124 protein-coding genes, 3 tRNA genes and 1 pseudogene (2 of these 128 only partly in view) are annotated in these 115,343 nt (G+C 41.5%); 54 read left to right on the plus strand and 74 right to left on the minus strand.

Going from position 1 to position 115,343, the window contains the following annotated elements:
* Positions 1-369: the 3' portion of a V-type ATPase subunit gene (locus IC007_RS06825; protein WP_149528538.1), read on the plus strand. 600 nt of this gene lie to the left of the window's left edge; 369 of the gene's 969 nt are visible here — the last part of the coding sequence; the start codon falls outside the window, past its left edge; the stop codon is at positions 367-369.
* On the opposite strand, the gene ubp is transcribed toward IC007_RS06825, so the two are convergent.
* Positions 331-687 (minus strand): UBP family nucleoid-associated protein, encoded by a 357-nt coding sequence (ubp, locus tag IC007_RS06830; RefSeq protein WP_173569901.1) that lies wholly within the window; start codon positions 685-687, stop codon positions 331-333. The genes IC007_RS06825 and ubp overlap by 39 nt on opposite strands.
* A gap of 47 nt (positions 688-734) precedes the next feature.
* Between ubp and IC007_RS06835 the strand changes: the two genes are divergently transcribed.
* Entirely contained in the window at positions 735-1,712 is a 978-nt protein-coding gene (locus IC007_RS06835; protein WP_054845104.1) for an aldo/keto reductase, read from the plus strand.
* Here the strand turns inward: IC007_RS06835 and IC007_RS06840 are convergent.
* Genes IC007_RS06840 through IC007_RS06865 form a run of 6 tightly spaced genes read right to left on the minus strand, consistent with a single transcriptional unit; the run spans position 1,696 to position 5,244 of the window.
* Positions 1,696-2,256, minus strand: a complete 561-nt coding sequence (locus IC007_RS06840; protein WP_054845103.1) for an XTP/dITP diphosphatase — start codon at positions 2,254-2,256, stop codon at positions 1,696-1,698. The genes IC007_RS06835 and IC007_RS06840 overlap by 17 nt on opposite strands.
* Positions 2,243-2,905, minus strand: a complete 663-nt coding sequence (locus IC007_RS06845; RefSeq protein WP_054845102.1) for a Kae1-associated kinase Bud32 — start codon at positions 2,903-2,905, stop codon at positions 2,243-2,245. Before IC007_RS06845 ends, IC007_RS06840 begins: the two co-directional genes overlap by 14 nt.
* Positions 2,893-3,888, minus strand: a complete 996-nt coding sequence (gene kae1, locus IC007_RS06850; protein ID WP_054845101.1) for a KEOPS complex N(6)-L-threonylcarbamoyladenine synthase Kae1 — start codon at positions 3,886-3,888, stop codon at positions 2,893-2,895. The genes IC007_RS06845 and kae1 overlap by 13 nt, the downstream gene beginning before the upstream one ends.
* Positions 3,888-4,079 (minus strand): 30S ribosomal protein S27ae, encoded by a 192-nt coding sequence (locus tag IC007_RS06855; protein WP_054845100.1) that lies wholly within the window; start codon positions 4,077-4,079, stop codon positions 3,888-3,890. The genes kae1 and IC007_RS06855 overlap by 1 nt, the downstream gene beginning before the upstream one ends.
* A complete protein-coding gene (locus IC007_RS06860) occupies positions 4,072-4,407 on the minus strand; it encodes an eS24 family ribosomal protein (RefSeq protein ID WP_232049049.1) in 336 nt (111 codons plus the stop codon). The genes IC007_RS06855 and IC007_RS06860 overlap by 8 nt, the downstream gene beginning before the upstream one ends.
* A 48-nt stretch (positions 4,408-4,455) precedes the next feature.
* A complete protein-coding gene (locus IC007_RS06865; RefSeq protein WP_054845098.1) occupies positions 4,456-5,244 on the minus strand; it encodes a sulfide-dependent adenosine diphosphate thiazole synthase in 789 nt (262 codons plus the stop codon).
* A gap of 229 nt (positions 5,245-5,473) precedes the next feature.
* Between IC007_RS06865 and IC007_RS06875 the strand changes: the two genes are divergently transcribed.
* Positions 5,474-6,100 carry a UbiX family flavin prenyltransferase gene (locus IC007_RS06875; protein ID WP_054845097.1) on the plus strand — a complete coding sequence of 209 codons (627 nt, stop codon included), beginning with the start codon at positions 5,474-5,476 and terminating at the stop codon, positions 6,098-6,100.
* Here the strand turns inward: IC007_RS06875 and IC007_RS06880 are convergent.
* From IC007_RS06880 to glyS, 6 genes are read right to left on the minus strand one after another with little or no spacing between them, the layout of a single operon-like run.
* Complete coding sequence (locus IC007_RS06880) at positions 6,095-6,484, minus strand: hypothetical protein (protein ID WP_054845096.1); 390 nt, start codon at positions 6,482-6,484, stop codon at positions 6,095-6,097. The two genes, IC007_RS06875 and IC007_RS06880, sit on opposite strands and share 6 nt — an antisense overlap.
* Before the next feature lie 33 nt (positions 6,485-6,517).
* Positions 6,518-7,063 carry a tRNA-intron lyase gene (gene endA, locus IC007_RS06885; RefSeq protein ID WP_054845095.1) on the minus strand — a complete coding sequence of 182 codons (546 nt, stop codon included), beginning with the start codon at positions 7,061-7,063 and terminating at the stop codon, positions 6,518-6,520.
* Complete coding sequence (locus IC007_RS06890) at positions 7,064-7,708, minus strand: hypothetical protein (protein WP_054845094.1); 645 nt, start codon at positions 7,706-7,708, stop codon at positions 7,064-7,066.
* A 23-nt stretch (positions 7,709-7,731) separates the two neighbouring features.
* Positions 7,732-8,130 (minus strand): hypothetical protein, encoded by a 399-nt coding sequence (locus IC007_RS06895; protein WP_149528540.1) that lies wholly within the window; start codon positions 8,128-8,130, stop codon positions 7,732-7,734.
* Positions 8,127-8,474, minus strand: coding sequence for a hypothetical protein (locus IC007_RS06900; protein WP_149528541.1), 348 nt, complete (start codon positions 8,472-8,474; stop codon positions 8,127-8,129). Before IC007_RS06900 ends, IC007_RS06895 begins: the two co-directional genes overlap by 4 nt.
* Positions 8,467-10,182, minus strand: a complete 1,716-nt coding sequence (gene glyS, locus IC007_RS06905) for a glycine--tRNA ligase (protein ID WP_149528542.1) — start codon at positions 10,180-10,182, stop codon at positions 8,467-8,469. Before glyS ends, IC007_RS06900 begins: the two co-directional genes overlap by 8 nt.
* Before the next feature lie 50 nt (positions 10,183-10,232).
* Here glyS and speB point away from each other — a divergent pair, with 50 nt between their 5' ends.
* Positions 10,233-11,135 carry an agmatinase gene (gene speB / locus IC007_RS06910; RefSeq protein WP_054845091.1) on the plus strand — a complete coding sequence of 301 codons (903 nt, stop codon included), beginning with the start codon at positions 10,233-10,235 and terminating at the stop codon, positions 11,133-11,135.
* A 166-nt stretch (positions 11,136-11,301) separates the two neighbouring features.
* Here the strand turns inward: speB and IC007_RS06915 are convergent, their stop codons facing one another.
* Positions 11,302-11,448, minus strand: coding sequence for a DNA-directed RNA polymerase subunit P (locus IC007_RS06915; protein ID WP_084739582.1), 147 nt, complete (start codon positions 11,446-11,448; stop codon positions 11,302-11,304).
* A gap of 95 nt (positions 11,449-11,543) precedes the next feature.
* Here IC007_RS06915 and IC007_RS06920 point away from each other — a divergent pair, with 95 nt between their 5' ends.
* A complete protein-coding gene (locus tag IC007_RS06920; protein ID WP_054845090.1) occupies positions 11,544-11,846 on the plus strand; it encodes a translation initiation factor in 303 nt (100 codons plus the stop codon).
* Positions 11,847-12,032: 186 nt separating this feature from the next.
* On the opposite strand, the gene IC007_RS06925 is transcribed toward IC007_RS06920, so the two are convergent.
* Positions 12,033-12,965 carry a transcription initiation factor IIB gene (locus IC007_RS06925; RefSeq protein WP_149528543.1) on the minus strand — a complete coding sequence of 311 codons (933 nt, stop codon included), beginning with the start codon at positions 12,963-12,965 and terminating at the stop codon, positions 12,033-12,035.
* Positions 12,966-13,151: 186 nt separating this feature from the next.
* Here IC007_RS06925 and IC007_RS06930 point away from each other — a divergent pair.
* A tRNA-Gln gene (locus IC007_RS06930) sits at positions 13,152-13,224 on the plus strand.
* A gap of 394 nt (positions 13,225-13,618) precedes the next feature.
* Here the strand turns inward: IC007_RS06930 and IC007_RS06935 are convergent.
* The 11 genes from IC007_RS06935 to IC007_RS06985 form a co-directional block, all read right to left on the minus strand.
* Positions 13,619-13,696: transfer RNA gene (locus tag IC007_RS06935), tRNA-Arg, on the minus strand.
* Positions 13,697-13,729: 33 nt separating this feature from the next.
* Positions 13,730-14,062, minus strand: coding sequence for a transcription factor S (locus tag IC007_RS06940; RefSeq protein ID WP_054845203.1), 333 nt, complete (start codon positions 14,060-14,062; stop codon positions 13,730-13,732).
* Between the two features lie 24 nt (positions 14,063-14,086).
* Positions 14,087-14,344 (minus strand): hypothetical protein, encoded by a 258-nt coding sequence (locus IC007_RS06945; RefSeq protein ID WP_149528544.1) that lies wholly within the window; start codon positions 14,342-14,344, stop codon positions 14,087-14,089.
* The gene (locus tag IC007_RS06950) at positions 14,341-14,616 is read right to left on the minus strand and encodes a DNA-directed RNA polymerase subunit L (RefSeq protein ID WP_054845088.1); all 276 of its coding nucleotides are present in this window, start codon (positions 14,614-14,616) and stop codon (positions 14,341-14,343) included. The genes IC007_RS06945 and IC007_RS06950 overlap by 4 nt, the downstream gene beginning before the upstream one ends.
* Positions 14,588-15,175 carry an exosome complex RNA-binding protein Csl4 gene (locus IC007_RS06955; RefSeq protein WP_149528545.1) on the minus strand — a complete coding sequence of 196 codons (588 nt, stop codon included), beginning with the start codon at positions 15,173-15,175 and terminating at the stop codon, positions 14,588-14,590. Before IC007_RS06955 ends, IC007_RS06950 begins: the two co-directional genes overlap by 29 nt.
* A gap of 1 nt (position 15,176) precedes the next feature.
* The gene (gene dph2 / locus IC007_RS06960) at positions 15,177-16,181 is read right to left on the minus strand and encodes a diphthamide biosynthesis enzyme Dph2 (protein ID WP_149528546.1); all 1,005 of its coding nucleotides are present in this window, start codon (positions 16,179-16,181) and stop codon (positions 15,177-15,179) included.
* A gap of 14 nt (positions 16,182-16,195) precedes the next feature.
* On the minus strand, positions 16,196-16,711 hold the full coding sequence (locus IC007_RS06965) for a 50S ribosomal protein L16 (protein WP_054845087.1): 516 nt from the start codon (positions 16,709-16,711) through the stop codon (positions 16,196-16,198).
* Between the two features lie 29 nt (positions 16,712-16,740).
* A complete protein-coding gene (locus IC007_RS06970) occupies positions 16,741-16,989 on the minus strand; it encodes a KEOPS complex subunit Pcc1 (protein WP_054845086.1) in 249 nt (82 codons plus the stop codon).
* Positions 16,976-17,998: an SSO0295 family DNA-binding domain-containing protein gene (locus IC007_RS06975; RefSeq protein WP_149528547.1), complete on the minus strand. Its 1,023-nt coding sequence runs from the start codon at positions 17,996-17,998 to the stop codon at positions 16,976-16,978. Before IC007_RS06975 ends, IC007_RS06970 begins: the two co-directional genes overlap by 14 nt.
* Positions 17,979-18,908: a lysylphosphatidylglycerol synthase domain-containing protein gene (locus IC007_RS06980; RefSeq protein ID WP_054845083.1), complete on the minus strand. Its 930-nt coding sequence runs from the start codon at positions 18,906-18,908 to the stop codon at positions 17,979-17,981. Before IC007_RS06980 ends, IC007_RS06975 begins: the two co-directional genes overlap by 20 nt.
* 10 nt (positions 18,909-18,918) lie before the next feature.
* Positions 18,919-19,767: a HesA/MoeB/ThiF family protein gene (locus tag IC007_RS06985; protein ID WP_054845082.1), complete on the minus strand. Its 849-nt coding sequence runs from the start codon at positions 19,765-19,767 to the stop codon at positions 18,919-18,921.
* Positions 19,768-19,834: 67 nt separating this feature from the next.
* On the opposite strand from IC007_RS06985, the gene IC007_RS06990 reads away from it, so the two are divergent.
* The 11 genes from IC007_RS06990 (at position 19,835) to IC007_RS07040 (ending at position 30,543) form a co-directional block, all read left to right on the plus strand.
* On the plus strand, positions 19,835-20,659 hold the full coding sequence (locus IC007_RS06990) for a transketolase (protein ID WP_149528921.1): 825 nt from the start codon (positions 19,835-19,837) through the stop codon (positions 20,657-20,659).
* A complete protein-coding gene (locus tag IC007_RS06995; protein ID WP_054845081.1) occupies positions 20,628-21,566 on the plus strand; it encodes a transketolase family protein in 939 nt (312 codons plus the stop codon). The genes IC007_RS06990 and IC007_RS06995 overlap by 32 nt, the downstream gene beginning before the upstream one ends.
* Positions 21,567-22,610 (plus strand): chorismate mutase, encoded by a 1,044-nt coding sequence (locus IC007_RS07000; protein ID WP_149528548.1) that lies wholly within the window; start codon positions 21,567-21,569, stop codon positions 22,608-22,610.
* An 8-nt stretch (positions 22,611-22,618) separates the two neighbouring features.
* The gene (aroF, locus tag IC007_RS07005) at positions 22,619-23,611 is read left to right on the plus strand and encodes a 3-deoxy-7-phosphoheptulonate synthase (protein ID WP_054845202.1); all 993 of its coding nucleotides are present in this window, start codon (positions 22,619-22,621) and stop codon (positions 23,609-23,611) included.
* Complete coding sequence (gene aroB / locus IC007_RS07010; RefSeq protein WP_054845080.1) at positions 23,608-24,666, plus strand: 3-dehydroquinate synthase; 1,059 nt, start codon at positions 23,608-23,610, stop codon at positions 24,664-24,666. The genes aroF and aroB overlap by 4 nt, the downstream gene beginning before the upstream one ends.
* Positions 24,663-25,445 (plus strand): shikimate dehydrogenase family protein, encoded by a 783-nt coding sequence (locus IC007_RS07015; RefSeq protein WP_054845079.1) that lies wholly within the window; start codon positions 24,663-24,665, stop codon positions 25,443-25,445. Before aroB ends, IC007_RS07015 begins: the two co-directional genes overlap by 4 nt.
* Positions 25,423-26,592, plus strand: coding sequence for a chorismate synthase (gene aroC, locus IC007_RS07020; protein WP_149528550.1), 1,170 nt, complete (start codon positions 25,423-25,425; stop codon positions 26,590-26,592). Before IC007_RS07015 ends, aroC begins: the two co-directional genes overlap by 23 nt.
* A complete protein-coding gene (locus tag IC007_RS07025) occupies positions 26,565-27,356 on the plus strand; it encodes a shikimate kinase (RefSeq protein ID WP_054845078.1) in 792 nt (263 codons plus the stop codon). Before aroC ends, IC007_RS07025 begins: the two co-directional genes overlap by 28 nt.
* Complete coding sequence (gene aroA, locus IC007_RS07030; protein WP_054845077.1) at positions 27,340-28,587, plus strand: 3-phosphoshikimate 1-carboxyvinyltransferase; 1,248 nt, start codon at positions 27,340-27,342, stop codon at positions 28,585-28,587. The genes IC007_RS07025 and aroA overlap by 17 nt, the downstream gene beginning before the upstream one ends.
* On the plus strand, positions 28,580-29,212 hold the full coding sequence (locus IC007_RS07035; protein ID WP_149528551.1) for a type I 3-dehydroquinate dehydratase: 633 nt from the start codon (positions 28,580-28,582) through the stop codon (positions 29,210-29,212). Before aroA ends, IC007_RS07035 begins: the two co-directional genes overlap by 8 nt.
* 101 nt (positions 29,213-29,313) lie before the next feature.
* On the plus strand, positions 29,314-30,543 hold the full coding sequence (locus IC007_RS07040; protein WP_054845074.1) for a hypothetical protein: 1,230 nt from the start codon (positions 29,314-29,316) through the stop codon (positions 30,541-30,543).
* An 87-nt stretch (positions 30,544-30,630) separates the two neighbouring features.
* On the opposite strand, the gene IC007_RS07045 is transcribed toward IC007_RS07040, so the two are convergent.
* From IC007_RS07045 to IC007_RS07105, 13 genes are all read right to left on the minus strand, one after another.
* Positions 30,631-30,843, minus strand: coding sequence for an SWIM zinc finger family protein (locus tag IC007_RS07045; RefSeq protein WP_054845073.1), 213 nt, complete (start codon positions 30,841-30,843; stop codon positions 30,631-30,633).
* Between the two features lie 161 nt (positions 30,844-31,004).
* Positions 31,005-32,054 carry an inositol-3-phosphate synthase gene (locus tag IC007_RS07050; protein ID WP_054845072.1) on the minus strand — a complete coding sequence of 350 codons (1,050 nt, stop codon included), beginning with the start codon at positions 32,052-32,054 and terminating at the stop codon, positions 31,005-31,007.
* Positions 32,047-33,444 carry an NADH-quinone oxidoreductase subunit NuoN gene (nuoN, locus tag IC007_RS07055; RefSeq protein ID WP_054845201.1) on the minus strand — a complete coding sequence of 466 codons (1,398 nt, stop codon included), beginning with the start codon at positions 33,442-33,444 and terminating at the stop codon, positions 32,047-32,049. The genes IC007_RS07050 and nuoN overlap by 8 nt, the downstream gene beginning before the upstream one ends.
* On the minus strand, positions 33,444-36,836 hold the full coding sequence (locus IC007_RS07060) for a proton-conducting transporter transmembrane domain-containing protein (protein ID WP_149528552.1): 3,393 nt from the start codon (positions 36,834-36,836) through the stop codon (positions 33,444-33,446). The genes nuoN and IC007_RS07060 overlap by 1 nt, the downstream gene beginning before the upstream one ends.
* Before the next feature lie 4 nt (positions 36,837-36,840).
* On the minus strand, positions 36,841-37,128 hold the full coding sequence (locus IC007_RS07065; RefSeq protein ID WP_054845071.1) for an NADH-quinone oxidoreductase subunit NuoK: 288 nt from the start codon (positions 37,126-37,128) through the stop codon (positions 36,841-36,843).
* A gap of 1 nt (position 37,129) precedes the next feature.
* Positions 37,130-37,630, minus strand: a complete 501-nt coding sequence (locus IC007_RS07070; protein WP_054845070.1) for an NADH-quinone oxidoreductase subunit J — start codon at positions 37,628-37,630, stop codon at positions 37,130-37,132.
* Entirely contained in the window at positions 37,614-38,057 is a 444-nt protein-coding gene (gene nuoI / locus IC007_RS07075) for an NADH-quinone oxidoreductase subunit NuoI (RefSeq protein WP_054845200.1), read from the minus strand. Before nuoI ends, IC007_RS07070 begins: the two co-directional genes overlap by 17 nt.
* Positions 38,058-38,317: 260 nt before the next feature.
* Positions 38,318-39,382 carry an NADH-quinone oxidoreductase subunit NuoH gene (gene nuoH / locus IC007_RS07080; RefSeq protein WP_054845199.1) on the minus strand — a complete coding sequence of 355 codons (1,065 nt, stop codon included), beginning with the start codon at positions 39,380-39,382 and terminating at the stop codon, positions 38,318-38,320.
* A gap of 5 nt (positions 39,383-39,387) precedes the next feature.
* On the minus strand, positions 39,388-40,566 hold the full coding sequence (locus IC007_RS07085) for an NADH-quinone oxidoreductase subunit D (protein ID WP_173569899.1): 1,179 nt from the start codon (positions 40,564-40,566) through the stop codon (positions 39,388-39,390).
* Positions 40,567-40,594: 28 nt separating this feature from the next.
* Complete coding sequence (locus IC007_RS07090; RefSeq protein WP_054845068.1) at positions 40,595-41,074, minus strand: NADH-quinone oxidoreductase subunit C; 480 nt, start codon at positions 41,072-41,074, stop codon at positions 40,595-40,597.
* Complete coding sequence (locus tag IC007_RS07095; RefSeq protein WP_149528553.1) at positions 41,071-41,460, minus strand: NADH dehydrogenase subunit 3; 390 nt, start codon at positions 41,458-41,460, stop codon at positions 41,071-41,073. Before IC007_RS07095 ends, IC007_RS07090 begins: the two co-directional genes overlap by 4 nt.
* A 93-nt stretch (positions 41,461-41,553) precedes the next feature.
* Complete coding sequence (gene thyX, locus IC007_RS07100; protein WP_054845066.1) at positions 41,554-42,315, minus strand: FAD-dependent thymidylate synthase; 762 nt, start codon at positions 42,313-42,315, stop codon at positions 41,554-41,556.
* Positions 42,316-42,509: 194 nt separating this feature from the next.
* A complete protein-coding gene (locus tag IC007_RS07105) occupies positions 42,510-42,842 on the minus strand; it encodes a DUF2175 family protein (RefSeq protein WP_054845065.1) in 333 nt (110 codons plus the stop codon).
* A gap of 46 nt (positions 42,843-42,888) precedes the next feature.
* On the opposite strand from IC007_RS07105, the gene IC007_RS07110 reads away from it, so the two are divergent.
* A complete protein-coding gene (locus tag IC007_RS07110; RefSeq protein WP_054845064.1) occupies positions 42,889-44,031 on the plus strand; it encodes a hypothetical protein in 1,143 nt (380 codons plus the stop codon).
* Here IC007_RS07110 and IC007_RS07115 read toward each other — a convergent pair.
* From IC007_RS07115 to IC007_RS07125, 3 genes are read right to left on the minus strand one after another with little or no spacing between them, the layout of a single operon-like run.
* On the minus strand, positions 44,018-44,701 hold the full coding sequence (locus IC007_RS07115; RefSeq protein WP_054845063.1) for a Rossmann-like domain-containing protein: 684 nt from the start codon (positions 44,699-44,701) through the stop codon (positions 44,018-44,020). The two genes, IC007_RS07110 and IC007_RS07115, sit on opposite strands and share 14 nt — an antisense overlap.
* Positions 44,698-45,786 (minus strand): nucleotidyltransferase family protein, encoded by a 1,089-nt coding sequence (locus IC007_RS07120; protein WP_054845062.1) that lies wholly within the window; start codon positions 45,784-45,786, stop codon positions 44,698-44,700. Before IC007_RS07120 ends, IC007_RS07115 begins: the two co-directional genes overlap by 4 nt.
* A gap of 32 nt (positions 45,787-45,818) precedes the next feature.
* The gene (locus IC007_RS07125; protein WP_054845061.1) at positions 45,819-46,454 is read right to left on the minus strand and encodes a superoxide dismutase; all 636 of its coding nucleotides are present in this window, start codon (positions 46,452-46,454) and stop codon (positions 45,819-45,821) included.
* A gap of 167 nt (positions 46,455-46,621) precedes the next feature.
* On the opposite strand from IC007_RS07125, the gene IC007_RS07130 reads away from it, so the two are divergent.
* Positions 46,622-48,526: a hypothetical protein gene (locus tag IC007_RS07130; RefSeq protein ID WP_149564843.1), complete on the plus strand. Its 1,905-nt coding sequence runs from the start codon at positions 46,622-46,624 to the stop codon at positions 48,524-48,526.
* Positions 48,527-48,573: 47 nt separating this feature from the next.
* Here IC007_RS07130 and IC007_RS07135 read toward each other — a convergent pair whose 3' ends face one another.
* The 4 genes from IC007_RS07135 to IC007_RS07150 form a co-directional block, all read right to left on the minus strand.
* Complete coding sequence (locus IC007_RS07135) at positions 48,574-48,792, minus strand: sulfurtransferase TusA family protein (protein ID WP_084739578.1); 219 nt, start codon at positions 48,790-48,792, stop codon at positions 48,574-48,576.
* A gap of 107 nt (positions 48,793-48,899) precedes the next feature.
* Positions 48,900-49,664, minus strand: a complete 765-nt coding sequence (locus tag IC007_RS07140) for a thioredoxin family protein (RefSeq protein WP_149528554.1) — start codon at positions 49,662-49,664, stop codon at positions 48,900-48,902.
* Position 49,665: 1 nt separating this feature from the next.
* Complete coding sequence (locus IC007_RS07145) at positions 49,666-51,318, minus strand: helicase C-terminal domain-containing protein (protein WP_084739576.1); 1,653 nt, start codon at positions 51,316-51,318, stop codon at positions 49,666-49,668.
* Between the two features lies 1 nt (position 51,319).
* Positions 51,320-51,610, minus strand: a complete 291-nt coding sequence (locus tag IC007_RS07150; RefSeq protein ID WP_054845058.1) for a hypothetical protein — start codon at positions 51,608-51,610, stop codon at positions 51,320-51,322.
* 118 nt (positions 51,611-51,728) lie between these two features.
* Between IC007_RS07150 and thiC the strand changes: the two genes are divergently transcribed.
* The 3 genes from thiC (at position 51,729) to IC007_RS07165 (ending at position 54,119) form a co-directional block, all read left to right on the plus strand.
* The gene (gene thiC, locus IC007_RS07155) at positions 51,729-53,045 is read left to right on the plus strand and encodes a phosphomethylpyrimidine synthase ThiC (protein ID WP_149528555.1); all 1,317 of its coding nucleotides are present in this window, start codon (positions 51,729-51,731) and stop codon (positions 53,043-53,045) included.
* Positions 53,026-53,331 carry a Rieske (2Fe-2S) protein gene (locus tag IC007_RS07160; RefSeq protein WP_054845057.1) on the plus strand — a complete coding sequence of 102 codons (306 nt, stop codon included), beginning with the start codon at positions 53,026-53,028 and terminating at the stop codon, positions 53,329-53,331. Before thiC ends, IC007_RS07160 begins: the two co-directional genes overlap by 20 nt.
* Before the next feature lie 77 nt (positions 53,332-53,408).
* Positions 53,409-54,119 (plus strand): HAD family hydrolase, encoded by a 711-nt coding sequence (locus tag IC007_RS07165; protein WP_054845056.1) that lies wholly within the window; start codon positions 53,409-53,411, stop codon positions 54,117-54,119.
* A gap of 24 nt (positions 54,120-54,143) precedes the next feature.
* On the opposite strand, the gene IC007_RS07170 is transcribed toward IC007_RS07165, so the two are convergent.
* From IC007_RS07170 to IC007_RS07180, 3 genes are all read right to left on the minus strand, one after another.
* Positions 54,144-54,305 carry an AbrB/MazE/SpoVT family DNA-binding domain-containing protein gene (locus tag IC007_RS07170; RefSeq protein WP_054845055.1) on the minus strand — a complete coding sequence of 54 codons (162 nt, stop codon included), beginning with the start codon at positions 54,303-54,305 and terminating at the stop codon, positions 54,144-54,146.
* Positions 54,306-54,424: 119 nt separating this feature from the next.
* Positions 54,425-54,808 carry an OsmC family protein gene (locus IC007_RS07175; RefSeq protein ID WP_149528556.1) on the minus strand — a complete coding sequence of 128 codons (384 nt, stop codon included), beginning with the start codon at positions 54,806-54,808 and terminating at the stop codon, positions 54,425-54,427.
* Positions 54,809-54,900: 92 nt separating this feature from the next.
* On the minus strand, positions 54,901-56,082 hold the full coding sequence (locus IC007_RS07180; protein WP_054845052.1) for an MFS transporter: 1,182 nt from the start codon (positions 56,080-56,082) through the stop codon (positions 54,901-54,903).
* Positions 56,083-56,211: 129 nt separating this feature from the next.
* On the opposite strand from IC007_RS07180, the gene IC007_RS07185 reads away from it, so the two are divergent.
* The 7 genes from IC007_RS07185 to IC007_RS07215 all read left to right on the plus strand — a co-directional run bounded on the left by IC007_RS07185 (position 56,212) and on the right by IC007_RS07215 (position 63,978).
* A complete protein-coding gene (locus IC007_RS07185) occupies positions 56,212-57,099 on the plus strand; it encodes a Rieske 2Fe-2S domain-containing protein (protein WP_054845051.1) in 888 nt (295 codons plus the stop codon).
* Between the two features lie 70 nt (positions 57,100-57,169).
* A complete protein-coding gene (locus tag IC007_RS07190) occupies positions 57,170-57,724 on the plus strand; it encodes a hypothetical protein (protein ID WP_054845050.1) in 555 nt (184 codons plus the stop codon).
* A gap of 223 nt (positions 57,725-57,947) precedes the next feature.
* A complete protein-coding gene (locus IC007_RS07195; protein ID WP_149528557.1) occupies positions 57,948-58,283 on the plus strand; it encodes a hypothetical protein in 336 nt (111 codons plus the stop codon).
* 108 nt (positions 58,284-58,391) lie between these two features.
* Complete coding sequence (locus IC007_RS07200; RefSeq protein ID WP_149528558.1) at positions 58,392-61,460, plus strand: S41 family peptidase; 3,069 nt, start codon at positions 58,392-58,394, stop codon at positions 61,458-61,460.
* Positions 61,461-61,601: 141 nt separating this feature from the next.
* Complete coding sequence (locus tag IC007_RS07205; protein WP_054845046.1) at positions 61,602-61,808, plus strand: hypothetical protein; 207 nt, start codon at positions 61,602-61,604, stop codon at positions 61,806-61,808.
* Positions 61,805-63,442, plus strand: coding sequence for a DNA polymerase domain-containing protein (locus tag IC007_RS07210; protein WP_054845045.1), 1,638 nt, complete (start codon positions 61,805-61,807; stop codon positions 63,440-63,442). The genes IC007_RS07205 and IC007_RS07210 overlap by 4 nt, the downstream gene beginning before the upstream one ends.
* A complete protein-coding gene (locus tag IC007_RS07215; protein WP_149528559.1) occupies positions 63,430-63,978 on the plus strand; it encodes a hypothetical protein in 549 nt (182 codons plus the stop codon). Before IC007_RS07210 ends, IC007_RS07215 begins: the two co-directional genes overlap by 13 nt.
* On the opposite strand, the gene IC007_RS07220 is transcribed toward IC007_RS07215, so the two are convergent.
* Positions 63,961-65,061, minus strand: coding sequence for an MFS transporter (locus IC007_RS07220; protein WP_084739573.1), 1,101 nt, complete (start codon positions 65,059-65,061; stop codon positions 63,961-63,963). The two genes, IC007_RS07215 and IC007_RS07220, sit on opposite strands and share 18 nt — an antisense overlap.
* 166 nt (positions 65,062-65,227) lie before the next feature.
* Positions 65,228-65,569 (minus strand): DUF2173 family protein, encoded by a 342-nt coding sequence (locus IC007_RS07225; protein WP_054845041.1) that lies wholly within the window; start codon positions 65,567-65,569, stop codon positions 65,228-65,230.
* 286 nt (positions 65,570-65,855) lie between these two features.
* On the opposite strand from IC007_RS07225, the gene IC007_RS07230 reads away from it, so the two are divergent.
* Complete coding sequence (locus IC007_RS07230) at positions 65,856-69,731, plus strand: S53 family peptidase (RefSeq protein ID WP_054845040.1); 3,876 nt, start codon at positions 65,856-65,858, stop codon at positions 69,729-69,731.
* 178 nt (positions 69,732-69,909) lie between these two features.
* Here the strand turns inward: IC007_RS07230 and IC007_RS07235 are convergent, their stop codons facing one another.
* The 4 genes from IC007_RS07235 to IC007_RS07250 are packed head-to-tail and all read right to left on the minus strand — an operon-like array spanning position 69,910 to position 73,180.
* On the minus strand, positions 69,910-70,575 hold the full coding sequence (locus IC007_RS07235; protein ID WP_054845039.1) for a DUF47 domain-containing protein: 666 nt from the start codon (positions 70,573-70,575) through the stop codon (positions 69,910-69,912).
* A gap of 26 nt (positions 70,576-70,601) precedes the next feature.
* Positions 70,602-71,729: a citrate synthase/methylcitrate synthase gene (locus IC007_RS07240; RefSeq protein WP_232048871.1), complete on the minus strand. Its 1,128-nt coding sequence runs from the start codon at positions 71,727-71,729 to the stop codon at positions 70,602-70,604.
* Positions 71,707-72,831, minus strand: coding sequence for a DUF763 domain-containing protein (locus tag IC007_RS07245; protein WP_149528923.1), 1,125 nt, complete (start codon positions 72,829-72,831; stop codon positions 71,707-71,709). The genes IC007_RS07240 and IC007_RS07245 overlap by 23 nt, the downstream gene beginning before the upstream one ends.
* A 40-nt stretch (positions 72,832-72,871) precedes the next feature.
* Positions 72,872-73,180, minus strand: coding sequence for a hypothetical protein (locus IC007_RS07250; protein WP_054845038.1), 309 nt, complete (start codon positions 73,178-73,180; stop codon positions 72,872-72,874).
* An 814-nt stretch (positions 73,181-73,994) separates the two neighbouring features.
* Between IC007_RS07250 and IC007_RS14195 the strand changes: the two are divergent.
* Positions 73,995-74,150, plus strand: a pseudogene (locus tag IC007_RS14195) (putative integrase); the annotation flags it as partial.
* Between the two features lie 33 nt (positions 74,151-74,183).
* Here IC007_RS14195 and IC007_RS07260 read toward each other — a convergent pair.
* Positions 74,184-74,258: transfer RNA gene (locus IC007_RS07260), tRNA-Thr, on the minus strand.
* A gap of 192 nt (positions 74,259-74,450) precedes the next feature.
* Here IC007_RS07260 and IC007_RS07265 point away from each other — a divergent pair.
* Entirely contained in the window at positions 74,451-74,666 is a 216-nt protein-coding gene (locus IC007_RS07265; protein WP_149528561.1) for a hypothetical protein, read from the plus strand.
* Here the strand turns inward: IC007_RS07265 and IC007_RS07270 are convergent.
* Together IC007_RS07270 and IC007_RS07275 are read right to left on the minus strand one after the other, a co-directional pair.
* Positions 74,654-75,580, minus strand: coding sequence for a S1C family serine protease (locus IC007_RS07270; protein ID WP_149528562.1), 927 nt, complete (start codon positions 75,578-75,580; stop codon positions 74,654-74,656). The genes IC007_RS07265 and IC007_RS07270 overlap by 13 nt on opposite strands.
* A 301-nt stretch (positions 75,581-75,881) precedes the next feature.
* On the minus strand, positions 75,882-77,303 hold the full coding sequence (locus tag IC007_RS07275) for an ABC transporter substrate-binding protein (RefSeq protein WP_149528563.1): 1,422 nt from the start codon (positions 77,301-77,303) through the stop codon (positions 75,882-75,884).
* Between the two features lie 189 nt (positions 77,304-77,492).
* On the opposite strand from IC007_RS07275, the gene IC007_RS07280 reads away from it, so the two are divergent.
* The 5 genes from IC007_RS07280 (at position 77,493) to IC007_RS07300 (ending at position 85,293) form a co-directional block, all read left to right on the plus strand.
* A complete protein-coding gene (locus IC007_RS07280) occupies positions 77,493-78,443 on the plus strand; it encodes an ABC transporter ATP-binding protein (protein WP_054845198.1) in 951 nt (316 codons plus the stop codon).
* A 5-nt stretch (positions 78,444-78,448) separates the two neighbouring features.
* Positions 78,449-80,098, plus strand: coding sequence for an ABC transporter permease (locus IC007_RS07285; protein WP_054845197.1), 1,650 nt, complete (start codon positions 78,449-78,451; stop codon positions 80,096-80,098).
* Positions 80,099-80,138: 40 nt separating this feature from the next.
* Complete coding sequence (locus IC007_RS07290; protein WP_054845035.1) at positions 80,139-80,723, plus strand: cyclase family protein; 585 nt, start codon at positions 80,139-80,141, stop codon at positions 80,721-80,723.
* A 482-nt stretch (positions 80,724-81,205) separates the two neighbouring features.
* Positions 81,206-83,062, plus strand: a complete 1,857-nt coding sequence (locus tag IC007_RS07295) for an APC family permease (RefSeq protein WP_054845034.1) — start codon at positions 81,206-81,208, stop codon at positions 83,060-83,062.
* Between the two features lie 203 nt (positions 83,063-83,265).
* On the plus strand, positions 83,266-85,293 hold the full coding sequence (locus tag IC007_RS07300) for a xanthine dehydrogenase family protein molybdopterin-binding subunit (RefSeq protein ID WP_054845033.1): 2,028 nt from the start codon (positions 83,266-83,268) through the stop codon (positions 85,291-85,293).
* A gap of 95 nt (positions 85,294-85,388) precedes the next feature.
* Here the strand turns inward: IC007_RS07300 and IC007_RS07305 are convergent, their stop codons facing one another.
* Complete coding sequence (locus IC007_RS07305) at positions 85,389-86,666, minus strand: ArsB/NhaD family transporter (protein WP_054845032.1); 1,278 nt, start codon at positions 86,664-86,666, stop codon at positions 85,389-85,391.
* 642 nt (positions 86,667-87,308) lie between these two features.
* Positions 87,309-88,148: a DMT family transporter gene (locus IC007_RS07310; protein ID WP_054845031.1), complete on the minus strand. Its 840-nt coding sequence runs from the start codon at positions 88,146-88,148 to the stop codon at positions 87,309-87,311.
* Positions 88,149-88,233: 85 nt separating this feature from the next.
* Here IC007_RS07310 and IC007_RS07315 point away from each other — a divergent pair, with 85 nt between their 5' ends.
* The 11 genes from IC007_RS07315 to IC007_RS07365 all read left to right on the plus strand — a co-directional run bounded on the left by IC007_RS07315 (position 88,234) and on the right by IC007_RS07365 (position 98,252).
* Positions 88,234-89,247 carry a precorrin-8X methylmutase gene (locus IC007_RS07315; RefSeq protein WP_149528564.1) on the plus strand — a complete coding sequence of 338 codons (1,014 nt, stop codon included), beginning with the start codon at positions 88,234-88,236 and terminating at the stop codon, positions 89,245-89,247.
* Complete coding sequence (locus IC007_RS07320; protein ID WP_149528565.1) at positions 89,237-89,986, plus strand: precorrin-3B C(17)-methyltransferase; 750 nt, start codon at positions 89,237-89,239, stop codon at positions 89,984-89,986. The genes IC007_RS07315 and IC007_RS07320 overlap by 11 nt, the downstream gene beginning before the upstream one ends.
* A 6-nt stretch (positions 89,987-89,992) precedes the next feature.
* Positions 89,993-91,042: a cobalt-precorrin-5B (C(1))-methyltransferase CbiD gene (gene cbiD / locus IC007_RS07325; protein WP_149528924.1), complete on the plus strand. Its 1,050-nt coding sequence runs from the start codon at positions 89,993-89,995 to the stop codon at positions 91,040-91,042.
* Entirely contained in the window at positions 91,008-91,607 is a 600-nt protein-coding gene (gene cbiT / locus IC007_RS07330) for a precorrin-6Y C5,15-methyltransferase (decarboxylating) subunit CbiT (RefSeq protein WP_054845030.1), read from the plus strand. Before cbiD ends, cbiT begins: the two co-directional genes overlap by 35 nt.
* Entirely contained in the window at positions 91,597-92,241 is a 645-nt protein-coding gene (locus IC007_RS07335; protein WP_054845029.1) for a cobalt-factor II C(20)-methyltransferase, read from the plus strand. The genes cbiT and IC007_RS07335 overlap by 11 nt, the downstream gene beginning before the upstream one ends.
* A 5-nt stretch (positions 92,242-92,246) precedes the next feature.
* The gene (gene cobM, locus IC007_RS07340) at positions 92,247-93,047 is read left to right on the plus strand and encodes a precorrin-4 C(11)-methyltransferase (RefSeq protein WP_054845028.1); all 801 of its coding nucleotides are present in this window, start codon (positions 92,247-92,249) and stop codon (positions 93,045-93,047) included.
* Entirely contained in the window at positions 93,048-94,016 is a 969-nt protein-coding gene (cbiG, locus tag IC007_RS07345) for a cobalt-precorrin 5A hydrolase (protein ID WP_054845027.1), read from the plus strand.
* Positions 94,013-94,660 (plus strand): cobalt-precorrin-7 (C(5))-methyltransferase, encoded by a 648-nt coding sequence (locus tag IC007_RS07350; protein ID WP_054845026.1) that lies wholly within the window; start codon positions 94,013-94,015, stop codon positions 94,658-94,660. Before cbiG ends, IC007_RS07350 begins: the two co-directional genes overlap by 4 nt.
* Positions 94,657-95,355: a transglutaminase-like domain-containing protein gene (locus tag IC007_RS07355; protein WP_054845025.1), complete on the plus strand. Its 699-nt coding sequence runs from the start codon at positions 94,657-94,659 to the stop codon at positions 95,353-95,355. Before IC007_RS07350 ends, IC007_RS07355 begins: the two co-directional genes overlap by 4 nt.
* 140 nt (positions 95,356-95,495) lie before the next feature.
* Entirely contained in the window at positions 95,496-96,896 is a 1,401-nt protein-coding gene (locus tag IC007_RS07360) for an MFS transporter (protein WP_054845024.1), read from the plus strand.
* 516 nt (positions 96,897-97,412) lie between these two features.
* Positions 97,413-98,252, plus strand: coding sequence for an undecaprenyl-diphosphate phosphatase (locus IC007_RS07365; protein WP_149528566.1), 840 nt, complete (start codon positions 97,413-97,415; stop codon positions 98,250-98,252).
* Between the two features lie 15 nt (positions 98,253-98,267).
* Here IC007_RS07365 and IC007_RS07370 read toward each other — a convergent pair whose 3' ends face one another.
* Both IC007_RS07370 and IC007_RS07375 read right to left on the minus strand, forming a co-directional pair.
* On the minus strand, positions 98,268-98,822 hold the full coding sequence (locus IC007_RS07370; RefSeq protein WP_054845023.1) for a hypothetical protein: 555 nt from the start codon (positions 98,820-98,822) through the stop codon (positions 98,268-98,270).
* Positions 98,823-98,878: 56 nt separating this feature from the next.
* Positions 98,879-99,226 carry a helix-turn-helix domain-containing protein gene (locus IC007_RS07375; protein ID WP_054845022.1) on the minus strand — a complete coding sequence of 116 codons (348 nt, stop codon included), beginning with the start codon at positions 99,224-99,226 and terminating at the stop codon, positions 98,879-98,881.
* Positions 99,227-99,322: 96 nt separating this feature from the next.
* Between IC007_RS07375 and IC007_RS07380 the strand changes: the two genes are divergently transcribed.
* Entirely contained in the window at positions 99,323-99,535 is a 213-nt protein-coding gene (locus IC007_RS07380; RefSeq protein ID WP_054845021.1) for a hypothetical protein, read from the plus strand.
* On the opposite strand, the gene IC007_RS07385 is transcribed toward IC007_RS07380, so the two are convergent.
* The 7 genes from IC007_RS07385 to IC007_RS07410 form a co-directional block, all read right to left on the minus strand.
* On the minus strand, positions 99,510-100,400 hold the full coding sequence (locus IC007_RS07385) for an Mrp/NBP35 family ATP-binding protein (RefSeq protein ID WP_054845020.1): 891 nt from the start codon (positions 100,398-100,400) through the stop codon (positions 99,510-99,512). The two genes, IC007_RS07380 and IC007_RS07385, sit on opposite strands and share 26 nt — an antisense overlap.
* A 5-nt stretch (positions 100,401-100,405) precedes the next feature.
* Positions 100,406-100,960 carry an adenylate kinase family protein gene (locus IC007_RS07390; protein WP_054845019.1) on the minus strand — a complete coding sequence of 185 codons (555 nt, stop codon included), beginning with the start codon at positions 100,958-100,960 and terminating at the stop codon, positions 100,406-100,408.
* A 52-nt stretch (positions 100,961-101,012) separates the two neighbouring features.
* The gene (locus IC007_RS13470; protein ID WP_167747985.1) at positions 101,013-101,174 is read right to left on the minus strand and encodes a hypothetical protein; all 162 of its coding nucleotides are present in this window, start codon (positions 101,172-101,174) and stop codon (positions 101,013-101,015) included.
* Between the two features lie 4 nt (positions 101,175-101,178).
* Positions 101,179-101,727, minus strand: a complete 549-nt coding sequence (locus IC007_RS07395; protein ID WP_054845018.1) for a rhomboid family intramembrane serine protease — start codon at positions 101,725-101,727, stop codon at positions 101,179-101,181.
* 1 nt (position 101,728) lies between these two features.
* Positions 101,729-102,412: a zinc metalloprotease gene (locus IC007_RS07400; protein ID WP_054845017.1), complete on the minus strand. Its 684-nt coding sequence runs from the start codon at positions 102,410-102,412 to the stop codon at positions 101,729-101,731.
* A 17-nt stretch (positions 102,413-102,429) separates the two neighbouring features.
* Complete coding sequence (locus IC007_RS07405; protein WP_054845016.1) at positions 102,430-103,059, minus strand: hypothetical protein; 630 nt, start codon at positions 103,057-103,059, stop codon at positions 102,430-102,432.
* Between the two features lie 63 nt (positions 103,060-103,122).
* On the minus strand, positions 103,123-103,686 hold the full coding sequence (locus IC007_RS07410; protein WP_054845015.1) for a LysE family transporter: 564 nt from the start codon (positions 103,684-103,686) through the stop codon (positions 103,123-103,125).
* A 160-nt stretch (positions 103,687-103,846) separates the two neighbouring features.
* On the opposite strand from IC007_RS07410, the gene cbp1 reads away from it, so the two are divergent.
* Positions 103,847-104,296 (plus strand): CRISPR DNA repeat-binding protein Cbp1, encoded by a 450-nt coding sequence (gene cbp1, locus IC007_RS07415; protein ID WP_054845014.1) that lies wholly within the window; start codon positions 103,847-103,849, stop codon positions 104,294-104,296.
* Here cbp1 and IC007_RS07420 read toward each other — a convergent pair.
* Together IC007_RS07420 and cdvB1/B2 are read right to left on the minus strand one after the other, a co-directional pair.
* Positions 104,271-105,410: a tryptophan--tRNA ligase gene (locus IC007_RS07420; RefSeq protein ID WP_149528567.1), complete on the minus strand. Its 1,140-nt coding sequence runs from the start codon at positions 105,408-105,410 to the stop codon at positions 104,271-104,273. The two genes, cbp1 and IC007_RS07420, sit on opposite strands and share 26 nt — an antisense overlap.
* Before the next feature lie 71 nt (positions 105,411-105,481).
* Positions 105,482-106,123 carry a cell division protein CdvB1/B2 gene (gene cdvB1/B2 / locus IC007_RS07425; protein WP_054845013.1) on the minus strand — a complete coding sequence of 214 codons (642 nt, stop codon included), beginning with the start codon at positions 106,121-106,123 and terminating at the stop codon, positions 105,482-105,484.
* A 116-nt stretch (positions 106,124-106,239) separates the two neighbouring features.
* On the opposite strand from cdvB1/B2, the gene IC007_RS07430 reads away from it, so the two are divergent.
* A complete protein-coding gene (locus IC007_RS07430) occupies positions 106,240-106,524 on the plus strand; it encodes a hypothetical protein (RefSeq protein WP_054845012.1) in 285 nt (94 codons plus the stop codon).
* A gap of 213 nt (positions 106,525-106,737) precedes the next feature.
* Here the strand turns inward: IC007_RS07430 and IC007_RS07435 are convergent, their stop codons facing one another.
* On the minus strand, positions 106,738-108,378 hold the full coding sequence (locus IC007_RS07435; RefSeq protein WP_149528568.1) for a cbb3-type cytochrome c oxidase subunit I: 1,641 nt from the start codon (positions 108,376-108,378) through the stop codon (positions 106,738-106,740).
* Between the two features lie 102 nt (positions 108,379-108,480).
* Entirely contained in the window at positions 108,481-110,442 is a 1,962-nt protein-coding gene (locus IC007_RS07440) for a 4Fe-4S binding protein (RefSeq protein ID WP_054845008.1), read from the minus strand.
* Positions 110,443-110,746: 304 nt separating this feature from the next.
* On the opposite strand from IC007_RS07440, the gene IC007_RS07445 reads away from it, so the two are divergent.
* Positions 110,747-112,072: an FAD-binding oxidoreductase gene (locus IC007_RS07445; RefSeq protein ID WP_149528569.1), complete on the plus strand. Its 1,326-nt coding sequence runs from the start codon at positions 110,747-110,749 to the stop codon at positions 112,070-112,072.
* A 1-nt stretch (position 112,073) separates the two neighbouring features.
* Positions 112,074-112,292: a hypothetical protein gene (locus IC007_RS07450; RefSeq protein ID WP_054845006.1), complete on the plus strand. Its 219-nt coding sequence runs from the start codon at positions 112,074-112,076 to the stop codon at positions 112,290-112,292.
* Here IC007_RS07450 and IC007_RS07455 read toward each other — a convergent pair.
* A complete protein-coding gene (locus tag IC007_RS07455) occupies positions 112,270-112,668 on the minus strand; it encodes a hypothetical protein (RefSeq protein WP_054845005.1) in 399 nt (132 codons plus the stop codon). The genes IC007_RS07450 and IC007_RS07455 overlap by 23 nt on opposite strands.
* Before the next feature lie 28 nt (positions 112,669-112,696).
* Here IC007_RS07455 and leuS point away from each other — a divergent pair, with 28 nt between their 5' ends.
* Positions 112,697-115,343: the 5' portion of a leucine--tRNA ligase gene (gene leuS / locus IC007_RS07460; protein WP_054845004.1), read on the plus strand. It continues 191 nt past the right edge of the window; the window shows 2,647 of its 2,838 coding nt (coding positions 1-2,647); it begins with the start codon at positions 112,697-112,699; its stop codon lies off the right edge, out of view.

Genomic DNA, 115,343 nt, shown 5'->3' on the forward strand with positions numbered 1-115,343 from the left:
AGTGTGGCTGTGTATCAAGGAATCACGGCTAAACACCTATGTCAAGCCAAGGAAGATCTCATCAAGGACATAACAAGCGCGGACTATAATGAAAAAGGTGAAGCGCTAAAGAGATTCGAGCCAGCCAAGTCGATTCCCTCCAAGTCTCCTCCAGAGATCCTATCTAAACTTTGGAACCAAGCCAGAAAGGAGGCAAGAAAGAATTCTTTGAACGTCTTCATGGGTCAGACCTTCAGCCCCATAATTGTCATGGCCACCAGTGAGATGTTGAGGCTTGACCTAGGTGATATTCTATCCATCGTAAATGGAAAAAGGCTGAAGATGGATAATTCATCCATACAGGAGATGATCTCTTACGATCTGGTCTAACATTTTTTCATCTACTATATAATTGTCCCCTTCCATCATTATCGTGAAGTTGGCCAAGGCTGGAGGATCAGGCATCTCATCTAAGGGCTTTTTCCTACCTAGGTAAATCCACTTTAATTTCCCATTTACCTTGGTCACTTTATACCAGTACTTCCCGATATAGATGTACTTCTTTTCATTTTTGTAAACTATATGATACGGCTTAAGGTATACTTCATACTCCTTTATCTTGGAGTTATACCCATATACCTTCGCTCTCAGCTTCTCCAGAAATCCTTCTACGTTTTCCTTTGGTACCTTAACTAGCATAGTGAATATGCTTTTTTTATTTTTCTAAGCATAATGTTAATCAAGAGTGGTATTACATGAACTTCAGGAAGTTAAGTCATACCGATGATACTGTGTCTGAGATAGGTATCGGAGTATGGAGCTTGATAACCGACTGGTGGGGAGCTGACGTCTCCAAGGCAGAAAACGTGTTACTGAAGGCTTTCAACGAAGGAGTGAACTTCTTCAATACCGCTGACATGTACGGTTATGGAAAAGGGGAGGAGATTTTAGGTAAATTGTTCGAGACCAAGAGAGATAGGATAGTGATAGCTACAAAGATAGGTTACGATTTTTATCACAAGAAAGATTCGTTGAAACAGAGTTTCGAAGTCGATTACCTTCAATTCGCATTGAAGAAATCCCTCGAGAGGTTGAAAACTGACTACGTCGATGTTCTTATGATACATAACCCCAAGATGAACGTGATACTAAACGACGACGTCCTAGAGTTCATGAAAGGGGCGAAGGAGGACGGATTAGCGAAGAGTGTAGGCGTAGCACTGGGTCCTACTCTAGGGTGGGGGGAAGAAGGTATGAAAGCGATAGACAGAGGATATGAAAGTCTAGAGTACATATACAACTTAATTGAGCGGGAACCCGGTGAGACTTTCCTAAAAAATGGTGAAATAAATCACCTAATTAGGGTTCCTCACGCTACGGATGTACTCAATGAAATGAAGTGGCCTCTTTCTACCTCAGAGAAAATGCACAGATCCTTAAAGGATAACCAGTGGGTTCTGAAGGCACATGAGAGAACTAAAAATTTGATGAAGTTCTGTGAGTCAAAAGGAATAACGCTGTCTCAACTTGCCCTCTTATTCATTTTACACGAGAGAAAAGTGACCTCTGTTTTCCCTAATGTGTCCAGCGAGGAAGAACTCAAAACCTTCCTTCAGGTCGAGGAGATAGAACCTTTAAACGACGACGATATGAAGTTCCTTTCAGATTATTACAAGAGAAACTATAAGGACCTTAACGTGGAAAGTATAGGAGAGACTATCCGTTATAAGTGAGGAAGAAGTCTAAGAACTTGAGGAAAGCCCTGGCTCTATGCGAATATTTATTCTTCTCTGAAATTTCCATTTCAGCGAAGGTTTTATCTGAGCCGTTAGGTATGAAAATTGGATCGAAACCGAATCCTCTTACGCCCTTAGCTTCCTCACTTATTTTGCCCTCCACATCGCCGTGAAACGTGAGAGTTTTTTTACCATCTGTAAAAGTTATTACGGTCTCAAAATTAGCTTCCCTTCTTTTCACGTTAGAGAGTAACCTCAGCATACCTTCTATGCCTATAGTTTTACGCACAAACTTGGTATAAGGTCCAGGAAATCCATTCAAGGCGTCCACGAAAAGACCACTGTCGTCAACTATCAAAGGAGACCTGAAACTTAAGAAGGAGTCTATTGCAGAGTGGAGGGATATCTCCTCTATGGTATCTGCTTGAACCTCGACTTTAGGACAGTTTATCCACTCCAGTTTCACGCCTTTCCCTTCGGCTATTTCATTCATTTCCTTGAACTTGCCCTCGTTCCCCGTGATCAGCTTAATCGTCTTCATAGTCAAACACGTATTTCTTTCTTTCCTCTCTACTTACATATCTTCCCCTCGATCTTATCCTCCTAGCGGCGTCAAGAACAGAGAAGGCCCTCTCCTTCCCCGCCACGTCAGAGTATCCTTCCATGAACGTGGAGATCAGTTTGTCCCTTACATCGGGTTTCATCGTCTCAAGTGAACGATAGAAAACTTCTATGTCGGTCCCGAAGTCCTCTATATCGTCTGTTCTTTTCGCTAACCCGAAATCAATCAGAAACAGCTCTCCTTTCTCATTCACAATGAAATTATTGGGATTTACGTCACCGTGAGCTATGCCATGCATGTGGAGTAATGCTATATATTCTCCCATTTTCCTGGTTACCTCATCTTTACAATCGGTTTCTCTTACCGTGACTCCGTCTATGTATTCCAACACTAGGGTATTGCTCTCCTTGTCTATATAGAAAATTGCAGGTGTATTAACTCCTATCTTTAAGGCATTGTAGATGAAATGTGCTTCCATCATGGTTCTCTCTGTGTTAATTTTCTTGTCCAAGGATGGATCTCTGTAAGGTTTAGATCTTCTCTCCTTAAATATAGCTCTGTAACCTAGGAAATACCCTTCATAAATGATGGATTCTGCACCTCTCTTCAACACTTTCAGCTTCTCCATTTAGCCTCTACCTCGTCTACCCTCCATCTGGGCCTGACCTGGGACTTATCCACATCAACTGTGATTCCGGCCTTAGCTTCTAACATTCCCGCGTAAGCTATCATGGCCCCATTGTCGCCTGAGAACTCCGAAGGGACAACTTTTATCTCCACTCCCCAGTCCTTCCCTAAAGCTTCAAACTTGTTCCTTAAGCTTCCACTAGCAGCGACTCCTCCAACTATCAGGATCTCCCTCTTTCCAGATAAGGCTAGGGCCCTCTCAGTGGCTTCCAATAGCATATCGAAAGCAACTTCCCTTAACGTTAAACAAACATCTCCTATATCGTTGTTCTTCAAGGCGTTCTCTGCGGCAGTCAGAAGCCCTGAATAAGACATGTCCTGTCCCTTGACAACGTAGGGGAAATCTATTATCTTGTTCCCTTTCTCAGCGCATAGATCTATAACATGTCTTCCGTTTATTATGTAAGGAGGAGCTAGGCCTGCGTCCCTAGAGAAGGTATCCATGAGATTTCCCAAAGCTATGTCTAGAGTCTCACCGAAAACCCTGAATCTGCCCTTGTAAAGGGTTATTATCTGGGTGTTACCTCCTGACAAGTAAAGAACCAGGGGGTCCTTCACTTTCGTAGTAAGGAAACCTATCTCTATATGTCCTATTCCATGGTTGACAGGAACTAACGGCTTACCATAACGCAATGACAATGCCCTAGCCACGGTAGCTCCAACCCTGAGTGCTGGACCTATACCGGGTCCCATAGAGAACGCGATGTAATCTACGTCATTCATGCTTATGGATGCCTTCCTCAAAGCAGACCTCATGACTGACGGGGCTACAGAAGCATGATGGGAGAGAAGGTCTGTAGGTTTCATCCCACCTTCTTTAGGTACGTAAGTGTCCCTTTCATTAGCTAGGATATAAGGGTCTTCATCCCTTACTATTCCTACTCCAAAAGTATGAGCTGTGGACTCAATGCCTAAAACTAGCATTACTTACCTTTCCTTCCTACGAATTCTGTGTATTTACACTTTCCGCAAGACCACCTTTCTACTGGCTTGATGTGGTGTGCCATTATGCTTCCGCATCTAGGACATTTCTTGTTCTTTAATTTTATCTGTTCTCCTTGAACCTCGTAATAGAGCCTTACGACGGCCTTAGTACCTCCTTCCTTCTTAGGCATTGCTCTTTCCACCCTTCTTGCTCTTAGTTCCGGCGTCCCTATCAAGTATGTGCTTCCTTTCCATCTTCTTCATTATGTCCTCTGAGTTATACACGTGAACTCTAGCAAGACTATACCCTGCACCGTAAGGAGTATCAACTCTCCTTACTACAACTAGGTTCTCTTTAGTTTGCAGAAGTGACGCAACAGCGTTCTTAAGCTCCTTCCTTGATGGAGTGGAGCTACCTATATGATATATCCTAAGCGTTAGCTCTTCTCTTCCTACTACGTCGTTCTTCACTCTCTTTTCGACTACACCTTCAGCTTTTTCTGACAACTTGACCTTCATTTCAGACAAGGCAATCAACATCTCTAATATCTTGTGTGAATTTTAAGACTAACGGATGTCGTGGATAATGTCTTCTGCCACTTTCCTTCCGGAGAGTAACATAGCACCGAATATCGGCCCCATCCTTGGAAGGCCCCTAACTTCTGCCGTTGCCATTCCAGATGAATAAAGCCCCTCTGCCACCTTCCCTGAGTTCATTACAACAAGCTCTTCAGCTATCTCGCTGTACGCTGACTTCTCACCTGGGATCTGTATGTTGAGTTCTGGTAATTTCCTTGCTGCTACTGAAATAATTTCTGAGTCATGACCAGTTGCGTCCAACACTGCTTTAGCTGAAATGAACAGCGGGTCAACGTGAAGACCTGACATCTGGGTTGAGGTCCACTCGACTGCAACCCCTGCCACTCTCAGAGGATCCTCCCTGAATATTACGTCGTCTACAGTCACTCCGTGTATTATCTTAGCTCCAGCATCTACTACTGCAGCCCCCAACTTAGCCATGAACTCAGCCGTGTCTACCACGAAGACACCTTCCTCTACTTCCTTCATCTTTACGCCTACTTCCTCCATTATCTCGTTTGCGGGAGTCTCTATGACTACCTTATGAAAGTTCATTGCTCCTCCACCTATTCCACCACCGAAACTTAGTCTCCTTTCGAAAATAACCGTCTTCTTGCCTGCCTTCGCCAAGTAATACGCAGCGGTCATCCCCGAAGGACCGGCTCCTACTATTACTACGTCTGAATCGACAATACTCATCCAATCTTCCATTGTGTACTTTATGATGTATTGACTTATCTTTTTCTCATCAACCTGCTTTATCCTAATCTGTTCCATAAGGAGAAGTCTTCATAACTAAGTTATAAAGTAACTTATAAAAAAGTAATCATTAATTAGTTTATTAATTACAATTACGAGTTATCTGCATGCCGTTAAGTATAGATTACGAAGCCAAATCAATAAAGTGCGACTGGTGTAAAAACGTAATTAAAGGAAAACCTTTAACTGTAAAGACGTGTTGCAACAATAAACCGTGGGTTTTCTGTAGTGAAAGGTGCTATAGACAATGGATGACGGAATGGCTAAAGAGACAGGAACAAATAAAGGGAGGGAGAAAGGCAACGAAGTTACTGTAGCTATAACGGGAGCTAGCGGAATAATATATGGTCTGAGAACAGTAGAGGAGCTTGTAAAGTTAGGATACAGGCCCATGGTAATTTTATCGAGGGAAGCAGAGAAGGTGGCTAGAATAGAGAACGGTTTCGATTTGAGGCAGAAAATAGGTGAACTCGCTTCCTTCTTCATGGAGGAAGAGATTGACGCACCCATGTCGAGCTCAAGCTACACTGTCTGGACTTTAGGGATGGCTATAATACCCTGTAGCGTTAAAAGCATGGCTGAGATAGCGAACGGAATAGCATCAAACTTGGTCTCCCGTGCTGCTCTAAATTACGTAAGGACAGGAGGAAAGCTAGTTCTAGTAGTTAGGGAGACGCCCCTCGGTGCGATAGAGCTTGAAAATGCACTGAAGCTCGCCAGACTCGGCGTGATTTTCTTACCTGCTTCACCGGGTTTTTACACCATGCCTAAGAGCATTGATGACATGGTCAACTTCGTTGTAGGAAAAACTTTAGATATGTTAGGAATAAAACATGAAATTTATAATAAATGGAAAGGAACAAGAGTTTTATAAAATGTCTATGTCCTTCTTTCCGAACTTCTTAGAGATTATGTCCTTGACTTTGTCTACCTCATCGTCTCCGGTTAAGTCTTTCTCTATGTCGTCATCAGTCTTCCTTGCGTTAGCATAGGCGCAACGATTTCCAGGGAGAAGTGCTCTCTTCTCACAGTAAGCGTATTGGCAGTCTCCTGTGATACAAGTATCTCCTACCCACCTGCACCAGCCAACTTTTTGAGGATTTCCCTTATTGTATTTCTGCTGTATTAGTAGGGCTTTCTTGTTACACCTAAAATAGGGACATAGATAGTTACACTTTCCGCCTAACGGTAGAGGTTTTGGCTCTCCCTGAAGGGAAGCCTTATCATTAAAGCGAACTTTATTTGGCTGATCTCTCAAGTAGACTAACCCCCGTTTAACCTTTATATCAAGTTACATTTTTACCCATTTAAACATTGTGTACTTTATGAGTTCCTTTTTGAGATCTACCATAGCTAGAACCAAGGTCTTCCTAGTGCTATGAGATACCCTGCCGAAACTCATGAGTTCTAAAGGAGATATCTCGTTGTTTATATCCAACGCTATGACTACGAAAGGAGCATGCTCTATGCCCGGACCCATCGTGTAAACAGCGAAGTCTGCTCCGAACTTGATTCCAGACCTAACGATGAACTTCTTTTTCCTTAAATCCGAGTACACAGCGTAAAGCACATTGAACCTATCTACAGTAGCCAAAGCATGTTTAGTCAGCTCATCCTTAGTCACTTTCTTCCCATCTAAGTTGACTATCTCTAACCCAAAGTTTTCCATTAGGTATAAGGATTCCACAAAGGATAACTCTAAAGGCCTGTCGACCTCCTCAGGTCCCTTTGGCTTAGGAACTCCCAGAGGCTTACCGAAGAAACCTTTCTTATAAATCTCTCTTGCATCTTCTATGTTAACTACCACAACTCTGTTCTCCAGCAATATACCTTGCATTCAGCTCCTCTCAAAGGCCAGATACGTCAAAGTGTCAGACGATACCTTTAACAAGTCCTCCGAGTCTTCTAACCTATCCGCAACGTCCTTAGCTAACATGATATAGACCAGATCATTTCCGCTCTTCTCATACAGCTTAAGCTCGAAGCTTCTATAAAGCTCGTCTACTTCCTCTTCCATCTTCACTATCGCCTTAGAGCTCTCCAAGCTTTTGGAAGGATTTACCGACAATAGCCTAATGGATTCACTAAGCTGAGTTATGCTAGCCATCAACTTCTCCACCATGACTACAAGCAATCTATAAGTCACTCCGTCCATCTTGTTCCCTCTTGAGAGGATAACACTGTATCTGTATCCTGCTGCATCTATGTTCTGAGCGCTCTTCTCAAGGTTATTGAGAATCTCCAAGTAAAGATCTCCGTCCTGAATTGCTTCCCTTACTCTTATGATATATTCACCGAGCTTATACTTAGAAATCTCTACGTCGTCTTTCACGCTACTTATCTTTGAGTAAACTTGGAGAGGATTAACGCTTAAGTTTTCGTTTGTCATCAGCTCGTAAAGAATTCTCATCTCATCGAGTACCTTAGTGCATATCTGTTGCAGTTGTTCCTCTATTGTGAGGTTAGCTAATCCACTACCCATCGCTATAATTCGTGATAAAGGGTTTAAAAACTAAATCTTGAAATGCTGTTTAAAATTCTTTGTAATTGATCTAAATCTTTTTCCAAATCGTTAGTTATTCCCCTCCTGTTCATGTTCTCCTTCAATTGATTTATTGTATCTTTTTCCTCCTTAAGTCCAACTACCATCAGGTAGTTAAGTATTCCCAAAGCTTCCTCCTTAGTCTGCTTCTCGTTCATAAAATCAACGTTCTGAGTTATCACTGTGATACCCCTCTCAAGGTCCCTTCTGAGCCTTCGCATCCTCTTTATTACCCTCTCAGCTTTATCTACATCGAAGTCAGGTATGCTGACCATGTTCTCCAGTTCCTCGAGATAGAAGGAATGATCCTTTATTATGGTCTCGAACTCAAAGAGGACTCTGCTGACCTTAATGTCGCTCATTGAGCTGCCCTCACTGTCACCGTGCTGTTATCCACCAGCCCTAGCTCTATCATATCGGGAGAACTCGCCCATATCTCATAGTCGACTATTCCGTCTTGAACCACTGCCTTGAATTTCTCCCTCCTTCCTTTGACAGATATTTCCAACTCTCCCTTTATTGAAAGCTCATTAGCCAGCTTGGTAGATAAGAGTATAGTTCCCTTTCCCACATCTGCCCTCTTTCTAATTTTAACTCTCTTCTCTTTCGGACCTTGCTTGGTGTTTCCTTTCAACGCTGATGCAGGAGGTATCACGTTCACGAGAGACTTGACGTCTACCTTCTTCTCCTCTTTGTCCTCACTCATTACTACTCGCCTTTTCCCCTAACGTACTTAGCTCTATTCCGTTAAATAGCTTTTCTAAAGAGTCGACCAAGGAGTCCATTTTAACTCTGACTTGATCCCAGGAGTCCCTGTCACGTATCGTGACTGTTGAGTCATCTATTGATTGAGGGTCCACTGTGATGTCGAAGGGAACCCCTATCTCGTCTGCCCTAGCATATCTCTTACCTATGCTTCCACCCTCGTCGTAAAGTACATCGAATCTCTTGGAAAGGTTAAGGTATATGTCCTTTGCCTTGTTCACTATCTCTCCTTTCTCTAGGAGGGGAAAGACAGCTACGTCGTACGGAGCGAGGTCTTTAGGTAATGACAGTATCACCCTATCCTTCCTTTCCCTGTAGGAATTGACCACGACTAGATAAAGGGATCTCTCGACTCCAAATGAGGGTTCCACCACATGAGGGAAGAACTTCTCCCCGCTAACTTTCTCCTCTCTTTCTATTATGGAGACTACCGATGAAATGGGTACCGACCCAACTGTTACGTTCTTCTTGAGCATCTCCTCTACCTCTTCCACTGTAGCGTTGCTTATCCTCTTCATGATATCTTTTGCCTCAGGCAAGGAAGAAATCTTCTGTCTGTTCACTATGACGCTCTTCTTCTTCACAACCATTGGCTTATCATATTTCTTGAACACGGAAAGATCCTGTCCGCTTACCCTTGAATGACCAGAAAGGTCGTAGTCTCCCCTGTAAGCATGACCCGATATCTCCACCTTCTCACCTCCTACTATAGCTATCTGATCGAAAGTTTGCTTCGAATAGTGAGCTCTTTCTTGAGGTAATTTCTCTTCAAAGTAGAACTCGTTTATACCTAGATCACTCACGAATTGGGACGCTCTGGCCATCCAATATGCCATCCAAGGGTGAATTACTATCTTCTCGTCCACAAGTTCCCTTATCGTGAAGGAGTCCAGATCTTGTCTTCCCTGCTCCTTGGTTTGAGCTTTCAGTACGTTTACCTTAACGTTCTCTATGCCTTCTAATGGTACGCTCTCGTCTTTAGGGTCCATAAAGAACTCTACTTCCATGATGGAGAATTCCCTCATTCTCACGAGACCTTGCCTCGGTGATATTTCGTTCCTAGCGACCCGTCCTATTTGCGCTATCCCTACGGGTAACCTCTGTCTGTAACTTTCATATACTCTCTTGAAGGCTGTGAACATTCCTTGGGCCGTCTCAGGTCTCAAGAAGCCCCTTTCTCCTGTGTATGGACCTATAGTAGTCTCGAACAGGAGGTTGAAGTACCTCACGTCTCCGAGATCTCCACTACAACTGGGACATTTGATCCCGTTTTCCTTAATTACCGAATTGAGTTGGTCTGCAGTGAAAGACTCAAAGCTCTTGTGTAGTATCTCCTCAACTAGGTGATCTGCACGGTAAACTTTGTGACACTTATTGCATTGAACTACTGGATCAGTGAAGTTCTTCAGGTGTCCGCTAGCCTCAAATACCTTCTCTGGAGTGATCATAGGAGTTTCAACTTCGACTACCATTCCCGCAGTAGAGCCTATGAAGTGCTTCCTCCATAGCTTAACTATCTTGTTCTTTATTATTGTACCGACAGGACCTATGTCGTAAAGCCCTGCTATACCCCCATATATCTCATAAGAGGGCCAGAAAATTCCTCGCCTTTTTGCAAGTTCTACCGCTTTATTGTATACGTCACTCACAAGAGTTAGACCTACAGAGAGTTTATAAAGTTCCTTCATTAAAACCTTCTATGAGCGATTCTAGGCTTCTTTACCTAAATGAGAACGCTAGAAAGTTTGCCGGGTTCGAGAAGAGAGACTCTAGGTTTGTGATCCTTGGACTACCAATGGACATCACAAGTAGCTATAGACCTGGAAGTAGATTCGCCCCGTCTTATATAAGGGAAGCTACCCAATACATAGAGTTCTTCTCGCTCAGGTCTAACGTCGACATGGGAGAAATAGGATTTTACGATGCGGGAGACGTGATAATGCATCCGTCCTCTGTGGAAGAGAACATAAAGAGGATCTCGGAAGTCGTAAGTTACTATCAATCGCAGGGTAGAATCACTGTTTCGATCGGAGGAGAACACACGGTAACTGCAGGGATAATGAAGGGCGTTGTCAAGGAAAAGAGGAGCGGGATTTGCGTACTGAGCTTCGACGCTCATCTGGACTTGAGAGACGATTACATGGGATATAAATACGATCACGCCTGCGTAATGAGGAGAGTATCCGAAATGGGAGTGAAGATTATTGAAGTTGCAAATAGAGCAGTAAGTAGGGAAGAAATTGAATATGCTAACAAAGAAGGCATACCTTTCATAACCTCCAAAGAGGTCAAATTGCTAGGTTATAGGGAGGTAGCAAAGAAGGTAAGCAAGTCCCTCGAGGAATGCTCTGCTATATACATCTCATACGACATGGATGGAATAGATCCGAGCTTTGCCCCTGGAGTCGCAACACCTGAGCCTGAAGGAATAGATCCTACAACTGTAATGGACATAATGTCACTAGTGGTAGACGATAGGGTAGTAGGATATGACGTTGTAGAAGTTTCACCTCCTTTCGATCCATCTGGAATAACATCTGTACTTGGATCAAAACTCATACTAGAGACTGCAGCAGCGATAGTTAAGGCTTCTAAAAAATGACTTATCTTTCCCTATTAGGAGAAGTTGAGCCAATGATGCATAAGAGAAATTAAGAGAAAAGAAAGAGAGAAAATTTTTGTTAGTTGGGATCTTAAAGGCTCTATGTTAAGTGCGAGACCAAAATGATCGTCTTTTAGAGGACTTAAAGAATGAAGAAGAAAAATGTCTAGATTGCCTTCACAGTTTTTATGCCAGACTTTCTTACCATGTAAATTATCTTGTAACCACAGTAAGGGCACCTGATACCAGGCAGGACTTTAAGCTGGTCGTCACCAAAGGTCTTCCAACACTTCCCACATCTATAAGTTGCCATGGGGTAAAGAGTAGAACGTCTATATTTTTAAGCTTTTCATCTGATCAGGAACGGAAAAGTTAAAAATAGAGGATCACTTAACTTCATATTTGAGAATGGCAGATAATCTGTGCGGAGGTTTACCCGCAGATATATGTGAACAACTAAATAAAGAAGAACAATTTATAAAAATTAAATTAGAGAAAAGAAGGTATGGAAAAGAAGTTACTATAATAGAAGGTCTAGCTGATTCTGAAGACGAACTTAGAAAGAAAGCATCCGAGCTTAAATCTAAGTTGGCTGCTGGAGGAACAGTTAAAGACGGAAAGATAATAATTCAAGGGGATCACAGGGATAAGGCAAGAGAGATTCTAATAAAAATGGGGTATCCTGAATCTAATATTCTAACGATAGAGTAGATAATTTTGGTATATTATTAATGATTACTAGTTTATCATCAAAGATAATGTTTCTTTAAATATATCTCGTGATATCACTTAGCTTCTTTTTTCATCCAAGCCCGTGAAGGAGGGATAAAGAAACAGAAAGAACTGAGAGTAAAATTTTCTTATAAAGAAAAATAGTAATAGAAAAAAAAGAAATATTTATTGAGTGGGAATTTGTATCTTTAGTTCATTAATTAACTCCTTATATCTATTCCTTACTGTCACTTCCGTAACTCCAGCGACTTGAGCTATTTCCTTCTGTGTCCTTCTATCGTCGTTCTGAAGTGCAGCTATGTAGATTGCGGCTGCAGCCAGACCTGCAGGGTCCTTCCCTGCAGTGAGTCCTACGTTTTTAGCCTTATCAAGAATTTCAGCCGCAGTCTTCATTACAGCTCCGCTCAATCTAAGAAGTGAGCCTATCCTAGTGACATAATCTTTTGAATCGCTTACAGGAACTTCAACGTCAAGTTCTCTCAATAGCAGCCTATAGCACCTTGCTACTTCCTTCCTATTTGCCTTAGTAAATTGAGATATCTCATCTAGTGTTCTGGCTATCTTCATTCTTCTGCATGCAGCATAGATAGCTGCTGCAACAACGCTCTCTATGCTCCTTCCTCTTACTAAACCCTTCTCTACTGCCTTCCTGTAAATCAGTGCAGCCTCGTCCTTAACTGATTTAGGTAAATTGAGAAGATTTCCAATACGCTCTAGCTCATTCATTGCTTGGGCTAAGTTACGATCTATTGAGCTCTGAATCCTAGCCCTTATCTGCCATTTTCTCCATCTAAGAGCTTCAAGTCTCCTACGTGGGTCTAAAGTCCTACCCATTGCGTCCTTATCCTTCCAATCTATTAGGGTTGAAAGACCCCTATCATGTATAGTTTGATTTAAAGGACCTCCAACTCTGCTTCTCTTCTCTTTCTCTTCTGGAGTGAAAGCCCTCCACTCTGGGCCTTGATCTATAGCCCTCTCTTCTATTACCTCGCCCGTTTCAGTACATATATATTCTCCCCTTTCCGCATCGAAAACTATTTTATCTTGAGGACAAATAGAGGAAGCAGACTGAGAATCCTTTTCTGAATCTTGAGACATGTGTTGACCACCTAGAGGATTGCGGAACACCCGCAAACCTTTTAAACTTATGTATTCATAATATTTAAAGGTTTCGGTATTCATTTATATTGTTCTTTATGCTGTCACTTCACGTTAACTTGACGTAATTTAGGACATAACAAATTGAGAAAAAGTTTTAAATGTTGTTACAGCGAGTATCAGTTTAGCCGGGTAGTCTAGCGGCCAAGGATCTAGGGCTTTGGCCCCTGGGACCAGGGTTCGAATCCCTGCCCGGCTATTATGTCCCGCGAGGATCCCTCGCCTTGGCCTCTATTTTTAAGGTAGGTCTCTATAATCTTCTCTAAGGGTTCTCCTTAATGGTACCTCCGCTTACCGCTAGACATATTCTGTGTAATGTAAACATGATAACGCCCTTAACCTCTTTAACATAGAATTTAGAATCGATATAGATAGGCATTTCAGACGTGTTAATTTACGCAAGTTTTTATGCTTGTTGTAATAGAACCCTCACAATATATTAAATCAAATAGATATATGACTCTTTGAGTTATTTCAATTTGAAATAAAGATATCTACATATTGCATAAAATTAAATGAGAGCGAATGATAATTCAAATGGAGAAGCATAGAAAAGGACGGCTGAAGTGTATCACGGGAAATGAGCCAGGGTGTGGCGGACCCGGGGGGATTCGGACCCCCGACCACTGACTTAGAAGGCCAGCGCTCTATCCTGGCTGAGCTACGGGTCCACAGTAAGATAAGATTTACTTCGCTAATAAGATTTACTCGTATTCCCTCCAGACCTTACCGCACTTAGTACACTTATAAAATCTAGTTGCAGGTTCATCTGCGCTTCTAGTTTGTAGCATCCAGAAATACGCTTCATTGTTACCACACGCGGGACAAGAGACACCTTTCATTAATTGGGCACCCTCAGGCTTCTCCCCATCCTCAAGCACAAGAGTCTTTTCCTTTACGGAGTGTTTAACCTTATTAGTTATTATCACACTTTGCTTCATCTCCTCCTCATACCCGCACTTAGGACATTTGTACACGCTTTTACCTTGAGATTTCCTGGGTGACATCATAGAGTTGCATTTAGGACAGAACTTCAAAACGACCACCAGAATAGAGACCATTTATTGTTTTATAGTATTTAACTTTTCTGATATCCTAGAAACAATCGTAAGACACACACGTTCTAAACTTCCCTCATAAGGACTTCCATATCCGAAATTTGATTCCACAACTTCTTCCTTTACGGAATCAGCAAGAAATTTTGATACCACGTCTCCTTTGCTTAACATGAGGTCTTCTAGAAAGCTCCCTCTAAACACACATATTCCTTCAAGAAACTTGTGCCTTACCTTGATTGCAACTCTTCTCTCTTCCTTCATGATAATGACTTTATCTCCTTTAAATACTGCTCACTGTATTCTTTTCCTATCTTAATCGCTTCCTTTAATGCCTCAATTGGGGTTAAAGATCCATCAGTCATTATCTTTATGATTATCTTGTCCACTAAAGGATGAGGTTTATAGTACGACGCGAACGTGACCCCCTTTACTCTTTGGAGCATTCCAGCTATCAAATTGCCTAGAGTATGCTCCTCTCCCTGAATCTCTAATTCCATGTAATTATCATTCTTTTTGAGAAGTCTTACGTCCATTCTTCTTCACCGCATATAGTCCTATTTTTCTAGTTTCTATGTTATTGCAATAAGGACACCTTAAATGTTCTTCGTCCTCCCTTGTCATCAAAGTTCCGCAGATAGAGCACTTCGCTAAAATCACACCGCAATCGTTCGGTTTCGTAGTGAGGGAGATTGGTATCCTTGAAGTTATCGGCTTAGCCCTTATTATGTCTCCTGGTTTCAAGTAAGAGGAAATTGAGCTTATCCTCTTGTTGGCTATCTGTGACACATGGAGGATAGCAGATATCGAATCGCCTACGTTCTTCTCCTCCACAGCGTAAACTGATACCCTAGCGTTCTCGCCAGTTATTGAGTCCACAACCCCTATCATGTACTTTGCTTTCCTCAGGTTTATCAAAGGGGATTTCTTCACAACTATTACGTTGCTCTTTCTATTTAACATATCGTAAAATATCTTGCCCGTTATTGCTGACCTTATTTTACCTTCGTCCTCGTATGTTCCATCACCTGGCATAAACTCCTCTATTACAGCCAACTCTTCCCCGGGCAAGGCGAGCTCTCCTTGTTTTCTCATTTTACCACGGGAAAATGTAAGGGTCTAGCTTATTATTAATAACCATTTTAGCCTCCCCTGGAGTCAACACTGGCTTCTCGTAACCGTAAAGGTCATCCGTGGGAAGTCTGGGACAAGATGTAACTATGAAAGCGTCTATGCTAGGTCTGTCTAAGTTTCTGAGGACTTCCACGTTAAGCACTCTAGAGGAAACTATCATAACTTCAAATCCCTTTCTCTTCAACTCTGAGTTCAGGAACTTCACCATCATTGGTCTGTCCTGCCCCGTCATTGTACCACGAATTATAACCCAACTTTTAGCAGACATAGCCTGCATTATCTTCCCGTACCTGATTTTGAGGAACTTGTACACCTCCTTTGTTATGTCCTCAGCTGAATCACTGTAAGGGTCGGCTTTTATGACGGGTTTCCCAGTTGCCAAGCCTAGACCCAAGGAATGGAAGAGCCCTCCAGAAATATTAACGTAAAGGTCTGCATCAACGTTTAGCCCTGCTTTGTAGTCACAGCCTAGTACCTGACCATCATGCATGAATGGGTTAGAAGGCTTTCCGACCTCTACTTGGAATCCCTCTTTCTCAAGCCTCTCTTTAACGTAAGGTATGGATGACACATGCTGAACCGTAGCTGTAAGTCCGACTTTCCTCGGCTTATATTTTAAGAGGAGGTCTAAGGTCTCCTTGATCAACTTTTCTCCTAAAGAGAGAGTACTCTTGGTCTCCACAAATATCGTAGGGAACTTTGGATAATACCAAGTATATGGTGAATGACCATAATGGACTATTAAGTCAGCCCCTAGTTGTCTAGCCTCATGTTCCGCTACATCACATGCGCCCCAGCTTGAGTCTCCAGAGACTATGATTTCAACATTAGGTAGGGCGCTACTTATATCCTTCACTATATCACTCGAAAAATATCTTAGACCCTCTGGGAATTGAAGAAGAATTCTTTTAGCTCCGCGCTTCTTTATTTCCTGAATCACATAATTTTCCTGAAAATCATATGGCAAAAGAAAATAACCTCTCACTTCTTTAATGGAGAGTACTCTACCCTAACATCTAGGGGGACCTTTGATGAGGCTATCCTCAACGCTTCCTTGGCGAACTCCAAGTGGTCCTTTTTGACTTTCAGCAGCATTATAGGCTCTCCCAGTTTCTCTATTCTCGCTGCAGTACCTATTGGCTTACCAAAGGATAGGCGCATCCCATCCTGAAGCCTATCTGCTCCTGCGAAGGCCATCATTTTGTTCTCTCTGATTACGTGATGGGGGTATTTCAAGACCCATAAATAGAACCCAGTTTCGGAACCTAATTTCTTGGTCATATACTTCAACGCCATCTGCCTAGCTGCTTCGAGAGCATTATGACGAATCTGGCCCGTCTGCGTGGCGACTAGCTTTACCTCGAAGTCATAGTCGGCCTTAGCGTCACCCATAGTGAACTTCGTGATCTTTGGCATCGGAATTCCGGGTATGTATTCCTTCCTAGTATACGCTGGTCCAGAGAACTCTCTGTAACACCTTCCTGGTCTTAGTCCCATTTTTATCAGATACCTTTCTCTTGTTAACCCTATATATTTAACCCTCTCATAGTCCTGACTACGACATCCACATGACGCATTATCTCGTCTGCTGTATTCCTCATAGTCATAAGCTCCTTAGGTTCCTTGACGTCCATTTCGATCATGATAATCGCCTTGTTTGCGTCCTCCTTAGATGAGATTCTCATGCCCTCAGGAACGTCTACGTTATCCACCTCAATGGATCTTACTATCTCCTCTGGCTTATCGTAATCCACTTCTATCTTAATCGATACCATCAACTTGAATCAACCCTTTCCCATCCAGTTTTGGAAAGAAAAACTTGCTAGAGAAATTTTTATTATCTTGAACTATGACGACTGGTTTGCTCTTCATTTTCTGTTGAAGGATAACTAAATGTGCTAGCTGAGGAGATGTGAGGGAAGTTTCTACCTTATACACGTTCTTTCCCTCCTTGATGTTGAAAGAGAATCCCCTTATTGCGTTAGATCTAAACTCGTCGATCATGACCTCGACGAAGGAAGGGTTAAAGACCATTTCTACGATCCTGTCTGCGCCATGAACGTCTAGCTCGTAAAGAGAAACGAAAGCCATCTCCAGGAGGTCGTATTCCATGTAAAATATTCTACTAGCTATGACATCATCCCTTGTAGCTTGGCTGTATTTAGACATGGAACCTATAATCCTGAACAATAGAGTATTCAGTTGGGTCTCATTCAGTTCCTCCAACTTTAACGTTTCACCGCCACCCAGTTCCTTGACTAATTTCATAGCGTTCACCCTGTTCCCTGTTATCTCAGGAAGGTAAGGGTCAAGAGAAAGCATTAATGAAATTGAAAGGGGGAGTTGCTTGTAGTTAGGTATCTTGAGATTGTTCTCTATGGTGACTCCTAAGGACTGTGAGTTCATAACCAAGTTTTTCTCTATCTCTGAAAGTTGCCTTCTCTCCTGCACAGCTGACGTCATAATCCCCGTAAGAATAGAGAGGATATCGTTCACGGATAGAGAGAAGAACGAGGAAAACGACGTCTTCCCTATGAAGTACTTCTTCGACTGGACTTCTATCCACCTTCCTGCAGTCTCGTTCCTGAGAAACAGATCGCATTGCTCTGATGGCGAGAAAGAAATGAACGCATAACCTGAGGAGTATTTCATGATTAGGGACGAAAGAATCAACGAGTCAACATCGAAGGAGTTAGCACATATCAATGTATTTTCTTTCTGGGTTAAAGCAATAATACCGTTCCTTATCTCGTTATAGTCAGGCTCACTCAAGAAGTTTTCCATCTTTCTCCTTAGTTACTAGTGCTATGCCATTTTTAACTTCCTTGAAGCTCACATCACGTGAAAGAAGGAAACCTACAGCGTTGGAAACCAAGTAGGACATCCTGGTTATTACAACGTTTTGAGGCGATAGGAATAAGGACAGAATTAGTTCTCCTATTCCAGCCTCTGATGGAATTGGGATGAGTGCTCCTACCATGTATATCCCGATCAGAAACGAGGAAACAAGAAGGTTGTGGGTTATCAAGAAAAAGAACAAGCCCTGAACCCAGAAACTCAAGAAAGATATTCCAAAGAGGAGAGGGAACTTTCCCTCTATTCCGACCCTCATATAGGACTTGAACTCTCTGTATTTCTCGGTGAAACTTTTCAACCTTAACAAGTTTATTAATGAGTTCTCTATCCTGCCCACTCTATCGTGGGTATAATAAACGAAGGAGATCCCGGCACCCCATCCTAGAATGTTACCTAGGGCTACAAACACGAAGAAGATCTGGACAGGGGAAAAGAAGAAAGGCAAGAAAACCAAGTACAGCGAACATATAGCTATCGTGTCTATGAAACCCTCCACTATGGAAAACCCTAAACCCTTCTTCATGTTATCTAATTTAGGGTTGTATACCAGCGCCCTAACTAGCTCTTGTCCCATCCACCCGGGGAGAATAAGACCGTATGCGTTTCCCGTTAGCCTAGCCTTCAAGACCGTGAGGTATGGTAGTCCCGTAAGGAGTTTATCCCTCACCGCATCTATACCGTTTTGAATCACATAGAAAACGAAGAAAGCCAGGAAAAGGAGGGGGTCTGAGACGAACAGTTTGAACGGATTAACGTGATAAAGGAAGGAGTATATCCCTATTACTATTATAGGCAGAAGTCCGTAAAGTAACGTCTTCAGGGATTTCGTTATTTTCATTAAATGAGATTCAACCTTTCAGCTTCTTAAAGCATTTCCCATTTTCATGGCATATAATTGTCTCTGAATTTCCTAAAACGGTAAAATTCCCGTCTCCTTTCTCACTTATTCTTACAATCCCACAGGTAGGGGTGAACTTATGCTTGAGATAAGGGAATTCCCTCTTGGAGCAGGTGGGGCAGTCTGCCCTCCTCTCTATCTTGAAAGCTTTCACTTGAAGGTCTTTCCCATCCACGTAGAACAAACGGTCGTCAGGACTCTCCAGAGCTTTCAACATTAGACCTACTTGAATCGAAGTGACCATTGAAACTATTATACCTAGAGTACCGGTAACTTCACAAACGTCCTCTTGAGATTCCGAGTTCATGAAACAGGAAAGGCAGGATCCAGAACTCGTTACCAGCTTAGCGGAACCATACCACGAGTTCACCCCTCCATAGATCATTGGTATTCCCAGCTTAACACATGCGTCGTTCAGGATTAGCCTATACAGAGGTGAGTCTAGCGCATCGAATACGAAGTCCGACCCCTTTATCATTTCCTCTACGTTTCCTTGGTCTATAACGTCGAGAACGTAATCCAAGTTAATTTGTTTGTTTATCTTTTTAGCCTTCTCGACGCATACCTTAGCCTTCGGTTTTCCAACGTCGTCCTCGTCGAAGAGCGATACCCTATGCAAGTTGGAAAGTTCAACTATGTCAGCGTCAATCACCTTGACGTTTCCTACTCCTAAGCGGACTAGCTCTTCCACCAGCTTACTTCCTAAAGCCCCGCAGCCAACTACAGTAACTTTCAAAGTTGATAACTTCTCTTGAACTCCAAACCCTAACACTAGTAGTTGTCTAGAAAACCTCTCCATGATTTCATTAATAAAAATACTTAAAAATAAGTGTTAGTTAGATCTAGTGGGGTCTGATATTGCTCCAATGGGAATAAAAGGTGAGCGTGATGGAATTCCAATATCAATAGATGAAATAAACAAGCTACGTAAGGTAGCTTCTAAGGCAAGAAATAATGTAATCAAGATGCAGTTCTATGACCATTCAATCCACGTGGGATCTTCTCTAAGTAGTATTGAAATCTTAACTGCTCTGATATTCAGATATCTTAGAGATTCAGAGTCCAAATACGATAAAGACTGGCTGATATTGAGCAAAGGTCACGCTGCTCCAGGTCTTTATGCAGTCCTAGCTGAGAAGGGTTTGATTCCAGAAGAGGAACTATGGAAAATTCAAGATATAAGCGGGCTTCTACAAGGCCATCCTGAGATTTTCATCCCTGGGATCGATATGTCAACCGGAAGCTTAGGTCAAGGATTGAGCTTCGGAATAGGTGTAGCAACAGGAATAAGGATGCAAGGAGGGAAAGGAAAGGTCTACGTCATAATGGGAGATGGCGAACAGGATGAAGGTGAAATATGGGAAGCTATGACACATGCAGTGACAAGGAAGTTGGATAACTTGATTTCATTCATAGAAATAAACAACTATCAGCTTGATGGTTCAGTAGATGACATTAAACCGAAGCACTTCCTTCCAGACGTTTGGAAAGCTGTGGGATGGAGAACTCTCTTCTGTGATGGTCATGACTTCGCCAGCTTAATTGACACGATAGAGGAAGCCCATAAAATAAGGGAACCAGTCGTAATCTTCGCGAAGACCTTGAGAGGAAAGGGTTTCCCAGTAATTGAAAACACAAAAGTACAGAGGGCGAGTCCTGATGATGCAAGGAAGTACCTTATCAATGCGTGATACACTGGCTCAAGTCCTTGTTGAGCTAGGAGAGAAAGACAAGGACTTAGTAGTCATGACAGCTGACGTTGGTGACTCAACCAGAGCTTCCAAATTTAAAGAGAAGTTTAATGACAGGTATTTCAATGTAGGGATATCCGAACAAGATCTAGTCAACTTCGCCGCTGGACTGTCAGCAGTAGGAAAGAAGCCAGTAGTGGTCAACTTCGCCATGTTTCTCATGAGGGCTTGGGAACAGATAAGGAACTCCATCTCTAGGATGAACTTAGACGTCAAGTTGATAGTTACACATTCAGGCTACAGCGACAGCGGCGATGGTTCGAGCCATCAGGCTCTTGAAGACATAGCGTTAATGCGAACTTTGCCTAACTTCTCCGTTGTCATACCTGCAGACTCAGCTGACATAAAAAGAGGGCTACCCAAGATAATCAGTCATAAAGGTCCAGTCTACTACAGAGTCGGAAGGGAATATTCTCCGCAAATTACTGATAAAATGGATTATGAATTCGAGATAGGCAAGTCCTACGTCCTGAAGGAGGGGTCAGATTTGACTATCATAGGTGCCGGAGTCCTCCTCTGGGACGCCATGAAGGCAGCTGAGGAGTTAGAAAGGAAAGGCATAAGCGCAGCGGTAATAAACCTCTCCTCCGTCAAACCGATAGACGAACAGACCATAGAGTATTATGCTAGGAAAACCGGTAGGATAGTCACTATAGAGGAGCACAGCGTATACGGAGGAGTAGGTTCGGCTGTAGCAGAAGTGGTAGTCAGAAAGTACCCAGTTCCTATGAGGTTCGTAGGTGCTACAACTTTCGGAAGATCCGCAAGGAGTCAAAGAGATCTGATAGATTACTACAAGGTGAACTATGAAACTGTAATTAAGGAGTCTTTAGAATTGATGAAGTGAATGACCGACATTTCTTCCTTAAGATCGGAAATTGATAAGGTAGATGAACAGATTTTATCTCTTCTTTCTTTAAGGTTTAAATTAGTTAAGGAAGTAGGAAAGTTAAAGCGAAAGGATGGGAAACCTCTGACGGACAAGTCTAGGGAAGAAGAAGTAGTAGAGAAATGGGTGGCTAGATCTAGGTCTCTCGGAATTCCCGAGTCCTTCATTAGGTCAATCCTTCCCTTGTTTTTCTCATATTCTAAGATGCTTGAACTTAACCCTGACGAAAAAAGGAGAGTAGTGATAATAGGATACGGAGGTATGTCTAGGAGCCTCACGTCCCTTCTTTCCCTGGTCGGACATGAAGTAGTGATAACTGGAAGGAACCTGAGCAAGGCTTCATCCCTTGCGTCCGAGTTCAGGGCAGTAACCATGAAGATGAATGAGGCAATAAAGTGGGGAGAGATTATAATAATTACAATACCTCCAGATCCGATAGAGTCCGGATTTATAGATGAAACTTTCCCCATGATGAAGGAAAAGACAGTGATGGACATAACCTCGTCCAAGGCCAGGGTTTTCACTTACTTAGAAAGGAAGTCTATTGAACATTCATTTAGGTTCGTTTCCACCCATCCGTTGTTTGGTCCTTTCCTCTTTCCCGTGGGCGAGAAAATAGCTATCATGAGATCACGAACGTCAGGAGACATAGACGATTTAGTCAGTTTTTGGAGTAAGGCCGGATTATCACCTGTATTGACTGATCCAGAAACACACGAGAAGGCTATGTCGATAGTCCAAGTTCTAGTACATTTCTACATGATGGGCATGGACGAATCAATAAGAGAAGCATCGTCAATCATGGGGATTAATCCTAATCTGTTTGAGACGACTAACTTCAGGGAAATATCGAAGTCGTTAGAGAGAGTTAGGTCTCTCTCCAGCGTGATACTGGAGATACAGAGCAATAACCCATATGCAGAGGAGATCAGAGAGATATCCATTAATGCTCTTAAGAAAGTACATGAAGAGTTATTGTCTGACAAGAAAATGAATAGGTGAGAAAAGAAATGTACATGTTCGTACTGAAAAGCGGAGCAGATACTTCCACTCTCATGGAGAAACTTAAGTCAAGCTCTGCATCGTATAAGACGGTCGATATTTACGGAAAGAAAGTGGTCATAGTGTGGCCTGACTCTGAGGCTGAAAAGATAAATGACGACTCAATAGAGATTTCAACTAAGGTGAAGAGACCTTTCCCGCTGGCTAGCAACGAATGGAAGAAAGAACCCACTAAGATCAAAGTTAAGGACGTGGAAATAGGAGGAGAGAAAGTAGTCGTAGCTGCTGGCCCGTGCGCTGTAGAGAACGAGGAACAAACCCTTACAGTAGCGAAAGCTGTGAAAAGGGCGGGAGCGTCACTTTTGAGAGGGGGAGCGTATAAACCTAGGACCAACCCTTACTCATTCCAGGGGTTAGGAGAGCAAGGAGTAAAGATACTGAAGAAAGCAAGCGATGAAACTGGAATGCCAGTAGTGACTGAAATCATGGATACAAGAGACATAGACGTTTTTAAAACAGTGGACATGGTTCAGATAGGAGCTAGGAACGCACAGAACTTCAATCTCCTCAGGGAAGTGGGTAAATTAGGTAAACCAGTTCTCTTGAAGAGGGGAATGGCTAACACTGTGGAAGAGTGGCTTCAAGCTTCAGAGTACATCCTTTCGGAGAGTAACGGAAATGTTGTCCTCTGCGAGAGGGGAATAAGGACTTTCGAAAAGTCTACTAGGTTCACCCTTGATATAGGAGGAATGATAGCAGCTAAGACTATGACTCACCTTCCCGTCTGTGCCGATCCCAGTCACCCGGCGGGGAAGAGGGAACTGGTTCATTCCCTAGCCCTTGCGTCAGTAGCTGCAGGAGCTGACATGCTTATAATAGAAGTACATCCTCACCCCGAGGTTGCCTTGAGCGACTCTGAACAGCAATTAACTCCTGAGTCGTTCGAGGTGTTGATGAACAGGATCAAGGCTGTTGTCAGTGCTTTAGGTAGAAAAGTATGAAAGAGTTCCTAACTGAGATAGGAGGTAAAGAAGTTAGAACTATAGTGGGAAAAGGGATACTCGGCGAAGCTCTCTCCTCTTTGAAAGGGAAGACTCTCCTTGTGTACCCTACGTCGTTGAAGGACAAAGTGAAAGGAGTAAACAACGAGTTCTTGAGATACGAAATTCAAGACGGTGAACAAGCCAAGGATTTGGAGAGAGCAATGGAGATAGTGGATTTCATGTTCTCTCAGGGTTTCGACAGAGGAGATAATGTGGTAGCGATAGGAGGAGGGACTATATCAGATGTAGTAGGATTCATTTCTTCAATTTACATGAGGGGATTGAACTTAGTGATAGCACCTACCACTCTCCTGGGCATGGTAGATGCGGCAATAGGAGGAAAGAACGGGGTCAACTTCAAGAACGTTAAGAACGTATTGGGGACTTTCTACCAGCCTTCCTTGATCGTGGCTGACACGGATTTCCTCTCAACTTTACCGCAACAGGAAATAACGAGAGGAATGGCAGAAGTCATAAAATATTCCATCGTGCTCGATAAGGAATTCTATGACTTTCTCGCGATGAACCAGGAGGAAATACTCAAAGAGAGAAACCACGGGGTAATTGAGGAAGTAATTACCAGATCCATCAGGGACAAGCTGAACGTGGTCTCTCAAGACGAAAGAGAAACTAAAGGAATAAGAATAGTGTTGAACTTTGGTCACACTATAGGACACGCAATAGAAGCCGGATCTTCTTTCTCCGTCCATCACGGTCTTGCCATTTCCGTAGGTATGACCTGTGAGGCAAAGATATCAGAGGAAATGGGGTACTCGGAGGAAGGAATTGTGGAGGACGTCACTTGGATCCTCTCGAGTTATGGATTACCCATCTCTTCGGAGAAACTCGAAACTAAAATAGACATAGAGAAAGCTGTAGCGTCACTTTCTAAGGATAAGAAAGTGAGATCTAACTACGTTATGATGCCATTGCCTACTAGGTTAGGAGAATGGAGAAGAGTAGACATGCCTTTAGAAACTCTTAATGGCTTTACAAGACAGTGTCTCTCATGATAGACCAGCAAACTAAGTTACTAGGAGTGGTAGGCCAGAACATAGGGTATACCTTATCCCCTGCAATACACAACTTCTCTTTCTCATCCATAAACATTAACGCGGTTTACCTCTCGTTTGATATAAAAGAAGACAAGTTTAAGAAGGCTATAGATGGCCTTCTCGAAGTGTCTTTAGGGCTAAACTTCACTATCCCTTACAAGGAAAGGATCATAGAGTTCTTGGACAGCATAGACGACAGAGCGGAGAAGCTGGGGGCCGTGAACACTACAGTAGGGAGAAGAGGATTTAACACAGACTTCGAAGCCGTCAAGACATTGGTGAAGGAAAGAATAGACAGCTTGGAAGGAAGGAAATGTCTCATATACGGTGCAGGAGGAGCTGCAAGAGCAGCCTCGTTTGCGTTGGCTGAATTAGGTTGCACGATCCTCCTCGTCAACAGAACTAAGGAGAGAGCTGAAGAACTGGCTGACAGAATCAGAGGTTACGGTTACGAGGCGAAGGTGACAGAAGACTGTCACGAAGCTGACGTTACTGTGAACACTACACCAGACCCTGAGAAGTTACCTTGTCACGGATCTAAGTTAGTTATAGAATTCGTCTATAGACCAGTAGAGACAACTCTGATAAAATCAGCAAAAAGTCTAGGAATAGACTCCATCAATGGAATTCAAATACTGGTTAGACAAGCTCTTTACGCTGAAAGACTATGGTTTAATAACTCAGTTCCAGACATGAAAGTGTTGGAGTATCTCTATGCCAGGAAGCTCGTTTGGTAAGGCTTTCAAGGTAACAACTTTCGGTGAAAGCCACGGCCCTGCAGTGGGAGTCGTAATTGACGGAGTCCCCGCTGGGATACCTCTATCTAAAGAGGACATAGAATTCGAGCTGTCTTTCAGGAGACCCGGAAGACTTTTCGTCTCCGGAAGGAGAGAGAAAGATGAACCAGAGATCCTTAGCGGAGTGTTTAATGGTAGAACTACCGGTTCGCCTGTAGCCATCCTTGTGAGGAACACAGACGTGATATCTTCCCTTTATGAGGAAATAAGAGTAAACCCAAGACCTGGACATGCGGACCTGCCCTTCATTTTCAAGTACGGCTATGAGAATTGGGATTATAGAGGAGGAGGAAGATCTAGCGCGAGAGAGACCGTAGGCAGAGTTGCGGCTGGAGCTATAGCGAAGAAATTAATCATGCATCAAGGGACCGTGATCGCGGGATATTTGAAATCTCTAGGCCCAGTCTTCAGTGAAACGAAGGACTTTCGTTCTGCTCTATGCTCAAAGTATAGCCCCGTGAGGGCCCCAGACAAGGAGACTGAGGAAGCTTACGAGAAGCTAGTTAAGGAGGCTACAGTTGAGGGAGATAGTTACGGAGGTATCGCAGAGGTCATCGTGGAGAACGTTCCTAAAGGACTTGGAGAACCGGTTTTCGACAAGATCAAGGCGGATCTAGCTAAAGCTATAATGTCCATTCCAGCGACAATGGGTTTCGAGTACGGCCTAGGGTTCCGTGCATCCTCGATGAAGGGGAGCGAAACCAATGACGAAATAATCAAAAGTGACGGTAAAGTAAGGTGGGCTAAGAACTTGGCAGGCGGAATTTTAGGAGGGATAACGAACGGTGAGAGAATAGTTTTTAGATGTGCCTTTAAACCGACTAGTTCGATCAGAAAACCTCAAAATACAATAAACGTGAAGACGGGTGAGAAAAGCACTGTTTCCGTCAAGGGTAGACATGACCCGGCAGTAGCTATAAGAGGAGTCACTGTGGCTGAGTCCATGACTGCTATAGTACTAGCTGATCATATGTTGAGGAACGGAAACATCAACCCTGCCAAGATAAGTCAGGAAGAAGCCGATACGATACAGAAGAACTGGGAGAGGTACTTGAGGGAATGCACGCGTATGCAGGAATCTCAATAGTAAATGCCATCCCCTCATGGTATGGGTCCTCTGGGGCTGTAGGCCTTAAGGTGAAAGCTGAAATCGAGGAAACAAAGGAGAGAGAGAAAGAGAAAGAGTCGTCACTCATCAGAGAAATCCTAGACTTCTTCGAATCTAAATGGGATATCCCCCACCTTAGGGTAAACGTTGAGAGTGAGGTTCCCCAAGGAAGCGGTCTCAAGAGTAGTAGCGCGGTTTCTGTTGCTATCATCGAAGAGATATACAGAAGGTATAACATAGAGTACTTAGACCCTCCCAAGCTCTCAGCAATCCTCTCCATAAAAGCAGGTGTCTCGTTCACCGGAGCTTTAGACGATGCTTCCTCGTCTTATTATGGAGGGATTTCTTTCACCAACAACAAGAGGTTCGAGATCATCGAAATGAGGGAACCGCCAGATGGAGTGTCTATTGTAATACTCCGCAAGGGTAATAGAACCAACGTTAACTTGAAATTACTGACTAAGTTCTCTTTGACATTCAGCGAGATATTTAAAATAGCCAGGTCTTGTCCATTGAAGGCTATGAGCCTGAACGGTTTCCTAGTAGCCGAAGTCCTTGGCTACCCTAAGGAACCGATAGAAATGGCTATGAAGAAAGGAGCACTGGCAGCGGGAATAAGTGGAAATGGACCGTCTTACTTTGCCGTGACCAAGGAAGGTGATGAAGGACCTATCTATGACTTATTTAAAAAATTTGGAGAACCTATAATAACAAGGTTTGTGAAGGTTGAAGGCCATAATTGAGAGGTCCAGGGTACAAGGAGAAACTAATGCGCCCCCTTCAAAAAGCCAATCGATTAGACTAATATTTGCGTCCCTGAAGACCCCCATTGAGCTGATCGAACTTCCTCAATCTGACGATATAATGGATGCCATTGACGCCGTTACTCTCCTAGGCGTGAGGAGAGAGAGGAAGGAAAGGGAAAGATTACTTCCTCCTGAGAAGATGGAGCTGAAGGATAACTTCATCAAGTTCAGAGGATCTGCTACCACTCTTAGGTTTTTCATTCCTATTGTAGCCTCGATTGGAGGCAAGATCACAATTGACGCAGACCCTCCGTTGAAGTATAGACCAATAAGAAGGATAGTGGAGTCCCTTTCAGATAAGGGGGTACGCTTCTCTTCTTCTACTCTTCCTACAGAAATCGAAGGTAAACTATCCGTTGATGAGGTCGAAATCTCAGGAGACGAAAGTAGCCAATACATTTCTGGCCTGATCTATGGTATGCTATTGCGAGGGGGAGGAAAGATTAAGGTCAAACCACCAACTTCTTCTTTATCATATATAAAAATGACAATTTCCTTGATGAATAGATTGGGAGCAAAAGCAGAGATGAAGGGTAACGTAATCGAAGTTAATGAGAGCGGAGAACTTTCTCCCTTTGTTGGTAAAGTCCCTGGCGATTACGCTTTATCATCTTTTCTAGCTGCAGCGTCTATAATCTCTGGAGGTACCTTGGTTGTACATGATCTAGATAGACCCGAGGAGTACTTCGGTGATCACTCAATAGTCAACTTGTTTAGGGACATGGGTGCAGAAAGCAGATGGGTGAATAACACATGGGAAGTTAAATCTGGTGAAATTAGAGGGATAACAGTCGACGTTAACGATGCGCCAGACCTAGCAGTTTCCATATCTACGTTAGCTATGGCGTCAGACAAGGAAACTATCATTACCGGAGTTGAAAGGTTGAAGATAAAGGAAAGCGATAGAATTAAGACTATAACAGATACAGTCTCCGCATTCGGTGGAGAGGCAGACTATGAGAATAATAAATTAGTTATAAGAGGAGGGAAGATAAAGAGAGGGAAGATTTCATGTCCTTCGGATCACAGAATTGCTATGATGGCTGCAGCCCTGTCCTCAGTTGATGGAGGTGAGATAGATGACGCCTGCTGTGTAAACAAGAGCAACCCTAAGTTCTGGGAGCAATATTCATCCATAGGAGGAAAGGTGAGGATAGTCAATGGTTAAAGTTGTTGCTTCCTTACCTATCAAGGGAAAACAAGATCTTTCTAAAGTTAAAGACATAAGTTCCGATATGATGGAACTTAGGTTGGACTACGTTGAAGACCCATCGTTCATACTTGAGGAGCTTGACTACCTACGTTCCTTTAGAGATAGAGTAATATTCACTATAAGGAGTATACAGGAAGGAGGAGTGAAACACGTAAACGAAGAGGTGAAAGCGAAAATCTATGAACACCTTCATGACTTGAATTTCATCGTAGACGTTGAGGCTGAATTTGCATCTAGACATAAAACGCATGTGGACGAGAACACTATAGTTTCATGTCACTACTTTAACAGAATTCCAGATGTAAAGGAGATAATTCAAAAATTCTCACCTTTTGAGCCTAGTAACCCTTTATTCAAGGTAGCGGTGATCGGAAAACAAGGTTACAAAGGTTTACTCTCTTCCCTTCTCGACATTTATCCTAAGATAGCTGTAATGCCGATGGGAGTAAACCCAATGGAAAGGATAGCTTTCTCGATCTTGGGCTCACAGCTCATTTACTCTTCAGTTGACGAACCAACAGCCCCAGGACAGATGAAATACATAGAGGTTCGTCACATACTTAACTGTATGGGGTTATAGAGAACTCCCTTTAATCGCTATCACCCTTAGTTGAGACTCTGAATTTTTAAATTTGGAAAAAAGCTTATAAATAGAGGACAAACATAAAGCTCAGGTAAAATATGGCTGATGTAAAAACTATAGGCTTAGGAGTTGTAATTCTAATTCTAGTGATAATAGCCGCGGTAGGATTTTTTGAGTATAATTCAATAAACTCTAATTACATGTCACTAAATTCGTCTTATTCTTCTATATCATCCTCATATTCTAACATCTCCGCTAAATATGCCAGCCTAAACGCGAGCTATAATAGCCTTGAGAAGAATTATACCACTCTACAATCAGAGATTAAACCTAAGGTACCAATGTTCATTGAGAGCGGTATTGACACGGTTACGGTCAACTCTTCGTCCGCAACACCTTACATACTTAAGGTAGGATCTATAGAGGTTACAGTTAGGCCTGGAACGATGGTACAGTTCCAGAACGGGACAGTATCGAGACAGTTCAGTTTCTCATTGGTCACTTTCAGCATCAGCGGAGTGTCCTCGCCTTCTAAGGGATTAACTCCCACTTATGCGTTCGCTTTCATGATAAATGGACAAATAGGGACTTTCGCTACGTTGGTACACAATATAAGTGGAAAGATGGTTCCTTATGCTCCTATAACTGTAGTTAAGACAAGCGATAACACCACTTCATGGACGTGGATAGGAGGAAAGCTATACAGCAACGGAACCTACGTTGGAGGGAAATATGCATTTGCCGACAAATGGATCTACGGAGATAACATGATCGCCAACGTACAGTTTGTCAAACCCGTAATCTGGGTATTCGAAACAACTAATTCAGCGGGACAAGCACCTAAGATGGTGAACTTAACTCAGAGCACAGCCTTCGGCTTGACTCCAATAACTTCCTATACATACCAGGTGAACGGAACTACCGGAGCTTTAGTCAGCGCTGGGAACATCGTAGTCTTGATACAGCCTAACACTGAAATAGACACTGGTACCTCGAATCTCACAACATTCGACTTCTCTGTAGTGTATTATGCAGTGTATAATGTAACTGAACCAGGAAACGGATACGTACCCTTTGAAGTGTTCGCCTTCGCTATTAACGGCAACGTATCTTTCAATTATGAAAGCATCAACCAAGCTACAGGAAAGCCTCAGCCATTCCTCACTATAATGAATGTGCCAACATCTAGTCCCGTGGAAATGCTTACTTGGGGTGGTCCAGCTGGAAATTACCATTACGTTCTCCATGATCCGATAGCCGTATACGATGGTACTTTAGTGAACTTCTCTTTCGTGAAACCTGTCCCTTGGGTTGTAGCAATAGAGTGAGACCAATCAATTTTTCGTGTTTTCTTTTTTATGTAACATAACTGTAATTTTTCATGTGTTCTATATATACTTCACAGTCCGTGTTACTCACGACTTTAATACACCCTCTCCCTTTAGCCTCATGAATCTAAGGTATAACTTTACAGCATGTTTACACATTTTCTCTCCACATTCACATTCCGATTGAACTATCTTTCCATTGTCTATTTTTATCTTCACTCTGTAGTAACCCATTGCACACTTCGAAGCTACTTCCCCCTCTACTTCTTGTTTATCTAACTTCAGAATTCTAACACTCATAACTTACTTTCTCCAAGTTATGAGTTAAATATTCTTTAGAAGAGTCGGGGATCAAGACTTCTGGATAGGAATTCAGAGGAAAGATGAAAAAAGATGAAAAAGCAAAAAGTAAAAGAGAATTAAAAGGAATGTAAATTCAGCACTCACACGAAAGGCATCATTCATTCAGTCCGGGGTTCTCTCATCAATTTCGTGAAATTATCCAGTGCTAATCTAGCTTCTTCAAAGGAATTATATTTGTCGGTAGTGTTCTTGAAGTAATAACTGCACACTTCTTTCGTAGCACCGCCCATTTTCTTATCCTTAAGCAACTTAGCATATCTAATTAGGTCCACTAGCGGAGATACAGCGTTTGGTGCATCCATAGTCTTCAATGAAATGTCAACCCTAATTGGGATTCCCACTGAATATGTCCCCTCTATTACCATATAGCTAACCCTCCTATCCCTAAGGAACTCAACGTAATCAGAAGTACCTGCTACCACATCTGCGTCTGAATGAGACGATAGGAATGACGATTTAATGCCCTTCTTCAGGTCCTTCCTCTTATCCTCTAGGGTAACCATGGCCTCTGTAGTACCTGCTATGTCTATTTGGTAAGACCTATTTACCTTAACCCCCCTTGACTTAAGGAAATCTATGAGACCCGCATGAAAGGCCGTCCCTCCTATTTGGCTAAGGAGGTCATCGCCGAAAACTGGAATTCCTGATTCTGCGAATTTATCCCCGAGTAACCTGGTTACCGGAGAGGGAGTCGCATTAATGAATGAACAGCCTGCCTCTAGAGAGGCCCTAGCGTAATATAAAGACGCCTTGTCCGCTCCAGTGGGAAGCAGGTTTAGCACTACTTCAGCGTTAGAGCTCCTCAACTCATCCCTAACTTCTACGGGTTTAGCATCGGATTCCTCTATTATTTCTTCTAGAACGCCCTCCCTTCCATCTAGAGTGGGACCTCTCATGACCGTCACGTCAAAGCCCTCTATTTCTGTCATGGGCTCTACAACGTTAGGTCTTTCAAATATGGCTTTTGATAAAGGCATTCCCACTTTCCTTTTGTCTATGTCGAACGCAGAAACTATCTCTATCTCAGAAGGGGAGATGTGTAAGTCCTCCCTGATACCCTGTATGGTATGCCCTTTTCTCACCATAGATAGGCCTTGAACTAACGCTGAAGCTACGTTTCCCACTCCTACTATCGCAACTTTAACCAAGCTGTGACACCAATACTCCAAATAGCACTGGAGCTAAAATTCCCAACGCTATGCTAAGGAAGGCGGAAGATATAACTGTATCCCTAGATGCAGACTTCACTAGTGAGAACTCCCCCTCTCTGAACATTTCCCTGATTATTGGAATGTAATAACCAGCAGATATCGCACTATTTATGACAGCGATTATAGTCAACCATGGGTACGCGAATGAAGACTCGAAAATGAATAGCTTCCCCCAAAATCCTACTATAGGAGGGATACCTAGAAGACTAAGAACCAGTATGGTCGCTGCAAAGGCGAACCACTTATCTCCTTTAGCTATTCCCCTAAGTCCTGATAGGTCAGGAGTACCTGAGACCCTCTCGAAATGATCTACGAAATGGAACAGACCAGCTTGTGCTATAACGTAAGCTAGGGACTGTATAAGGATAGCCACTATTGCAACGTTCAGGTCAGAGAACAACATGGCGAACGCAACTAAGAAGAATCCCATCTGAGATACAGAGGAGAAAGCGAGTATCGAGGAGACGTCTTGCCTTGAGAAGGCTATGAAGTTACCCACGAATAGGCTTGCTATTGCTAACAGGGAATAGATTACGAGCTCGTAACCGTTAGGGTCACTGTAAATCAGGACCTTTGTGAGAGGAACTATACCTATAAGCTTGCCTACGCTTGATATAATCGAAATTGAAGTCCTATCCGACATGGAGTATACATCAGGTAACCAAGCCTGGAAAGGGAATGATCCTATCTTGAACAGAAATGAAACTGAAAGAAGTGCAATTGAAAGAAGGAATAGAGGCTCATAGATTACATGTTGAGTGAAAAACAGGGAGCCCGTTGATGAAACGTAGAGAGCGAAACCCATGATCATTAGAGATGAGGATATCAGACCCATGACTAGATACTTTATTCCAGCCTTTGTAGATCTGAAGTCCTTTCTCGCCATCGCTATGACATATGTTGCAGCAGAAGACACAGCCCATGAAACTAAAATCATGATAACGCTGAAAGAGAAAGACATGAATAGCAGTCCAAGGACTAAAAGCATGGTAAGAGATACTAGAGACGCCCTAGCCTTCCAATTTACTACATTATCATATCCACCCAAGAGGCCTATTATTCCCCCGACCAGAGATGCGATCGAGAAGAGGTATCCCTCCACGTCCATGTAGACATTCTTGGAGAACAGATAGTACCCGTAATAACCTAGAGTCCAAAATATAATCTCAACAGCCAGAGAGAGCAACATAGATAAAACGGCAAGATTGAAAGCTATGTTAAACCTGCCTTTCGATCCGTTATCTATGTAAAGGACAGCTATTGACGAGAATACTAGGATCACTGATGGAATTACTATAGGGAGGTAAACAGCGAAATCTGCCGACATCATCCTACCACCCCTAGATAAAGAAGAAGTAAAACTAAAAGCACTGCTATTCCCCAAGTGTATAATGAAACATAGTTTGATAGTACACCGTTCTGAACTCCCTTATACACTCTAGATCCAAGGCCTACAACAAGAGATGGAATCATCTCATTTATGCCTCTATCGAGTACTCCCTTCTCTACGTATCTATAAACTCCGCTGGCGAAGGAGGAATATCCATATCCTATCAAGTCAAAAATTGGGTAAACCATCCAGCCATAGTATGCGAAGTCTATTAGGGGAGAGATAAATCTAGTAGAGAACTCCCTTACGTAAACAGTTGACAATGCTATTCCCAACAAAGAGATTCCCAGACCTATAAAATCTATGTAGGTATAGCTCTGAACGTTGGTTACACTACTGAAGTAAGACACAACGTTGGAAACTCCGAGACCTAGGATTATTGAACCTAAGACTAGGAATGCTGGAGCTATTATCATTAGGGAGTTAACCTTATGACCATGAGCTTCGTGTTCAGAACCCTTCCAGAAGAACGTCTTTATAATGTACCTAAGTATATACAATGAGCCTAGGAATTCTATAATAACGTAAAATCCAAAGAAGGTAGAGCTTGACGCCAGATTACCTATGAAGTCATGTGCCCAGAACCCTGCCAAAGGAGGAATGTTAGCTAAGTTGAGGGCAGCTATTAACTGGAGCACGAAGACTGGGGTAAGTACCTTATACAGCTGTGGATAAGATTGTATGTATCTGTTCTCTGTGAAATGAATAACAGATCCAGCGTTCATGAATAGTGAAGCCTTATAGAGACCGTGAGCGAACATCTGAATTAGGCCTACCACTATCCCCACTGTTGGGACTCCTAATACGACTCCAACAGAAGATGAGAACAACATCAAGGAAATCTGGTCTGCAGTTGAGTTAGCTAGTATCACTTTCTGTTCCCTGCTAACCAATGCATTCACACTGGTGTATATCGCAGTGAAGATGGCTAGAGATGCCACTATGTAAAAGAAAGGCGAAGAGTAAACCGTAAACTTCATGTAAGGAAATAGCAGGAAGGAGAGTATTGCTCCTAAATTTACCATGGTAGCAGCATGGATGAGCGAGCTCACTGGCGTTGGACCTGTCATTGCGGTAAGGAGCCACTGCGTGAACGGAAACTGTGCGCTCTTTGAGAGACCTCCTAGGAACAGAACAAGGAATATCACCCATACGTAGGGCATTGACGAGATGGTTGTTATGGCTTCGGTTATACTCCTCCCGTCAAAGGAATTGAAAAGAAGGGAAATTCCTCCGTTCTGATTCCCTGTGGCAACGTACATTAGGTAACCCAAGCCCATCAGGAAGCCTACGTCTGCAGCCCTAGTAAATATGAGAGCTCTAATTCCGCTCACCGTAGGACGGGAAAGGAAGGGTATGCCTAAAACCTTCCTTCCGAAGTCGCCCACTACGTTCTTGTCGTTATCGTCTAGCCAATAGCTTATTAGCCCATACGATGCAAGGCTCGTACCTTCCCATCCTGCTACAAGCGTGAACACGTTATCAGATAGAACTGCCATTAACATGAACGATACGAATATGCCGAAGAAACCCCAGTATCTCCTTAGAACCGAATCTTCCTTCATGTAACCTACACTGTATATTGAAATGAAGAAAGACAGTCCAGCCACAAAGATAGCGAGGATAGATTGCAGAAGCGTTGTACTGAATTGAAGGTATCCTAAAGAGAATGTGAATGATGGTGAGTAGAACAGAGGGTTTCCAAGGTTACGGACTAGGAAGTAAAGTGAAAACACCATTGAGAGACCTATGGTAACGACGTTTATTGCTCCTCTAATGTCCTGGTTCAAAGACCTTGGCGTTGAAAGAGCTATCAGTGAACCTAACGCTGGCATGAAAACTACAAGAGGCAAAAGAACGGAGTTGGATCCTATCCCTTGAATAAAGTTATAGAATGAAAGGTCTGTCAGCTGTGGGAAGAAGAACAGTAAAACGCTTATGAAAGCTATAACGAACATAGGTATGGAATACTCCTTCGCTCCATCTATCTCCTTAGCGCGTTTGATCCCTGAGTAGACTTTTTTGAACAATAATCCTCCGTACGCAGACGATATTGCAATTGCTATGAAAAGAAGTAAGAGAAGGGTCACGAACCAACCCACTCCTATCACGTTGTAAGTCTCCCCAGCTGCAAATATGAGGAGGGCTTCACTAATGAGCCCTACAGAAGGAGGAAGCCCTAGGATGTTGAGTATCCCTATGAAAGACAGTGTAGTATGCAGAGGAGAAGTCTTGAACAGCCCTCCGAGTTCATTAATGTTCCTATTCTCTATCTCAGTGATTGAAGCGCCCGCACTCATGAAGAGGAGAGCCTTTCCTAATCCATGTGATACGTAGATCAGTACAGACGCTAAAATTCCTATTGGAAGGAAGGAGACATTGTTGGACAATCCTAACAAGAAAGAAATCGACGCACCCAGTAACATGTAACCCATCTGAGATACGCTAGAGTAAGCCAGAAACCTCTTGAAGTCTGATTGAGAAATTGCGTTAATCCCACCGTAAATCATTGTTATTAAAGCCCATCCTATGAAGACTGGCGCAAGAAGTGACATGGAAGGGAAGAGGTAGTAATAAATTATTACGACGAATACGCCTAATCCTACCATATTGGGGCTTAACAAGACAGACACGGGTGTAGGGGCCTCGCCGTGAGCGTACGGTAACCATACGTTGAAGCCGGCCATGGCTCCCTTCACGAACATTCCTACTACAGCTATCACGAATAAGAGGTACGCGAAATTCACAGACGAGTAGCTATAGAGCGTGTCATAAGAAGAGTATATGTCCATCCTCCCGCTCTCCAGTCCAATTATGATTATAGATGCAAGAAGGAGGATCGTTCCCACATGCGTCCAGATGAAGTACATCAAGCTTATTCTCTTCCTGTCGCCGTACCCGTAAACCGCTATTAAGACGAAGGAAGTAACTAGAGCCACTTCAAGGAAGATATACAGTTCCAATAAGTTAGTCGATAACACTACGTAAAGCATTGATACCGCGAATAGAGTGAACATGCCGTAATAGAGTCCCCAACTTTCACTCCCTTCGAACTTGTGCTTCATGTACCTTAGAGAGTAAGGTACGGTAGCTAGGGTAACTACCAGGATTGTGACTATGAAGGGAAAGTTGAGGTCGTTCACTACTAGTCCAAAATTTCCTATGTAAGAACCCACGGAGAAGGTCTCAAATAGACCGTACTTGAAAAGGAAATACACGTTTAACGCTATTGATACTCCCGATACTATTGAGGCTATTTTCTTGTCTTTGACTAAGAGGATCGAAGAAGCCAACACGAGACTTATAATTAAAATGATAAATCCTAACATTTTTTCAATCCACCTCGAGAGAACCCTTTTGTCTATAATAGAGGATTATGGCCGCGAAAGCGACCACTACTTCTGTTAATGCCATCCCAATGGCAAATATAGAAAAAATTATAGGCTTATAAAGCAAACCTACAATGAGAGAAACTGAAAAAAGAAACAGGAGTGATGCATTTAATATAATCTCAGAAGATAACAAAACTCTAATCACGTTCTTGCTGACTATTATCCCGTATAGACCTACAGCCACCAGGACTATTGAGAGAGATAAACTCATGTATCCTATCAGTATCATTTTAATCCCTCCTGGCTAAAGTTATGGCTTCTATCAGGGTTGTAAGCAGAGCTATCACTAACACCACTGCGGGAAACCAAAAGCCACTTAGAAGGTCGTCTGCAAGCTGTTGGAGAGAGACTGGAGATATTTCAGGGCTCGAAGACGATGATAGACCTAATATAACAGAAAGGAATAGGACTACAGCGGAAACTGCGACAGCAATTCCAGAAGGAGTTACTTGCTCCTGTTTGGCGTATAAATCCTTGAATATGACCATGGATACCGACAAGAAGACTACTGTAGCTCCAACGTAAAGGAGTATATGGAAAGCTGAATAGATGGAGTAAGACGCAGGAGCTAGATCAGCTATTAAAACTGCTATGGATATGCCTAAGAAGGCTAACGCTACTGCAGAATAGAATACATTCTTAGAGTTTAATATAAATATAGCAGAAATAATAGACACTATAGAGAATATTCCAAATATCACAACCTGAAGTATATCACTCGTCAGGAACATATTTTATCCCCTTCTTCTCATCTATTACAGTTTTCATCTTCTTAACAGGTCTTTCTAGTGAAAGAGGCTGGTCGAAGTTTCTATTGAATTTGTCAGGCGAGAACACTAGATCTCTCCTATTGGAGAAAGCAGCGTCGTGAACCCTGGTCTCCTTTAAAGCGTCAACAGGACATACATCGACACAGAACCCACAAAAGACACATCTACCATAGTTTATAATTGGAATCTTCTTTCCTTCATCAGTGGTCATCTTCATCGCATCAGCAGGACATATGAGAGCACACAAAGTACATCCTATGCATACGTCCTTATAGAGTCTGATCATTCCGCGGTATCCCGTTGGAAGGGAAAGGGCTTCCTCAGGGTAGAACAGGGTTATTCTCTGTGGCTTCACCAAGTATTTCATCCCAGTACCTATGCTTTTCACATGATCTGCGAATAGTTTAGCCGGATTAGTTCTGGAATATTCCTTGAAAACCGGTTGAACCTTGCCTTGCTTTTGCGTCTTTGTAGCAGGCGCGCCGGGCTGATTTCCTTGCTTTTGTGCCTGCCCTACAGGAGCATTCTGATTTCCAGGAGCGCTAGCAGGAGGTTTGCTGGCCGCTTGAGGTTGATTGCCCTGCTGTTGGCTTCCCTGATTCTGATTTCCCTGTGAACTTTTATTTTCCTTCTTTTCCTCATCCTTCTTTACAGCCATAAGTAACCCACCACCATTCCTATTACGAGAGAAAATAACGAAAGGGGAAATAAATACTTCCAGCCACCCCTTAAAGCTTGATCTATTCTGTACCTAGCGTAAACTGACCTGAGAAACACCGCAAAAAGCACAACTAATGCTGCTTTGAACACAGTGAATACCAGACCAGGAAAGCCAGAGAATGGTAACCATCCACCCAAGAATAGATCTACAAATAAAAGTGCATACACTAGGTTCACTATATAGGAACCCGCCATATTAAGGACGAATAGGAACCCGCTGTATTCTGTATAAGGACCTATCACCACTTCTGTCTCGGCCTCAACTATATCGAAGGGGAACCTAGAGCTTCCTATTAACATTGCAACAAGGAAGACGAACGCTGCCACTGGATTCGCTACGAACCCTGGAATACCGCTTTCAACTATCCTTGCTATGTCCAGAGTGTGATATTCAAGAGCTAAGGACAGAGTAGACATAAGAATAAGGACGTCATAAGATACCGAGAGAAACGTCTCCCTAAGTGCTCCGACTATTGCAAACCTATTGTTAGTTACCCATCCAAGGAAAACTACGAAAACTGGGTAAATTGCTTCAAGACCGAGGATAATTATCAGATTATACGAAGTGAAATAGCCAGCTACAACTCCTAGATCAAGCCTTTTGTCGAGGAAAGAGAAATAGTAAGGCGAGAAGATGGATCCAGTCCTAGGTATTACTGAAACTGGTATTAACACTATCGGGAGGAACGAAACTACTAGGACTAGGATAGGACTGAGTATGTAAAGAGTTTTATTGACCGTATTTGGTATTATCATTTCAGAGAACACGAACTTAAGAGCGTCGGCAAAGAGCTGAAGGAAACCTCCTATTCTCTTCGAGGCGTAGTAAGGACCGACCCTCATCTGAACCCTCGCTGCTGCCTTTCTTTCGAACCAGATTACAAAGAGTAGGAAGACTAACGCGAAGATTGCCCCTGGGAATATAACTGTAACAAAAAACGAAGGATAGAATATGTAAAATTTGAGGATAGATAAAATTGATAAGAAGTTCACGTCTTTCACCTGTCTGCCTCTGGCGGGAAGTAATCGAAGCTTCCATAGACCGAGACCAAGTCTGCGAACCTTGAGCCTTTAAGCAGCTGCTTGAAAGCGTATATCATCCTATAGGAGGGAGTTATCATCCTCAGCCTGAATGGTTTTGGAGAACCGTCACTTACCAAGTAGTAGAATAGCTCACCGCGTGCAGCTTCTACCCTTGAGGAAGCCTCTCCCTTCGGTGGCCTAAAAGACGCATAATACCCAGGCAGGACTATCCTGTGCTGTCCTTCCCAGTACTTCTTGAGCCTTATCGGGGGTATTTGCTTGAAGAACCTGTCCGACAAGATGTTCCCCTCTGGTAAGTCCTTCATTATCTGCTCAAGGATCCTCATGCTCTGTTCCATTTCGTCTAGCCTCACTAAACCTCTGGCTAACCCGTCACCTTCCTTATATACTGGAATTTCGAAATCCAGGCTTGAGTATGCCGCATAAGGCTCATCCTTTCTAACGTCAAAAGGTACTCCTGAGGCTCTAAGGTTAGGTCCTACAGCCCCCCACTCTATAGCTTTCTCCTTAGTCATTACACCAACATTCTCTAGCCTAGCTCTTATCGTAGGATTATAGAAGAATATCTTTCTCCAGTCCTCCAGTTTCCTTCTTGTGTAATCTATAGCTTTCTTGGTCATCTCCATTATCGCAGGCGATATATCCCTTCTGACGCCTCCTGGTATTATATATGAATTAGTTACTCTAGCTCCAGTTAACGCCTCGAGGATAGTGACCCATACCTCCCTATCTCCGAAACCCCACATGAATGCTGTTGAATGTCCTAGAAAGATCCCAAGAATACCTAAACCGTAGAGGTGGCTCGCTATCCTGTTAACTTCAGCTGCGAAGCTTCTCAGGTACTGCGCCCTTTCTGGAACGTCAGTCGCTATTATTTTCTCGACTGCCATGACGTAGCCTAAATTCATGTGAATCGAATCAAGGATAGCAGGCCTTTCTACTAAAGGTATTAAGTGCATATAATTTCTGTTCTCTGAAAGTTTCTCAACGGCTCTATGGACATATCCCACGTCGAGCTCAGCATCTTCAATTATGTCACCGTTGAGCTTCACGTAGATCCTCATGTGCCCAGAGCCAGGGTGTTGGGGCCCTACATTAAGTTCACCCTCTACTGGAACTATATCTATTTCCATCCCAGAGGAGGAAAGTATTTTATCCATATCAGACTGGCTTGTCAACGAAAACACCTTCTAACTTAATCTTGAATGATTTCCTCAAGGGGTAGACTCCCTCGAAGTCTTCCGGGAGGAACATCCTCCTCATGTCCGGGTTTCCTTCAAAAAATATTCCTAACATTTCGTAAGTTTCTCTTTCTCCAGTCCAAGCACTCTCATACACTGAATAAAGTGAAGGTATCTGTGGGTCTTCGTATTTCGTGGAAGTCCTCAGAGCCACGATAGCGCTCGTTAAGTCCTTGTCTGAATAAGAGGACAAGTGATAAACGACCTCAAATCTGGATTCCTCTGCATAATCCATTCCCGTCACTGATATGACGTGATCTAGTCCCTTGCTTTTCAAAATAGATGCTACTTCCCTCAGTTTCTCCTTTTCCACAGTAATTCCGAGTCTGTTCTGTGATTCCATCTTTACCTGAATTTTTGAGGCTTGAATTTCTTTCATTAAATCGTTTAGGTTAGTCATCTTCTCAACTCCCAGTTGACTATGATGTTTATCTGCTTTATGGCGTAATTAAGCATTGGATAGAGAACTACTATGAAGGTCCCAACTATAGCCGTGAGATCCCTGAACAATATCAAGTTGGAAGTGTAAGCAGCTGAAGCTACCAAGAACAGAAACACTATCAATGGCTCAAGGGTAGTGTAAATCAGCAAGTATCCATAGTATTGAAGAGGAAACCATAGCCTACCTTCTCCTGTAGGTATGTTTCCAGCCTCGAATCTACTCACTTTCACCGGATTAGGCTCGGAAGGCACTATGAGGGATATTATCCTGTACCCCCCATATCCCGCTCCGAAGAATATCAGTATAGGAAGACCGAAGGCTAGAAACGCCTGCGTTAGAGCCATAGCTCTTCTACTACACGTTAAAGAAGAAAAAAAGAGTGTGTTTCAAAAGTTTGTTTAAAAAGTTTAGATACCTACAAACATGTATCGGTGTAACTAGAAGTGTTTCGAATTTGAAATGCACTTTACTATACCGTCTCTAGGCACGCCTTCAATACAACGTTGAGATATAAACTCTTGTTCAACACTTAAGTTGTCTAGTGTGACTGGGGTATTTCTAATGAAATTTTCGTGGATGATACAGGACGGACCAGCATACTTGAAGAGACGTGGGTGGACTCTCTTGACCTCTTCGAGCATAGACCACGCTATCTTCCTGATCTCCCATTGCGCCCGTGAACAGAGACGGAGGGAGAAGAAGTTGTAAAGTTCGCGTGCATTCATGGTTATCACGATGTTAGTGTTGACCCCGTTTGGCAGAACGTATCTGGCGTCTTCCTCCGGGACACCTTGAGAAAGGAGAGAGTAGTATTCCTTATAAACCTCTCTGTACGCCTCGTCATATGCCTTCCTTACGTTCTCTCTCTTCTCTGCAGATGGCGGCATCACAGGATCATAGTACTCATCAACGGGCTTAGCGAAGCGGTGTGACATCTGAGTGTAAGACGCTACACGATGCCTAACAAGCTGGTGAGAGGCTACACGTGAAATACCCTCTACGGAGAACGTATAAACGCTATGCTCTAGGGGAGACCAGTAGCCGTGCAGGACGGCGTCCTCAATCCAAGTGTCAACTTCCTCATCTGTCATGCTCTTCTCGTGATGCTCCCATCCTTTTCTGCTCCTACTCATCTTTGACGCTATCGCAACTACCCGTTCCCCGTCTTGAGTATAAGATACGAGTTTTACAAAGAACATTTTATACAGATATGAAATTTGATGAGTTAGGGCTTTAAGGTATTTTGCTTCTAAACGAGTACTCTTCTTCCTCTAAACGATAATGATTGCGTTAAATAAGTGTCGTTTTCATATAGGAGGATATAACCTTAAAAACAGGATTGTGCTACATTCCTTTCTGTTTTATCATAGTAAAATAGAGCAAAATAAAAAAATTACTCTTCAATTTGACTTAAATTAGAGGCTAATCTGGTGAGAACGCCTGACTGCTTCTCAGCGTCCTTTTCTATTTGATCTAAGCTCTTCTTTATTTCCTCATTTGCGATTGACGACATGGTCTTCTTGTATTCGGTAATCCTCAGCAATTCCTTCTCTAGCATATCTAGAACGACCTTCATTTCCTCTGGAGGAACCTTTGAGGTCTTTATCGCTCTATCCCTGAAACATGTGTAATGGACGACCCCACTTTTCATGAAGGTAAAAAGTTCGTCCCAGTATATCGTATTCCCACAAAACGCGCAAGCCCACTTTGTTGCTGGTCTGGACATCAGAAGAAGTAGAAATTAAATACAAATAAGTGTTACGCTTTACCTAATGATAAACAGTAAGATTTTAGAGGACTCTAAGTTTTACGATAAACTGATTGCAGTCGAGTTTGAAACTGACCGAAATGAAAAGGTAGACGAAGCCATTGACTCCTTCAATGATAAACTGATAAAAGTCAAGATTGATGCCGGGGAATATCTTCAGTATGCTTTGAGACTGACCGGAGGAAGATACCCCACTATAGCTATACTGTCGCCTGAGATGAACGTCATTTCAATAATAGATAAAATAGAAGACGACTTAACCAGAATAATAAGGAACAGCATAGATGCGTATAAGTTCAAGGGTTATAAGGGTATACCACTCACGGATTTCGTACCAATTCCCGTGGATCCAGACCCGTCACTTTTCTTCAACTCGATAAACGCTATGCTGAGGGGGTACAAGGTAGACTTGAGGGGAATGGAAGTATTCAATACCTATTGTAATGTCTACCCAGAATATAACAAAATGAAGGAAAAAATTAATGTCGATTCAGACGTTATGGTACTCCTCGGGAAAGGAGATCTAAAGGAATCACCGTACACCGCGCAATTGTCTTTACAAGTCTACTACGGACTGAGGAAAGTAGACGATATACTGGATCTGATAAGTCCTGACGGTGAGGTTTTCAGGAGCAAAAGGAAGGAAAACAAGGGACTCCTAATAGATGAAGCGTACGCAGGCAATGCGCTCATTAACGAATATGAAAGAACGGGCAGGGAAGAGTTCCTCAACAAGTCCCTGAAAATAGAGAATTTCATCATGAGTAACCTCAGACATGAGAAAGGCTTCATGGACGTCGTCAAATCGGATAAGATCACCGAGCACGTAGTTCTAGAGCCTTTAGCAAACGCAGAGGCTTCGATCTTCTTCGCTAAGCTTTTCAACGTATTAGGGGATCAGAAGTACGCAGAGGCTTCAAGACTCTCCATGGCTTGTGCTAACGGAGGTGCGCCAAATAGCGTAGAAGTGCAGGAAAGGATAATGTCAGCCTACATGAAGTTGAATGAAGGAATCAAGAGCAACGACCCCTCTTTGCTAGGAAAGGATTGCAGAATAGAGATACCCAAAGAGAAACCCGATTGCAGACTTAAACAAGACGATAAGTGCTACGATGACCTGTCATCGATTCCTTTCAAATCCTTTTAAAATAACTCTTGATTAACGCCCCCAACTCCGACCTTCCGCCTTCACATACCAGCCTTATCCCTTTCCTGGGATCAGTTATTTTAGTTATGCCCAAGATATTGACGCCATGGCTTCTTAAAGAGTGAGGGGCATTTATTGACGAGACCCCAGTCACTGCTACGTTATCAGCTGATACCATAGAAAGGATTTTGTCGATGCTCCCGTTAACGATCGCAGACCCGTAGATTATCGCGTTAGCACACCTATCTCCCTTGAACGAGGAGAAGCTTCTCCTCTTCTCTGCAAGGTTTTCTACATTATAGAAATCGTAAATAACGTAATCCCCTCTTGAGAAAATAGGAGAATATCCAAAGACGCAAGTCTTACCTTCGTCCAAGGTATCTTCTATTTTGCCTTCCTGGAATCCGTCTACCGAGTTCAAGGCTGTCATTATCGACACCGACAAAGAACGTTGAAGAGGTTCTTCTAAGTTCTTTGATACCACGTCCATAGCACTAGCACCTACCAGAGACCCCACACCGTTTACCTTTCCTTCGGCTATAGTGTGAGAAATCCCCACTTCTCCATTATCCAACATTGTTGAAGTGAAAGAGTGACCCACACAGACGTTGAGTATACTTCTCTTTTTAAGTTCCGGCTTTAACTCCTCTACGATCTCCTCAACTATCATAGAATTATCTTCCCCTTCTCGGTTACAGCTTCTGAAACTTCCTTGTACGGGAGAATTATAGTCTTTAAGTTCAACATGACCCCGTCCTTTGTGGTCACTTCCTCTCCCAGAATTGAGCCGTCCATGATTCTGTTCCATCTCCCTATCCTGCTATTGTCTGCAACGATAGTGTTGGTCATGTAACTGTAATCTCCGACTCTCACTCCCTCCATGAGCAGGACTTCTTGTAAATACACGCCCTCTCCTATCTTGCTTTTCTTTCCAATTACGGTGTTGGGGTTCACATACGTCCCTCCCCTTATGGAAACGTCGTCTCCGATGTAATAGGGAGGATTTAACGTAGCGTTTTCGCTTACTTTAGCTGAAGGTGAAATATAGCCCTTTGGATACCTTCTGACCAGAAGCTCAAAGTTCAACTTCAAGTAGTCCGATGGAAGACCTATGTCAGCCCATATTCCATTATACTGATAGACTGATACACAACACTTTTTAAGAACTTTAGGCATAAAATCTTTACTTATAGAATAAGGGAACTTACTTATCTCCTTGAATAGATCTTTTCTAAACACGTACATACCTGCATTGATCAGGTTGGAGATAGGGTTCTTGGGTTTCTCTATCAGTTCTACCAATTTATCGTTCTCCTGATACAATACACCGTATCTCCTTGGGTCGTTAACCTTGGTTCCAACTATAGTTGCACTACATCCTTTATTTACATGAAAGGAAATTAGGTCCTTGAAGTCCATCTCACTGAATATATCACCATATATAACTACAACGTCGTCGTCTAGTTCAAAGTTATCCACAATGTACTTCAAAGGACCTCCATCTCCTAGAGGCTCCTTCTCAATCACCGGCTTCACGAATGAATTAGCTCCACTGGACTCCAGATAGCTGATTAACTTATCAGCCATGACCCTCAGGGAAAGATATGCGTTTGTGACCTTTGCCTTCTCCAAGGATTCCAAAGTATATTCTAGAATGGGTTTGTCCAAGAGAGGAAAAAGGGATTTGGGTTTAGTGAGGCTAAGCGGTCTCAGTCTTGTTGCATATCCTCCTGCCAATACTATAGCGGAAACCATAAATTATTATAAAAGAACTAGTAGAAAAAGTTTTAGCTCTTTAGATATTTTTGCAACTTCTTCTCAGCTTCGTCCCAGTTAGCTAGGTTCCACCAAGCGTTTATGTAATCTGTTCTCTTGTTCTTGTATTGTAGATAGTAGGCGTGTTCGAACTCATCAACTATCATTACAATCGGGAGTTCAGCTATGTGGTTCTGGAAGTGATTCTCGAATGTCATGATTTGTAGGTTGCTATTCTCCTGATCATAATAAAGCACAGTCCAACCAGTTCCGGGTAAGGAATTAGCAGCATCATTGAACACTTGCTTAAACTTGTCAAAGCTACCGTATTGCTTATCGATCAAGTCTGCCAATGCTCCTCCAGGCTTTCCTCCTCCTTTTCCGTTAGGAGCCATCATCTGCCAGTACATTGCGTGCAGCTTGTGACCGTTTATGTTGAACACTAGTCCTCTCATCAGACCCATCATGTCGTATTGTCCGGCGGCCAGTTCACCTTTTACTAACTTATTCATCCTATCCAAGAACGAGTTAGCACCGTTAACATACCCCTTATGATGACCGTTATAATGAACATCTATTATATCTTTACTAATGTATGGTTCTAATGCATCTAGCTTGTATGGAAGTGGAGGTAATTCGTATTTTTTGAACTCTACTTGAACAGCCATGATTTCAATGGGGCTCTATCATTTATATCTTTTATGTTAATAGAGTTTATGTACGAAGTAAATTAATATAAACATGAAAGTAAGATACCGTCGTGAGTTTCTTATGTAAACTCTATATTTATGAGACAGTAAAGTCTATTTATTAGTCTTTGCAAATGAAAGATGTAATGACTATTAGATTCCCAACTATAGATAAATTATATAACTATATTGACAGAGTAATAATTGGAATATTAACAGGTTTCATTTCCTTCAATTTATTGAAAGGAATTTCCTTGCCTTATGGTGTTAATTATTTTGTTACTGCGTTGATAGTTGTCGCATCTGTACTGCTGGCAGGGCTAATGCCAGCATTATTAATGATTGGAGCAGTTACCTTAGAGTTTCTAAAGACCTACTCTATTCTAGGCACAGATCTGTTTGGGAAACCTGATATAGAGTTTTTAGCCTTATCTTCTGTATCTTTAATATTATTAATAATAATTCCTATTATAAGCTATGCAAAATACCTCGATTTGAGCTCTTATGTAATTTCCTTAGCCATAATATCGTCGTTGATAGGTCCTACAGTCAATTACTTGTTATTGGATATCCCTTTATTAATTATTGCAGGTTTCTTTGCAATTACACAAAAGAAAACTGATATTGGAGCTTCAATACTTTCGCCTCTTCCCTTCTTCTCTGTTTTCTTACTAAACTTTACTTCTGCAGATAAAGCACTTTTACTGATTGCTGCTATCCTTATCGAAATATCAAGCATACTATCTTTCTATTTAAAGAACGGAATAGCGATCGTAGCTGGGGTTCCTCCAATTATCTCTTCGATTATACTATCAGTCTCTCTTCCGTCCGTGAATAAGGAAATCATACTGCTATCATCCATAATGTCCTTGGCGGGCATTTCAACGTATGTAGGGTATTCCTATTTAGTCTCAGTTTCAGTTTACAAAAACGAAATAACGCTTAAGAAGAAAAGTCTGACAGAAGACCTACAGGAGGCAATAAAGGGTCTCAAGGATCTAGATGCAATGAAGAGCGAGAATTTCCCAGTAACCAATAGCGTACAGCTTGCCCTAATGAAAATGGATGAAATAAACAAGAAAATAGGGGAGTGTAACTCTCCAAAATGTTTGGATCAACTGAGGGAAGAAATGGAGGCTGCATTATCAAGTGTCTCTAGGTATGTTAATGACATCATATTTGAAAAAATAATCACTTTCAATAACGTGATAGATGAGCTAAAGAACAAGGGACTAGTAATAGACAAAATAGAAATACCTAAAGATGAGCTTAAAATAGATTCCAATACTTCCTATACGATTGCTAGGATACTTTCTAAGATAGAAAGTGAGTACACACTTGCCACGCAGACTGTGTTAAAGATTGCCGATAAACTCAATGAAACCACAGGAATAGAGCTCACACATGACGTAAGAGTAATACCAGACATAGAGAAGTTGCCTTCCTTCTATGACAAGCTAGTTGATCCTGTAATAATGGAAAAGATAAACAATTGCCTTGACAATCTCCTTTTGTTATTACAAAACATAAATGAGATGAAAGAAGAAAAAGATAGAAATGTGGAGATATTTAAATCTATAATAGATGCCAAACAGTTGAAAGGAATAAACAAGATTGATTATTCCTATGATACGATAAAAAGAGGATTAAATTACGTCTATAACTTCGTCAATGGTCTAATAGATGAGAGCTCTGCTATTATATCAGTATATCCTTTTCTGACTAACATAACAAAATTGGATGTCCTTCAGAGAATAAAACAAACATTGACAAGCGAAGGCGTTCCTATGTGTAGGAAAATAAATGTCCTATCGTCTTCCGTAAAAATGCTAGAAGACACTTCATCAGTCCTGAAATATAAGGACTATCTGAAGGACATTGACAGCATAGTTTTAGGCATAAAAGGAGAATTACAGTCAGATGGAAAACAGTGTATATCTTTAGAGGAGCTCGGGATTAAGAAGGATTTAGTTCCTTTCATTGATGCTAAGATAAAAGACGAGAAGGACGGAATATTGATAATAGATGGCAACTTATGTAGAAGTAACTAACACTATTTCTTTCCTTATTCCCTAATTTGTTATGGTCATTATCTAGTTTATCTCATTCTCTTTATTGTTATTTCTGCATGGTCCTCTATTGTATCAGCCTTGAAAATGAAACGCGGAGCGTTTCTAAGTAACTGATGTGTGCATATTATTCTGTCTTGATCGGTTATTACTTTTAAGCTTTCCCCTACTTTTAGATTTACTAGGTACTTTGAGATTTCAAGTATAAATTCCTCACATGGTTTTCCGCGTAAATCTAACGATTCCATAGAGGAAACAAGTAATTGACAGTTTTATATTTATCCTATTAACTCAATAAAAAAGATAATAGTTATTTATATAAAATGAAAGCTAGAATTTTAGGTTGATAGAGAAATCAGGAAGTTAGGTTTTCTAATTTTCTCTGCTCTTTAACAACTTTTTCCCATAGAGAATCATAGTTATTAAATAAATATAAATAAGCTTCTGATATCCTACTAATTACTGTTTTATCACTCAAAGGATAGATTCTAAGGCCAACTCTTCCAACTGCTCCTCCTCTAACCATTAACCAGTGAGAGAATACCTCCAGAGGATATGTTTTAGCGATGTCCTCTTTGTCCAATTTGCGCTCATAAAGCCAATAGAGTTCCCTGACGAAGTTAGAAGCTATGTTTCTCATCATTCTTTCCTTCCACTCCTCCAATAGCATGTCTTCTTTTTCCTTGACATCTTTTAGAATCCTAAGGTAGAGCTGTTCTCTTCTATCATCTATAGCTATTCCAGTTACTGCCATGACGAAGTCCTTCTGCTCAACGAATAGCGAAAGGTCTCTATTCACGTAAATCCATGCAGTGGCAGCGAAGGAATCTACAATACCTTCCATCAGTTTCTCTAGAAGCTGATCTTCTAGAATAGCAGATTCAACCTTATTCCCCTTTAGTATGTCGTCCAACTTATCGAAATCGACCTTTCCTGCAAAAATTAGATTTCCATCTACAAAAACTGAAGGAGTAGATATAACTCCTCTCTCGAAAGCTAGAAACGGGTATTTCTCTGTATCTATTATCTCTACTTTCTCGATTAGTCCCTTTTCCTTTAGGTAGTCGAGAAGAATATGGCACTCAGTGCAGTTCCTGTGAGTAAAGACCTCTATCTTCATCCTAGAGACGGATTACTTTAGGGTTGAAGCATTTAATATTTTTCTTCCACCATAGATTGTTAAACCTTCTGTCAAGTAACCAAACATTGCTTTTGTCTTCTGGACTTCTTATACTCCTCCCTATAGCTTGCCTTACGGAAATGTAAGCTGGCATTTGCATCAGCTCCTCCAAGTAATTCTTTTTAGAAATCTTGGATACCTCTTCAGCTCTTGCCTTCATGTAGTCGTCCAAAGGAGGATAAGGAACCCCGACTATTGCGACATCACTTATCAAGCTCCTTCCGTCCTCGGATACCTCCACTCCTTCCGAAAGTTTACCCCTAGCAGTTGCCATTATCAATACCTTAGGCGTATGCTTTACATGCTCAATAAGGTCGTCTATTTTAGTCCTCGGCGTTTCAGGAAAAGTGTTTATTGACCTTATGAATGAGGAGATCTTCTCTATCATCTCGTAACTGGGGAAAACTGATAAAACGTGCCTAGCAGACTGATAATATATTCTCAGGAGATATGACGCATATCGCTTGCTCATCTCCTCTCCCCTCAACGCGTAAGATGAAGTAACGTCAAGCGCAATGAAACACTCGTATTGACCACCTACTCTTCCTACTTCCTTCTCCACATCAACATATACTGCGTCTTTTCTCAGCCCTAAAACAGAGGAAAAGTATTCTTTGCTTTGCAGTGTGCCGGACATAAATATTCCCTTCACGTCATCGTCATTGAAGAATTCTAAGTATTTCATAGACGAGACCGGTTTAGCCACAAGATTATTATTTGACGAGAAAACCTTAATTTCGCTGTCTTCTAATGACTCGAAGAACTTAACTATAGAAAGAAGGTGATTAGCTGTTATCTTCCTCTGAGCTATCATCTTTTGAGAGAGATGAGAAGCTTCATCCGCTATCACGGATAGCTCTTCCTTCTCTAAGAGGGAGCTTACACGACCTTTATCTAATAGTATATACTTCTTTTCATTGAAAACTAAGCTCGTCATTTTTGATCTGAGTTTGTCTAAAATTAGTCTGGTCTCTTCGTTTTCAGCTTGCTTTAAGGCAAGATTTATCGAAGCCTGAGAGATCCGCCTTTCCTCCAGATCTAGAAGACTGTCCAAGTTGTGGGCTTCATCTACAACTACTGTATAGTCGCTCAAAGATATGCCTAAGGAGTCCCTAAGCGACGGTATGAAGAGGTAAGGATATGTAATTAAAACAACGTCAGCCTCCTCCACCGAATTCATTATTGAATGATATGGACAGAAACCCTCTCTTTTTCCCTCTTCTTTGAGCTTAGCAAGGTACTCGAAAGGTGAACCTTGGAAGACGACATCCCTCCAAGAAAGATAAACGCAACCAGAGCAAGATATGTCCTCAGGTTTTGCCTTCTCGTCTGCCAATAAGCAGGAATTTGTTCTACCTACAACGGAAACGTACCTTTTGTCTTGGAAATGCGTCTTTATTTCCCTGTAAAAGGGATAAAACTCATTATGAGTCCGTACGGTAATCAATACCTTGTTTGACACTGAGAAAGCAACATCCAATGCAAAGAAAGTCTTGCCACTTCCAGTTGGAGCTTGTAAAAGAACTACTTTATCCCGCTTTAAACTAAAAATTACTTTATCCCTTAACGATCTTTGCCATTCCCTATATTTCAATTCAATACTCAGCCAATGTGTTTATCACTATTTCCTCTAACATTATGTACTTCACATAGTCCTTCTGTGCTAAGGAAGCGACATCTTTAGCTTTCCCTTCAATTTTTATTACAGACATAAAATTATAAACCTTATTAACCTTAGCGGAGGAAGATACGTCCTTAACTACGTCCTCTGACGGAGGAACTTTAGTTAAGACTATAGCCTTTACATCTGTCGAAGGTGAACTCTTTGCTACTTCTACTATCCTATAGTCCACCTTGGACCTTATAGCGTCCTCTAAACTTATCATTTCTCTCTACCTCTTAATTGCTTATATAGAGTTCTGACATTATAAATTAAACCCCCAAACACTCTTTAAGAAGGAACCTATATAATTAAGTTATAAAGTAAGTTATACTAGGAGAGAAATGCCCACACAGATGGAGCTTGCTAGAAGGGGTCAAGTAACCGAAGAAATGAAGGTTATAGCTCAGAAGGAAGGGGTCGACCCTGTTTTCTTGAGGGATAAAGTGGCCTCAGGCAAGGCAGTTATCTTCAGGAACTTGACCAGAAGTAACATAACCCGTTTCACTGCTATCGGAGAAGGACTTTCAACTAAAGTAAACGTGAACATAGGAGCTTCCACTGATCGCTATAACGTGGAGGAAGAAATGGAGAAAGTTAAAATAGCTAATGAGTATGGCGCAGATACGATCATGGACCTAACCGATGGCGGAGACATAGACTACATGAGAAGACAAGTAATCACAAACGCTGTGATGCCCGTAGGTACTGTTCCGATATATCAAGTATACTACGAGATGGTCGCAAGGAGGAAATACGTCATAGACTTCACGGAGGATGACGTTTTCAGAGTCATCGAGAAGCAGTTCAAAGACGGAGTAGACTACGTAACAGTTCACACTGGAGTTACGTTGGAATTAGCCAAGAGAATACCAAAGGTGAAGAGACTTGCAGGAGTTGTGAGCAGAGGAGGTACAGTAATGGCTGCTTGGTCACTTTACAACGAGAAGGAGAACCCGCTATACAGCAATTTCGACTACTTAATGGAGCTAGCTAAGGAGTACGATGTGACTTTGAGCCTAGGCGATGCGTTAAGGCCTGGGGGAACAGCGGACGCCCACGACGAACTTCACGTGGGAGAACTGATGGTTAACTCGAGACTAGCTAAGAGATGCGTAGAGAAAGGAGTTCAGGTAATGATAGAAGGTCCTGGGCACATGCCTCTTGATCAGATAGAAATGGACGTTAGGCTAGAGAAGGAACTCTCAGGAGGAGTACCCTACTACGTCCTCGGAATACTAGTAACCGACATAGCTGCAGGATACGATCATATAGCGGGAGCCATAGGAGGAGCTATTGCGGCATCAGCTGGTGCGGACATGTTGTGTTACCTCACTCCCGCAGAACATCTCTCTCTTCCTACTCCAGAGCAAGTTAAAGATGGGCTCATTGCGTTCAAGATAGCTGCTCATGCGGGCGACATGGTAAAGCTAGGGGAAAGAGCTAGGGAAATAGACAACAAGATGAGTAAAGCTAGGGGAACTCTTGACTGGAAGACTATGTTCAGCTTAACTTTAGACCCTGGTAGAGCTAAGAGCATTTATAGACAGTACAAGTCCATAGAGGCTGGGTCTTGCACTATGTGTGGAGATCTATGCGTTTATTTAGTACTTCCAAGAGCAATTAAAAATAAGAGCTCTAATGTCTCTCAGGATAAATAAATCTGAGTTCAAAACAGGGGAGAAGAAAGTAGTCAAAAACGGAGACACAGAAATTCTGGTAATTTACCTAGGAGGAAGCAGTTTTTATGCGGTAAATAACAAGTGCCCACACCTTGGGTGCAAGTTGGACAAGACAGGAGTAGTCATAAGAGAGGAACTCGTATGCCAGTGTCATTTCACTCATTTCTCTTTAAAGACAGGAGAGCCCAGAAGGGGAGCTACAAGAAGACCATTACCTATCTATAAGGTTATTGACAAAGGAGACGAAATAGAAATAGAGACATAAGAAAAATAGTACAAGTAAAAATAGCTGTACTGCCTCGTTTAAGCAACGTTTTTATCTTTCAAATTCTAACACTCTTGATGAAATTAGAAGTAATATCTCTCGACTTAGGAGATACGCTGGTGCATAACGAGCCGTGGGGATATCAAATAATTTCTGATCTGCTCAAAGATTTGGGCTATTCTGTATCTTCTAAACAAATATTTAGAACTTCAGCGAAATTAAGAGGCAAGAAATTAAAACCGAACCCAAATGGAAATAATACACCTTCGTTAAGGGAGGTTTTCTCAGAGCTTAACATTAATATTTCTGATGACGAAATAAAAATAATAGAAGACGCAAACAAACAAGCTGAGAAGGAGGTTTTCCTCTACGATGACGTGATAGATTTCCTGGAGACAGTTAGATCCATGGACATAAAGACTGTTTTGGTAAGTAATGCAGCGTATAACGGAAAGGCAAAGAAACACCTTGAAACTTTCGGGTTGAGGAAGTACTTTGACAAGGTAGTTTTTTCGTTTGAGGTTGGTAAAGTAAAGCCTGATCCTGAAATTTTTAAAATAGCTATAGCTAACCCTAGAGAAAACGCAATTCACCTAGGAGACATATACGAAGTAGACGTTCTGGGAGCTGTTAACGCATGTCTTCAAGGTGCTCTTATAGACAGAAGGCAAGCATATGAAGAAATTGATGATAAGTATCTTAATCTAAGAGATTTCCTAAGAAACATGGAAAAAGCGGAAAATAAAATTATAGAAAAAGAGTGTATAAAGGAAAGGGATCAAAACTAGCTTTAATACGCTCTAACAGCTAATTCAAAAACCTTTAGTATCGAATACCTTAATTGTTACCTCGTTCTTACCTTCCTCGAATGTTATCTTTACTAGATCCCCTTCCTTTATCTGAAACTTCTGTCTTACTTTTGCGGGTATAGTTATTTGATAGTTTCTTGATACTTTTACTATCTCCTCTACCATATTTGATTATATGAAAACTCTTTCTTATAAATCTTTTCTTACCATTTAGATCAAAAGTTGCTCTTTTTTATTTCCTTTTTAATATAACATACATAACAATTTTTGGACTTCCCGTCCAGTTATGAGTGTGGAACTATCTCAATTTTTTCTGGAAAAGAGTTATAGACTGGGCAATCCTCCTTTACTTCATCTACAACCTTCTTAGTTTGATCTAAAGAAAGCCCTTGAAGCTCAATTGAAACAACTACTTTCTGTATGACCGTCTTACCTTCATTTCTCTTCTTCTCATCGTCTATCACGAAAGTAGATTCTACTTTAACTAAGGAAGGTTTCAAGTCGTTCATGAAACACACTTGTTTCGTCATCACGAACATACAATGCGGTATTGAAACCATGAAGGCGAAAAGTGGCCCTTGTTGGTACATATCCATGAGGGATCTAATAACTCCACCGAAATCTACCTCAGGTTCTTTATCTCCCTTTAAAACTAAAGTTAATTTCATATGAAAAATTAAAAAATATTTATTTAAAAGTTTACCATAAGCTTCTCCATTGAATATTACATCAGTTTTTATAAACAATAAACAGATGATTCCTAACGTTTTATTGCCTGAGACTCCGACCTAGGTTTCCTTAGTAGCGTGAGGTAGAGTATTCCACTTATAGCTTGTATTACCCCTCCAAGAAACAACGGGTAAAACGTACTCATTTCCATTAATTCTCCGCTTAGTCCGGAGCTCATCTGAGCTCCGCGAGTCGCTATTCCCTCAATACTTGAGGCTGCACCGAAGTCCTCTGAACGCACTCCTCTCACATTGATAGCAACCCTATTAGGTGCGCCTATTCCAGCGTTCATACCTCTCACAAGATAAAGGGCAGAAGCTAAGGCAAACCAAGGAGAGATCGCCATTAAAATGAGAAATATTCCATTCATTGTCCTTGTAAACGACGCGATTTTCAGGATATCCAAGTGAATTCTTGTAGCTAGAAAAGACCCTACGGATGTGAAGAGATAGGATAGAGTAAATACTATACCTATTTCAGATGAATCGACACCGTAACGTATCTTAAACCACAAAGGGAGCAAAGGTATGGCCAGACCTATTCCAAATCCAGCTAAAGCGTTAGTTACCATTACTTTGTAAACGTAGCTGAAGCTACTCCTTGTCATTACCTTAGATGTCTTCCTCGGTCTGGCCTTCTCTTCTACCTTCAAAATTGACAGAAGTGAACTCAATAGAAAGAATGACGACACCAGGAAAAGGATTCTGTAGTTTTCTACATTGCTAAACGGAAGATAATTATGAATTATCAACATAGAGCTACCGATTATTGAAGCTAACGAAGCTGAGGAAGTTAAAATCCCCATTTTCTTAACTCGTTCCCTCTCGTCTGGCCAGTTGCTCACTACTAAAGCGGAGAGCCCAGGAGAATAGACACCCCTCATACCACCAGCAGCACCGCCTATTCCAGCTACTATGAGGGAAGCGGCAATCAGATAGAAGTTACTTGAAAGTGAGAAAATGAATGCCCCCAAGGTAGAGATGGAATCCCCTATGATGAGAGATTTCTTATAGCCGTACCTATCTCCTATTAAACCTAATGTAATTGAAAGCAAGGAACTAAATCCCACCACGCCCAGAAACACTACTCCGATGATTACTACAGATACGTGAATTAATGACAAGTAAAGCGAAGATGAAAGTGTTATAAATATAATCCCTATACTTCTCATTATTCTAGAAAATACCAGCCATCTAAATCCCATCTCACTCATGGATGAGATTTAGTACGACTATTAACTTAAAAATTATCTTAAGGAAGATCAAAGAAGTTTTTCATAACCAAAATAGTGTTTTAATAATACAACACTACATTATTTAACCATAAAAAGTTGAATAGCCATATGTGGTACGTTGCAGGGCGGAATTTAGAAGAGATCCAAAGGGTTAGAGTGAAAGGAATAGACTTAGTTATATGGAAAGGAAGTACATGGGCTGCATTCGATGATAGGTGCGCCCATAGAGGAGCTAGACTTTCCCAAGGTAGCATCAAAGAAAAACATCTTGTGTGCCCATATCACGGGTGGGAATACTCTGATGACGGGAGCGTAGTGTTTGTACCCGCCCACACCATGAAAGGACCGGGGAAGGCAAGAAAGTACGAGGTTATGTCACAATACGATTTACTCTGGGTGAAACTAGACGATCTGTCCGGAGAAATACCCAAGTTCCAGGAATATGGAGATCCTTCCTTCATGAAGGTCCACTGCGGACCCTACCTCTTTAACGCTTCCCCCTTCAAGGTCGTAGAGAACTTCCTTGATGTAAGTCATTTCCCGTTCGTCCATGAAGGACTATTAGGAGACAAAAATAACCCGTCAATACCACATTATAACGTGGAAAGTGAAGGGGATATCATAGTAGCTAAAGACATAAGGGTTTTCCAGCCCAATCCTGATGGTAGCGGAAATGGAGGCTGGGAAAACTACACTTATAAGATCCTATCCCCCTATTCAGCATATTTCATTAAGGAAGGAGATGGGGAGAGAAAGTTCTCGATCTTCATGACTGTCACTCCCATGGAAGAGAAGAAAACGATGATGTGGATGATAATTGCCAGCAACTATCCTGGGGATCCTAACGAAATGAGGAAGTTTCAAGACACTTTAGCGGAGCAGGATAGAGCAATAGTTGAGGGCCTTGTAGACGGACCCGAAACGTACGTGAGCTCCGATGCTACTGTAGTTGCATATAGGAAATTACTAAAGAAAGCTGGCCTTATGGACTTTTAGATGACAGAAATGATTTTTCTATAGAGTTTAAGACATGTATTTAATAGTGATTTACAAGACTACCTAATTGATGAAGAGTATTGTTAACCCTTTAACGTTGAGGCTACCAAAGAAAATTCAGCTATACGACGGAGAAACAGTCTCTTTAAATGACAATGATATAAAGAACGAAAGAAATTTTTGTCTCAAGGTCCCTCCTACCTACGTTAACTCTGTAGCGTCGTCCCTGATTAAGATCGGTTTTAAGAAGCCATCTTTGGCGTTCAAGATGGGAGAAAAATATTCCCTCTCAAAAGTTGTCCTCTTTCCCTGGGAACTACACATTAGAATATATGATAACGGATGTATTTATTCTCACATAGAGATATACAGAAAATATATTCAGCACTTGCTTGGTTATACCTTTCCCTACCTAGAAGGTACCTTCTCTTTGATATCGAATATCCACGAAGCTGAACTGACATATAAGAACATCAAGCTCAAGAAAATCTTGGAATACAAAACTTTCAGCCTCAAAAGTCCCAGACTCCTTCTGCCATGGAAACCGTTATTCATGCTCTCCGCTGTCATAGCAGGGGTAAGTTTAGGAAAACATATACAAAGGAAATTTTCCGGATGGACTTGACATATTTTCGATTATGAATTATAAATTAAAGAACACTACAGGACAGTTAAGCTATCCGTCTTGTCGTTCATCATCCACACACGTTTCATGACACTATATAGTAAATTTAGTGCTATATACTCTATATAGATGGCAACACCTTAATAATAGATTTAACTTATATTAAATAGCTATTAAATGAAAAGCTTAAATTTACTCTCGAGAAAATTATAGGGTGGACATCATGAGCAGGGCTATAAGTAATAAGAGGGTAATAGAAATCCCCGGTGTCTACAGGAGCTGGTTTGAGGTAATGACATGGATAGAGAAAGCCGAGGACTTTGGTCCCGTTGGGGTAATAGAAGGTATGGACGAGATAGAGAGCCTCTTAAATGAGCTATCCTTCAAGAAAATGGAGTACGATAGAGACACCGACATATATGAAAAGGAATTGCAAGGTGAATTGTACAGAGTTTATGTCATTAAATCCTCATCTTTCATAGCAGGAGAGCTCTTTTCTAAAGGAATAATTAAGAGATTAAAGGAATTTTTAACAAGGAAATCATCCAAACAAAAATAAAATACTATTTTTACTTTAATAACAACCGTTATTGAACTAATCAAAAGCCTCACCTCCTAGGTGAATCCATATTTTTAATCTACTCAGCTTGACGTTTCAGAGATCAATATGGCTTATTTAATGTACCCGGATATTCATGGAGAAAAAATAGCGTTCGCAAGCGAGGATGACTTATGGGTAATGAAACTAGGAGAAAGCAAACCGACTAGGCTTACTTCAGGCTTCGGCGCAATCACTAAAATAAAGTTCTCCCCAAAAGGAGATCTAATAGCGTTTACAAGGCTTCAGATTTCAGGAAATTCCGCAGCTGAGGTTTACGTTATACCTACAGAGGGTGGAAACGTAAAGAGAGTTACGTTCTTCGGAAGTCCAACTACAACGGTGGTTGGGTGGACACCCGAGGGAAAGCTTCTAGTTTCTTCAGACTTCCAGACTCCTTTCGCTGCATGGAGAGATCTCTTTGAGGTAGATCCCAATGGAGGCGAACCGAAGAGACTTAACTTAGGCCCGGTCACAGCTATAGCTTACGGCGAGAAAGCGTTCGTGATAGGAAGGAACAACTACGACCTCACTTATTGGAAGAGGTACAAGGGAGGAACAAGAGGAGTGTTCTGGATAGACAGAGGATACAAGGGCGAGTTCGTCAAGTTCCTCGAGCTTGATGGAAACTTGAACTCGCCTATGTGGGTCGACGGTCGTTTCTACTTCGTCTCTGACCACGAGGGAATAGGAAACTTGTATTCAGTTGACATAGAAGGAAAGGACTTGAGGAAGCACACAGACATGAAGGACTTCTACGTAAGAAACGCTAACACAGACGGGAAGAGAATAGTGTTCCAAAGCGGAGGAGAGATATATCTGTATCAAGAAGGGAAAGCCCTGAAACTTGACATCAATGTTCCAATAAGCGGAAAACAGAAGCAGGAATTCTTCGATGAGGGTAAGAGCTTCAATACGTTCTCACCGTTCTCTTCAGACCAAATAGCGGTAATTAATAGAGGGAGGGCATATCTATTAAGTTGGGACTCGGCTCCAATCCCGATAGGAGATATAAGCGGAAATAGCAGATATAAAATAGTTTCTTCCGACGGAGAATCTATACTTCTCGTTAGGTACGACGACGTCATTGAAGTATACGACAAGGACGGAGAGAAGAAGGCTGAGCTGAAACCAAAAGTAGGTATGATAACTGGAGCTAAAATATCAAAATCTAGAATAGTTCTATCTAACAAAAGAGGAGACCTCTATCTTCTTTCCGATGGAATGAAGTTAATCGATCACAGCGACTACGGCGAAATCACGGACTTCACGATAAACCAGAACGGATGGATTACATATTCTAAGCAGGAGGATCTGGAGACCTTCTCTATCTGGACCATAATAGACGACAAGAAGTTCAGGGTTACGAACGCAACCGGGAGGGACTTCTGCCCTACCTTCAGTAACGATGGAAAATATCTTTTCTTCCTCTCTGTTAGACATTTCGATCCAGTAATGGACGAAATGGTCTTTGCCTACGACTTCCCCGCTGCAACTAAACCTTTCGTTGCGGTGATGAAAAAGGGTGTTCCCTCTCCTTTCCTGAGTATGGAAGGGGACGGGGAGTTAAACCCTGAAGGGGCTATAAGGAGAGTTGAGGCTTTCCCAATAGATGCCGGAATATTCAGCAAGATAAGACACCTCAAGGGTAGCAAAGTAGTCCTCCTGAAGTTTCCAATAGAGGGGAGAGCGAAATATTGGCTTTACTCTTCACTTGAAAGGGTGGGTTCACTGATAGTCTACGACATGCAGACCGGGAAACAGGAAGAAATTCTCAACGACGTGATAGATTTCGAGATAGCAGGAGACAAAGTAACAGTCAGGCAAAAGGGCAACGTGTTGAGGATAGTAGACATGGAGAAGAAGCCAGACCTAACGTCAAAGGAACCGGGTAGGAGCAGCGGAGTGCTGGATCTAGGCAGGATCAGAACTAGGGTAAACCCCGTGGTGGAATGGAAGCAAATGGTCAAAGAAACGTGGTATCTCATGAAGCAAAACTACTGGAAGGAAGTTGACGGCTCATGGGAAGGGGTACTCGAGAAATATCTGAACCTCACGGAGAAGGTCAGCACTAGATACGAACTGATGGACTTGATAAACGAAATGCAAGGAGAAATGGGTACATCTCATTCTTACCAAATAGTCAATGACCTAAAGGTGGAGAAACCCTACATGATAGGCGGTTTAGGAGTCCAAGTCAAGTTCAACGGCGAGTGTTACGAGATCACCAGAATATTTCACGGAGATCTCTCAGCTGAAGGAGAGAAAAGCCCCCTTTTATCTTCTGGGATAGACGTGAAGGAGGGAGACTGCATCGTTTCCATAGACGGAGTAAGGCTTTCTGAGGAGGTCACTCCACAGGAGGTCCTCGTCGACAAGCAGGAAATCCCTGTATTGATAACCCTAAAGCATGATGGAAAAGAGACAAAGGTGAACGTAAAGACGACCAGAAACGAGAGTTATCTGGTCTACAGGGACTGGGTGAGAAGAAACAGGGAATACGTCGCTGAGAGAACCTCAGGTAAGGTAGGTTACGTTCACATACCAGACATGGGTCCTATGGGATATTCAGAGTTCATCAAAGACTTCATTCACCAGATGGACAAAAAGGCTTTGATAATAGACGTGAGGTACAACAGAGGTGGCCATGTGTCTCCTCTCATAATAGACTTCCTTTCTAGAAAGAGAATCGGTGCTGATTTACCCAAGTATAGGAAAGCGTCACCTTACATGCCGTTCTCTCCACCTCCTTCAATGGTATGTTTAACTGATGAACACGCTGGATCTGATGGCGACATATTTACCCACGTTTTCAAAAGATTAGGTCTTGGCAAAGTCATAGGTGTTCGCACTTGGGGAGGAGTAGTTGGGATAAACCCCAAAACTAGGTTAGTCGATGGAACTACAGTGACACAACCTGAATTCGCGACTTGGTTCGACGACGTCAAATTCGGAATAGAGAACTACGGAGTAGATCCAGACATTAAGGTAGAGTACCCACCTCAGGACTATAACAAAGGGGTAGACCCCCAACTTGATGAGGGAATAAGAGAAGTGTTAAAGGAGATGGAAGGAAAGGACGACATGTTAGAAAAAGCTGAAAAGGATCGCGAAGAAATAGAGAAAAATGGGAATTAACAAAAAAGAATATACAATAATAATGTGTTTCTATACATGATTATTTTTTATAAAAACTATAGTTTCCGTTTTTCCCACCTTACAGCATCGCTATGATCACTTACGTTTCACACTCCCCCATTTTTTAATCCGTGGTAAATTATGGGAAGAACACAGCCTTCCCTTACCAAGTCTGTAGATAGGGAGCTTGAAAAGTTAGAACGAGTGGCAAGAAAGCTGAGAGATGAAAGAATTACAAACAGGATAATCAGAGTAAGGGAAAACGTGAGGTACATAGAAGAAGCTATGCAAGACGAGGTCTCAGATCCACTCGAGGTAATAATGTTAGCCTTTCTGGTGTCTGAATGAAAGGAGTGATCATAGATATAGTTCCGGAATGGGGAAGGCTCAAGTTATTGCTTGATGGAGGAAGGAAAGCTTACGTCCCGGTCACCTACCCATTTTACGTCAAGGAGATCGATGCATCAGCATACTCTCATCCAGACGTGGTTTCGGTCGAGAGGGAGACCTGGAGGACATTTGAAGGCAGATTACCTCTGTTCAGGATAGAGTCCTTCAACCATAAATTGAGGGTCAGGAACCGTGTAAATTCCTTTCCTCCTAGCTGGGTTCAGGCTTACGTAAGGAAGGGAGCTTTGCCATTAAGGAAAGTAGAGATAGGTAAGAAAGACGTAATCGACCTAGGGGATGGCTTCTATGAGGTTAAAACTCTAGAAGTGAAAAAACAACCCTTCTCTAAGCCCAAGGTTCTACTCAACGGTGAGGAGATAGATTACATCCCTACTAACGCGGTGGATATATCGCTGTCCCCGCCATCAGTAAGGGTCTCGTCCCACTTGTCCTTGAACTCAAACAAGGTAAGAGTCAACGTTGGGTTGAGAGGACTCATGGAGTGGAGCGTGATCTCAAAGATGTCTCTCCTAATGGTAGTCTCCTCCACAATAGGCAAGATACTTACTACTAATGAAGCATGGACGGCCCTAAGCAGGAAGTTCGTAGTCCCAAACGTCAGGCCTAACGTGGAGAGGGAAAGGACGATCTCTGAAATAAGGGATGCGGATAAGGGAGGGTTAATACTTTTCCCTAAACCTGGAATTTACGACGACGCAGTCCAAATAGACTTCAACTCCATGTATCCCTCCTTGATAATAAATAACAACATTTCAGCTGAGACCGTAAACGTTGGGTGCGAAGACGTGAGGACTGAAATAGGACATACTATCTGCAGGAAAGAGGTGGGGATAGTCCCTGAGTCCTTAGATTACCTGGTCAGGAGAAAGGAGGAAATGAGGAACATGGACAGGGAGAGAATGGAAGCTATAAAGTGGGTTCTTGTGGCCTCTTTCGGCTACTTGGGATACAGGAACTCGCGTTTCGGAAAGATAGAAGCTTATGAACTAGTGACTTTCTTCTCCAGGAAAACAATGAGGAGGGCAATAGAAGTAGCCAAGGACCTAGGAATGGAGGTGTTACACGGGTTAATAGATTCCCTAATAGTCAGGGGAAAGAGGGATAAGATACCTACCCTGATAGAGGAGCTTGAGAGAGCCACGGGGATCAAACTCAAGGTCGATGCCGATTTCTATTGGGTATGTTTCACATCCTCTGACAAAGGAGAGCCTTACCCACAGAGATATTTCGGAAAGACTAAGTCAGGAATGAAAGTGAAAGGGGTCGTGAGGAGAAACCAGCCTAAGCTGATACAAGACTTTCTCGAGGAAGTACTTTTGATTGCGTCTACAGAAGACTCAGCGGACGACGTTAAGAGGAAAGTCGTCGATGCACTACCCCAGCTTACCGAGAGATACCTTTTCAGGGCTCACTTCGGCTCACCCAGAGACTACGTAATCATGATAAAGGGAAAGCCTTACATCAAGGGAATCAAGTTCTATACAGCTCGGGAATACCTTGGTCATGACCCTTTATACTACGAAGAATACGTCAAGAGGACTTCCCTGGAGGTGAAGAGGTGGTTCTCTTGAGGACTGGGATCTGGGAAATAGACGAGATAATAGGACTTGACAAAGTAGTGGGTTTCAAATTCGAAGACGTCGTGCTCATGAGGATCTTCTATCATAGGACTATCGTAGAGTCGGCACCGGTAAGCTTGCTGTTAGTAGGAGACGCTAGAATAGACCCTTATCTCCTTAACACGTTCTCTAGAATAATGGACAAGGAAGTTGAAGATCAAGTAAAGGTAAGGAGAGCTTTCAAGAAAGAGGACGTCGTACCTGCAATAGACTCGTTCGCTGGAGATCTTATTATAGTTAATCCTTACTTGTACGGGTGTTCTATCTATTCATCACTTATGAAGAGAAAAGGAAGAACATTTCTCTTCTTCATAGAAGAAAAAACTTACTTAAGGGCAGAGTCCTCTATCATAGAGCTAAAAAGAGAAAGAAAAGGAAATGTGAGTGTAAAGGTAAGGAAGAGCCCGTTGCGTCCTGACCTCGAAATGAAATTTCCTACCTATCTCTTGTACTGCAAGGAAGAACCGGGATTAGCTAAGTGGCTTTGAGTCATTGACTTTCCTGAACATAAAGAAAAACGCTATGCCTGAGATTGAATATAAAGACGCTGTTATCAAGAAGGGTAAAGTCAAATTACCTAGTCCGAAGAACATACCTCCTATTTCCGGACCCAGAGCTCTGGGAATGGCGTGAAACAGATTCACGAAACCGTTCCCCCTGCTTCTTTCCTCCCTTGGTATGAGGCTCAAGATGAATGCTTCCCTTATAGGTGAAGTCATGTTCATGAGAGCGTTTCTTACCACGTAAACTAAGGAAGCGTCCAGAAAAGACGAAGTGAATGGAAGATAAACCAGTAAAAGAATTGAAGCTATTTCTGTAGCGAAAATCGTGTTAACTGTACCGAACCTCTTCGAGAGAATAGGAGATATCATGCTAGAGAAGGCCAAAGTAAGCTCCGAAATCACATATATCGGAGCCAATTCTTCCCTTCCTATTCCGAACTTCAAGTAGAACCATAAGGACATCAATGGAATCACCATTCCAGCTCCTAGACCAATCAGGGAATCCGTGGAGAACTTAAAGATGGTCTTTCCAGACTTGAGCCCAAATGTGAATTTACGTTGCGGTGAAGAAGTCTCTCCTACCGCTATCACCAAAGCGATGGATATTATGTAGATGATCAACTCTACAGAGAAAACGTAAGGAGGATCTAGAAACCCTACTATGGCAGATCCTAAAACAGAAAAAAGGATTGAGCCAGAATTGACCCTGCTCAGATCCCTTTCCATATCGTCGCTGAGATCCGATATCATAGCCATCTTTATGGTTCCTCCTCCAAATCCTCCCAAGGTTATATAGCCAAAAGGAATCCCAACGATCAAAAGGATTATACCAACTATTGACAATAGAGACTGGATTGTTAACGCTCTAATTTTGCCGTAAGCGTCTGCATATGCTGAAAGAACCAAGGATACAGTAGCTGAAACTAATATGGCTAAAGCAAGAAGCGTTCCTATCTCGAAAGGAGACAGCCCTAATCCCTTGAGGTAAAGAGGAATCATTAGGGAATTGGCTCCCCATGTTATTCCAGTCACCATAGAAGAAACAATAAGTAGCGATAGCTTCCTCATTATAACTACTTGTGGTATAATTTCAGCTTATAGAGCTATCTTTTTATACGTCGCTTTAGGGGACACTCTTTGCTTATTAAAAATTCTAAATTGGATTTAAAATGAACTAGAGGATATAAACACTCCAGCACTAAAAATAGTTTTTAAAAAAATAAGTTATTTTCCTTCACTTATGTGCTACTTCGTGTAGAACCTTAAACGCTTCGTTGAAGTCTGCATTGCTTAACTGTACGAAGACCCCGTAGTTCCCTTCTACACATACCGCATATTCGCCAGCTGCGACTGCCCATCCTACAAGAGGAGACCATTTCATTCCAGTCATCTTTGAGAATCCCTCTGATTGCATCTTAGCCATCATTGTGTTAGCTGCGCACATCATTGCTGCCATCTTTGCAGCGTCCTCTGGCATCTGTCCTTTATAGGCCACCAACTCCCCATTTTCCTTGAACTCTCCTGCTGCAACTGCACCTTTTATTTTCATTAAAGTTTCGAGCTTTTCGTGTGTCATAAAGACTACCTACTTTATATCTTTTATTCCATATATATAAGATTTTTGAGTAAACAATGATAAAATGAAAATAAATAATTATTAACATATTCTAGTTACGAATAATCTATAATGATAGATTTTCACCAATGTCATGCCGAGAGAACGTAAAAATATTTGAAAAAACATAAATAGACATATAATGATAGGTAATTTCCAGATACTGATATAATATAATCTACAAGTCAAAAGAAAGAGGTTTTATATTTAAATAATTTTTATATATTAGTTCTGTCGCTTACTTTACATGGGAAAAAGAAGCTTCTTAGGTATAATATTAATGCTAGTCATGATAGTCCCAGTTTTAGCCTCTTATGAAACTACGTTAGGATATAGCCAACAAATTCCCAATACCTCCTTACCTAGCTATAACATCCCAGAGGTGAAGGGTTTCGTTTATGAAGGAACGTTAAACCCTCATACATCGGTTGTAGTTACTTTTCAAATACCGCTGAGAAACCTAAACCTACTCTATTACTATGCAGAACAGACATCTGATCCAGGCTCTACACTATACCATCACTTCCTTGCCAAAGAACAAGTCAGGGAATTATTCTATCCAGTTCATAGCTACGAAAAACTTCTATCATGGGTAAAAGAAGAAGGGTTAAAGGTGATATCGAGTTCTACGGATTCAGTTATAGTAGTAGAAGGGCAGGCTTATCAGTTTCAGAAGATTGGTCTTAACTTCTTAGTTTTCAGTAATGGCACTGAGAGTTACTACGCAGCTTCCGGGAACCTAAATGAACCAGTTAGAGCTTTCGTATATTCTAGCAATCTATCCAACATTTTCTTCCAACATCCGTCCACACTTTTCACACACATGAACGCTAAAAAGGAGAACGTGAATTCTACCGCTCCGATAGAGGGGTATCCCATAAAGTCCTTATGGGAGGCGTACAACATAACACCCCTATTCTCCAATGGAATAAAAGGATCTTCTAACTTCAGCATAGGCATACTGGACTTTTACGGTGACCCTTACATAAAACAGCAATTAGCGTTCTATGACCATGCTTACAACATATCAAGTCCTCCTTACTTCAGCATAGTACCAATAGGACCATATGATCCGAACTTAGGGATATCTCAAGGTTGGGCTGGGGAAATAAGCCTAGACGTCGAGTCAGCCCACACAATGGCACCAGGAGCTGGAATAACTCTTTACATTGCTAATGGAAATCTGCCTCTTTATAGCATCATATCCTGCATAGATCAACAAGACAATGTCACAGATCTCTCAGAGAGCTTCAGCATACCAGAAGAAGACTTCTCCACCTTTAACGGACCGGAGTTCTACAGTTGTGTGGTTCTCACAGACGAATATTACGCAATGGGAACAGCAGAAGGAATAACATTCCTTGCATCTTCAGGCGACGCTGGAGGAAGCGGATATAGCGCTGGACCTCTTGGAACTGTAGGATATCCTTCAACATCTCCTTGGGTCCTCAGTATGGGAGGGACTACAACTTACATAGATTTCGGGAAAGGGATAGTAACCACATCATGGTCTAACTACGGCTTCATTCCCGACGGAATTAACTACGGCGGCAGCACTGGAGGCGTTAGCATAATTGAGCCAAAACCTTGGTACCAAAACGTTAGTACACCTTCCTCATATCCTCAGGGAAGAGAGATCCCGGATCTTTCAGCCAACGCTAACGCGTACCCAGGTGTATACATAATTTGCCCAGGCAACATCACCGAAATCAGTGGAGGTACAAGCGAAGCTTCCCCTCTCATGGCTGGGATGATAGCGTTACTGTCCCAATATGTAGGAGGAAAGTTAGGAGATTTGAATCCTGTAATATACAAGCTAGCTGAAAACTCCTCAATATACCAAAAAGCATTCGTGCCAATCACATTCGGATATAATATACCATGGATTGCCAAGTACGGATATAATCTAGTGAATGGCTGGGGTTCCGTAAACTTAGGCTATCTATCACAGTACTTAAAACAAGAACACGCATTGCCTTCTCTTTCCGTGTCAATAAGTGTACTTAATGGAACTCCTAACGTTACTCTACCTAGCGAGGTTTTCCTTGGAGAAAAGTTAGAGGTCACCGCAAACGTCACATATAACGGCACTCCAGTCATTGGAAACGTCACGCTCCTTGTAAAGGACGTTATGGGGACAGTAGAGGCACTCAAAATGCAAAGGGAAAACGATATGTACGTGACTTCCTTTAAATTACCTTCAAACGACAGCGGAATAACATCGTTGACAGTCGTAGCGAAAGGAGAAGTTAATGGATCTAACTTAACTGGAGTAGGAATGGTAGAAACTTTCGCTGGTTACTATATCTGCTTCCAGAGTCCTCAGCCTATGACGCCTTACTACACCGAAGACAATGTAACCGTCGTAGCTAACGTTGAGGGGATTTACGGACAACCTTTCAATGAATCTCAAGTAGAAGTAAACGTGTTCTATTACAACTTCACGTCAAACGAATATGAGCTAGAAGGAAGCCTCAATCTCACATTCGATAACTCTACCGGTGAATGGGTTGGTTATCTAGCGGGTAATTACAGTCCAGGAGTGATCCTCCTTATGGGCGAAAACGCTTATGGGTTCGTTTCATTCTACAATGGATTTGACCTTCAATCTATTTTCGTTTTACCTCAGGTAGTCTCAGAGCCAGGAAGCGTTTCTGGTGGACAATATATCATGGTATTTGGTACTATAACCCCGCCCTCGAATCTACCCAATTCAGTCTATTCAGATTCAGTATCTGGAACTACAATCAATGTTACTTTACTAAGTCCTAACAATACAGAAATAAGTGAGTCTTCACTGTACTATAATTCATCTACACAGGAATACGAGGGAGATCTATACGTACCCCCTACTGTACACCAAGGACTCTATGACGTGATATTCAACGCTCAATACCAATCATATTCTCTAGATCAGAACATTACAGGCTACTTCTACGGTCAGGTCTACGTGACCCCTCAAGGTTCCATTCCTAGGATAAACGTTTCAGAATATTCGCTACAGGGAAGCATCATGAAGATTTATGCAAACATAAGCTACCCTAACGGTACGCCAGTGGAATATGGAATGTACTCTGCGACCATCTTCCCCTACAAGCTATCAGCTGAATATCCGGAGATAAGCAATGTGCTAGAGATACCCTTGTTCTTTAACTACTCCACTGGGTTATGGGAAGGAAATGTGACACTGCCTTCCATATATAATGACGGAAATCTCACTTACCTAGGTTCTGGGATCTCTCAAGGACCTTTCTACATCCTAATCACTGGAGAAAGCTACAACGGGGTACCCACCGGAGTAGAACTAAAGTATGCTAAGTCATTCACTATAGAGCCTTACAGCCTTGTCGAGAACCAAAACGTCACACTTCCGTTACCATACACCTTCTTCGTCGGAGATACAATACAAGGCTTCCATGGCACACTGATGAACGATATGTTCCAGAACACTTCTATCGTGGGAGGCAAGCCTACGCTGATCCTCTCTTCTGGGTCGGTAAGCGTTTCTGGAACTAACTTGACCATTGCAAACAGTAATATGGAGGAAGTTGAAGCATACGATTCTAATATAACGATACTCGACTCGCATATTTCAAACCTAGTCTTAGTTAACAGCAGAGTGATTATACTGAACTCTAACGTGACTAACGTTTCACCTACACCAGTGAGGATTGAGGCTCCTGCGGAGTTGACCGTCAACGGTACATTTACCCTTAATTTCACTGTCCTAGGAGAGTCAGTGAACCATGTGACAGCCTACTTGAACGGAACTGAGGTAGAGACATACTATAAGAACGGCACTCTCGAATTGACCTTGAACACGTCTCAATTGAAGGAAGGCGCATATCAGTTATTGATTAAGGCAGTTCAAAACGACGGGGTTAGTGCGTCTCATAAGACAATTATAAACGTTAATACTGAACTCAGTGAAGTTTCGTCCTCATTGAGCAAGGCTGAGAGCAATCTAACCACAATCAAGGACAATGTTAGCTCCATTAATTCCTCAGTTTCTATTGAGAAATCTAATGAATTACAAACTAGAATATATTCCGAAATAGCTATTGCAGTCGGTATAATCTCTTTAATAATAGCCATAATAGCATTAATAAGAAGAAGAAAATGATTTTTTAAATACTAAATAATTATTTTAGTCTAGTTAAAACTAGACCTTCTTTTTTAACCTTAATAACGTTTCAAATAGTATGTCATGTAATGTTTTTCCCTCTTTTTTTACCGATCTTCTATTAAATTTTACTATTTAAATTCTTAAAACGTGTACTCATGACAATGGTAAGAAGAACTTATGCTTTCATCGTAGCGTAAAGTAGTTCCACACTCAGTGTAGCCTCTTCCATGTTATCCAGTATTTCATCTATAAAGAGAATTATATCCTTCATTTGAAGGATCGAAATTATATCTAGCTCTTTTTCCATATCGTAAAGCCTCTGAAGCAAGCTGTCCTTTATCTCGTCACCTTGCCTCTCCATTGCTTGTATCTCTTTCCCTACCTTTATAGCCTCCTCCATGTCTATCTGTATTGCAGAGATTAAGTCCGATGTCCTTCTAGAAGCCTCAACTACGAGGGAGAGATATGTAATTAGACCTTCTGAAAGAGAGACGATACACTTCTCATTAGGCGTCCTAGAGCTCATGGCTCTCGATGCGTCCTTAACTGCCTTTATTGTACTATATAGAGACTGAGTGAGCATTACAATGGTCTCCTTGAAATCTGGAAGAAAAGCTTCACCATATAGCGTTGATAAAATCTCCTCCCTGAGCATAGCTATCCTTTCATGGTATCCCTTTATCTTTATCACATCGGTCGCTATAGGGTCTTTATTGTCTCTTCTTATTGAAGAGAATTCGTCCTGTAAAGCGACCACTCCTTCAGTTATCATAGATGACATTTTCATCAAGTTAGAGTAGATCTGGCTCTCTTTATTACTTATAAACCTGAACTTAAGCATCTGAATATTTATAAATTTGGTTATATTTAAGATCTATCCTCTATCGGAACATAGGATTTCTCTATGTCGCCCACATAGATAGCTTTAGGCCTTATGAGCCTATTATCGTTCAGGTATTCCATCACCTGTGCAGTCCAACCTACTACCCTTGACGAGGCGAATACTGTGGGGAAAAACTCTGGTGAGAAACCTAGAGAGTAAAAGACAAGCCCAGAATAAAAGTCAACGTTAGGATATATCCCCTTCTGCCCGAGAGACCTCACAGCAATTTCCTCTATCTTTCTCGCTATTTCATACAGATTTCTATTCCCTTTAACAGAGGTTATCTTATCAGCGTAGGAACGTAAGATCAACGCTCTCGGATCGTAAGTCTTGTAAATCCTATGCCCGAATCCCATGAGCCTCTCCTTTCTAGACAACCTCTTGTAAACGTACTCTTCAACGTTATCAGGAGAGCCTATTTCAAGGAACATCTTCAATGCCTCAGAGTTCGCTGCACCGTGAAGGGGACCTTTAAGGGCTGAAATACCTCCTATTACTGAAGAATAAATATCGGAGAGAGTGGAAGCTATAACTAGACATGCGAAAGTAGACGCGTTCATTTCATGATCTGCGTGAAGTATCAGAACTACGTCCATGGTCTTCTCCTCTACCTCAGAAGGCTTCTGACCAGTCAACATGTAGAGGAAGTTAGACGCATGTGTTAAAGAGGAGTCAGGCTGTACTGGGCTCAGCCCTGCCCTGATTCTATGGAACGATGTGATAATGGTAGGTATCTTTGAAGTCAGCCTTATAGACTTTTCAAAGTTATCTGAATCACTCCTGTCAGCTGTACCCATCATGCTCACAGTAGTCCTCAATACATCCATGGGATTAGATGAAGGGTCTATCTTAGCCAAATACTCTAATATCTGGCCTGGGACTTCACGTTGCTCTGCCATCGTTTTCTTGAAGGTCTCTAACTCCCTAATGTTCGGAAGTTTATTCTTCCACAGAAGAAACGAAACTTCCTCAAAAGAGGACAGCTCTGCCAGGTCAAAGATGGAGTAACCCCTGTAAAATAACCTTCCCATCTTACCATCAATGTACGTTATTGAGGTCTCCTTTACCGCTATGTCCTCTAGTCCCTTCCTAAGTACGTCCAATACTCTCACGTAATCTCTTGAAGGCAGCATTTTTATCTTTTTTATCTAATCTGGCTCTGTCCACCATGTTCTCTAGGGTTCGAATTACCTCAAGTGCAGCTCTTCTATTAACGGGATAAGGTACTCCATCCTTACCACCTATTGCAAAAGCATACTTGAAAGGATCGTAAGGGGTATTAACTACGTCCGAATATGATGGAGGTTCGTTGTAGATCAAGTCAGAAACCAGGAAAAGCGCTCTAGCAGTTGAGGGACCTAAACCGCTAAGCATAGCGTTGTCGAAAGAGTCGGGATTTGATTCGTAAACCCTAGATATTACCTGACCTATTCTCGTCACGTCTATGGGCTTCATGTAGATTAACTTGGCTTTAGGAGAGATAACGTACTGTGTACCTCCGTTTAACCAGAAAGTTATATCGGTATTCCCCCGCAAGATGGATATCGCTCTCTCGATCTCAGACAAGGTTTTCCTGGGGTTCTGCCTTAACAAGTCTAGGACTGTCTCTCTAGCGCCTTTAGTCTCTGGAGTAATGACATTAAAGGACAAATTATTGGGCAATCCAGCAATTTCATGAGAAGTTAAAGTAGAAACGCGGTCTGACCAGTGATAACGTCGGGCAAATTTCGTTTCGATGTTCATCCCTTGTTGGATTATACCCCATTTCCCTTCTCTAGATACTATCAAGCTCTGATGGTAAAGTTGATGTCCATCTTGTATGGCGGTAGTATCTACCTTAGACGCTAATTTAGCGTTCCTGACTAATGAAACCTTATCCAAGTCGTAGTCTAAACGCTCGATCTCCTCTGGTATCTTGAGAGAGTTCTTCCCCTTTCCTCCCAATATTGCTACTCCTTCCTCGGGAGGAATTGCTTCCTTTAGAATACCCAAGGTTACGGTAGTAGATCCTGAGGAATCCCAGTCCATACCTATTAAGTTGTTTAATCCCTGAAACCAGAGAGGGTTTGATAACCTTTCTACTACCTTGGCAGGGCCCCATTCGTCTATCATGATCCTGATCACAGCCGCAGACATCCTTTTCATTATAGGAATCAAGTAAGGAGGAACGTGTCCTTCATGTAATGGAAGGTCTGCTATTCCGTCAATTTCCATGTGGAGAGCCTTGTTGTCTCTTTTCATCCCTTTCTAAGCTTTAACCTTCCTTCCTTTCCCTATCCTTCTCGCTCCTCATTATGATGTCATCTGTCAAATCGTCTATGAGCGAATTTATCTTCTGCACGAAAGAAGGATTTAGTCTTTTCTCTGTAGTCCTCTTTAATACATTAGAGAGGGTCTGTAGAGCAATGTAACAAGCAATCGTGTCATCGTCGCTTTTCCCCGTATCCTGTATGTATTTGTCCATATATTCAGTGAAATATCCCATTATCATGTCCATTAATTTGCTATCATCGTTATCTTTACCATCCTCCTTTAGACCCTTACCGTCTGTCCCTTCTGTCATGTTTCTAAGATAGAGCTTACTATATTTTAAAAGTAGAGGAAATCAGTGTTATTTCATCAAATTATTTCACATGAAAGATATAATATTCCCTCTTTCAGGAGGAGTGATATAGAGAAAAAGTAATAAGAAGATCTTGAAACGTGGCGTGTTTTAACAGTTTGAGATAAACATATAGAGAACATCTACAAGAGGAAAAAAGGAATCTGAATTTTGTCATTAGGTGAAGGAGACATGCGTAGAGTCCCTACACGTCGGTGTCACTATTTTTATGACTCTACTAAAACAAGTCGACTTCTTCTACACCATCTCTATATTTGGTTCATTCACGTCTCCTTTGCAAATTCAGTTTATTTATTGAATAGAGTGAATTTAATTGAACGCTCTCGTATAGACTGGGTAAGAACTCACGCTTGACAATTCTCTTTATTTGATCTATTTTTAGCATAATTACAATTCACAATGGAAATCTGAATCGCCCCTATATTTCCCCCTTCCTTAGAAATTGCATCATTTCTAGTAAAATTAGTGAGATATCACTGATTGTCGGAAGCAGAAGTTTGTTTTGACCATTCCTGTTTCTCGTCTTCCTAGTCTTGCTATTCGCTTTCTATTATTTCGAATGCTTTTGACGTTAATAATTGGATTTATTTAACGTCTTCGCGTGAGACCTTGATACCACGTGATTTATTGAATTTGTCTTAAAGCTGAGGATTCTTTGCCTTCTCGTTTCAGCTATGAGCTTTTTGACGGAAAAATTTGACATGTTACCAACTCTTATAAACGTTTTTTAGCAATCATAATACTAGGCGTGAAAATGACGAGAGATAAGACGCGGTATAAATATGGCGACATAATTTTACGTGAGAGAAAAGGTCGGTATTACGTTTACAAGCTAGAGTATGAGGAAGGTAACGCAAGGGAACATTACGTAGGACCTTTAGCCGACGTGGTGAAATCATACGAAGAATTAAAGAGGAGTGGGGGCGTGGGGGTATCCCCCACAAGCCGCGGCCGGGATTTGGACCCGGGACCTCTGCCTTACCAGGGCAGCGCTCTAGCCAGGCTGAGCTACCACGGCAAGTAGATTTTAGACTAATTAATATAAAATATTAACTCTCCCATGTGACTAACTCTTCAGATTTCTGTTCTCCTAACGAAAGAGAACGTTTAACCTAAACTTGCTGATTAGAACGTGTTGTCATTTTAAACAAAAGATTGTAAACCGTCTATGAGTTGAAGTTTAAATTATATCGATTTGATTCATGAATTAATGGTCAAATATTGTCCAATTTGTGGTCATCCAAATTGCGATTCTAACGAAGTCTGTATGAGTTGCGGTTTCAACTTCAAAGCCTCACCTTTCATAAAGGGGACTCATGAGAAGACACAGAAGGAAAGGCCTGATAAATTCACACCGAAGGATTTCATAGCTATCTTAATTGTAATAATATCTATCATATTGTTGTTCCTTTTTTACGATATATGATCAAGCCTTCTTCCCTCTATTTCCAGTTTCGCAGAATATTTCTTCTTCTCTCTTAGAACTACTAGATTTAGAACTCCTGGAGATACTCTTTCTGACACGTTCCATAAATCGAGAGTACTTCGAAGAGGCACTCCATTGGCTGAAAGAATAACGTCACCTACAAGAAGTCCTGCTCTCTGTGCTGGACTGTCATTCAAAATGCTCTGTATCATGAGACCATAATCAACGTCGAGAGAAAGGTATTTCCCTATGACTCTATTTATTACTCTAATTTTATCTATTCCAGTGAAAGGAGCTAAGTACATTCCGTTTTTATATACGTTAAACAGAAAGCTCTGAAGCGACCTAGCGGGAACTAGGAAATTGATGTTCTCAGACTTATCGAGATGACTTTGGGCTACCCCTACCACTTGCCCGTTCATATTGACTACCGGACCTCCACTATTCCCTGGGTTTACAGCAGCGTCCGTCTGATAGACGTACATGTTGTAACCAAAGGGAGACCTTATCTCTCTGTTTACCGAACTTATAATGCCGAACGATACGGTTAGGTCTCCCAAGTCGAAGAGGAAAGGGCTCCCTAGAACTATGACGAAATCTCCTATTCTCACGTTTTCTGAAACCTTCAGCGGAGGAATTTCAACATCAGCCTCGATGAGGGCTAAGTCGTTTATTGGGTTCACATGAATCACTCTTCCCTTCTTTGAAATAGTGTCCTTTGTTAGGATCTGTACTTCTTTCGTGCCTTCCACTACGTGAAGATTAGTTATTATTCGACCCTTCGAAACGCAGAAACCCGATCCTCCCTGAATTACCCTACCCTGTACATAGTCATTGATGGAGAACGGTCTCGAAATAATGGTAACCACAGACTGCGAAACGGTTTCTATTAAATCGTTGAGGCTTTTCATCATGTGAGTTCAATTAACTCATTTAAAAATTGTATCTCTATCGAATAACGTTAAGCAAAGAAACTCACCGCTAAGAAGCTCACGAGGTAGAGCTATAATACTTTTCGAAATTCAGACAGTCATAATTTTAGAGTTTTTAGAATAATAGAAAAATAGCTTGTTATATTGAATTTATCAACTTGAAGAAATTATTAGCGAATTTCTTATTGATTTATCATTTTACAGCAGTAAGAAAAATATATTACTCAGAAAAATAATATTCTATCTAAGAAAATAAAACGGATTACCTCTAGGAGAGAACCTTTCAGGAATAGTAGGATTGCAAGCTTGCTATCCACTCGTTTGCAGCTTCTTGAAGCACACTAGACGGCGAGACAGAAGTTGACGTTAGATAATTGAAAACTTGATCGTTGAAATCAGGAATGAGAGATGAATACGTAACAGGGATGTTAGGTGGATTTGCGAAGGCATTGCTCGAAGCTTTATAAACCTCCTTCAGCCATTCTAGCTGTTGCGTGTTTAGAGATGTATTAGACATCAGCTGCATGAAGGCCTCTCTTGAAACGGGGAACTTACCGAACTTTATGAAAGCTTCTTCCTGAACCTTTGGTGAAACTAAGAACTCCAGGAACTCTAAGGCTATCTTCTGCTCTGATGCGGGCAAGTATTTGTTTATGCCTAAAAAGTCGGTTCCAGTCTCTGCATACCCTCCTGGGAGAGGAGCAAGGTAAGTTTCTGATGACACGTTAGACGAAATGGAGCTTAGCTGCGTTATGAATAGAAATGCACCAGGAGCTTCACCAGAGGAATATATAGTTGGCAGGTTTCCGTATTGAATTTGTTCAGACGATGGAGAGACCTCATATGATACTAAGGTCTTATATGTCTCTAGTGCCTGAACTCCTTCACTAGAATTAAATGAAGGTAATGGATAGTTCAGCCCTGGAAGAGTATAACCCTCAAACATTATGTTGAAGCCTGGTATTCCTGAGTAATTGCCATGATTTAAGCTATAGGCATCTCTGTAATAATAACCAAATATTGCAGGATATGCGTCTATTATACCATGATTCTCATGATCATCTATGAGGAAACCGTATTTAGTAATTCCCTTCGATGTAAGGAAATTGTCTACGTCTTCCACCACTGTCCAATTCTTCCATGTAGTTGGCGAGAAATTCATATGATATTGAGAGGAAAACTCACTAGCTAGAGTCGAATTATCAAAAATTTTAATGTTATAAGCTGTGAGATATATTGCAGTCTCATAAGCTATCCCAATAGTCTCATAGGAATGAGATGACACGTTATAGATTATCCCTCCGAAGTCCTCTTGAGGAGAGATTATATCTGACATGTTGAAGTCTGAGGAATTTAGAGGCAACAGATACTTCGATATATCCTGTGCAGAGGTCGACGTGTAACCTAAAATTGCGTATTGCGTACTATGTCCCGCTAAAGACGTTTCCTCATCGGAAATGTATTCTGAGAAAGGCTCTTGTATGACATTTATTTTCACGCCAGGATGAGATGACACAAATTGATTTGCTGCATACTGAATGAAATCTGCCGATTGTCCGCTGAATGTGATCACGTTAAGTGTAGTCTCTTTTGAAGATTTGTGAAGGGCAAGATATCCTCCAACAGCTGCTATTATAACTATAATAACTAAAATTAAAATAACTAGATTTCTGCTTAATGCTCTCCACGTTTTATTTAAATGCATAATAGCTTCTTACGTTAGTGCTTAAAAAAATGTAGGTTGGAATTAATATAGCTCTATTTAGAAATAAGCGTTCTCAAACTTATTTCCAATACAACTAAACCATTAACATGCTACACTAACATGCGAGTTTTTTAAACCTTCAAATGTAAATGAACCCAATGAGGGAAGACAAGGGCAGAGGTGACAAGGATGAGCCTTGAGGTCAGAGAAGTTAATAAGGTTTACAATAGGAAGCTAATTCTTGATCGAATCAATCTTCAAATAGAGAAGGGAGAATTCTTTGTTGTTCTTGGACCTTCAGGTTCAGGTAAAACAACGTTATTGAGAATAATAGCGGGGCTGGAGAAGCCAGATAACGGGAAAATACTGATAGACAACACTGACGTAACAAACCTTCCCGCGGGTAAGAGAAACATAGGAATGGTGTTTCAAAACTATGCATTATATCCTAGTAAGAGGATATGGGATAACTTGTTTCTTCCCTTAGAGTCTTCAGGAATGGGAAAGGAAGAGGCTACAAAGAGAATTGAGTTCATATCTAAAAGGCTCGGTATAGATGGTTTACTTCAAAGGTTCCCTGGGGAACTTTCAGGCGGACAGCAGCAGAGAGTTGCATTAGCTAGAGCATTAGTTAAAACCCCTAGGTTGTTCCTCATGGACGAACCCCTTTCTAACCTTGACGCTCCACAAAGGGTATCTGCAAGGAAGCTAATTAAGGAGATTCAGGAGGAGTACTCTATCACGTCAATCTACGTAACTCATGATCAAACTGAAGCCATGGCCTTAGGAGATAGAATATGTATAATAGATGAAGGGAAGATACTCCAGATAGGTACCCCAGAGGAAATATATGATGACCCAGCTGATGAAAAAGTGGCAAGTTTCATAGGGAATCCTCCGATGAGCTTGCTCGATGGATCTATTATAGGGGAGAAAGGAAATATAGGCGTAAGGGCCGAGGACGTGATACTTGAAGAAGGGGATATGAAAGGAAAGGTCATAAATTCAGAGTTCCTTGGGGATAGGTATCTCGTTCACATTAGCTTAGGTTCGGAAGAACTGATGGCGTTCAGCAAAGTTAGGCTCAGAGAAGGAGTGGAAGTCAGTTTCAGGATATCCAAGTTCAAACAGTTTAGGTGAATACCTTGAGGTACTCTATCCCTTATATAATTTATATAGCAATATTTGCAATATTTCCTTTTGTTTTTACATTTATTTTTGCTGGATTACATTTTTCTTTGAAGTCCATAGGAATTATACCTATTACAGAAATAGTGAAGAATACATTCATTTTCTCGGTTTTCACGGCAGTCTTTGCTACCGTGGTAGGATACTTCCTAGCAATAGTTGCTGATATGCTAACTAGGAGATGGGCCCGCCTTTTCTCACTCTTTGTCATACTACCTTTCACTATCCCTTTTACCGCGTCTGCGCTTATATGGTCCATAAGCCTTTATGGAGGAGGATATGGCTGGTTTACATACCTTCTTCACATAGCATATGACCCTCTGTATTTTCCATCCACAGCTATCTACGGGGTCACTTTAGTAAGCATTTGGACTTCAATTCCTTTCGCTTTCCTAATTATTTTCTCAGCTTTCAAATCTATACCTCAAGAGGTAGTTGAAAGTTCCCAGGTAGATGGACTTAAACTATCTGAGTATTATTTCAGTGTGGCTAACCCGCTTATTGGAAAGGCATTCTGGACTGCATTTATATTGAACTTCGTTCTATCCCTTGGCAACTTTGATTTACCTTATGTGATGACTGGAGGAGGACCTGGTTACGCATCTACTACCTTACCCTTGATAGTTTATGAAGAGTTCTTCATTTTAGATAACGTCCCTGCAGGAGCTTTCTTTGCTGCTATCCTTTCTATAATTGCTACGATTCCATCCATAGGATTACTTTACGCTATAAAGGAAAAACGCAGCCCAATGCCGTCTCTCAGAATCAGATTAAATGACGAGATGTTCAAAATAATTCTTGGTGCTTTCTCTGCTGTAGTCTTGTTCTTTTTGGACATGCCAATCTACTGGATGATTATAGTTTCTATTAGGTCTCCTATAGAGGATTTCATATCGCCTCCAGATTTCTTTCCTACTAAAATTGATATGTCCTTCCTAGTGGACGCTGCTAGGGATTCCATACCTTATATGATAAGTAGCATAGTGGTAAGTCTGGCAGTTGCATTGATAACGATCTTCATATCATCAGCTGCGTCATTTGAAATAACAAAAAGTAAAAGGTTATCATTTTTATTACCTCTATCAATTTATTTCTATTCTCTTCCATCAGCATCATATATAATTCCAGTATACCTTATGATAAGTTTTCTAGGACTCTTAAATACATGGTGGGGGCTTATTTTAGCTAGTCCAGTTTTCACTGCGACGTATAGCGTATGGCTCATGTATAATTTCTTCTCAGTTATGCCAAAATCCTACGAAGAGGCTGCAGACGTCTTTGGAATAAAGAATAAATTTTTTAGAATAATCCTCCCGCTTAGCAGACCCGTTCTCATATCGTCGTTCCTTTTATCCTTCATCTTTTCATGGCATTTACTCTTCTACCCGTTGGTATTGACGTATACTCCTTATTGCATGAACTTCCCACCGCAGGGGTCAGAGACGGTGACTATTTTCGCTCTCAATGCCATTGGGGATTTGACGATAAACTGGGGAGAGTTGGCGTCATCAGCATTAATCTCATCTATTCCAGTTTTAATTGTAGCTTGGTACGCAATAGACAGGGTTATAAAAGGGGCGTACAAGGGAGGTCTCAAATTCGTGTAAATGAGAAGTGTTTTTAATACATTTTCAGATATACTCTCACATGGTTGAAAGGAAAATCATTGATCTGAGCTTACAGATAGAGGAAGGAATGCCCTTCTATCCAGGGGATCCTGAACCTCATGTGAGGAAGTTCATAGATTACAAGGATAAAGGTTACATGGTACATGAACTTAATATAGGTACTCATACTGGTACTCACGTTGATGTACCTGCTCATTTTATACCCGGAGGAAAGACCTTAGAGAAAATAGGTATTGAGCAATTTATCGGAGAGGGACAGGCTTTCAACTACAACGAAGTAGATCCATCAACTGAGATCGTTATAATATATACTGGAACTAATAAACAATGGAAAAAAGGCTGGAAAATGGATAATATAAAAGTCATCGATGAAGAACTTGCAATGAAGCTCGTGAGATCCAAAGTGAAACTCGTAGGAATAGATTCGCCAAGTATAGGATCGTCGGAAGTCCACAGAATATTACTTTCAAATAACACTGTAATTGTAGAGAACTTATCTGATACGACCTCGTTACTAGTGGGGAAGAAGTTCACATTCTACGCCGTCCCGATCCTAGTGTCTGGCGTAGATGGGGCTCAAGCAAGAGCTTTCGCAGTCTTATAGCCAGGAAAAAGAGCTTATGTATCTACATTTTCCCATTTAGATCCATTAAATCTAATCGAAAATTTAAAAGTTCTACTAAGAATTAGTTTATTCTAGAAATTTCAGACGTAACTTATATAAAAACGAGTTCTTTTTTTAAAAAAAACTATTATCTTTCAATAACCTTTATCTAATACACATGCTACAAGGCTACATTTATCGCCTACACATTCATAAAGCCCATATCCGGTTCTGCACGTCATCGTTTTCATTATGGTGAAATACTTGTTCTTCTTCATGTTCTCATACTATAATGATTTTCTTAGCTAAAAATCTTTATTAAAGAAAACTTTACATTAACTTTTAAAGGCTTATACAAGGGTACCTGACCTAACATCGTCTGGTGATAGTACTTCTATTCAGTTTAGGATCTAAATGAAAAGTAACATACCAATCATATCTATATAAACAAATTTATAAATAATTAAATATCTCTATACTGTATGAACAGTGGAGAGACAAGTACAAATTATGACAAACAATTAAAGAAGTCTTTAAGCAGACTTCAAATGTTATATCTTTCCCTGGGAGGAATCATAGGATCAGGGTGGCTCTTTGGATCTCTATACGCAGATTCGGTAGCTGGTCCCGCCTCCGTCCTTTCATGGATAATTGGGGGGATCCTTGTCCTCTTTATAGGACTTACCTACGCTGAGATAGCATCTGCAATACCTAGGTCTGGAGGTACTGTTAGATATCCTCACTATTCTCACGGTGGTTTCGTGGGATTCTTCATGGCTTGGTCTTACTTACTTGCAATATCAGCAGAGCCTGCTATAGAGGCAACCGCAGTAGTAACGTATATGAGCCTTTTTCTTCCTTCACTAGTCAACCATGGATATCTGACCTTGGAAGGGCTAGGGTTAGCTTATCTTTTGCTTGCAATATTCTTCCTCATCAATTACATGGGCGTTAACGCACTAGGAAAGGTGAGCCATGGTGCAGGGTGGTGGAAGCTGATAGTACCAGCTATAACTGTGTTATTGATAATTGCGTTCAGCTTCCATCCAAGTAATTTCACTGTTACTAATTTCGCCCCTTACGGTGCTTCCTCTGTCCTGATAGCTATTCCAACTACTGGAGTAATCTTTGCATACTTAGGTTTCAGGCAGGCAATAGAGTACGGAGGAGAAGGAAAGAATCCCCAGAAGGACATACCTTTTGCAGTGGTGGGCTCCATACTTATTTCAGTAGTACTTTACACCTTGCTCCAAGTAGCATTCACAGGCGGGATAAATTGGTCTACAGTGAAATACGTCAATTCTAAGGGAGTTCCCACTTTCACTTTAGCACCGGGGAATTGGAGCGGGTTAGTACATTCGACTTTGGTGAGCGGACCTTTCTATCTCGAAATAACCAATTCGCCCGTAGTAGGACTACTCTTAACTTTGTTCACTATATGGTCTGCAATACTAATTATCGATGCTATAATATCTCCTAGCGGGAGCGCGTGGATTTATGTGGGTAGCGGAGCTAGAACGGTTTATGGTTTCGCAGCTTCAGGGTACTTCCCCCCAATCTTGATGAGGTTAGGCAAAAACAAGGTACCAGTACTTTCGTTGATAGTATCAATCATCCTGGGAGGTGTCTTCTTACTTCCGTTCCCTGCATGGCAGATCCTAGTGAGCATAATATCTTCAGCTTCAGTCTTCACATACATCATGGGAGGTATTGCTTTAGAGTCGTTAAGGAGGAACGCTCCTTGTTTAGATAGACCTTTCAGACTCAAGAACTCCAGAATATTAGCACCATTAGCTACAATCTCAGCAGGTCTGATAATATACTGGGCTGGGTTCAGTACTCTTTTCTATGTCTTCACTGCAGCGATGTTAGGCCTACCGATTTTTTACGTTTACTATGCTCACAAGTCGCTGAAACTTAGGAAGAGCACGTCGATGTTACTGTCATTGCTCGATATAGTTGGAATACCTGCACTATCATGGTATTTATTCGTGTCTACTAATTCCTTAACAACCCCTAATAATCTTGCATTTGTAACATATATCCTAGGAATAGCGTTACTCCTTTTAGTAAATGTTACACTATCAGTAAAGCATTCTAAGAATTCATACAGAAGGAGGGAGATGCTAGCAGGAGTCTGGTTACCAGCTTATCTGGTATCGATGTATATACTATCCTATTTTGGAAGCTTCGGTCTCTTCAAGGTAATAACTTTCCCTACAGACGTGATAGCAGCTGCATTGTTAACTTTGGGAGCTCACTACGCAGCTGTAACGTCGTCAATGAGAACCAGAGCAATAGACGAAATAATAGAGGCGTCCAATGTAGAAGACGCATAAGAATTTTTTATAAATAAAAACTTTTTCATTAAATTTTTAACTCTATTCAGGTATTGAGATATTGGATTATCATCTCAAAGAAGAGATCTTATCTCTCTCAGGCTGCTAAGTTGAATAAATTTCTGATATGACGTCCCTGTAAAGCTAGGCGTAATTGATAGATTTAAAGACACTTTTAAACATACGGTTCAAAGAGACTGATAATGAAGAGGTCTGATGTTTTACCACTTTTAAAAGGAAAAGGAGGCTACTTGGACGACATACCGTTCTCTGGGTATTATGCTACGTTCGTAAGGAGTCCTTACGCGCATGCGAAGATTAAGCGAATTGACTACAGTGAAGTAAACAGAAGGGGAGGCCTGATAATCACGGGAAAGGACGTTATGAACGTGGTTAACACTTCGGGAGAAGAGGGTAGTTCGACTTCTACTCCTCCCATCGCAACTGATAAGACAAGGTTCTACGGTGAGCCCGTTGCTTTAGTACTGGGCAAAGACCCTTACGATGCAGAAGATTTAGCTGAGCTCGTGAACGTTGACTATGAGCCTCTAGAGCCAGTGATGAGTGTAGAACAAGCTCTTAAAGACGAAGTTCTAGTTTTTGAAGAGAAGGGAACTAATTGCGTGTTTAGCAGAGAAATTAAGTACGGTGAAATCCCTTCTGATGAGGAAATAGAACTGGAACTTTACTGGAGCAGATCTTCAGGGAACCCTATAGAGACATTTGCCACAATTGTTCTCCCCGGAGATCCATTAACGATCTTCACCAACATGCAGGCTGCAGCTGTGCAGTCATCTTTCCTCTCACCCCTTGGAAGAATAAAGATAAACCCTGTAAGGCAGGGAGGAAGTTTCGGATCCAAGTTCGCAGTCCTTAAATACGTAATGGCTCTAGGGGTCGCTTCGAAAAAGTTTAACGTCCCTGTAAAGTGGATTGAGACAAGAAGTGAGCATCTTGCAGGCTCTAACTCGTCTGGACCAGAGAGAACTTTCAAGGTTAAGGCGTACTTCAAGAGGGACGGAAAGGTAACCGGACTTCACTTCAAAGTATGGGAAGATATAGGAGCTTCACTATACAACGGACAAGCATTTAAACCTCAGGGAATACTCGCTGGGCCTTACAAAGTGAAGAATATAATTTATGACGTATCGTTAATAGCGACCAACAAGAACCCTGCAGGTTATTTCCGTGGGGCAGGAACTCCACCTCATACTTGGACGTTGGAAAGAGTGATGGACTCAATAGCAGACGAACTTAACATGGACAGGAAAGAGATCAGGAAAATTAACTTGATTGACTCTTTCCCTTACGAGGCACCTTACTCTACTTATGACTCAGGAAATCCTTTACAACTCTTGAAGCTCGCAATGAGTAGAGAGGAATGGAAGCTCAGGGAAAAGGGATACGGTGTTGGTTTGGCGTGTTCGACAGACCCAAGTACACCTAACGGAAGCGAAGAAGTATCTATAAGGACTGGGAAAGGGAAGGTTGTGGTATCGATAGGATATGGACCTGAGGGCCAGGGCAATGAACATGCGGCTAGACTTCTCGTATCATCTCTACTTCATGTGAACCCAGACGAAGTAGAAGTCGAAGTTGATGGTTCTCTGAACAGCTTCGGACCTGGGGGAAGTAGAATGGCCGTCTTCTTATCAGGAGCAATAAAAGGCGCTGTTGAAAATCTTATCTCTATTATAGAAAATAAAACAGGAGGTAAATTAGTAGATGGGAAAGTGAATACGAAAGAAGGGAAAATAGGTTTGAGCTCGGTGGAAGCGGAAGCTAGATACACTTTTTCCCTCCAAAGCAAGAATAGATATAACGCATATCCTTTCGCGTGCGACGTTGCTGTAGTGAAGGTAGTCGATGAAAAGGTAATCCCTGTCAAGATGATAGTCTTTATTGACCCTGGGACTCCTCTAGATGAGGATCTTGTAAAGGAACAAATTATGGGAGGGACAGCTATAGGTATTTCTGTGTCATTATACGAGAGGTACGTTTACTCAAGGGACGGACAGCTCCTGACTGGGACTATAGGTGAATACGGTATGCCTTCATCTCCCGATATTCCTCCGATAGAGGTCAATGTTATACCTTCTCCGTCTCCGTTTACCCCTATAGGTGCAAAGGGAATAGGTGAGATCCCGGTAGGTGTCGCTGCGGCTGCTATGACGAGCGCAGTAGAGGACGCTCTGAAGAGAAAGATTACCAGAGTTCCATGGAACTCTTGATTTTTCTTAGCATAGATATAAAAAGCCAAAGTAACTGACTTTTATTCTAACATAAAAGGCTTTACTTAGGCTCTTATATAATTTAAAATTGAAGTTCATAAGAAATAGAAGATTACCCAGAGGGATAGGAGGGTCAATATCAAAACTATCGGCGTTGTAATCAAACCTAAATACATGTAAGTCTTTAGCGATATTTTCACTCCATGTCTTCTTTCGAGAGAATATAGCCACAGAAGAGTAGCTAAAGATCCTATGGGAGTGAACTTCGGTCCTATATCGTTACTTACCACGTTTATCAAGGCTGGCAGTAGATAAGATGAGAATGTGTAATGTATTGCGAGTGAGTTAAGCATAACTGATGGTAAGTTATTCATTATAGCTGCAGTTCCGGCGAAAAGGAGTCCTTCAGCTATCACGTTTAATGGTGAAGGTAAAGAGAAAATGCTGTTATCCACGCTAGCCAAGAATTGAGTAACGCCTTGCTTTCCCATACCGAAGACAACTATATACATCCCTAAGGAGAAAAGGACAATTTGCCAAGGAGCTTCCCTTAATATCTTCCCTATATCTATGTCCCTAAGCTCGGCTAAATATCCTAGAATAGAGGCAGCTGGGATAGCTATTAACGCTACTGGTACGTTCATAAAAGATGTGAGGAAATAAGCTAAGACTACAATAGCCATAAAAGGAATTGCCAGATTCACTAGAAGTCTGTCTTTAACCTGAGGGACGAATTTAGGTATCGTTTGTTCTCCATTCACTTTCCTTAATAGAAGGAAATAATACAATAATAAAGAAACCAAAACTGAAATTAAATACGGAAATATCATGTATTCTACGTAATCGAGGAAAGAGATTCCGAAGTAAGTCGCATCAATTATATTTACCAAATTACTTATAATAAATGGGAGGCTAGCAGTATCTGCCATGAAACCTATTCCCATCATAAATATTACCTTTGCATGGTCCTCTAGCTTTACCCTTGACATCAGAGAGATGGCTATAGGTGTCATGACCAGTGCTGCACCGTCATTGGCGAAAAATGCCGACACTATAGCGTCCAAGAGTAAAATGGCCACGAAGGCTTTGAGAACGTTATTCCCTATTTTATCTATGATGCGAAACGCAATATAGTCAAAGAAACCCGCTTCATCAAAAATCAATGTAATTATAATTATTGCAATAAAGGTAAGTGTCGCGTTCCATACTATATCAAAAACTTGGATCACGTCACTTACGGTGGAAATGCCCAGTATCAAAGTAAGAGTACCACCAAGCAATGCAGAATAACCTATCGGAATTCCCCTAGGCTTCAAATTTACAAGTAAAAGAGTAATAATGAAGATCAGAATCGAGAGTACTAGCTTGAGCACTGGAGATCGATCTCTGGAAAGCTTATAACTCTATCTAGAATATATCTTCAAATATCTATATACATCAATGCTTACATCTATCAAGGATAATTGATTGAAGATATTACGTCTTACTTATGGACAATAATTGCCCTCAATTTTATCCTAAGGGGGTTCAAAGGGGGCGGAAGACCCCATCCGCAATGGTGGGGATGGATAGACCCATTTATAGTATAAGGATAAATACTACAAGTATCACTTATATTTCAATGATAGTCACAGACGGGGCAAGCGTCACCAGACGCCTTGGTTAAAGCGAGGGTCTGTGTGATACGTCTCTGTTCCAATCAGTAGTACTCTGGACACGTGAGATGTTCGCAAGATCAGGGTAGGAACGACCCGCAGGGCCTGTGGAGTTCCGCCCTCTACCCTTCGTGGGCAAGGTGGGGGCGTGAATCAGGAAGCCCCGCCGTAAGGACGGGGTAGTTCACATTTCTTGCTCTAAACTTGCTATAACATTAGATTAGAAGCAAACCAAATACTAAAATAAATACGAATTCAAACTAACTAACTAATGATAGGAATACTCCATCTTAGAAGAACATAAGACCAGGAATATTATAATAAAATTGTCTATTAAATGATAAATCAATGCGATAGTAGCTAACTTTTACCAGTTCTGCTCTCGCTTAAGGTTATGTAAACGCCTACCAGTGTGATTACAGATCCTATCACTTCTAATTCTGTAGGCAAGTCCCCTAGCACTATAAACGACATGAAGTATGATGTTATAGGAACTAATAGAGAAGCCGAAGATGCTCTTATTCCTCCCATTTCCTTCACCATACTGAACCATGTAATGTAACCCGCTACCTGCGCTAGAACCGAAAGCGAAATTAATAATGAAATTGATAAAGGATTTACAATAAAATAGAAATCTAACGAAAGAAATGGAATTAATATAGGAATCGAAATCAGAGACATGAAGGCGTTCAGTTCTAAAATATTGGAGTTTCTTATTCTTCTGGAGAAAATAACTGTTCCTAGGGCCCAAGTTAAGCCTCCAAGCAAAGACACCATAATACCTAAGCTGAAGCTTGAGGAGGATACTGAAACTATTATTCCAGTGAAACCTATTATAACACCTATTATTGACCTTAAGCTCAAATTTGTGCCTAATATTTTTTCTATTACAATAACAAATATAGGCTGAGTATAAATCATGACCGCTGCTATTCCTGGATTAGGAGATAATGCGGTCCCAAAGTTCAGCAACAACATAAATAGTGCAACGTTAAATATGCCTACTATTAGCTCATCCTTTCCTTTCGCAATCCTACCCTTAGTCAAGGCCAAAAAGAAGAAAGAGGAAACCACTACACGAAATATTGATATCACTACAGGGGACGCATAACCGGAGGTTATCTTTATGAGCGGATAAGATAAACCCCAAACTAACGCTAGAAGTATAGCTAACCTCAATCCTCTTGATGATACTGCCATTGGTGAATCGTTTCATGATAGCTAAAATCGTTGCCTACAAATTTCCATTCATGAACCCTTTTTAACCCCGTTAATCATTAACCATATGGATAGCTTATCCATCAGTAACACAGCCGTTATATTAATTGGCCATGGTTCTAGAAGAAACACCTATAACCAGGATATAGAAAGGATAGTTAAGTCTCTAGGATATGAGTTAAAGATACCGGTTTACCTCTCTTATAATGAGTTCAATTCCCCCAACTGGAGGGATTTGCTTCCAAAGCTCATAGAGAAAGGAGTTGAGAACTTCGTGTTCGGTCTGGTTTTTCTAGGAAGGGGAAATCACGTTTACCATGATATAATGGGAGAGATCGGTGCATCAAGAATAGGAGAATGGGAAAAAGTGAAATATAATGGGAAAGAAATAGGAGTATTTTTCACGGAGACCTTAGGTAGATCTCCGCTAGTTAAAATGGCTCTCAAATATCGCTTGAGCAGAGCAATGAACTTTCTACCGGGAATAGAAGACATATTGATGGACCCTGAGGGTATCGAGGACGGCTCTATGAAAAAAATACTAGAACAAATAGATGCTAAGAACGAGATGGAGAAAAGGGTAATAGCCAAGGCCGTATTTGCTGCTGGAAACTTAGAAGTGGCCAAGTACATGCACGTTAGCGAAGATGCGATAGACTCCGGAATAGAGGCACTTTCTTCAGGGGTACCGATACTGACTGACGTCAAGATGGTAAGTGCCGGAATAAGGTGGAAAGACGTTAGGTGCTTCATAGATCATCCTGAAGTAGTTGAGTTAGCCAAGAAAAAAGGAAAGACTAGGGCTTCAGAGGCAATGAGGTTCGGATTCAGGGAGACGAGCGTGGTAGTTGTAGGTAACGCTCCCACAGCGTTAGCAGAGGTGCTACAAATGGCCAGAGAGGGGTTTGACATACCTCTAGTTGTGGCAACACCTCCGGGGTTCACAAACGCGGTGGAAGTAAAAGAGAAGCTTGTTAGATCAGGTATACCTTCAATTGTCCTGAGGGGGACTATGGGAGGAAGCGGGATTGCAGCATCGATAATTAACGAAGTTGTGAGGTTGACAAGGAATGGCCAATAATGGTGCAATCTTCGTGGTCGGGCTCGGACCAGGGAGCAAGGAGTACAGGACTATCAGGGCACAACAAGTTCTTGAAGAGGCAGATATCATAGTAGGTTATAACACTTATCTTAAAATGATAAAGGACGTAACTGATGGAAAAGAAGTAATTGGAGCTAAGATGAAAGAGGAAGTGTTTAGGGCAAAGGTGACAATCGAGAAGGCATTGGAGGGCAAGAAGGTGGCGCTTGTATCAAGCGGTGATCCTCAAGTTTACGGCATGGCGAGCCTCCTCCTCGACATGATGATCAGACATGGTTACGATATACCCGTGGAGGTCGTGCCTGGAGTTACTGCAGCTTTAGCAGTGTCCTCGAGGTTAGGTAGTCCTCTTTCCTTGGACTATGCTTCTATAAGCTTAAGCGACCTCTTGATACCAAGGGAAGAAATACTTCTCAGAGTGAGGAAGGCAGCTGAGGGGGACTTCACTATTGTACTTTACAATCCCATAAGCAAACCTTTGCTTGAGGCTTCAATGGAGATCATAAGGGAAGTGAAAAAGGTTCCAATACCTGTTGGGATAGTAGATCACGCTTTCAGGGACAACGAGAAGGTTATAATTACCGATCTCGACAGCTGGAAGAAGTACGAACAGTTAATAGGGATGGTAACTACGTTAGTCATCGGGAATTCAAAGACTTACGTAGCTGGAAATAAGATGATAACTCCTAGAGGATATGAAAGGAAATACAGCTACTAGGTGATGATCCTGATTGATACCTTGAAGAGGTTCGGAATTACAACAGGAGGCGCAGCTTCAGCCGCGTCTAAAGCTGCAGTACTCTTCTCGAAGGGAATAGAAGTGGATAGGGTTGTCATACCAACTCCCATAGGGCTTAGGATAGAAATCCCTATTGCACGCCTAGAGAGAAGAGGAGAAGAGTTCTGTGCTTCAGTTCAGAAATTTTCAGGGGACAACCCTGATATATTAAATGGAATTGAAATAATATCCTGCGTATCATCTTCTGATTCTTTTTCAGTCGAGGGCGGAGACGGAATAGGTATAGTTACGAAGCCAGGACTTCGGGTCAACGTGGGAGAAAGGGCTATAAACCCTATGTCAAGAAGTATGATAGAACAAGCCATAAAGGAAGTAGAGCCTGACATGAAGGTTAAGGTTCGAGTGATAGTTCCTAGGGGAGAGGAACTCGCAGAAGAAACTATGAACCGAGTGGTAGGAATAAAAGGAGGGATCTCCATCCTTGGAACTACCGGAATAGAATACCCGGTTAGCGATGAGGATTACATAGAACATATAAAATGTGAGTTAGGAGCTGTGAAGATATCTCATGAATCTGTATCGCTGGCGCTGGGAAATACAGCAGTCAGCTTCGCCAAAAAGAGCGGTGACCCAGTAGTCAAAATAGGAGATAGAGTTGGAGACTCCGTAGAGCTTGCAGCGGAAATGGGTTTCCGTTTGATATCTCTGTACGGGATGCCGGCCAAGCTGATGAAAGTGGCCTCCGGGATCATGAACACTCATAATAAATTTGGAGACGCGAGAGTTGAGACCATGGTATTTCTCTCAGTCTTAGCTGGTATTGACGGGGAGATTCTCAGGAAGATAACTCTCTCTACTTCGGTAGAAGAGGGGTTTCATTACATGGGCGAGTTGAAATATAAGGTGTCCGAGTTGTTAGCAAATAGAGTAATTTTAAGAATTAAATCTTTAAAAAAGGTAAAAATTAATAAACCCAACCTCAAGGTAGTGGTGGTAGGTTATGAAGGAGAGAAGCTCGCAGAAGTGGGAATTTAGAACGCCGGGAATTCCCGATTCTCTATTTTTGAGAGATGAGGAGATCCCTATGACAAAGGAGGAAATAAGGTCTCTCGTGATGTCCAAGCTTAGGCTAAGGGAAGACCATGAAGCTCTCGACATAGGCTGCGGTACTGGAAGCGTAACTGTTGAAATGGCATTGATAGCTAAGAGAGTAGTAGGAATAGACAACAACCCTAAAGCGGTTGAGCTCACCAAGGCAAACGTAAGTAAGTTCGGGGTCAACGTAGACGTGATACAAGGGCATGCGCCTGAAGCACTTAAGGACTTAGGTAAATTTGACAGAATCTTCATAGGAGGAGGTTCTGATATCTTGGAGGAGATAGTCATGGAAGCATTGAACCACCTAAAGAGCGGTGGGAGAATAGTGATAGACGCCATCCTGCTCGAGACTGCCACTAGGGCTGTCTCATTGTTATCCGAAAGGGCTGAGGTTGAGGTTACACAGGTGACTATAAGCAAAGGAATGAAAACTAAGAACGGCACTGCAATGATAGCGAGAAACCCTGTCTTCATTATTTCAGGTGAGGTAAATGAGGCTTAGTGTAGTAGGACTGGGACCAGGAGACCCGGAACTTCTCACATTGAAAGCGATAAAGAGAATGGATGAATCTAAGGTTATCTTCGTCCCTTACTCTAGCGGAACCGGCAGAAGTCTGGCTATGGAGGTGATAAAAGACCACGCCAAGGGGAGGATAGTCCAGCTCGGTTTCCCTATGGGAGATCACGTCGATGACGAGGACTTGAAGAGAATAGGCGAAAAGATGTGTCTGGAAGCAGAGGACCCATCATCTTTCGTGACTCTGGGTGACCCCGTACTTTACAGCACATATTTCAGGGTCAAGGATTTCCTACCTTGTTTCGATCAAATAGAACTCATACCTGGCGTCTCGTCAGTCACTGCGTGTGCGTGTAAGGCTTTCCTCAATTTGGGAAGTGAAAAAGAAGCGATCGCAATAATCCCGTCACTGAGGAGAGATCTTCTTGAGTTAGCTAAGGGGAAGTTTGAAACGATCATAGTTTTGAAGGGAAGTAAAGGGCTTGAGGAAGCTTCTGAAATATTAAACGGGTATCAACTCATATATGCTAGAAGATGCTTTATGGATGGAGAACTGATTTCTAAATGGAGCGGAAAAAGCGACCACGATTATTTCTCTATGTTAATAGCCAGGAGGTGAGCTAGGTGGACGGGAAAGAGAAAGGAAAAGTTTACTTCATAGGCTCAGGCCCAGGAGATCCTGACTTAATAACAGTGAAAGCGATGAAAGTAATACAGAGAGCTGACGTTATACTCTATGCAGGGTCTTTAGTTAACCCCCTCATTCTTGAGAGATACGCCAGAAAAGACGCCGAAGTCCACGACACTTCTCCAATGACACTCTCACAGATAGTCGAAACTATGGTTAAGTCTGCAGAGGAAGGAAAGACTGTAGCTAGAATGAAAAGCGGGGATTCAGGCATTTACGGGGCTCTCATGGAGGAGATGTGGGGTCTGGAAGTAGCAGGGATTCCTTTTGAGGTGATCCCAGGGATAACTGCTGCAATAGCTGCTGCCTCGGTAATACCAATTGAGTTAACCGTCCCGAAACTGGGTCAGACCGTGATAATCTCTCGTGCGTCACTGAGGGTTCCCATGAAGGGGTCGCTGAAAAACCTAGCACGTCATGTAACCGACGGCGCAACCTTAGTCATATACACAGGAATTCACGTAATAGAGAGAGTAGTACAAGACCTAAAGGAAGGTGGAGTCCCAGACGACATGCCCGTCATCGTTGTACATAGAGCGACATGGCCTAATCAAAAGGTGATAAAAGGAACTTTGAGAGACATCGCGTCTAAAGTACACGAAGCTAAAATTTACAGGGACTCGGTCATAATAGTTGGTCCTGCAGCTAAAGAGGAAGAGGTCAGGCAATACGTGAGGTCAAGTGTTTACGACCCGTCTTTCAACCATTCCTACAGACCTTGGAAAGTTGAGGAGTAAATGATAGAGAACCTCTGGCGTGGCGTTGCAATAGTTTACACCTCAACAGGTGAAGGAACAGCGAAGAAAATAGGGGAATGGATCAGAAGAGAGAAGGAAATACCCGCAGTAGAAATGCCTTACTCTCAGTCCCACCTTTCCTCGATCTGGAACTGCTACGACTCCATTCTCTTCGTTATGGCATTGGAGGGAGTAGTCAGAACGTCATGCAAGCTAGCTAAGTCCAAGGACACTGACCCGCCGGTTGTTGCTGTCGACGATCTGGGGAGGTACGTGATCCCAGTTTTAGGAGGACATTGGGGCGCAAACGAGATAACTCAAGAGATCTCTTCGTTCCTAAACGCTATCCCCGTCATAACCACCGCATCAGAACTCTTTAACAAGATAAGTGTCGAAACGATAGCTAGAAAGTTGATTGCGAAGGTCGAGAACCCTGAAGCTATAGTCAAAATAAATTCCGCTATCCTTAAGGGACAGGAAGTCTGTGTTGACGGATTTAAATTCGATGGATTAAATGAAGGGGACAGTTGCCATTTCATAATTACTACTACAGAAAAAGACTACCCCGGAAAAGTAGTAGTTAGACTGTCACCTTCACCCCTTCACATAGGTATCGGATCAAAGAAGGAAGTTGACGTGGACTTGATAGAAAGGGGCGTAAGGGAAGTCTTATCGAAGCTTAGCATACCCCTAGACAGGGTATCGAGTATCTCGTCAATCAGAGAAGAAGTGAGCGAGGTAGCAAGAAGGCTTAACAAGCGATTCATGTTGTACAGCAAAGATGAAGTGAACTCGTTCTCTAACCCTTGTCTGACACCTCAAAGCGAAAAGTTAAAGGAAGTAGGAATAAAAGGCGTAGCGGAAATATGTGCACTCATGTCAGCTAGGGAAAACCCACGTTTAGTTCTAAGAAAATTAAAGATCGGAAACTCGGCTACTTTAGCTATTGCTACAGGTGGCAATACATGAAGCTCGTAGGGGTTGGCCCAGGAGACCCAGAACTGATCACCGTAAAAGGAAGAATGGCAATAGAGGAATGTCAGGTAATTGTGGGATGGGGTTCAGTAGTAGAGAGGTTCTCAGCTTTAACGCAGGGAAAAGAGATTATCGTCTTGACATATAAGAAAGAACATGAAGGGCTATCATTGGCTTCTAAGAGGGAAGATGAAGGAAAGAGTGTATGCCTACTTGATCACGGAGACCCGGGAGTGTCTGACTGGCAATTCGTAGAGAAAGCGAAGTCTTTCTTTAAGAATGTAGAAGTTGTGCCAGGGGTTTCAGTTGTTAACGCTGCTCTAGACCGAATTGGTGAAGACCTTGGGAAGAACTGCTTCGTAACCCTCCACGTTAGAGGAGACATTACACCTTTCATGAATGACATACTAACTTGCCTGAAGATGGGGAGAGGCGTCCTTGTCAACCCAGAGCCTTACGACGACGGTCCTCAGAGAGTTGCCAGATTCTTGATGGAGAAAGGTATAGAGGGCAAAATTGTAGTTATGGAGAAGCTTACCTATCCAGACTCATCGGTTCATGAGTTTAACGTTGATGAACTATCCGCATCACATAGAAAATTTAGTGACTTGACCATAATTCACATAAGGTCAACATGAAAATTGAGGTTAACTCTACTTTTTACCTAAGTGGAGTTGAAAGAGGGAAGTTACTTGCTCTTCCACACTCCTCGCAGTCTACGGAAGAGTTGAACATTGAACATCCAAGGTTTATTTCCTCTTCGAAAAGGGCTGACAGAATGGGGAACACCTTTCTAGACTTCTCGATCAAGGACAGAAGAGAGGCATGCATCTCAGTCTCTTACATTACTGAAAGATCTTCTGTTCCAGATGTCAGGGGACTTTCGTTCTTACAGGAGTCTAAGTACGTTAAGTTCAAAAACATGCCTGCTCTAGAGGGAGAAGATAAGCTCAGAGAAGCTCTAGTTTTAGTTAAAACCAGGATGAGGTATGACGCTAACCAGTCAGTTAAGAGCGCATCAGCTTCAATTGAGAAAGGTTACGGAGTCTGTGTCAACTTCGCTCACGTGTTCATAGGAGTCATGAGAAGGAACGGTATTCCAGCCAGAGTCGCTGTCGGTGTTCCATACGGTAACCATGAGGCAGCACATGCATGGTGTCAGATCAAATACGAGGGAAAATGGATAGAGGTTGATCCTACTGCAGGGATTTTCGGGGACATTCTACCTTACGCTCTATGGGGCATAGGAGAAGATGAATCTGACGTAAGGTCTAAAGTGATAGGAATCAACCCGAAAATTAAGGAAATTCACCATGTCAGGCTGCTAAAGTAGACCCTTCCCTCAACTATAGTTAAGTATATACTGCTATATTTTTATCTATACAACTATTTTAGATATATATTATACTATAAAATATATTACATAAATAGAGAAAATTTTTATAACAATGGATGATTGTACATTGAGAAAAGATGAATCTAAAAGACATTTTCAAGCCATTAGATGATTCAAATTTCAATGCGTATCACGCTAGAAGCCTTTTGATAACTACGCTTGGAATGTTCACTATAAGTTATAACACGACTTTCGTATCGGTAGCCTTGCCCGAACTCAAGAAAGCTTTTGGGCTAGTAGCAGGGTCTCCCCTTTATGTCCTGCTGGGGATATCTTCCTTTATTACAGCAATAATAGGCGCTCTCCTCTTCGGTTTTGTGTCTAACTTCAAGGGGAGGAAAGCAGTATACGGTTATGAAGCCCTATTGTTATCTATTGGCTCTCTGCTTGGGGCTTTCACACAGAATGCCTACGAATTAATAGCTACTCAGATGATTTTCGGAATAGGAATAGGTGGAGACTTCGTCATGTCTCCAATTGTCCTAGGAGAGTTTGCTAATAAAAAAGACAGGGGTAAGTTGTTAGCGTTTGCTGTAGGAGTTACTGGACCTCTGGGGAGCATCACCAGCGCGACCACCTTGTTGATACTCCCCATGATAGGGGTCCATGGAGATTTAGTTTGGAGACTGGTCTTAGCTCTAGGTGCGATAATCCCCGGATCCATAGTCTACTTGAGGAGAAAGGTGCCAGAGTCACCTAGGTACTTGGTGAGGATTAAGGGTGACATTAAACAGTTCGAACAAGAGGTCAAAGAGGTAGCCAAACAGACGTCACAACAAGCTCCAGCCGACGTTAAGACTGTAGACAAGGTACCAGTATTATTTTACATGAGGAAATACGCCAAGTTCATTGCTATAGCGGGTGTATTGTGGTTTCTAGATCACATGGTAAACCCAGGTGGCGTTTTCGAACCTGCGTTGGTGGGGAAATCAATAGGAGTATCTAACACTGCAATATTCAGCCTAGTCCTGACTCTTGCAGCTTCAATACCTGGTGGGGCTTTGTCCTTACTACTGATCGATAGATGGGGTAGGAAACCTCTTGAGGCTATGGGATTCACTGGGATGGCGATCTCCCTAGTCCTCTTTGCGGTATTCAAACCTTCCCTTGCGCTCTCCAATCCTCTTACTCCTATCCTTGGAATGCTCTTTCTTGGAGGGTACCACTTCTGGCATAACGTAGGCCCAGCTAACGTTAGTGCAGCTGGGATCTTCAACGTTGAACTCACTCCAACCAAGATAAGAGGAATAGCGTCAGGAATAGTTGTTACAATAGATAGAATAGGGGCGTTAGCTAACTCTGCGATCTTTCCTTTTCTTTTCTTTAACTTCGGACTTCCGGTAGCAGTGGGAGTGGGAGGGGCTCTAGGTATAATAGCTGCGATAGTAACGCTGATCATACTGCCGGAAACCAAGATGAAGAGCCTCGAGGAGAGTTCTAACGAGGATATATGGTTCAATGTCGAGAACCCTCAATGATGTCACATGAAAAGTTTTACTCTGACAATTTATTATAATGATGCCTAAACTTTCATTCTATTAGCAATTTACGAGGATTACTACTGTCTAAATGTTTTCATCAATTAGAGCCATTAAATAAATTTTATCTATTTTAGGTGAGGATCTTCGAACCTATAGCTAATTATTTAATCTCTATCCTTTCGTTATTAGATTATTTTTAAGTTCACGTAACTCTACATGGGTTTTCCGATAAGAGCTATAAGATATATATGGGTAATTCACGCCTCCCTTGCTAATTCAGTTTATTTATCTATATTAAATAAATTTAATTAAACGTTCTCATATGAACTATATAAGGGTTCACGCTAAACATTTTCCTTTATTCAATCTATTTTTACCATAATTACAATTTGCAATGATGATCTGGATCGCTCTATATAGATACAATAATAATATATAGGTAACCATACTATTATATTATTTATATAGACTTTATTTGAAAAATTTTAAAAATTAGACTGACGTAGAGACCGTATGAACTTCATTGTTCTTGGGATAGTTCTGGGACTGGTTCAAGGGATAAGTGAATGGATACCAATCAGCAGTAAGACACAGATACTTCTGGTCTCTTCATTTCTTTTAGGTCTAGGTTTTTCGTCTGGATACGCTTTCGGGCTCTTCATGGAAATAGGAACAATCATAGCGGCTATAATCTACTTCAGAAAAGAGTTTATGGAAGTTATTCTAGCTATACTCGGAAAGGGTACTAAAAATGACATTATAATGCTGAAATATCTTCTGACAGCAACTGTAGTTACAGGATTGATGGGCGTTCCCATTTACTTGTTTGTAGTGAGCTTGGTCAAGGGACCAGTTATAGGAGTTCCTATGATGATCTTAGGTACGGTGTTGATAATAGACGGGATAACTATTTTCTTTACCAGGAGGAGTTACGTTCCTAAGAAAGGTATTTCCGAGCTGACCTGGAAAGACTTCGTGATAGTTGGATTCGCTCAAGGACTAGCCGCTCTACCTGGCGTGAGCAGGTCTGGAATGACTACTTCAGCTCTCATACTGTTAGGGGTGAAGCCTGAAGAGGCATTCAGACTATCGTTCATAGCACTGATACCTGCATCACTAGGAGCGATAGGAGTTACGGTTCTCTTTTCAAGACATATCATAGCCAATACTTTAGGGCTCATAAGTTATGACGCCTTGGGAATAGCAATACTAGTTGCAACTGTCATCAGCCTGATATTGATAAACGCGTTGCTAAGGTTTGCGAGAAGTAATAAAATCTTGTTGTTAGTCTTTTCACTGGGAGCTTTAGCGTTAGCAAGCGGAATCCTCAGCTCCTTGACTGGCTTCGGTTGAAAAATATTATTAACCTCACCAATAATACGAAATTCTACTACTTTTTTGCCCTTCTTTAAACGCAACGTAGGATATGACGAAACCTATACCCAAAGCAGCTGCTATGATCACTATTACATCGAGAATGGAGAAATCGCTTGAGTCTATAGCTCTCCTAATGTCCTTCCAGGACGACATGAAGTCCGATATGTAAGTCCAGGCGTCGAATATCGTAGCGAAAGCGTCGTACCCTGCAAAGATCCCCGCAAGCCAACTATGCGAACCTCGAAACGCCATAATTGAGGTAATTGTAGCGATTACGCCCCATATAATGAACGATAGACCGAAAAACAGGAAATCAAATGAATAAAGGAATACGAAGGTTGAGAGGGATATGTAACCTAGATATCCAAGCACAAAGGACACAATTACAGACACTACATACCCCATTGGAAGGAACCCTCCGAAAAAGTAAAGAAGAGCCCCTAGAGACCTTCTAGCTGGAAATATCTGCCCTGCGTTGTAACTGTTCCACATAGAAAATACAAAGTCAAGCGCTATAAAGATAAAGAAAATAATCTCTCCTAACATAAGAGGGATTGAGTTTTAAAGAGTAAAAAAATCATCTAACCTTTCTCGTTTAACAACTATATAGAGGACACTATCCCCTGTAAGTCCTGACAAACCTCTAGAGCTTTTCTCGATAACTTAGACCTGAGTTCCTGCTTATTGACAGAATACATGAACTTAGGTCTGCCTCCCTTATTTACTGGGCTTTTCTGTTTTTCAATGAGCCCAGCGTCAGACAACTTCTTCAGTATCAGGCTTGCCCTGCTCTTACTTATACCTAAATCGCTAGATATCGAATCTACGTCCTTACCCTCAGCACTGTTAACTATCCTCAGGAAGGCATCAACGTCTGCCTCTGACAAGGCGTAAGCTACTATCAAGAATCTCTTCAATAAAAAACTTTTTTCGTTAATTTCATAATTCACTAAACTTTCACCTATGTTAATTAAGTTTTTTTTAAGTTTTTAAATTTTCCGCTAAAAACTCCTTAAACTTATAAACTGTACTATGGATTTTAAAATATGACAAGGGAAGATCTGGAACAGAGGATTCATGACATGGTGAACAAAAAAGGGATGACGTCTGATGAGATAATAAGGGAATTACTGGTAGAGGAAGGAACCAACGCTGAGGAAATAAGACAAGCCATAGCAGATATGGTTAGAAAAGGAGAGATCATTAAGAAACCAGATTATGATAAGAAGAAATTCATTTTTTATCTGAAAGAGACTTGACAACCGAATCAGCTATCTTCAGGAACTCCTTTGAGGCTTGACTATCGGGATGTGAAAGGAAGAAAGGTTCTCCAGCATCGTTTGCCTGAGCGATTGCGGGCTCAAGTGGGACTTGGCCCAGAAGAGGAACTCCCATTTCATCAGCCATTTTCTTTCCTTTACCTTCTCCAAATATGTAGTAAGGCTTGCCGTCAGAGGGACATAGAAAGTAGCTCATGTTTTCAACTACACCTAGTATTCTGGTCTTGACAGCCTTGGTAAAATTTATAGACTTCTTAACAGCAAGAGTAGAGACCTCTGAAGGAATTGTGACTATGACGAAACCGTCTAGGGTAGGCAAGAGTTGGGAAATCGAAAGAGCTTCGTCCCCTGTACCTGGAGGCATATCTATAAGGAGAAAGTCTAAATCTCCCCATATCACGTCTCCAAGAAATTGCTTTATCGCAGTATGTTTTATTGCACCTCTCCAAACGACTGGAGTATCATCACGAGGCAGAAGGAAATCTATTGAAACTACCTTTATGCCGAAAGGACCAATGACGGGATTTATTCCGTTATCGTCTGCAGTAAGGAATTGCCCCCTCACACCTAACATTTTAGGAACCGAAGGACCGTGGAAATCTATGTCCACTATACCTACCTTGTTGCCTGATGCCGCTATCGCCATAGCTAAGTTAGACGATACAAAGGACTTACCAACTCCACCTTTACCGCTCAATATGGCTATCTTATGCTTTATTTGTTTCATCCTTGACTCTATTTTAGGATCCGATTGTTCCACTCCAGGCGGGGATTTCCTCAAATCTCTTGGTTGCCTAGCTGGCTTCGGAGAAGTTAACCTAAAAGGATTGTTTCCTTCACTCATAACAATTAATGTTCGACGTTTCTGGTAATAACATTATCTAAAAAAGTTAGAAACTCCTCAATACCCTTTTCTGTGAGCCAATCTACTTTCCGACTCTCTTCGCAGTTCATGGAAATTCTCTTTGTCTCCTCGACGGATCTATTGGTAACGTCTATTTCACAAACGTTTTTGAAAGTTTCCCATGCTTCAGAAGCTACGTAACCTATAGCCTCAGCCATAGCGTTCTCAGCGGACTTAAGCTCACTCCACCCTCTTTTCATCAATTCTTGATAAAGAACTCTAGGGTCCTTTCTCAACAGTATTACTTTATCAGGGTTTTCTACAACTGAAGGGTAAATTGTCTCAACCACAGCTCCGTCCCTCACCTCTTCTTTCAATACCTTAACTAGTCTCTCTTCATCCATGACATAACTTTTCCTCAACTGATCATAGTCAAAATATAATTTTCTTTCTATTACTAAACTGGAAACAGAGACTAGCTTAAGCGACAATTCCTTGCTTATCTCCATAGCCAAAGTTGACTTTCCCGTACCGGGAGTTCCAGTTACGAGTATAATCACGTGAAAAGAAATGAGTTCAAGTTCAAAAAAGTGTTCCTTCTTCAGTATTATCTCATCTCATACTCAATAAAGCCTCTATCACGAAGAGGGTTGCAGAGGTAGATATGATGCCAACCTTCATCTTAGTAGATCCCTCCCCTTTCATAATTTCATAAATACCATAGGGAAACATCAATATACCTATCACCAGAAGGATTTCCTCTAACGTGAACATGTAATTATACTTTTCCTGAATCTTTTTTAAGCGAAACAGCACCGCCTAAGGTAATTCCGCTTACTATCCCGCCTATATGTGCTATCATATCTACATTAGGAAAAACGAAGTCGCTTATCATGAATATTACAAAGAGATAAAAAAGCCCGTATATTCCCATTTCTTTTTCTTTGAGGAAGTCGTGAAAAATGTAATAAGATAGCACTGCAAATATTCCTCCCGAGGCTCCTGCAGACAATGTGAGTGGAGGATAATAGAACAAGGAAAATACATTCCCCACGATTCCACCAACTAGAAAAACCACTATTTCCAGCCATCCCGCTCTAGACCTGAAGAGTAGATAAATGACATACATCGAAACCACATTAAACGCAGCGTCAAAGAAACTATTAGTCACAAATATTGAAGTTAGAATCTCATAGTAGTAACCATGAGTAACTAAATAGTTGAATTGCTCAGAGTAAAGTAGCAAAAACGGATTTAATAATTCTTCTACTTCACCAATTATAAACCCGAAAATTATTAAAAATATTATTAAAAAGGATATCTTCATGCTAATACCCAAAAGGAGCTACGAAAGTCAATATCAAGGAAGGTATTAGAAGAGCTATCCAGACCTTTATGTCCCACCTTATTATCTTTAAACCGTCTAAGACCCAAAACGGAATGAGATTAAAGAAAGCAACATATGCATTAAAGTTAGAGAGTTCCAAGAAGAATTGCTCTACGAAGAAGAAACCAATATTAGTACGTATTAAATTATGAGGCTCTATGAATATAAGCAGATAGAATATGACAATTGAAACTACAGAAATCGCGATATTAGTAGCAGGACCTGCTGCTGCAGTCTTCCCCTGTATCTTGGTATCGAAGTTTCCTCCGAAGTAGCAGTTAATTCCAGTGTAACCAGAAAAGAACACCAAAAAACCTGTAATGAAATGAAATAGATTTATGAGTAAAGTGATTAAGAACCCTCTAAAGCTAAGAATAAAACGCGAACCGCATCCGAAACGTCTGGCCATCTGTCTATGGGCTAGCTCATGAGGGACTATGGTTAATACTCCTACTACTATAGGAATTAGGATAAGAATGATAGAATATAATGGATTTTTCACTACAGAGAACACAGAAGGTGCCTCTACTATGTATGCAACAGCTAACGAAAGGGATGCCAAGAGAAAAGCTAACGCTTCGTTTATATTAGCGTAATGATACTCTAATTCCTTTAACTTTATCATTAACTCGTCGAAAAAGCTCAATAGTAGTCGCCTTTTATCAGACTTCTCATTTTCTCAGGTATTAATTCGTTACTTATATAGTCCACCTTCGTGGTGTCTACTTTCCATATCAAGGATCTCATCTCAGTCTTAGAGAACATGTAACTTGAGCCTTCCATATTCACTATACCTTCTACTACATTGCTGTATACCTTTTTGAATGCATTGAAGGTATCGAATATAACAAACATATATGGAAAATTCATTACTATCTTGTTACACTCATATTTCATGTTGTTAGACAAAATGGACTTCGCAAGTTCTGCAAAGAACTGAGGGTATACAAACCTAACTTCCCCGGAGTCCCCGTTAATAGAGAGAGTCATAATCACATGGGTTGACGTTAATGCATTAGTCATCCATAAATCTATCACATTGGTAATTATACACGATGACGTATTCCCCTTTAATGGAACAACGTAGCTCGAAGAGATCTTTGACTTACTCTGAAAGAAATCGACTATTATTTCACTGAGCATGGTAGGAGATAGACCGCTTTTTTGACATTCCTTCTCAAGTTCACTAGATAGCGTCACTAAATGTCCTTCGTTCGTAATGAAACGCCTCCCAAATGGCTGTATGACGTCTAAGGAGGCTTCAAACCTCATAAATTAAAGATCATGAATTAACTATTTAAAAACTTTTTGTAAAATCTTCAATCTACAGATGTTTCATACAATCATAACTAGCCCTTCATAAAGGATGAAAAGTCCAAACAAAACTATTACAACGAAAGACGATATTTTTATATATTTAGAATATTTATATCCTAGATAATTAATTAATCTAGGAAATGTAATTATCCAGATCAGTATACCCAAGAAGAAACCTGGTGCTATGAAAAGCGAAAACTGAGTCAACATGAAAATCCCTACTGTAAGCCACCACAATATCTGATAAGGGTTAGTTAACCCTAAACTTAAGCCTACAAGATAGTTCCCCTTCCTAGAAGTCGGTATAAATTTAGAACTCATAACGCTGAACGCTATGAATAACATGTAAATACCTCCTATAAGGTAAAGAATTTCTAAAACAAACTTAGGTATAACGTTCTTTATCAAGAAGGTTATTACAAAAAATATGAGGTCGGCAGACATAGCTCCTGCACCAACGCTCGTACCATGAATTGGAGACTTGAGAGAGGAATTTGCGATCAATGCGTTCATAGGACCAGGAGGTGCAGCAATGGATAGCCCTAGAGCAATCCCTATAGGAAGGTAAACTATGTCATTCATGTTTAGAGAAATCACTTGTCTCTTCCTTATTTTCTTTACTTCTCGTCATTTAACACCGTTAAGTTTACTTGAGAAAGTCTTCGGAAATAAGCTAATATGATACTAGGTGTTAAAAAGATTTGGGAAAAGTTTTAAAACCATACGAAACTACATTATTCTTATGACTGAAGGGGAGTTGAAAGAAAAGATAAAGAAAATGTACGATGATGGTAAAAGTATAAGGCAAATAGCGGCAGAGATGGGTATGACTTACTCTAAAGTAAGAAGGATGCTAATTGAGCAAAACGTGAAGTTCAGGGGAAGAATAGCTGATGAGATGGTAAAGGAGATCATAGAAAGAGGGAAGAAAGGGGAGAGCGCAAACAAAATCAGTAAGGAAATGAATATGAACTTCAATACAGTCCTGAGGATACTCAGGAAGTATAACTTGGTGAAAAGAAAGAGAAAGTTAAGCCCAAACGAAACAATGAAAATAAAGACAGATTTCGAGCAAGGCAAATCAATCTATCAGATTGCCAAGGAGATGAAAATTTCTACCAATCTAGTAGTTTATTATCTAAAGAAATACGGTGTCTATAGACCATCTACTCATGAACTTTCTCCCACATAGCCTTTGCTAGTTTGCCCTCATACTTGAAGTCCTTAACTAACTCCTTTGCTCGTTCCCTGTTTTCGCGATGTCTTTCCAGAAAAGAGTTTAGCTTATCTACTAGAATTTGTTTTAGTTCTCCGGTTAGTAACTTGCCAGAGGAATACTCTTCCTTGATCTCCTCTATCCTCTTATCATCTTCTTCAAAGAAATAGTACAGCCACTGGAAAGGAACGTCTATCTCAGTGTTCCCACCTAATTTCCTGTGAAGCTCAACTGTAGGCTGTCCTCCAGAGAACGCATATTTCATTACTTTTCTTCTAACTGTCTCCTTGTCGTCAACTAGATAAATCGCGGAATCTGGAGAGGAGGAGCTCATCTTTCCCTCTATCCCCGTAAGCGGAGGAAGGAATTTACTATGTATTTGTGAGGCTTTAAAGTAACCAAGAGATTCAGCTATGTCTCTTTGTAACCTCCAATATGGATCTTGGTCTATCCCTGCCGGAATCAGGCATCTTTTCTTTTCAAACATAGTAGGAACTATTTGAAGAGCTGGGTAAAATATAATTCCTATATTAGAAGAAAAGTCAAGACCAAAGGTAGCTTTAACTTCGGAGAAAGTCATCTTCTTAGCTACTTTGGTAGCTAGAGGGTACATGTTCCTAATGTACTCAGTATCCTGAAATATGAATGTCCTATCAGGATCAAACCCGACCGCTATGATATCCAGAATGTTATCATAAGCCCACTTCCTGGTGTCTTCAAGGGAATAATCTGGGTTCCTCATGAACTTCTCGTCATCGGTTATCTCGATGTAAAGGTTAACCTTGAATCTCTCCTGTAACCACTTAGTAAAGATAAATGGAATTAAATGACCTATATGCATACCTAGAGAAGGGGCCCTACCAGTATAGAGAAAGAAACCTTTTCCTTCCTCGTAGTCCTTCAGGACGGATTCAAGGTCTCTATGGGAGAAGAAAACTTTCCTCCTCAACATTACGTGAAGTTCACCGGCATCCTTCCTTATTCTCTCTCGAAGTTCATCGGTGATTGGCTGGGTTCCGAACTGTTGTATGAGCTTGTCGTAGTCCACTTTACCCTTTACTTCCCAAGGATTGACAGTGAAGTCCTGCATTAAGAAACAAGTTAAGAAACAAGCTAAAAAGATAGAGGGTTAGAGGAAAAGGAGAAAAGAAAGAAGTGAGTTCAAGCCTTCTGCCTTGCGGTAAGAGGAAGGCTCGAAGATGGGAGATCTGGGAACTGCTCCTTCATCTTCTGCTCTGCTACTGCAGTTGCTTCCTCCAGGATCTTTCTCGCTTCTGGCGATTCTGCTGCAGTATATGATGAACCACCCATGAATTCTCCAGATTCCATAACTACCTCTTGTAGACCGTCTCCTAGCTCTGACAGCTCAAGAGAGATCTCTGGCATGACTCCTTTCAAAGTGGTCTTTAATTGATTCACAACTCCTACAACTGGTATGAGATTAACGAACACATCACCTATTTCACTTATAGTCTCCATTCTGAGTTTAACTTGTTCTAAAGCTACTTGTGTTATCATAAGTTGCTTCGTTGCCTTCCTTATTTCAGCTACCTCGTTTGCGTACATTGCAGCTCTAGCTGTATCCTTGCTCATCTGCGCTTCTATTACTCTCTCAAAGAGGGTTCTATCTCTTTCCTGCATTCTAGATATGTGGGCGTCAAGTCTACTTATCATTGAGCTGAGTTTATACTGGGAGTGGACTAAAGCGTACTTCAAGGGCTCCTTGGGCTTATAACTTTTCCCGAATAAGCTTGATCCTGATTCTGAATCTCCCCAAATCTTTTGGAAATCCTTTCCAAACATCTTATACTATAACTTCTCACAGTTCTTTTTTAAAGGAAAAGGGATCTAAGGCGGTATTTTCTAATGAGAAACTAGAAGTACATGCTTTAATACCACTGTTACTTAAAAGTAATATTATGACATCACCCTTTGAGATAAGTGATGACCCTGAGGTAGACTTTTTACAAAGAGGAAATGAAGTAGAGATCCTTCTAGACCTCAGGTTCAGGGACGTGAATCTAAGTAACGTAGAAGTACGTTCTGATTCTAAGACGTTATACGTTTATGACAGATCTTCAAATAACGTGATAAAGATAGTCACGTTGCCTTTCAGGATATCGTCTATCTCAGTAAATAGCAGGAACGGAATTCTCGTAATAAAAGGCATGCTAGAAGAAATTAATAGTATAAAGCCAAAGTAAAAACAATTTTTCTTCTTTAGAGTCTTCCTACTACATTTACTCTCATATTCTCTTTTTCAGCACTCAAGACCTTCCTCACTGTTCAGTCTTTTCGAGATCATCACTTAAGGGGGAAAAAGCTCACGAGTTAAAAATCTTTTGTAAAAAATAGATCCAGATTGGTAAGGAAAATAAAAAGGAAAAACAAAAATTGAATTTTTTTAAAAAAAATATTTATTTATCGTTTTTCTTACTATGTATTATGTGAGTCCCTAGACCTTTAATTAAGTTTAGTGGGAATGTGACAATTTGACGGGTCTCTATTTTGTCTGGGGCCTTCATAGACATGGCTACAGTGTTTATTACCTGGGGTAACTCTTGTCCTTCTAAGTTAGCAGGCTTTCCTCTTACAATAGTCAACACCAGATTTATCAACCATCCAATCGTGGCAACATCAGCTATCACAGCTCCAACTGTTGAAAGTACTTCTCCGAATATATACGTTGGTGTTAGAGGGAATATCAGTTCTTTTCTCACTAAGCCAGCAATACCTACTACGCTGAATCCTACAATAATCATCGTAGTCCCTAGCATGTATCCCGCGTAGTGTATCCAAGCTGTCTTACTGGAATACCACATCTTTCCTGACATCATCGGTATTAAATAGTAGAGCACTGCAAATCCAGCAGGAACTATAGCCCAGTAGATCATCTGGTGGAAGTGGCTTACTATGAACTCAGTTTCATGTTCCACGGAATCATTAGCAAGTATTGCGTTGAAAATGCCTAGTACACCTCCGGCTATGGAACCAGCCCATGCTGTTGCAGTCCACAGAGCTATTATGTTAAGTTTTATTGATGCGCCCTTGACGGTAGCCCACAAGTTAAAGAACGTCATCATCGTAGGTATGACTACGCCTAGAGTGATAGCTTCAACTACAAGCTTCAGCGCTAGCGGAAGGTCAGCCATGTAGATATGATGTATTCCTATTCCTCCTGCTGAGAACACTAAGTAAAGTAGAGCTGAAATCCTTCCGGCTTTCTCACTGTATAATGGCTTACCAGATAGTGTAGGTATCAGCAAGTATAGAGACGCGACGGCAGGGAACCAAGTTATGTATACTATTGCATGCCAGAGGTCACCGAAAGCGACTTGGTTTGCTATGACGTCCATCCCTGTCAAGCCATAGAATGTTGTTAAATCCCACACATTAGCAACTACCTCTCCAGCGTAACCTATCTGTATCAATAACATTATCATGAGACCGAATGTGAGGAAAACTGGAAGCTTTTCCTTCATAGTCTTTGTAGCTTGATAGAAGTGGTATATCAGATATCCACTTGTCATATAGGTTCCTATATCCATCAGCATCCATCCCCAGTACCATGTCGAGCTAGCTACGTACAGCGAATATCCTGGCAGTCCTAGAGGTGCTAGGTAGTACCATCCGGTAGCTCCGAAGTAGTTATCGAACCCAGGCTGGTTAGTCAGTATTATAGGGCCCTCAAATAGCATGAAGGCGATGTTAAACAAAATGAAACCGATGTTAAAGAACCACTTAGCCCTGGGCTGTACGTTCAGCATCTTGAAGGTGAAATAGAAGAATATTGCAAATATCAGCTGTTGTGCGAACCCGAATAGGTCACGTATTCCGTGTAGAGTTATGCTTCCTTCGTACTCCTGGGGGCTTAGAGGAAGGTACTGAAACAGAGCCCATGATGCCTCCTCTATTCTTACCATAAGGGCGTCTATGATCCCCAATATTCCCCACACTAGAGATAGCACTATCATAGCCATGGTTACACGAGTGACCCAGTCCTTGTCTAATAGGAATATCGATGATACCAGCTTAACAAGAGGATTACTTTTTTCCATGGGTGTTTAATTTTACGGTCAAGGAGTTAAGGTTGTGTTAGAAAGCGATTAATGACTTTATATAACAAAAACTTAAATAGTATAAAGTTTAAATTACAATTTTTAACCAACTTTACTTTGTTTCTCTTTTTTCCTAATTTTATCTCTCAACCAGTGGCGTACGTCATAGAACAATATATTATCATGAGGGCAAGCTTCAACGCAGTCACCAACTCCTATACACTTGAAGGATTTAAATTCTCCTTTCTTCATAAAGGACGCCCTCATGTCAGTGAGACCCACTGGACACGCTTTTGCACAATCCACTGTCTTACAGTTCAGACAGACAGAAGGATCCCTTGCTTTCAATCTCCAGAAACCTATAGACGACACTGCTTGGTTGAAAGAGCCCCAACTGCACCATCCTTGAGTCGCGCAAGCGTATGTCCCCATGAACGGAATTGAAATGAACACAACATACCATAGGAAATTAAAGAAGAACGAGTAAAGGAACACAGTTGCGTCATTACCGAAAATGCTGAAGGAGATTAGATTTAGTGAGTTAAGGTAAGAGAGGACAGCTGAAGCCAGATATGTAGCCCATACTCCCAGTATAATGAACTTGAACCATGGCTTGAGCTTAGAGGTCAAGGTCTTTCTCCCTAGGGATGATTTCCTGTTAAAGGCCTTTGTAGAGTCATAAAATGTCCCTTGATACATTAAAGGAGCTGAACACGTGACCGAACATATCTGTCTTGAACCGAACATGAAGGAGAGAATCGCAGATACAGCGTAAGTGCCTATTATTCCAGAGAGAAGAACAGAGGAAGTTACTGGACCGTTAGTACCCAGTCCCATGCTCCACATGTAGGGGATGTACTGTATTTCGTTGCTTATGGGGGAGAAAGAAGGGAGATAGACAGTGTAAATTGCGAAAGCTCCTATCATGAGAAGGAATCTAATTTTATTCTCTTTGTTCTTCAACTCCTTGATCCTGAACGCTGCTAGAAGTCCCATCTCAGTACCCATCATGACTAGGAACCAAGCTGATCCGGTGACTGTACCGAAGATTGACAGGAAGTCGAAGAGAGAGCCTAATCCAAAATAGGAAAGGGGAGATACGAAACCAAGAGAAAGCGATGATATAAATCCGCTTACTCCAGGAGAAAGCACACCTTCTTCAAAGTCGAGGACTCCACCCATGAACCACTCCATTACGAACGTCAATGCAATAATGGAGAAGGCAAGCTTCTGGTCTTTGATGTAGCTCCCTTTTATTGAAGATGGGCCTTGGATGCCTCTGTAGATGAACCAAAACATTCCACTTAGCATGGCAAAGTCATACACATACCAAGACCCAGTGAGATAGTAGACGAACTCTCCGCTCATCATCAACGCATAAACTATCATGAGCTCAATTGCAGTAAAGGTGTAGCTGGATGCCCTCAGTCTTTCCTTATACAGTATCTCGTAAATGGCCACAGTTGCTATTATCATGAAAGAAGCGGAAATCCAGACAGCGGTGAAAACATATGATTTGACGTCTATTATCGCAGGAGATACAGCCATGACAGGAAGGGTAAATAAGAGCAAGCTACGTAACCCACGATCAAGTTTAGTGAACCCATAAGCTAAAGTAAAGAGCATTTCAGCTACCATTGTAGCTTGATACCAATAATTTTGAACGCCTAAAAGTAGATTGCCAAAACTGTGATAAATAATAGAATAGAACGCTTGTCCCATTGACGCTTCGCTTATTGCCATGATAGCTGTAAAAATACCTATCGCAAACCATTTATCTCTAAGTTTTGGTTTCGAATTCTTAGTTATGAGATAGACTATAGGTATAAGGCCTAAGATCATATATCCGCTACTTGAAGCTAGTACTGTAGCTAAGTTGGTTATCGTCGGAGCTGAGAAGTAATAAGATAAAGGAAGAAACATCGATATCATACTTCCTGCCAGATATATGACGATAATTAAGGGAATTCCATCTATTCCCTTCTTGACCAAGTAAAGTAGGTAAATAGAAAAGAGAGCCATCAAAGAAGCTACTCCCCACAATTCCATATCAAGATAATTCATAATTACCAATTAGACCATATCGTCTAGGTAAGATAAAAACTTAACTTAAATTTTTTTAATAAAATTTATTATTCAGATGCCTTAATTTGTGGCGTCGAGACCAGTCAAACATAAAACTTTCATAATTATTAAAACTGATACAAAACATTAGTTAAAAATTATATTAATTTTTCTTTAATATAAATAATGAAAACAGTGCTAAGTGTGCTAGCAGACTACTCAAGTAAATTATAAGACATAATAAAATATATGATTTTACAGTAAAATGAAAAAAGTAATTACCACGAATTAGCCTATTTTCAACATGGACATTCAGAGCGAACTTAAAAAAATAGGGTTGGAACTGAAAGATGTAGAGGGATACACTGAGGACATGGGATATTTCAAAGGGGAAGCTGATGCTGTGGTTTTAGCGAGGAGCACTGAAGACGTCGTTAAAGTAATGAGATTTGCTAACGAGAAAGGAATCCCCGTTATACCTTGGGGAAGAGGAACTAGTGTTACAGGCGCAGTGACGGCAATTAAGGGGGGAATTATAATTGACATGTCCCCAATGAATAGAATAATTGACTTCAGTGATGAAGATTGGATAATTCATGTTGAGGCAGGTGTAGTACTAGATGAGATAAACGCTTTCTTGAGACCCAGAGGGTTCTTCTTTCCACCAGATCCTGCGAGTAGTTTCATGTGTTCTATCGGTGGTGCTACATCTGAAGGTTCTGGTGGAATGCATTGCGTCAAATATGGGACTATGAAAGATTGGGTTTTAGCGACCAGAATGGTACTACCAGATGGTACCACAGTTAAGGTAGGAGAACCACTTCATAAGAATCGTGTAGGCTACGATCTAACTCATCTTGTGATAGGAAGCGAAGGTACTCTAGGAGTCATTACTGAGGTGTGGCTCAAAGTAGTTCCCATTCCTAGCTATAAAATTAAGAGAGTCCTCGCCTTCTTCGATAGTGAAGAAGATATAGGGAGAACTATTATAAATCTAAGGAAGAACAGGGTTCAGCCCGAGATAGCAGAATACATGGATCTAAAAGTCCTAGAGGCGGTTAAGAGATCATTTAATATTGAAACGCACGGTGTAGGTGCACTCCTCATAGATGTTCCTGAGTTCGAGACGGAGAAGCTAAGTATGTCCCTCTCTAACCCGTCTTACGTGAAGGTTGCAGAGTCGGAAGAGGAAAAGGAAGAGCTCTACAAGGCAAGGTCTTACGCTTATCTAGCTGTAAAATCGATATCGAAATACGCTATGTCAGAAGACATTGTTGTACCAATCAGCAAGCTTCCTAATGTCTTCAAAAAGATAAGAGAGCTTGAGGAGAACTACGGCATGGAATGTCCTATTGTAGGACACATAGGGGACGGAAACCTCCATCCTATCATCCTCTACGACGATAGCAATAAAGACAAGGCTGAAGCTTTCTTTAGAGACCTATGTAAATATGTTATAGACGAGGGAGGTTCTATAACGGGTGAACACGGAGTTGGAATACAGAAGAGAGAATTGGCAATCAGACAAATTGAAGTGCATAATGGACGAACTCTCCTTGAATTGATGAAGGGGATAAAATCGGTTTTTGATAAAAAAGGAATAATGAATCCCTATAAACAGGTAGTCTGAGATGGGATACATATGTAAAACAGCGAAACTACTTATAATATTTGGGATAATATTAATAATTGTCGCAGCGTTTTCTTCCCCTAAGATAGGTAATTATGCATATTTCTCTTTGCTTGGAGGGACTATTCTAATGATCATCTCAACTAAGTATGATATTGAAAGAAGAAAGAAGGACACAAAAAAGAGGAAAAAGAAGGTCAAGAGGCACGCTTCGAGATAGGAGGGACTCCCTTGCTAGTTCCAAAAGCCTCTAGTTCCCGTATCTGTTCCTTATGAAAGCCAAGAAACACTCCTTTTCCCTTTCCTCCGACATAAAGATTGCCTTGCATTTTCAAAATTTTGCTAAGGGTTTCGCTCTCTAAGGCTAAGAGATGTCCTTTCACTGGAATCTCCACCCTTGGACCCCAAATAACCAAAGGATAATCGCTATGCCTAGGAGGTATTACTTTCTTTAGAGAGGGGTCTTCAACGTCTATATGAGTAACCCTAGCCCTACTATACCCCTTGATGTGGACGTATACCTTAGCTTCGGATAGTAAAGACCCATCAAGGTAAACCTTTGCGTCCTCTACAGGAATTTTACCGACTCCAACCATATATAAATCTCCTCTACATCAAAAACATATGGAGCCTGAGTTTTTTAATTCGATCGCAGAGAAGTGGCAGAAGATATGGGAAGAGAAAGGAGTTTTCCGAGCTGATCCGTCGAACGATAGATCAAATAAAAAGTTCATTACAGTCCCTTTTCCATATACCAACAGTCCAATGCACATAGGTCATGGTAGAACATACATTTCTGCAGACGTCTACGCTAGGTATCTCAGAATGAAAGGATATAACGTACTTTTCCCGTTCGCTTTTCAATTTACTGGAACTCCCATCTTATCTGTCGCTGACGCTATTAGAAAGGGAGATACTGAGCTGATCGAGTCTTTCTCCACTATTTACAACATTCCTAAAGAGAAAATACAAGAGATGAAGGACCCATTCAAGCTAGCTGAATACTTCAAGAGCGAGATGGAGAAGACCGCCAAGAAGCTCGGACTAAGTATAGACTGGAGAAGAACTTTTGATACAACTGACGAAAACTTTCAACGCTTCATTCAGTGGCAATTTGAGAAGCTAAGAAAGGGAGGTTATCTCGTGTCTGGTTCTGACGTTGTAGGCTTCTGTCCTGTGGACAACTTCCCAGTAGGGATGCATGACACCAAGGGAGATGTTGAGCCCGAGATAGAGGACATGGATGTCATCTTCTTTGACGGAGAAAGCTTCCTCTTCCCTGTAGCTACGTCCAGACCGGAAACTGTGTTCGGAGCAGTAGGAATTGCAATAGCTGATGAGGAGTATGTAGTAGTAGAGGAAACCGAAAACTCCAAACATAAAAGCTACGTAGTGTCAAGAAAAGTATTCGGGAAGCTCTCCTATCAGAAATCACTAAAAGAAGTGAGATCAATATCTCCTGAAGAGCTTGTCAAGCTCAAAGCCAGGAACCCTTTAACGGGAAGAGACGTAAAAATAGTGAAGGGAAGGATGGTGAACCCATCCTTTGGTACTGGTTTGGTTATGCTTGTACCAGCACATGACCCCTCCCACATGCTAATGGCTAGGGAAGGAGGAATAGACGAGGCTATACCTGTTATTTCCACACCAGACCTGCCTGAGATCCCAGGGATGGGAATCGACACGGAAGACCCTGCAGAACTCAGGGACTACATTGACTCCATATACAGAGCTGAGTACTATAAAGGTACAATGAGAGACAATATAATCCAAATGGTGCCTGAATTTATGAGACAAAAAGTAAAAGACTATATTGCAGGAAGGAGGGTCATAGATGCCAGAAAGGACGTTAGAGATCTGCTCAGAGTTATGGATAGATATGATAGAATATATGAAATCAGCAATGGTCCAATATATTGCAGATGTGGTGCAGAAATTGTAGTTAAAAAGATAGAGGACCAATGGTTCTTAGCTTACGACGACCCGAAATGGAAAAATCAAACCTTGCACTCATTGAACCTCATAAAGTTCGTTCCACCTGAGGTCAGAAAGGATTTCGAAAAGGCAATCTTCAATATGAAGAGAAGGGCTGTAGGAAGATCCAGAGGAATAGGCGTGAAGCTACCTTGGAATGGTTCTCAAATCATAGATAGCCTTAGCGATTCCACAATCTACACAGCGTTCTATACTTTCTCTCATATTGCGAAGGGGAAGAAGCTCACGGATGAAGCCCTAGATTACATCCTTCTAGGAATGGGCAGTCCAGAAGAGATAGAGAAGACAAACGAGATCGACGTGAAAGACGTTATTAAGATGAGAAATGAGTTCGAATATTGGTATCCAGTAGACTCTAGACATAGCGGAAGAGATCTGGTTCAGAACCACTTGCCTTTCTTCATATACAATCATCTAGCTATATTCGGGGAGGAGATGCTTCCCAAGCAAATAGTTCTAAACGGTTTCATAAGGGTTGGAGGAAAGAAGATGAGCAAGAGTTTAAGGAACATCTACCCCTTAGAGAAAGCAATAAGGGAGTTCGGCGTAGACCCGATCAGGGTAGCCCTGAGCAGTTCTGCCCTGATTATACAAGATACTGACTTCGACCCTAGAAACGTAGAAGCCACAGGCGAACAGCTCAAGAAAGTCTTTGGGCTTATAAACAGAATCCTCGAGTTACAAGGGAATGATATAGACAAAAATGAGGAAAATAGTTTAGCTGACAAATGGCTTTCCACATTGATGAGAAGGAGAATCGCCGAGGCTAACAAGAAATACAGTCAAATGGAATTCAAGGACGTTTTCGATCTAGTTATTTACAAACTTTACGAAGATCTTAAAGATTACACCGAATTAGGAGAGAGCCTGAACCCAAGACTGCTCAGGAAAGTGGCATCAGCTTGGATAAGAATGATATGCCCTGCAGTACCTCACATGGCAGAAGAATTATGGTCTAAGAGCTTTGATGGGTTAGCTTCTGTCCAGCCTTTCCCCACTGAAGATGAGTTCAAAGAATACGAGGAAGCCGAATTTGAGGTGAGCTATCTCAACGAATTAATTGAGAACATAAGAAACTTAGAGAGCGTAATATCAAAGGAAGCTGAGAAGATCATCATTTATGTCAATGACGACAAGAGTCTAAAAGACGCTGTTAGGGAAGCGATAGATTCCATAGAGCAGGGAAAAGGGCTAAAGGACTTTCTCTTCGAAGTGAAAGGAGATGAGAAAGAGCTGGAAATGCTATTCAGGAGAATTGAACAATACGACAAGAAGT

The sequence above is a fragment of the Sulfuracidifex tepidarius genome (assembly GCF_008326425.1).
GTDB lineage: Archaea > Thermoproteota > Thermoprotei_A > Sulfolobales > Sulfolobaceae > Sulfuracidifex > Sulfuracidifex tepidarius.

Coding starts and splice junctions, on each gene's coding strand:
- IC007_RS06970 (WP_054845086.1), bottom strand. CDS start 16,989: ATGGTATCGATTAAGATAGAAGTGGATTACGATAAGCCAGAGGAGATA.
- IC007_RS06925 (WP_149528543.1), bottom strand. CDS start 12,965: ATGTCTCAAGATTCAGAAAAGGATTCTCAGTCTGCTTCCTCTATTTGT.
- IC007_RS06900 (WP_149528541.1), bottom strand. CDS start 8,474: ATGAGTGAGGACAAAGAGGAGAAGAAGGTAGACGTCAAGTCTCTCGTG.
- IC007_RS06965 (WP_054845087.1), bottom strand. CDS start 16,711: ATGGGACTAAGACCAGGAAGGTGTTACAGAGAGTTCTCTGGACCAGCG.
- IC007_RS07280 (WP_054845198.1), top strand. CDS start 77,493: ATGAGCCTTGAGGTCAGAGAAGTTAATAAGGTTTACAATAGGAAGCTA.
- IC007_RS06915 (WP_084739582.1), bottom strand. CDS start 11,448: ATGGCAACTTATAGATGTGGGAAGTGTTGGAAGACCTTTGGTGACGAC.
- IC007_RS07245 (WP_149528923.1), bottom strand. CDS start 72,831: ATGGAAATTGACGGAATAGCAGACCTTCCATTACATGAAGGACACGTT.
- IC007_RS07310 (WP_054845031.1), bottom strand. CDS start 88,148: ATGGCAGTATCATCAAGAGGATTGAGGTTAGCTATACTTCTAGCGTTA.
- IC007_RS06845 (WP_054845102.1), bottom strand. CDS start 2,905: ATGGAGAAGCTGAAAGTGTTGAAGAGAGGTGCAGAATCCATCATTTAT.
- IC007_RS07220 (WP_084739573.1), bottom strand. CDS start 65,061: ATGAGGAAGCTATCGCTACTTATTGTTTCTTCTATGGTGACTGGAATA.
- IC007_RS07035 (WP_149528551.1), top strand. CDS start 28,580: ATGGTTAAAGTTGTTGCTTCCTTACCTATCAAGGGAAAACAAGATCTT.
- IC007_RS06890 (WP_054845094.1), bottom strand. CDS start 7,708: ATGGGTAGTGGATTAGCTAACCTCACAATAGAGGAACAACTGCAACAG.
- IC007_RS06980 (WP_054845083.1), bottom strand. CDS start 18,908: ATGAAAATAACGAAATCCCTGAAGACGTTACTTTACGGACTTCTGCCT.
- IC007_RS07200 (WP_149528558.1), top strand. CDS start 58,392: ATGGCTTATTTAATGTACCCGGATATTCATGGAGAAAAAATAGCGTTC.
- IC007_RS07265 (WP_149528561.1), top strand. CDS start 74,451: ATGGTCAAATATTGTCCAATTTGTGGTCATCCAAATTGCGATTCTAAC.
- IC007_RS06990 (WP_149528921.1), top strand. CDS start 19,835: ATGGGAATAAAAGGTGAGCGTGATGGAATTCCAATATCAATAGATGAA.
- IC007_RS06920 (WP_054845090.1), top strand. CDS start 11,544: ATGGCAGATAATCTGTGCGGAGGTTTACCCGCAGATATATGTGAACAA.
- thyX (WP_054845066.1), bottom strand. CDS start 42,315: ATGTTCTTTGTAAAACTCGTATCTTATACTCAAGACGGGGAACGGGTA.
- IC007_RS06895 (WP_149528540.1), bottom strand. CDS start 8,130: ATGAGCGACATTAAGGTCAGCAGAGTCCTCTTTGAGTTCGAGACCATA.
- IC007_RS07400 (WP_054845017.1), bottom strand. CDS start 102,412: ATGATAAAGTTAAAGGAATTAGAGTATCATTACGCTAATATAAACGAA.
- IC007_RS07430 (WP_054845012.1), top strand. CDS start 106,240: ATGACATCACCCTTTGAGATAAGTGATGACCCTGAGGTAGACTTTTTA.
- IC007_RS07440 (WP_054845008.1), bottom strand. CDS start 110,442: ATGAATTATCTTGATATGGAATTGTGGGGAGTAGCTTCTTTGATGGCT.
- IC007_RS07300 (WP_054845033.1), top strand. CDS start 83,266: ATGAAGAGGTCTGATGTTTTACCACTTTTAAAAGGAAAAGGAGGCTAC.
- IC007_RS07275 (WP_149528563.1), bottom strand. CDS start 77,303: ATGCATTTAAATAAAACGTGGAGAGCATTAAGCAGAAATCTAGTTATT.
- IC007_RS07410 (WP_054845015.1), bottom strand. CDS start 103,686: ATGAATGACATAGTTTACCTTCCTATAGGGATTGCTCTAGGGCTATCC.
- IC007_RS07225 (WP_054845041.1), bottom strand. CDS start 65,569: ATGACACACGAAAAGCTCGAAACTTTAATGAAAATAAAAGGTGCAGTT.
- kae1 (WP_054845101.1), bottom strand. CDS start 3,888: ATGCTAGTTTTAGGCATTGAGTCCACAGCTCATACTTTTGGAGTAGGA.
- IC007_RS07210 (WP_054845045.1), top strand. CDS start 61,805: ATGAAAGGAGTGATCATAGATATAGTTCCGGAATGGGGAAGGCTCAAG.
- cbp1 (WP_054845014.1), top strand. CDS start 103,847: ATGACTGAAGGGGAGTTGAAAGAAAAGATAAAGAAAATGTACGATGAT.
- IC007_RS06985 (WP_054845082.1), bottom strand. CDS start 19,767: ATGGAGAGGTTTTCTAGACAACTACTAGTGTTAGGGTTTGGAGTTCAA.
- IC007_RS07105 (WP_054845065.1), bottom strand. CDS start 42,842: ATGTCCAGACCAGCAACAAAGTGGGCTTGCGCGTTTTGTGGGAATACG.
- IC007_RS07335 (WP_054845029.1), top strand. CDS start 91,597: ATGAGGCTTAGTGTAGTAGGACTGGGACCAGGAGACCCGGAACTTCTC.
- IC007_RS07365 (WP_149528566.1), top strand. CDS start 97,413: ATGAACTTCATTGTTCTTGGGATAGTTCTGGGACTGGTTCAAGGGATA.
- IC007_RS07130 (WP_149564843.1), top strand. CDS start 46,622: ATGACTATTAGATTCCCAACTATAGATAAATTATATAACTATATTGAC.
- IC007_RS07065 (WP_054845071.1), bottom strand. CDS start 37,128: ATGATACTGATAGGATACATGAGTTTATCTCTCTCAATAGTCCTGGTG.
- IC007_RS07195 (WP_149528557.1), top strand. CDS start 57,948: ATGAGCAGGGCTATAAGTAATAAGAGGGTAATAGAAATCCCCGGTGTC.
- IC007_RS06955 (WP_149528545.1), bottom strand. CDS start 15,175: ATGAGAAAACAAGGAGAGCTCGCCTTGCCCGGGGAAGAGTTGGCTGTA.
- IC007_RS07135 (WP_084739578.1), bottom strand. CDS start 48,792: ATGGAATCGTTAGATTTACGCGGAAAACCATGTGAGGAATTTATACTT.
- IC007_RS07250 (WP_054845038.1), bottom strand. CDS start 73,180: ATGACAGAAGGGACAGACGGTAAGGGTCTAAAGGAGGATGGTAAAGAT.
- speB (WP_054845091.1), top strand. CDS start 10,233: ATGAGCGATTCTAGGCTTCTTTACCTAAATGAGAACGCTAGAAAGTTT.
- IC007_RS07090 (WP_054845068.1), bottom strand. CDS start 41,074: ATGACTAACCTAAACGATTTAATGAAAGAAATTCAAGCCTCAAAAATT.
- IC007_RS07025 (WP_054845078.1), top strand. CDS start 26,565: ATGCACGCGTATGCAGGAATCTCAATAGTAAATGCCATCCCCTCATGG.
- IC007_RS07295 (WP_054845034.1), top strand. CDS start 81,206: ATGAACAGTGGAGAGACAAGTACAAATTATGACAAACAATTAAAGAAG.
- IC007_RS07370 (WP_054845023.1), bottom strand. CDS start 98,822: ATGTTAGGAGAGATTATTTTCTTTATCTTTATAGCGCTTGACTTTGTA.
- IC007_RS07230 (WP_054845040.1), top strand. CDS start 65,856: ATGGGAAAAAGAAGCTTCTTAGGTATAATATTAATGCTAGTCATGATA.
- IC007_RS06835 (WP_054845104.1), top strand. CDS start 735: ATGAACTTCAGGAAGTTAAGTCATACCGATGATACTGTGTCTGAGATA.
- IC007_RS07060 (WP_149528552.1), bottom strand. CDS start 36,836: ATGTTAGGATTTATCATTTTAATTATAAGTCTCGTGTTGGCTTCTTCG.
- IC007_RS07420 (WP_149528567.1), bottom strand. CDS start 105,410: ATGCAGGACTTCACTGTCAATCCTTGGGAAGTAAAGGGTAAAGTGGAC.
- thiC (WP_149528555.1), top strand. CDS start 51,729: ATGCCCACACAGATGGAGCTTGCTAGAAGGGGTCAAGTAACCGAAGAA.
- IC007_RS06975 (WP_149528547.1), bottom strand. CDS start 17,998: ATGGAAAACTTCTTGAGTGAGCCTGACTATAACGAGATAAGGAACGGT.
- IC007_RS07070 (WP_054845070.1), bottom strand. CDS start 37,630: ATGTTCCTGACGAGTGATATACTTCAGGTTGTGATATTTGGAATATTC.
- IC007_RS07175 (WP_149528556.1), bottom strand. CDS start 54,808: ATGAAATTAACTTTAGTTTTAAAGGGAGATAAAGAACCTGAGGTAGAT.
- IC007_RS07450 (WP_054845006.1), top strand. CDS start 112,074: ATGGGATACATATGTAAAACAGCGAAACTACTTATAATATTTGGGATA.
- IC007_RS07350 (WP_054845026.1), top strand. CDS start 94,013: ATGAAGCTCGTAGGGGTTGGCCCAGGAGACCCAGAACTGATCACCGTA.
- aroF (WP_054845202.1), top strand. CDS start 22,619: ATGTACATGTTCGTACTGAAAAGCGGAGCAGATACTTCCACTCTCATG.
- IC007_RS07320 (WP_149528565.1), top strand. CDS start 89,237: ATGGCCAATAATGGTGCAATCTTCGTGGTCGGGCTCGGACCAGGGAGC.
- IC007_RS07120 (WP_054845062.1), bottom strand. CDS start 45,786: ATGGTTTCCGCTATAGTATTGGCAGGAGGATATGCAACAAGACTGAGA.
- cbiT (WP_054845030.1), top strand. CDS start 91,008: ATGAAGGAGAGAAGCTCGCAGAAGTGGGAATTTAGAACGCCGGGAATT.
- endA (WP_054845095.1), bottom strand. CDS start 7,063: ATGCAAGGTATATTGCTGGAGAACAGAGTTGTGGTAGTTAACATAGAA.
- IC007_RS07235 (WP_054845039.1), bottom strand. CDS start 70,575: ATGCTTAAGTTCAGGTTTATAAGTAATAAAGAGAGCCAGATCTACTCT.
- IC007_RS06995 (WP_054845081.1), top strand. CDS start 20,628: ATGATGCAAGGAAGTACCTTATCAATGCGTGATACACTGGCTCAAGTC.
- IC007_RS06840 (WP_054845103.1), bottom strand. CDS start 2,256: ATGAAGACGATTAAGCTGATCACGGGGAACGAGGGCAAGTTCAAGGAA.
- IC007_RS07445 (WP_149528569.1), top strand. CDS start 110,747: ATGGACATTCAGAGCGAACTTAAAAAAATAGGGTTGGAACTGAAAGAT.
- IC007_RS07085 (WP_173569899.1), bottom strand. CDS start 40,566: ATGGAAATAGATATAGTTCCAGTAGAGGGTGAACTTAATGTAGGGCCC.
- IC007_RS07205 (WP_054845046.1), top strand. CDS start 61,602: ATGGGAAGAACACAGCCTTCCCTTACCAAGTCTGTAGATAGGGAGCTT.
- nuoN (WP_054845201.1), bottom strand. CDS start 33,444: ATGTCGGCAGATTTCGCTGTTTACCTCCCTATAGTAATTCCATCAGTG.
- IC007_RS07385 (WP_054845020.1), bottom strand. CDS start 100,400: ATGAGTGAAGGAAACAATCCTTTTAGGTTAACTTCTCCGAAGCCAGCT.
- IC007_RS07170 (WP_054845055.1), bottom strand. CDS start 54,305: ATGGTAGAGGAGATAGTAAAAGTATCAAGAAACTATCAAATAACTATA.
- IC007_RS06945 (WP_149528544.1), bottom strand. CDS start 14,344: ATGAAGGAAGAGAGAAGAGTTGCAATCAAGGTAAGGCACAAGTTTCTT.
- IC007_RS07160 (WP_054845057.1), top strand. CDS start 53,026: ATGTCTCTCAGGATAAATAAATCTGAGTTCAAAACAGGGGAGAAGAAA.
- aroB (WP_054845080.1), top strand. CDS start 23,608: ATGAAAGAGTTCCTAACTGAGATAGGAGGTAAAGAAGTTAGAACTATA.
- IC007_RS07115 (WP_054845063.1), bottom strand. CDS start 44,701: ATGATAGTTGAGGAGATCGTAGAGGAGTTAAAGCCGGAACTTAAAAAG.
- IC007_RS07140 (WP_149528554.1), bottom strand. CDS start 49,664: ATGAAGATAGAGGTCTTTACTCACAGGAACTGCACTGAGTGCCATATT.
- IC007_RS07395 (WP_054845018.1), bottom strand. CDS start 101,727: ATGAAGATATCCTTTTTAATAATATTTTTAATAATTTTCGGGTTTATA.
- IC007_RS07270 (WP_149528562.1), bottom strand. CDS start 75,580: ATGATGAAAAGCCTCAACGATTTAATAGAAACCGTTTCGCAGTCTGTG.
- IC007_RS07405 (WP_054845016.1), bottom strand. CDS start 103,059: ATGAGGTTTGAAGCCTCCTTAGACGTCATACAGCCATTTGGGAGGCGT.
- IC007_RS07000 (WP_149528548.1), top strand. CDS start 21,567: ATGACCGACATTTCTTCCTTAAGATCGGAAATTGATAAGGTAGATGAA.
- IC007_RS06860 (WP_232049049.1), bottom strand. CDS start 4,407: ATGAAGGTCAAGTTGTCAGAAAAAGCTGAAGGTGTAGTCGAAAAGAGA.
- IC007_RS07180 (WP_054845052.1), bottom strand. CDS start 56,082: ATGAGTGAGATGGGATTTAGATGGCTGGTATTTTCTAGAATAATGAGA.
- IC007_RS07110 (WP_054845064.1), top strand. CDS start 42,889: ATGATAAACAGTAAGATTTTAGAGGACTCTAAGTTTTACGATAAACTG.
- IC007_RS07435 (WP_149528568.1), bottom strand. CDS start 108,378: ATGGAAAAAAGTAATCCTCTTGTTAAGCTGGTATCATCGATATTCCTA.
- IC007_RS07290 (WP_054845035.1), top strand. CDS start 80,139: ATGGTTGAAAGGAAAATCATTGATCTGAGCTTACAGATAGAGGAAGGA.
- IC007_RS07190 (WP_054845050.1), top strand. CDS start 57,170: ATGAAGAGTATTGTTAACCCTTTAACGTTGAGGCTACCAAAGAAAATT.
- IC007_RS07315 (WP_149528564.1), top strand. CDS start 88,234: ATGGATAGCTTATCCATCAGTAACACAGCCGTTATATTAATTGGCCAT.
- IC007_RS13470 (WP_167747985.1), bottom strand. CDS start 101,174: ATGTTCACGTTAGAGGAAATCCTTCTGGTGATAGGTATATTGATGTTT.
- IC007_RS07125 (WP_054845061.1), bottom strand. CDS start 46,454: ATGGCTGTTCAAGTAGAGTTCAAAAAATACGAATTACCTCCACTTCCA.
- IC007_RS07455 (WP_054845005.1), bottom strand. CDS start 112,668: ATGGTTGGAGTCGGTAAAATTCCTGTAGAGGACGCAAAGGTTTACCTT.
- IC007_RS07040 (WP_054845074.1), top strand. CDS start 29,314: ATGGCTGATGTAAAAACTATAGGCTTAGGAGTTGTAATTCTAATTCTA.
- IC007_RS07355 (WP_054845025.1), top strand. CDS start 94,657: ATGAAAATTGAGGTTAACTCTACTTTTTACCTAAGTGGAGTTGAAAGA.
- IC007_RS06865 (WP_054845098.1), bottom strand. CDS start 5,244: ATGGAACAGATTAGGATAAAGCAGGTTGATGAGAAAAAGATAAGTCAA.
- IC007_RS07095 (WP_149528553.1), bottom strand. CDS start 41,460: ATGGCTCTAACGCAGGCGTTTCTAGCCTTCGGTCTTCCTATACTGATA.
- IC007_RS07185 (WP_054845051.1), top strand. CDS start 56,212: ATGTGGTACGTTGCAGGGCGGAATTTAGAAGAGATCCAAAGGGTTAGA.
- IC007_RS07380 (WP_054845021.1), top strand. CDS start 99,323: ATGACAAGGGAAGATCTGGAACAGAGGATTCATGACATGGTGAACAAA.
- IC007_RS07015 (WP_054845079.1), top strand. CDS start 24,663: ATGATAGACCAGCAAACTAAGTTACTAGGAGTGGTAGGCCAGAACATA.
- cdvB1/B2 (WP_054845013.1), bottom strand. CDS start 106,123: ATGTTTGGAAAGGATTTCCAAAAGATTTGGGGAGATTCAGAATCAGGA.
- IC007_RS06855 (WP_054845100.1), bottom strand. CDS start 4,079: ATGCCTAAGAAGGAAGGAGGTACTAAGGCCGTCGTAAGGCTCTATTAC.
- IC007_RS07150 (WP_054845058.1), bottom strand. CDS start 51,610: ATGATAAGTTTAGAGGACGCTATAAGGTCCAAGGTGGACTATAGGATA.
- IC007_RS07165 (WP_054845056.1), top strand. CDS start 53,409: ATGAAATTAGAAGTAATATCTCTCGACTTAGGAGATACGCTGGTGCAT.
- IC007_RS06950 (WP_054845088.1), bottom strand. CDS start 14,616: ATGGACGTAAGACTTCTCAAAAAGAATGATAATTACATGGAATTAGAG.
- IC007_RS07360 (WP_054845024.1), top strand. CDS start 95,496: ATGAATCTAAAAGACATTTTCAAGCCATTAGATGATTCAAATTTCAAT.
- IC007_RS06875 (WP_054845097.1), top strand. CDS start 5,474: ATGGATGACGGAATGGCTAAAGAGACAGGAACAAATAAAGGGAGGGAG.
- cbiG (WP_054845027.1), top strand. CDS start 93,048: ATGATAGAGAACCTCTGGCGTGGCGTTGCAATAGTTTACACCTCAACA.
- aroC (WP_149528550.1), top strand. CDS start 25,423: ATGCCAGGAAGCTCGTTTGGTAAGGCTTTCAAGGTAACAACTTTCGGT.
- IC007_RS07045 (WP_054845073.1), bottom strand. CDS start 30,843: ATGAGTGTTAGAATTCTGAAGTTAGATAAACAAGAAGTAGAGGGGGAA.